Source organism: Leucobacter sp. USCH14, from assembly GCF_037619215.1.
Taxonomy (GTDB): Bacteria; Actinomycetota; Actinomycetes; order Actinomycetales; family Microbacteriaceae; genus Leucobacter.
The window spans coordinates 1-114,832 of the sequence record NZ_JAQPZP010000004.1; the positions used below are offsets into that span (position 1 = coordinate 1).

Here is a 114,832-nt window from a genome sequence, read left to right on the forward strand (position 1 = left end):
TCGCGAGGTCACTGGTGAAACGGAAAAGACCCGGCCGGGGCCGGGTCTCTCTGTGCGCGATACTGGGATCGAACCAGCGCGGGAATCTCGGGCGAACGCATCGCGTTCGCGATTCTCGCGAGGTCACTGGTGAAACGGAAAAGACCCGGCCGGGGCCGGGTCTCTCTGTGCGCGATACTGGGATCGAACCAGTGACCTCTTCCGTGTCAGGGAAGCGCGCTACCGCTGCGCCAATCGCGCCTGTTCAGGCTATTCAGTTGTGAGACGAGGTGGCGACGGGATTCGAACCCGTGTATACGGCTTTGCAGGCCGCTGCCTCGCCTCTCGGCCACGCCACCGTAGTTTTGTTACCATAAGCTACCGAGCAGGCCCGGTACCAGAGCGGATGACGAGACTCGAACTCGCGACCCTCACCTTGGCAAGGTGATGCGCTACCAACTGCGCTACATCCGCATTCCGCCGCGTTGCCGCGACCTGAATAACTATAGGGAAGCTGCGGCGGGGGTGCAAATCGGCGCGGCATTCCCGGGCGCGCCGCCGGTTCAAGCCCAGCAACGGTGCGGATCTCGTAACTTTTCTCCCCGCTGCGTTCACGCGCGGATACTGTTGTTGCATGGCTGATGGGGCGGCAGCGGTGGTGAAGCGGTGGATCGGCTTCACCGTGTTCCTCGCCCTGGTTGCTCTCGCCGTCGCGGCCATGATGTTCCGGCAGGAGATCAGCGACCACGTCGCCGGAATGAACTACGACATGACGCAACGGGTCAGCTCGCTGACGGCAGATCTCGAGCTCACCGACGCCGGACAGCGAGTCTTTCTCGCGACGCACCCGACGGTCGACGGGAGTCAGCACTTCAACGAGCAGTGCGCCGACGTCGATCATTCGGAGCAGGGGCACGTGCTCGGGTGCTACACCTCGGATCGCATCCACCTCTTCGACGTCACGGATGAACGTGTGAGCGGGGTCGTGGAGATCACCGCTGCGCATGAACTGCTCCATGCCGTGTTCCACCGTTTGGGGGAGGGGGATCGCTCGCTCCTCGCCGCGCGGCTGCGAGACGTCTACGAGGAGATTGCGCCGACGCATCCACAGCTTCACGAACGGATGAGCGTGTACGAGCACCTCCCGGATTCGGCTTTTGCGAATGAGCTGCACTCCGTACTGGGCACCGAGGTGCGGGACCTGCCGGAGTGGCTGGAGCAGCATTACGCGCAGTGGTTCTCGAATCGCGCTGCACTCGTCGACGATTTCGAGACGTACCTCACGGTCTTCAACGACCTGCAGAGTCAGGTCGATGCACTGCAGACCGAGATGGCGGCCCTGCGTGAGGACGTCGAGGAGCGGAAGTCGACCTACGTCGACGCGGTCGAGGCGTTCAATGCCGATGCCAGCGCCTACACCTCGCGAATCGAGCGGGATGACTATCGTGACGACCCGGAGCGCCTGCAGCGCGATGCAGATGCGCTGCAGCAACGGCGCGCGGCGATCGACGCCGAGCTCGCCGCCCTGCAGGCCGACATCGACACCTACAACGCGCTTCGCGACGAACTCGAAGCGCTCGGCGAATTGAGCGCCGAGCTGGACGAGCACCTCGACAGCGACCTCGCTCCCATCACGACACGCCCGAACGAGTGACCGCTGATCCGCAGAAACGTGCCGCAGGTCGCCGACGTGCGCGTTGGCCCTCGCGATCCGTGTATGATCTTTCAGGTTGGCACTGACCGGGATCTTCCGAGTTCGGGATGGTGCGGACGGGCGATTGGCGCAGTTGGTAGCGCGCTTCCTTCACACGGAAGAGGTCATCAGTTCGAGTCTGGTATCGCCCACCGAGTACCCCGCGCAACGTCGATGCGCGGGGTTTCGTCGTTTCGGCGGCCGTCGATGCGCTCAGGCCGAACGAGGGCGGGGTCACGAGCAGCACCGCATCGCATCTCGCCGCTGCGGTAGTGTGGCGCGCATGCACGATTCGGCCGTCACCGCGCTCGCCGTCCTGCCGGGGATCTTCGCCCTCGCTCACGCGGTGCTCGGGCTCTCGGCGATCCTCTCGCTCGCGAAGATCGGGCCGCAGCTCACCTGGCCGAAGATGATCGCCTGGATCTTCTTCATCGCGGTCGTTCCGCTAATCGGGGCGATCGTCTGGTTCACCGCCGGGCGTCGGCGGTTCGCCCGCACGAGCCGTCTTGAACGCGCCGAGGTCTCTGAAGTCTCCGCCGCGCGAACGCAGTAGGATCGTACGGTGGTCGGCACCCGCGCCGGCTGAGCGCGTGCGCACCCGCACCCGCCGTTTCCGACCTCCACAGTGAAGGAGTTCACCCGTGGCCGATGGCTTCTCCCGTTTCACCGATCGTTCGATAGTCGCGATGCGCGTCAATGGAGAGCTGCGTGATCTCGCGGCGGAGATCACGGACACGAACACGGTGGAGCCGGTCTCGATCGACTCGGAGGACGGTCTCAGCATTCTGCGGCACTCCGCTGCGCATGTGCTCGCCCAGGCGGTGCAGCGCATCAACCCCGAGGCCCGGCTCGGCATCGGCCCTCCCATCACCGACGGCTTCTACTACGACTTCGACCCGGCAGAGCCGTTCACCCCCGAGGATCTGAAGGCCATCTCGTCCGAGATGCAGAAGATCGTGAAGCAGGGGCAGCGCTTCGTGCGCCGCGTCGTGACCGAGGACGAGGCGCGAAACGAGCTCGCGCACGAACCGTACAAGCTCGAGCTCATCGGGTTGAAGGGCGGTGCGGCCGGAGACGAGAACGGCGAGAGCGTCGAGGTCGGCGGCGCCGAGCTCACCATCTACGACAACATCGACCCGAAGACCGGCGAGCTCTGCTGGAAGGATCTCTGCCGCGGCCCGCACGTGCCGAGCACTCGGATGCTGGGCAACGGTTGGGCGCTCATGCGTTCGGCGGGCGCGTACTGGCGCGGCAGCGAGAAGAACCCGATGCTGCAGCGCATCTACGGCACCGCCTGGCCGTCGAAGGACGAATTGCGGGCCTACCAGACCCGTCTCGAGGAGGCGGCGAAGCGCGATCACCGCAAACTCGGTGTCGAGCTCGACCTCTTCAGCTTTCCCGACGAGATCGGATCGGGGCTCGCGGTGTTCCACCCGAAGGGCGGCATCATCCGCCACGAGATCGAGAACTTCATGCGATCGGAGCTGCTCAAGAACGGCTACGAGGTCGTCAACAGCCCGCACATCACGAAGGGCACGCTGTTCGAGACCAGCCAGCATCTGAACTGGTACAAGGACGGCATGTTCCCCGCGATGCATCTCGACGAGCAGACGGACACCGAGGGGAACGTGGTCAAGCCGGGCCAGGATTACTACCTGAAGCCCATGAACTGCCCGTTCCACAACCTCATCTACCGCGCCCGCGCGCGCAGCTACCGCGAGCTGCCGCTGCGCCTCGCCGAGTTCGGCACGGTGTACCGCTACGAGAAGAGCGGCACCCTCTCCGGTCTGACCCGCGTGCGCGGCCTCACGCAGGACGACGCGCACATCTACGTCACCGACGAGCAGGTGAAGGACGAGATCAAGCGGCAGCTCGAGTTCGTCTTCGCGACGCTGCGCGCCTACGGGCTCGACGACTTCTACCTGGAGCTCTCGACGCGGGATCCCGAGAAGTCGGTCGGCTCCGACGAGCAATGGGAGATCGCCACCGATACGCTTCGCCAGGTCGGCGAGGAATCGGGCCTCGAGCTCGTGGCCGACCCCGGAGGCGCAGCGTTCTACGGCCCGAAGATCTCCGTGCAGGCGCGCGACGCGATCGGTCGCACCTGGCAGCTCTCGACGGTGCAGCTCGACTTCAACCAGCCCGAGCTCTTCGAGCTGGAGTACGCGGCCGCCGACGGCACGCGCAAGCAGCCGATCATGATTCACCGCGCGCTCCTCGGTTCGGTCGAGCGGTTCTTCGCGATCCTGCTCGAGCACTATGCCGGCGCGTTCCCGGTGTGGCTGTCGCCGACGCAGGTCGTGGGCATCCCGGTCGCCGACCAGTACGGCGAATATCTCGACACGGTCATCGCGAGACTTCGGGAGCACGGCGTGCGCGCCGAAGTCGATCACAGCGACGATCGCATGCCGAAGAAGATCCGCACTCACACCAAGGCGAAGGTGCCCTTCCAGCTCATCGCCGGCGAAGAGGATCGCGCGGCCGGGGCGGTCAGCTTCCGCTTCCGCGACGGAACGCAGCTCAACGGCGTCCCTGTCGATGAAGCGATCGAGCGGATCACCACCGCCGTTCGCACACACGAACAGGTCACCACCGCATGGTCGGAGTAGTCGGGGGCGACGCGTCTGAGCCGGGCGCCGCCGGGAAGAGTGCCTCGCACGCGGCAGCGCAGCGAACGGAGTCGATCGACGAGAGCGGGGCCGTCGGGATCGCGGACGACCTGCGTCGTCTGTGGGTGCCTCACCGCATGGTCTACGTCGCGGACCATCACCAGCCCACTCAGCACGATTGCCCGTTCTGCGCGGCTCCCGAACGCGACGATTCCGATGCCCTGATCGTGGCTCGCGGTGAGCACGCGTATGTGCTGCTCAACCTCTTCCCGTACAACAGCGGGCACCTGCTGGTGTGCCCGTATCGCCACATCTCGAGCTACGACGAGGCGGACGAGGCTGAAACCGCGGAGATCGCGTCCCTCACGCAGACGGCGATGCGCGTCGCGCGGGCGACCCTCACGTGCGACGGATTCAACATCGGCATGAACCAGGGCGAGATCGCGGGTGCGGGAATCGCCGCGCACCTGCACCAGCACGTGGTGCCGAGATGGGCCTCGGATGCGAACTTCTTCCCGATCATCGCGAAGACGAAGGCGATGCCTCAGCTGCTCGGCGAAGTGCGAGATCTGTTCGCGGAGGCGTGGCCCGCTCCTTCCGACGCGGGGCCGCTGCGATCCTAGACTGATTCACAGACCACCCTTTCCCGTAACGATCAAGAGGAGCTCCCGTGTCAGGACACTCCAAGTGGGCGACGACCAAGCACAAGAAGGCGATCATCGATTCGCGCCGTGCGAAGGCGTTCGCCAAGTACATCAAGAACATCGAGGTCGCAGCGCGTATCGGCGGTGCGGACCTCGCCGGCAACCCGACCCTCGTCGACGCCGTGCAGAAGGCGAAGAAGAACTCGGTTCCCGGCGACAACATCGATCGCGCCATCAAGCGAGGCGCGGGTCTCGACGGCGATGCGGTCGAGTACATGACGATCATGTACGAAGGCTACGGACCGAACGGCGTCGCACTCATGATCGAGTGCCTGACCGACAACAAGAACCGCGCCGCGGCCGAGGTGCGCACGGCGCTCAGCCGCAACGGCGGCACGCTCGCCGATCCGGGGAGCGTGGCGTACAACTTCGAGCGCAAGGGCGTCATCACCGTTCCTGCAGAGGGGACGACTGAGGACGACGTGCTCGCCGCCGTGCTCGAAGCGGGGGCGGAAGAGGTGACGCCGGCGCCGAACGGCGAGACCTTCGAGGTCATCACCGAGGCTTCGGAGCTGGTCGCAGCCCGCACCGCGCTCGTCGATGCCGGGATCGACTACGACTCGGCCGATGCCGAGTTCGTGCCGAACCTCAAGGTCGAGATCGATGCGGAGACGGCCCGGAAGGTGTTCCGCCTGATCGACGCGCTCGAGGACAGCGACGACGTGCAGAACGTGTTCACGAACTTCGACCTCACCGCCGAGGTGCAGGCCGAACTCGCCGACGACGAGTGAGCCGCCCTCCGCGGCTCGGTCTGCGCTCGCGACGATGACCCGCATCATCGGCATCGACCCCGGCCTCACCCGCTGCGGCATCGGCGTGGTGACGGCCGGGGCGGGTCGCCGGGTCACGTTCGAGCACGTCGAGGTGCTGGGGTCTCCTGCGTCAGCGGAGCTGCCAGCGCGTCTGCATCAGCTCGGATCGGCGATCGAGCGCCTGCTCGACGGCGAGAAGCCGGCGGCGATCGCTCTCGAACGCGTGTTCGCGCAACAGAATCTCCCGAGCGTCATGGGCGTCGCCCAGATCAGCGGCGTCGTGATGTTCCTCGCCGAGCGACGGGGGATACCGGTCGCGCTGTACACCCCCAATGAGGTCAAGGCCCAGGTCACCGGCTACGGCAGCGCCGACAAGACGCAGGTGACGACGATGGTCACGAGGCTTCTGCGGCTCGCCGCGCCCCCGAAGCCCGCTGACGCGGCGGACGCGCTCGCCCTGGCGATCACGCACGCGTGGCACCTGTCGCGCGGAGGATCAGCCGACCGTTCGTCGAGGGGGCCGGCACCGGCGAGCGAAACCCCTGCGCAGCGGGCCTGGCGGGAGGCCGAGGCGCGATCCGGTCGGCGCCGGAGCGGGCCGCGAGCCTGACGCAGGGCCCCCTGAACGGAGCGCGGCATTCGGCGGCGCTCAACGGCCGTCGAGCGGGGGCTCGGGATCTGAATCGCGATCCTTCGCATCGACCGGGCCTCCGGGCCCAGCACTCTCCTCGGCCCCCGGAATGGTGGTGGGCAGCGTGATCGCTCCAGTATGCAGCGCCTCTGCGATCGCCTGCTCCACCTGACGCTGTCGACGCAGGCGAATGCGGCTCAGCGCACGCTGCTCGGGGAGGCTCCATCCGAAACGCACGGCCAGGAGGCGCACCAGCGCGGTCACCACCACGCAGACGATGCTCGCGGGGATGACCGCGACACCGAGGGCGAGCAGACCGAGGAGCACCGTCACGCCGACGAGACTCGCGACCGCGTACAGCGACCCGACGTGCATGAGCGCGATGGGAATGTTGAGCATCAGGTCGCGGAGCACGCCGCCCCCCACGGCGGATACGGTGCCGATGAAGAGCGCGGGGACGACCGGCATGCCGAGCGCGAGCGCCTTCGTCGCGCCGATGGCGCCGAACATGCCGATGCTGATCGCATCGAGCACGGTGATGACGGGGTCGACCTTCTCGAGGAGCCGCTGCAGCAGCATGCCGATGAATGCGGCCGCGGTCGCGACGATCAGATACCAGTTGTCGGCGAACGCCGCGGGGGTCGTCCCCAGGAAGACGTCGCGGAGAAAGCCGCCGCCGACGCCGGAGAAGATGCCGATGATCGCGACGCCCAGCAGATCGAGACGCTTGAAGCCGGCGGCGAACAGGGCGCCCTGCAGGCTGCCCACGCCGACCGCTGCGAGATCGGCGTACAGCGGAATGCGGAAGGTCTCGTCGAGCACGGGTCCATTGTCGCGCACCCGCCCGCATCGACCCGAGCCCCGCCGGGGGCGTTGCGCCGCGGGCGGAATGCTGGCAGTGCACTGGCCCGCGTGGAGGATACTGGAACCGTGCCCCTGTACCGTGAACAAGGCGTCGTGCTCCGCACCCACAAGCTGGGCGAGGCCGATCGCATCGTGACGATGCTCTCGCGCGATCGCGGACTGCTGCGCGGGGTCGCGAAGGGCGTGCGTCGCACGTCGTCGAAGTTCGGAGCTCGGCTCGAGCCGTTCATGGTCGCAGACGTGCAGTGCTTCGAGGGGCGCTCGCTCGACACCATCACGCAGGCGGTGACGCTGGGCGGCTACGGCCCCGCGATCAGCGCCGACTACGACCGCTACCGGGCGGGCAGCGTGATCGTGGAGACAGCGGAGCGGCTCGCCGAGGGCGACCCGTCGCGGCAGTTGTACGAGTTGCTCGTCGGCGCCCTGCGCACGCTCGCGGCGTCTCGCATTCCGCCTGAGCTCGTGCGCGACGGCTATCTGCTGCGGGCGCTCTCGATCGCGGGTTGGACTCCCGGCTTCGTCGACTGCGTGCGATGCGGTGCACCCGGACCGCACACCGCAGTGGTGGTCCAGCTCGGGGGAGTCGTGTGCGAGGACTGCCGCACGCCCGGTTCGCCTCGCCTCGATCCGGGCAGCATCCAGCTGCTCGGCGCGCTGCTCTCGGGAGATTGGGACGCGGCGCTCGACGCATCCGAGCGCGAACGCGGTCAAGCCGCGGGGATCGCCGCCGCCTACACGCAGTGGCACCTCGAGCGCGGCTTGCGCTCGTTCAGTGCGCCGCGCCGCTGAAGCCCGCGCACCCCGGCCGCCTCTACACTGGCAGGCATGCATCGCGCCCCGTCCTCGCTCGTGCCGGTCGATTGGACCGGAGAGCAGCCCCCGAGCTTCCCGGGTCAGCCGCCCCGGCACGTCGCCATCGTGATGGACGGCAACGGCCGCTGGGCGAATCGCAGAGGTCTTCCGCGGGTGGAGGGCCACCGCATGGGGGAGCAGGCACTGCTCGACGTCGTCGCAGGGGCCATCCAGGCCGGAGTGTCGCATCTCAGCGTCTACGCCTTCTCGACCGAGAACTGGCGGCGTTCTCCCGACGAGGTGCGGTTCCTCATGGGCTTCAACCGCGATGTGCTGCGGCGACGCCGCGCGCAGCTCGACGCCTGGAATGTGCGCATGCGCTGGGCAGGGCGGCGCCCGAAGCTGTGGGGCTCCGTCATCAACGAGCTGCAGGCCTCCGAGCGGGCGACCGCCGCGAACACCGGGCTCACGCTGACGATGTGCGTGAATTACGGCGGACGCAACGAGGTCACTGACGCGGTGCGGGCGATCGCAGCCGAGGTGCGAGCGGGGCGCCTGTCGCCGAACGGCATCACCGAGCGGACGATCGAGCGCCACCTGTACGTCCCGGAACTGCCGAACGTCGACCTCTTCCTGCGCAGTTCCGGCGAGCAGCGCACGAGCAACTTCATGCTCTGGCAGTCGGCGTACGCCGAGATGGTGTTCCTCGATACACTCTGGCCCGACTTCGGCAGGCAGCAGCTGTGGGAGGCGATCGGCATCTACCACGACCGGGATCGACGCTTCGGCGGTGCGGTCGATCAGCCGACCGGATCCTGATCTGCGAGAATGGTCGCGATATGACTTCCCAGACTCTCGACGACACGCGCCTCCGCATCGGGCCGCTCGCACTCGATGTGCCCGTCGTGCTCGCTCCCATGGCCGGCATCACCAATACCGCGTTCCGGCGTCTCTGCCGCGAGTACGGTGCCGGGCTGTACGTGAGCGAGATGATCACCAGTCGGGCGCTCGTCGAGCGCACCCCGGCATCGCTGCGTCTCATCAAACACCACGAGAGCGAGACTCCCCGCTCCATCCAGCTCTACGGCGTCGATCCGAAGACCGTGTCCGAGGCCGTGCGGTTCCTGGTGGATCAGGATCTCGCCGATCACATCGACTTGAACTTCGGCTGCCCTGTGCCGAAGGTCACCCGCAAGGGCGGCGGCTCGGCGCTGCCGTGGAAGAGTGATCTCTTCCGCGCGATCGTCGAGGGCGCGGTGCGCGCGGCCGGCGATATTCCGCTGACCGTGAAGATGCGCAAGGGCATCGATGAGGATCACCTGACGTATCTCGACGCGGCGCGTGCCGCGGAGGCAGCCGGAGTGGCGGCGATCGCGCTGCACGGACGCACCGCGAACCAGTTCTACTCCGGCCAGGCCGACTGGAGTTCCATCGCGACGCTCAAGGAGACCATCACCAGCGTTCCGGTGCTCGGCAACGGGGACATCTGGGCGGCCGAGGACGCGCTTCGAATGGTGCGCGAGACGGGATGCGACGGGGTCGTCGTCGGGCGCGGATGCCTCGGGCGCCCGTGGCTCTTCGGCGATCTCGCGGCGGCCTTCCGAGCGGAGGCCGGGGAGATCAGCTCCGACGAGGCCGCAGCCGCTATCGCGAAGCCGTCGCTGGGCTTCGTGATGGAGGCGATGCGCCGCCACACGGAGCTGCTGGTCGAGTTCTACGACAAAGACGAGGCGCACGCCTGCCGCGACATCCGGAAGCACGTCGCCTGGTACTTCAAGGGCTACGGGGTCGGCGGCGACACGCGCCGCGCTCTGGCCGCCGTGGAGTCGCTCGAGCAGATGGACGAGATCTTCGCGACCATGGATGCATCGCTGCCGTATCCGGGCGAGGGCGCCGAGGGCCAGCGCGGACGCGCCGGAAGCCCGAAGCGCGTCGTACTCCCGGATCGCTGGCTCGAGAGCCGAACGAGCGACAGCATCGACTACGCCGACCTGGCGGAGGCCGAGCGAGACGATTCGGGTGGGTGAGTCCGGGCTCCCCGCGGGATACGGTGCCGACGACGCCGAGCGCTTCGTACCCGAATCGCATTCGGGGTCGCGCAGCGATTTCGCCCGCGACCGCGCACGGGTGCTGCACTCGAGCGGCTGGAGGCGCCTCGCGGCGAAGACCCAGGTGCTCAGTCCGACGGCTGGGATCGATTTCGCGCGGAACCGCCTGACGCACTCGCTCGAAGTAGCCCAGATCGGTCGCGAACTCGCGGTCTCGCTGCACCTCGCCCAGGACGTCGTGGATACGGCGTGCCTGGCCCACGATCTCGGACATCCGCCGTTCGGCCACAACGGCGAGAAGGCGCTCAATGAGTGGGCGGCGGACGCGGGCGGGTTCGAGGGGAACGCGCAGACGCTCCGGGTGCTCGCACGCCTCGAGCCCAAGCGCTTCACCGATGAGGGCGCGAGTGTCGGCTTGAACCTCACTCGTGCGACGCTCGACGCGAGCTGCAAGTATCCCTGGAACCGTTCCGAGGCCGAGCCCGGAAGCATGAAGTTCGGGTACTTCGCGGATGATGCCCCGGTGTTCGAGTGGTTGCGCGCAGGCGCTCCGGAGCGGCAGAAGTGCGCGGAGGCGCAGGTCATGGACCTCTCCGACGACATCGCGTACTCGGTGCACGACTTCGAGGACGCCGTGGTCAGCGGATTCATCGACCCTGAGATCCTGACGGCGCGTTCGGGCCACGACGCCCTGATTCGAGCGGTGTCGGAGTGGGCCGGTGGATCATTCTCGAGCGACGAGCTCGGAGCCGCTTACGACCGCATCGCCGAGTCGGACACGTGGATGACGCGCTGGGACGAGAGCCGCGCGCACCAGGCGCAGCTCAAGAATTTCACGAGCGAGATGATCGGTCGTTTCGCCCGTGCATCGATCGGCGCCACGCTCGAAGCCGCCGATGGTGCGCCGCTCGCGCGCTACGGCGCCTCGATCATCGTGCCGCGCGAGATCCGCGCGGAGATCGCGGTGCTGAAGGGGATCGTCGCGGCATTCGTCATGGCGAGCGGGCGACGGCAACCGACGTATCGTCGGCAGCGGGAGCTGCTCACTGAACTCCTCGAGGTGCTCTGGGAAGGCGGCGAGCGCGAACTCGAGCCCGCGTTCGCAGCCGACTTCCGCGACGCTGCGAACGACGCCGGTCGCCGACGCGCGGTCGTCGACCAGGTGGCCTCGCTGACCGACCAGTCGGCGATCTCCTGGCACAAGCGGCTGTGTGATGTGCCGCTGGTTTAGGTGAAACGCATCGCGTTTCGCACCAGCGGCAGCGGCGCTACCGCGTCGCCTGGTTGAGGTGAAACGCATCGCGTTTCGCACCAGCGGCAGCGGCGCTACCGCGTCGCCTGGTTGAGGCGAAACGCATCGCGTTTCGCACCAGCGGCAGCGGCGCTACCGCGTCGCCTGGTTGAGGCGGTTCGGCAGTAGACTGTGCAGCTATGGCAGGTCGGATTCGTGCGAGCGATATCGAGGAAGTGAAGCGTCGCACGAATCTCGCCGACCTCGTCGGCGATTACGTCACACTCAAGAACGCCGGAATCGATTCGATGAAGGGCCTGTGCCCGTTCCATGACGAGCGCAGCCCGAGTTTCCATGTCCGGCCGGCGCTCGGGTACTACCACTGCTTCGGGTGCGGGGAGTCGGGCGATGCCTTCACTTTTCTGCAGCGCATGGATCACCTCACCTTCGCCGAGTCGGTGGAGCGTCTCGCTGCACGCATCCACTACGGACTCACCTACGAGGAGGGGAGCTTCGCACGAGAGGACGGCCCCAATCGCGCGCGGCTGCTGGCGGCGAACACTGCGGCCGCCGAGTTCTTCATCGCGCAGCTCGCATCCGGCGAAGCTGAAGCGGCCCGCAAGTTCCTCACGCAGCGCGGCTTCGACGGGGCCGCGTGCGAGCGGTTCGGTGTGGGGTATGCGCCGCGCGGCTGGGACGGGATGACCGGTCACCTGCGCGGGCTCGGGTATACACCGCAGGAATTGGTGCAGTCGGGTCTTGCTTCCGAGGGACAGCGCGGAGCGTATGATCGCTTCCGGGGCCGCATCGTGTGGCCGATCCGCGACACGAGCGGCCAGACGCTCGGATTTGGCGCGCGAAAGCTCTATGACGACGACAACGGTCCGAAGTATTTGAATACGCCGGAATCGCCGGTGTATCACAAATCGCAGGTGCTGTACGGGCTGGATCTCGCGAAACGAGCGATCTCCCGGGGCAAGCGGGCGGTCGTCGTGGAGGGGTACACCGACGTGATGGCCTGTCACCTCGCCGGTGTCGAAGCAGCCGTCGCGACGTGCGGCACCGCCTTCGGCAAAGATCACATCGCCGTGCTGCGGCGCATCATGGGCGATGACGCGGCTGCGGAAGTCGTGTTCACGTTCGATCCGGACGAGGCGGGGCAGAAGGCGGCATTGCGCGCGTTCAGCGAGGAGAAGCGCTTCACGGCGCAGACGTACGTGGCGGTCGCCCCCGAGGGCCTCGATCCCTCGGACCTGCGGCAGCACCGCGGGGACGAGGCCGTTCGCGAACTCTTCACGCGCAAGGTGCCGCTCTTCGAGTTCGCACTCCGCCAGGCGATTGCACGATTCGACTTGAACAGCGTGGAAGGGCGTGTTGCGGCGTTGCGCGAAGCAGCGCCGATCATCGCCCAGATCAAGGACCCCTCACTCCGGCCCGGGTACACGAGGGAGCTCGCCCGCATGCTCGGATCCGAACTGGCGGAAGTCCAGCACGCCGTGCGAGGCGCCGAGCGGGCTCCCCGAGGCGATGATCGCGGAACCCGGTCACGCTCGCATCAGAGCGTTGATCCGAACGCGGCGGCCTCGGTTGAGGCGGGGCGCTACGTCCGGGAAGCGGGTCCGGCTTCTCCTCCGGCGCGCCGCATCGGCCTGTCCTCGCTTCGGAATACCCCGACGACCTGGCTCGAGAGGGACGCGCTCATGGCCATGCTGCAGCAGGGTGAATCCATCGGCCTCGAGCTGCTGCAGCAGGCGGTCACCGCGCAGGTGATGGACCGCGATCTGCGCGTCGTGCGCGATGCGATCGGGGGCGCGTTGCCCGCGCTCGGCACCCCAGAGTGGTGGGACACGGTCCTGGGCGGAGCGCCGGAGACGCACCACGGCCTCATCCGGGAGCTCGGCATGGCGCCGATGCCCCAGCGCAATGCCGGTCAGCTCGCCGCGTACTCGCGGGACGTCGTCGTATCGCTGCTCGATCGCGACCTCGTGGAGCTCAAGCGCGAGCTCCTCGCCAGGCATCAGCGCATCGGCGACTCCGGGGATCCGCGCGCGCGCCAGATCCAGCAGCAGCTCGTCGCTCTCGAATCGGCTCGTCGCAGTCTGCGCGCGGAATGAGCGCCGTGCGGTGCGTGCTGCCTGCGTGAGCACTCCGATGCCCTAGGCTGCTGGTCAGCCGGAGCGCACCACGAGCCACCGAGGAGTTTTCAGGATGCCCCACCCCGTCATCGACGCCGATCCCATGATCCGCGTCTCCGACCTCTCGCTCTCGTATCCGGCGCACGCGGGAGGCAGGGAGTTCGAGGCGGTGGAAGGGCTCTCCTTCGACGTCGCTCGCGGAGACGTCTTCGCGCTCCTCGGCGAGAGCGGTTCGGGCAAATCGACCCTTGCGAAGTTCCTCGCCGGGCGCGGCCCCGATGCGAACGAGAAGTCCAGCCGGATCCGGCTCACCGGAGGCGAAGCCACGGTGATGGAGGTGCCCATGAAGCGCCTGTGGCGTCGGAGCCGCGCCCGATTGACGGCATACGTCGGACACCTCGCGCAGGACGCGGGAGCCACCCTGACGCCGGAGCTCAACGTCGGCGACATCCTCTTCGAGCCGATCGTCGAACGGAGCAAGCACTTCGATCGCGATGAGCTCGGCGAACGCATCGCGGAGATGATGGACATCGTGGCGCTCCCGCTCGCGAAGCTGCAGGAGTACCCGTACGAGCTCTCGAAGGGGCAGCGTCAGCGGGTCGCCGTCATGCGTTCCTTGATGCTGGACCCTCGACTCCTGATCGCCGACGAGCCCACACTCGGCGTGGACGCGAACAATCGCCCCAAGATCGTGGAACTGCTGCGGTGGTACCGCGAACGCAGCGGAGCGACGATGCTGCTCATCAGCCATGACATCGGCATGCTCGAGGCACTCGTGCAGGAGGTGCTCGTCATGCAGCAGGGGCGTCTCGTCGGTCGCGGAGACATCAACGAGATCTTCCGCAATGCGGATCACGGATACGTGCAGCGGCTTGCGCAGGCACTGCGAGCGACGGCGTACGACGAAATCGCAGAGGAATAGCGGCCGTTCCGCGTGACGAATCGCCCGGACCGGGTCGATTTGCACACGCGCTCGCGTGCTTGCTAACCTAGTCTGGTTGCAGTCGCAATGATCCCCTGTAGCTCAGTTGGCAGAGCGCTTGACTGTTAATCAGGATGTCGCTGGTTCGAGCCCAGCCGGGGGAGCGATCACAGCCCTTACCCTTGCGGTAAGGGCTGTTTCGTTTTCACCCGCCGCGAGCAGGAGGCGTCATGACATCGAACGGATCACCGCACTTCGAAGGTGCGCGCGTCATCGGCGTGCCGCCGTACGGAACCCCGCACATCGATGAGCACGCGTGGATCGCTCCGGGCGCCGTCGTGGTCGGCGATGTGCGCATCGGCGCGCACTCGAGCGTCTGGTACAACGCGGTGCTGCGGGGCGATTCCGACGCGGTGCGCGTGGGGGAGCGCAGCAACATTCAGGACGGTGCGGTCGTGCATACGCAGCGGGGCGATGCCGCGGTGATCGGCGATGACGTATCGATCGGGCACCTCGCGATGATCCATGGCGCGACGATCGAGAACGGCTGCCTGATCGGCATGCACGCCACCGTGCTCACCGGGGCTGTCGTCGGCGCCGGGAGCCTCGTCGCCGGCGCGGTCGTGCCCCAGCGGATGGTGGTGCCCCCGCACTCTCTCGTCGTCGGCGTACCCGCTCGTGTGGTGCGAGAACTGAACGATGAGGATCGCGAAGCCGTGCGCCTGAACTCCGCTCGCTACCTCGAGACCACGAGCAATCACCGAGCCGCGACACGCGACGATTGACGCCGAGTTCGTATCGGTCACCGCCTTGCAGTATGATCGGTGAGGTGCTTCGGCACCACGCGCTGCATGCAGCACGGGGATGTAGCTCAATGGTAGAGCCTCAGTCTTCCAAACTGATTACGCGGGTTCGATTCCCGTCATCCCCTCCGGATACGGGCCCCGCTTCGGCGGGGCCTTCTGCATATGCGGCGTTCCCGTGCATGCGCGGCGCCGATTCCGGCACTTCTCCCGGCGGCTGCAACGCAGCGGCCCGCGCATCGGCTAGACTTGCTCGGGTTGTGCGCGTTCTCGCGCCATCACGACGGAACTCCCGGGTCTTCCGGGGCGTAGCTCAGCTTGGCTAGAGCGCCCGCTTTGGGAGCGGGAGGTCGCAGGTTCGAATCCTGTCGCCCCGACCAGGGTCCGCCGGCCCGAAACCGGCATCCGAACGACATTCTGATGATGAGAGGCCAAATTGCCGAAGACGACAGCTGAGAAGCTCACTCCGACCCGCGCCAAGCTGAGCGTGGAAGTTACGCTCGACGAGCTGGAGCCCTACCTCAAGCAGGCGTACAAGACCATCTCCGAGCAGGTGTCGGTGCCCGGCTTCCGCAAGGGCAAGGTCCCGGCGCCGATCATCGATCAGCGCGTCGGTCGCGAGGCCGTGATCCAGGAGGCCGTCAACAGCTCCCTGGACGACTTCTACCAGGCTGCTCTCGCCGAGGCGGATGAGCGCCCCATGGGTCGCCCCACCGCTGATGTCGAACAGTGGCCGGAGGCGAAGAACGCGGAGAGCACCCTGGTGCTCACGTTCGAGGTCGAGGTGCGCCCCGACTTCACGCTGCCGAAGTACGCGGGCCTCAAGCTGACCGTCGACAACGTCGACGTCGACGAGGACGCCGTCGAGGCGGAGCTCACCAAGCTCCGCGAGCGCTTCGGCACGCTCGTCACCGTGGATCGGCCCGCGAAGGCGGGAGACTTCGTCGAGCTCGACCTCACTGCGACGATCGACGGCAAGGAGGTCGATCAGGCGAGCGGCGTTTCCTACGAGGTCGGCGCGGGCAATCTGCTCGCCGGCACCGATGAGGCCGTCGAGACGCTCACCGCGGGTGAGACGACGAACTTCACCTCGCAGCTGCTGGGCGGCGAGTACGAGGGCCAGGACGCCGAGGTCGAGCTGACGCTGACCGCGGTGAAGGAGCGCGAGCTTCCCGAGGCGGACGATGAGTTCGCTCAGCTCGCGAGCGAATTCGACACGATCGCCGAGCTGCGCGAGAGCCTGAAGGATCAGGCCGCGAAGGCCTCCGTCTTCGCCCAGGGCCAGCAGGCTCGCGACCTGTTCACCGCCACGCTCATCGAGCAGGCCGGCATCCCCGTCTCCGAGGAGCTCGTCGAGGAAGAGGTGCACCGTCACCTCGAGAGCGAAGGCCGCCTCGAAGACGACGAGCACCGCGCCGAGGTGCGCAAGTCCTCGGAGGAGCAGATTCAGCTCCAGCTCCTGCTCGACGCGATCGTCGAGGCCGAGGGCGTGACTCCGACGCAGAACGAACTCTCGCAGTACATCTTCCAGTCGGCGCAGCAGTACGGCATGGAGCCGACCCAGTTTCTGCAGGCGATCAGTCAGGGCAACCAGATGGGCATCATCCTCGGCGAGGTCACCCGCAACAAGGCCCTCGCTGTCGCCCTCTCCCAGGCAGAAGTCGTCGACCAGAACGGCAACCCGGTCGACCTGAGCGAGTTCACCGCGGTGGATTCCGATGATGACGCCGATGCCGAGGGCGCCGACGAGGCCCCGGTCGCCGATGAAGCGCCTGAGGCCGAGACGCAGGCACCCGCGAAGAAGGCACCCGCGAAGAAGGCGACCGCCGCATCGAGCGAGGCCGGTGCCACCGAGGAGGAGGACGCGAAGAAGGCGGCGCGCTCCGCCGCTGCCAAGAAGGCAGCCGCGACCCGTGCTGCGAAGAAGGCCGCTGCTGAGGCCGAAGCCGCCGGCGAGTAAGCTCCGCGCTCTGCTCCACGATCCCCCGTCTCGGTCGCCGAGGCGGGGGATCGTCGCATGCGCGGGGCCATGCGCCCACGGCGAACACGGCTCCTGCAGCGGCAGCGACTCGGTACGCTCGAACCAAGCAACAACGAATGGAGCGCCGCATGGCTGAACAGACGCCACCGAACAGCGTGTTCGAACGACTGCTGAAGGACCGTATCATCTGGCTCGGTTCCGAGGTCCGTGACGACAACGCGAATGAGATCTGCGCCAAGATCCTGCTGCTCGCCGCAGAGGATCCGGAAGCGGACATCTATCTCTACATCAATTCGCCCGGTGGATCGATCACCGCGGGCATGGCGATCTACGACACGATGTCCTTCGTGCCGAATGACATCGTCACGGTCGGCATCGGCATGGCGGCTTCGATGGGCCAGTTCCTCCTGACCGCGGGCACCAAGGGCAAGCGGTACATCACGCCCAACGCCCGGGTGCTGCTGCACCAGCCTCATGGCGGCTTCGGCGGTACCGCCAGCGATATCCAGACTCAGGCGCAGCTGATCACGTCGATGAAGAACCGCCTCGCGGAGATCACCGCGGCGCAGACGGGCAAATCGGTGGAGCAGATCAACGAGGACGGTGACCGCGATCGCTGGTTCACCGCAGATGAGGCGCTCGAGTACGGCTTCATCGACTTCATCCGCGATTCGGCTGCCGATGTCGTCGGCGGCGGCGGCACCAGCAACTAACGCGACGGACAGGAAGCAACTGATTCGATGAATACTCCCTACATGCCACAGTCCGGCGGATCGAGCCTGCAGATGCCCGACTCCCGCTACGTGCTGCCCTCGTTCGAGGAGCGCACCGCCTACGGCTACAAGCGCCAGGATCCCTATGCGAAGCTCTTCGAGGATCGCATCATCTTCCTCGGCGTCCAGGTCGACGATGCATCCGCCGATGATGTCATGGCCCAGCTTCTCGTGCTCGAGAGCCAGGATCCCGAACGCGACATCACGATGTACATCAACTCGCCCGGCGGCTCGTTCACCGCGATGACGGCGATCTACGACACGATGCAGTACATCCGCCCGCACGTGCAGACGGTCTGCCTCGGCCAGGCGGCGTCCGCGGCCGCCGTTCTGCTCGCGGGAGGCACCCCCGGCAAGCGGCTCGCGCTCCCCAACGCCCGCGTGCTGATCCACCAGCCCTCGAGCGGTCAGGGCGGTCACGGCCAGGCATCCGACATCGAGATCCAGGCCCGCGAGATCCTTCGGATGCGCGAATGGCTCGAGGAGACCCTCTCGAAGCACTCCAAGCGGAGCATCGAAGAGGTGAATCGCGACATCGATCGCGATAAGATTCTCAGCGCGCAGGAGGCGTTCGAATACGGGCTCGTCGACCAGGTGCTGACGAGTCGCAAGAACCCTCAGCCGGTCATCGCGAAGTAGTCGATCCGGGGCCTCGGGGGCGACCTCGAGGCCCCGGCGCGCCGCCCGTCAATGTCTGAGGCTCCCGCTAGTCTCGAAGACACCGGATCAGACCGAGTTAGGTGAAGGAGCTCCGCATGGCGAAGATCGGCGAAAGCAGCGAGCTGCTCAAGTGCTCCTTCTGCGGGAAGTCGCAGAAGCAGGTGCAGCAGCTCATCGCCGGCCCGCAGATCTACATCTGCGACGAGTGCGTCGCGCTCTGCAACGAGATCATCGAAGAGCGTTTGGCGGAGCATCAGACGGGGGAGAGCTCGGACTTCACGCTGCACAAGCCCCGCGAGATCGCGGACTTCCTGAACCAGTACGTCATCGGGCAGGATCGGGCGAAGCAGTCGCTCGCGGTGGCCGTCTACAACCATTACAAGCGGGTACGTGCGCTCTCGTCGCTCGCGAGCGCCGACGTCGCGTCGGAGCAGGTGGAGATCGCGAAGTCGAACATCCTGCTCATCGGGCCGACCGGATGCGGTAAGACGTATCTCGCTCAGTCTCTCGCGCGTCAGCTCGGGGTGCCTTTCGCGGTGGCGGATGCGACGGCGCTCACCGAGGCGGGGTACGTCGGTGAAGATGTCGAGAACATTCTGCTGAAGCTGCTGCAGGCGGCAGACTTCGACGTCGCCCGCGCCGAGACCGGCATCATCTACATCGACGAGATCGATAAGATCTCCCGGAAGGCCGAGAATCCGTCGATCACTCGTGACGTATCCGGCGAAGGCGTGCAGCAGGCGCTCCTCAAGATTCTCGAGGGCACGGTCGCGTCGATTCCGCCTCAAGGAGGGCGAAAGCACCCGAACCAGGAATTCATCCAGCTCGACACCACGAACGTGCTCTTCATCGTCGCCGGGGCGTTCGCCGGGCTCGAGGAGATCGTCGGATCTCGGTTGGGGAAGGGCGGAATCGGATTCGGGGCGCCGGTCTCGAGCCAGCGGAACGACGACCAGCTCTTCGCCCAGGTGCAGCCCGAAGACCTGCACAAGTTCGGTTTGATCCCGGAGTTCATCGGGCGTCTGCCGATCGTCGCGACGGTGGATCCGCTCGACGTCGAGGCGCTGACCCGCATTCTGACCGAACCGAAGAACGCGCTGGTCAAGCAGTACCAGCGCATGTTCGAGCTCGACGGCGTGAGTCTCGAGTTCGAGGACGCCGCGCTCGAAGCCATCGCGGAACTCGCGGTCGAGCGCAAGACCGGCGCGCGCGGACTTCGCGCAATTCTCGAAGGGATCCTCGGTCCGGTCATGTTCGAGGTGCCGTCAGACGGGGACATCACGAAAGTGATCGTGACCCGCGAATCGGTGAACGGCGATGCAGCTCCTCGGGTGCTGCAGGCGCGCGGGCGCCGCGAGAGCGCCTAGCGATCAGTCGCCGTGCGCCCTCGTTGCGCCTATTCGGGAGCGGGCTCGCCGTCGGATGCGAACGCGCGCCCTGAGATCGATTCCACGCGCCAGCGGCCTGACTCGTCGCGTTCGATCTCGGAGATCGCGATGTTCTCCGCCCGAGGCATTTCATCCGACGGCAGCGCCGAGATGTCGGCCAGGACATGCCGGATGAAGGATCCGTGGGTGACCGCGATAACGCGCCCTCCGGGGAAGCGGTCGGCGATGCGATCCAGGGCGGTTACACCGCGCTCGGCGACTTCGACGTGACCCTCCATGCTCGGATAGATCCGCGATGGCCACTGCTCGAGGGCGTCGCTGTGCGACAATCCCTCGGCATCGCCGAATGAGCGTTCGACGAGATCATCGCAGACGATCGCCGCGAGCGAGAGCAGATCGGCGAGAATCTCGGCAGTCTCGAGCGCACGCTGCAGCGGACTGGTCACGACCGCGTCCCATCTGCCCTCGCGAGCGAGCTGCTCGGCGAGCCGACGCGCTTGCTCCCGTCCGGTCTCGTTCAGCGGAACATCGGTGCGGCCCTGCATGCGACCGGTGAGATTCCAATCGGTCTGCCCGTGCCGGATCAGCGCGATGCGCACGCTCAACCACCCGTGGCAGTGATGTCGAAGCTCACGAGTACCGAGCCGTCCTCCTGCGGAATCTGGAGGGCGAAGACGCTCACACCGGCATTCGTCAGCGTAGCCGAAACATCACCGTTCTCGGTCTCGGACCGGTCGGACTCAGTGAATCCGCTCGCGTCGACGATCGCCTGCCACGAGGCATCGGCATCCGCCTGATCCTTCGCGTTCAGCACGAGATACCATTCGCCGGCGGAGCGTTCGCCGGCGTCATCGATCACGGCGCCGTCGGGCACCGCGAAACTGTCGCTGGGAAATGACGCGGGGAGCGAGGTCGACTTCGAATTCTCCTGCGGATCGCCCTGCTGGGGCCAACCACCGTCGCTGTCACCCGATGCGTCGCCGCTGGCCTTCTTCTCACCGTCGGCCGTGCTCGAAGCTTCGCTCCCCGCGGCACCCGCGTCGGCATCGGCAGAGGCGGAGGACGCCGAATCGGAGTTCCCCCCGTCAGAGGGCTCGGGAGCGCACGCGCTGAGCCCGACGAGCAGCGCCGCAGCGGTGGTCACCCCCATAACGAGCTGCGCGGGGGTACGGGTGCTTCTGCGAACCATGGGATGCCTCAACTCAACCATTCGTCATCGTCATCGTCAGCTGCGGGTGCATCGCCGCCGACTGCGTCACGGCCCCTCGCCGCGTCCGCGACCTCCTCGTCATGGCGCACCGGGCCGGTGCGCACGCGACCGACGACGTCCAGCGCGACGAACGCGACGTCGTCGAGTACGCAGCGGGGCCTGCCCTCCAACCACGTGAGCGTCCACGACTGCGCAGCCGGGTGGAGCGCCTCCTGTTCGGCGATAGCGGCGTGCAGCTCCTCGGGCACGCTGCGATGCGGGGGAGCCCCCGTCTGCCATCGAGCCCCGAGACGCATGCTCACGCCTCCACGGGGGCGAGCTGGATGTCGATCACGGAAACGCCGGTCGCATCTTCCGCGCCGGCTTCGATGCGCAGCTCGGCGATCTTCCCGACCGCAGCGAGATCAGCGGAAGCCGATTCCAGCCGCGCGAGATCGGAGGGGCGCGACTGCACCACGGCGAGAGAGACCGGGGTCTTCTGCGACGCCTTCGCAGCGGTCTTCGCACCGCGAATCCCGACGAGCGCCTCACCCACGAGGCCCAGCAGAGCGGCATCCGCGTCCTCGCCCGCGAGGGAGGACGCCTCGGACGCGACGGGCCAGGCCGCCTGGTGGACCGATCCTTCTCCGAACCACGACCACACCTCCTCCGTCGCGTACGGCAGGAACGGAGCGAGGAGTCGCACGAACACCGACAGCGATGCGCGAAGCGCTGTCACGGCGGAGGCCTGCGCTTGACCGCTGCCGTTGTGCGCGCGCTCCTTCACCAGCTCGAGGTAGTCGTCGCAGAACGTCCAGAAATACGATTCGGTGAGCTCGAGCGCACGGGCATGATCGTAGTTCTCGAACGCGCGCGTTGCATTCTCGATCACCTCTGCCAGGCCGCCCAGCACGGCGCGGTCGAGCGCTTCCGTCACCGATCCCGCGCCGGAGTCGTCGAAGCCGAGCGTGAACTTCGCCGCATTGAGCAGCTTGATCGCCAGGCGTCGGCCGATCTTGATCTGCGTCGGGTTCTGCGGGTCGAAGGCGGCATCCGTGCCGAGCTTCGCGGAGGCCGCCCAGTAGCGAACCGCGTCTGAGCCGTGCTGTTCGAGCATGCCGGCGGGCGTCACGACGTTGCCCTTCGACTTCGACATCTTCTTCCGGTCGGGGTCCAGGATCCACCCTGAGATGCCCGCGTGCCGCCACGGCAGCTGCCCGCCCTCGAGCTCGGAGCGCAGCAGCGTCGAGAACAGCCACGTGCGAATGATGTCCTGCCCCTGCGGGCGCAGGCTGAACGGGTACACGAGGTCGAACAGCTCCGAGTCGCGCTCCCATCCACCCGCGAGCTGCGGGGTGAGAGACGACGTGGCCCAGGTGTCCATGACATCGACTTCGCCCTGGAATCCTCCGGCCACGCCTCGCTGCTCGGCGGTGTACCCGGCGGGCACGTCGCTCGAGGGGTCGACGGGCAGCTGATCCTCGTTGGGCAGGATCGGCTGGTCGTAGACCGGGTTGCCGTCGGCATCGAGGGGGTACCACACCGGAATCGGCACCCCGAAGAACCTCTGACGGGAGATGAGCCAATCGCCCGAGAGCCCCTCGACCCAGTTCTCGTAGCGAACGCGCATGAAGTCGGGATGCCACTGGAGCTCGCGCCCATGTGCGAGGAGGCGGTCGCGAAGTGCCTCGTCTCGGGCACCGTTCACCACGTACCACTGACGCGTCGAAACGATCTCGAGCGGCTTGTCGCCCTTCTCGAAGAACTTCACGGGGTGGGTGAGATTGCGCACGTCGCCGACGAGTTCGCCCGACGCTCGCAGCGCCTCGACGACGATCTGCTTCGCGCTGAACACGGTCTTGCCCGCGATCTCGGCGTACGCGGCGCGCCCGGTCTCGCTCGAGATCGCCTCGGGAGCCTCGGAGATCACGCGACCGTCGAACCCGAGGATCGCGCGGTTCGGAAGGTTCAGCTCGCGCCACCAGACGACGTCGGTGACATCGCCGAAGGTGCAGATCATGGCGATGCCCGTGCCCTTGTCCTTCTGCGCCAGGTGGTGGGCGAGGATCGGCACCTCGACGTCGAAGAGCGGCGTGCGCACCGTCGAGCCGAAGAGCGGCTGGAAGCGCTCGTCGTCCGGATGCGCGACCAGGGCGACGCATGCCGCGAGCAGCTCGGGGCGCGTGGTGTCGATGAGAATATCGCCGGACCCGTCCGACTTGTGGAACGCCAGCGTGTGGTAAGCGCTCGGCTGCTCACGATCTTCGAGCTCCGCCTGCGCGACTGCGGTGCGGAAGGTCACGTCCCACAGCGTGGGCGCCTGCGCCTGGTAGGCCTCACCGCGTTCCACGTTGCGGAGGAAGGCGAGCTGGGACGCGCGCAGCGAATCGGCGCCGATGGTGCGGTAGCTCTGCTTCCAATCGACCGAGAGGCCGAGGGTGCGCCAGAGCGCCTCGAACTGCTGCTCGTCCTCCTCGGTGAGGCGCTCGCAGAGCTCGATGAAGTTGCGGCGCGAGATCGGCTGCTGATCCGCCGCCTTGATGCTCTTGCCGTCTCCCCCCTCGTGCGGGGGCACGAAGCCCTCGACGTACGGCAGCGCGGGGTCGCAGCGCACTCCGTAGTAGTTCTGCACGCGGCGCTCGGTCGGGAGCCCGTTGTCGTCCCACCCCATCGGGTAGAACACGGCCTTGCCCTGCATGCGCTGGTAGCGGGCGATCGTATCCGTGTGGGTGTACGAGAAGACGTGCCCGACGTGGAGCGAACCCGACGCTGTGGGGGGAGGCGTATCGATGCTGTACACGTTCTCCCGCGTCGCGCGCTCCCGCGGGAAGGCGTACGTGCCCGCTTCCTCCCACACGGGCCCCCACTTCGCCTCGAGGCCTTCGAGTACGGGCTTGTCGGGAATCGCGCTCATGCGTGGGGCTCCGCTTCTCGACGCCGCGCGCAGCTGCGGCATCGGGGTTCGATGTGGGCGGCACCGCGTGATCGTGGGGGAGTGATGCACCCCACTGGTGCCTGATGGTGTCGCTCCAGCTTACCGGCGATCAACCGCCCGCGAGCTGCACCCCGATGAGTGTCTCGTTCGATGCCGGGTCCCCGCCGGGCTCCGGCTCGGTGAGGTACTGCTCCCAGGCGATGTCGGTCGGCTGCTCGCCCTGGTCGCTGATCCAGGCGTACAGCTTCTCGTAGGCCGCGGAGAGTCCGCTGAAGTCGCCCCGCAGCAGCAGTGTGGCCGTTCGAGCAGACGGCAGCGTCTCGATCGTCACCTCTCCATCGGACTCGGCGAGAGGGTGCAGGATCGGCACGGCCACCGACAGGTCGAGCCCATCGGCCGAGGGGGAGCCGTGCATCACACCCATGGCTGCGGCGGCCGGTGTCACGCCGGCGGCTTCGAGCGCCGCGAAGATCTTCGGGTAGGCGCGGTCGTAGAGCTCGGGGATGCGGTCGAACGGAACGGTCTCGCGCACGACCGCGAGATGCATCTCGGGTCGCTGTTCGATCTCGGGTACTGCGGCTGCGTCGCTCATGCTGTCTCCTCGATGAAGGCCGAGCCGGAGGCGCCCGACGTCGCCGATCCTACGCGGTGACGACGTCGAGCGCCTCTCCGACCTCTAATCGGTCAGCAACGCCGGGAACGCGTCCGGGCGCTTCTCGATCCACGCATCGACGGCCTCGTCCTCATCGCCCTCGCCGAACTCGTTGGTCATCGAGTTCTCGAGGGTGCTGAAGGCCTCATCGTCCAAGACGAATTCTGCCGCGTACTCCGCTGCATCGGGGAAGCGGTCGCTGAACCCCTGCGTCGCGAGCACGTGGATTCCCTCTGGCGTACCCATCACGCCCTCCGGGTCCTCCAGGTCCCTGAGCCCGAAGACCTCGTTCGCCCAGAAGGGCCGCCAGCTCGTGACGACGATGTCCTCCTCATCGGCGATGGCGTCCTCCAGGGAGCCGAGCATCGCGGCGGTCGACGAGGAGACGAGCTCGAATTCGCCGTCGAGCCCGTACGCGGGCATTCCGACCTCCTCCGTGTGCTGCATCTGTCCGGCGCTCGGCTCGATCCCGATGATCTTGCCGTCGAAGCGGCCAGCCTGCGACGCGAGGTCTCCGATCGACTCCACATCCACGTACTCGGGTACGGCGAGCGTGATCGTGCCGTTGTCGTACCACGTTCCGAGGTCTTCGAATTCGTCTTCCCGATCCTTCACGTAGTCGGCCTGCGTGCGCTCGGTCCACGCTCCGGTGAAGACGTCGATGTCGCCCTCGGCGAGGCTCGTGTAGAGCACCGCCGCTTCCGTGAGCTTCTCCATCTCGACGTCGTACCCGAGCTTCTCGAACTGATCCTTCAGCAGGAATCCCGAGGTCTTCCCATCGCTCCAGGACGGGATGTACCCGATCGTGATGGTGTCCTCAGAACTCCCGTCCGCTGCGGAGGAGGTGGAGCAGCCGGTGAGCGCCAGGCAGGCTGCCGCGCCGGTCGCGAGAAGGGTGGTCAGGGGTCGGAACTGCAAACGGTGTCCTTTCGTCGGTGGCGCCGTCCGCGGATGCGAGACGGCATGAAAAAGGAGCCCCTCCCGGGAGTGCGTCTCGGGAGGGGCTCCTCTCTCGTTTCGTGCGGCCCTCGTTCGAGGGCGTCAGGGGAAGTGCGGAGAACGGTCAGTTCGCCAGCAGACCGGGGTACGCGTCGCCGTACTCCTCGAGCCAGGCGTCGACGGCGCCCTCGGGGTCGTCCGCGTACTCGTCACCCGTGACCAGGCTCTCGAGGGCGCCGTACGCGACGTCGTCGAGCTTGATATCGGCGATGTAGTCCGCGACCTCGGGGAACTCCTCCGAGATGCCCTGCTTGCCGAGGAAGTGCAGCGTCTCGGGCTCGCCCATTGCGCCCTTCGGATCCTCGAGATCCTTGAGCGGGAAGGCGTCGTTCGCCCAGAACGGGCGCCAGAGGGTCACGACGACGTCTTCCTCGTTGTCGATCTTGTCCTGGAGCGTCGCGAGCATCGTGGCAGTGGATGAGGTGACGAGCTCATAATCGCCGTCGAGTCCGTACTCGGGCATGGCGACGTCCTGCGTCTGAGCGGTGAGGCCGGCGCCCGGCTCGATGCCGATGATCTCACCGCCGAACTGATCGGCGTTGCCGGCGAGGTCCTCGATGGAGTCGATGTCGACGTACTCGGGCACGGCGAGCGTCAGCACGGCGCCGTCGTAGTAGCCGCCGAGATCCTCGATCTGATCGCCGAACTCCTCCATGTAGGAGGCGTGGGTCACCTCCGGCCAGGCGGAGGGGTAGATGTCGAAGTCGCCGCCGGCGAGGCCCGCGTAGAGCACACCCGCGTCGGTCAGCTCCTCCATCTCGACGGTGTAACCCATCTTGCCCAGCTGATCCTCGAGGAGGTAGGCCGTGCTGAGACCGTCGGTCCAGCCCGGCAGGAAGCCGAGTGTGACGGTGCCGTTCTCTCCGCCCGAGGCGTCATCGGATCCGCCGTCGGTGCCGCTGCCCGAGCAGCCGGCGAGGGCGAGCGTTGCGGCGGCCCCGAGGGCCAGCATTCCCGTGAGCTTGCGCTTCTGCATACTTCGTCCTTTCGTTTCGTGCGCCAGGCGCACGGTGTGGGGGTACGTGTGTTGCGGGTGAAGGAGCTGCGACTCAGGCGGCCTTCGCGAGGGCGCCGGTGCGACGCGCGTCGCGGCGGCGGCGGAGACCGCCGAGCAGCGAGTGCTTGAAATCGCCCGGATTGCCGAGCGCTGCGGTCACTCGGTCCAGGAAGACGGCGAGGATCACCACGCTGAGTCCGGCCTCGACGCCCTGGGCGATGTTCAGCGTGGAGATCGCGGCGACGACCTCCTTGCCGAGACCGTTCGCCCCGGCCATGCCGGCCACGACCGCCATCGAGAGCGCGAGCATGATCACCTGGTTGATGCCCGCCATGATGGTCGGCATCGCGAGCGGCAGCTGAATGCCGCGCAGGATCTTGCCGGGTGCGGCACCGAACGCGTAGCCCGCCTCGACGGTCTCGGCGTCGACGCCGCGAATGCCGAGCTCGGTGAACCGGACGCCCGGGGCCACGGAGAAGAGCACGGTCGCGAAGACGCCCGGCACGAAGCCGATGCTGAAGAAGATCACCGCGGGGATCAGATACACGAATGCGGGCATCGTCTGCATGAAGTCGAGAACGGGCTTCAGGATCGCACTGAACGCGTCGCTTCTCGCAGCCGCGATGCCCAGCGGGATGGCGACGACGACGGCGATCAGCGCCGCGATCAGCACGAGGGCGAGCGTCAGCATCGCGTTCTCCCACTGGCCCATGCCGACGATGAGCAGCATCGTGATCACGGTGCCGACTGCGAGCTGCCAGGAGCGCAGCACCCAGCCGATGAGCGCGAAGACGACGATGAGTGCCGCGAACGGCACCGACGTGAGCCCGTCGGCGAGCCCCTCCACCAGGAACTTGATGATCGTGGTGACCGCCTCGAGGAAGCCGTCGAAGGTCGCCTTGAACCAGTTGAGTCCATCAGCGACCCAATCGCCGATCGGAATACGGAAGTCGTCCATCAGCGCACCTCCTCGTTCTCGGGCGCGAGCCCGTGTACCGTGCCGCCGTCGGGGGCGTCACCCAGCGTTTCTGAGATCGTCGCAGCCGATACGGTGGGCGTCGGCTCGATGATCGGGATCTCCGTCGTCATCGTGGGAAGGTCGGTCAGCGCGGCGAGCAGCGTGACGCGCGGCACCACGCCGATCAGCCGATCCTGATCATCGGTCACGGCGACGGGCAACGAGCTCTCGACCGCGAGCTCGAAGAGCTCGGAGATGTACTGATCGCGCTTCACAATCGACGGTGTCGGGCGCAGGCGCTCCGTGATGTCCGTGCCGCCTTCGCGCACCTGGCGCAGCACGTCCTTATCGCGCACGACGCCGAGCAGCTTCCGCGAGGGCGACGTGACGAAGCAGGCCGAGGTCTGCAGGTCGCGCATCGTGCGCAGCGCCGTCCGAGGGCCCGCGCTCGCGGGGACCACGGCGCGCGGCGGCTCCATGACGTCCCCCGCCGTGAGCACGCGCGCGCGGTCCACGTCCTGCACGAACTGAGCGACGTAGTCGTTGGCCGGATCCGTGAGGATGTCATTGGGCGTGCCGACCTGGACGATGCGTCCGTCGCGCATCACCGCGATGCGATCGCCGAGGAACATGGCCTCGTTGAGGTCGTGCGTGATGAAGACGATCGTCTTGTTCAGCTCCTGCTGGAGCTCGACCAGCTGCTCCTGCATCTCGCGACGGATCAGGGGGTCGAGCGCGGAGAAGGCTTCGTCCATGAGCAGGATGTCGGTGTCCGCAGCGAATGCGCGCGCGATGCCCACGCGCTGCTGCATCCCGCCCGACAACTCGCCGGGGAGGTGCTGCTCCCATCCCGACAGCCCGACGCGCTGCAGCCAGTGCTGCGCGCGTTCGCGCCGCTCCGCGGGCCCGACGCCCTGCAGCTCGAGGCCATAGGCGACGTTGTCGAGCACGCTGCGGTGGGGGAGAAGGGCGAAGTGCTGGAAGACCATCGACATGCGGTCTCGGCGAAGTGCGCGCAGTTCCTGCCCGCTCAAGCCGACGACCTCGGTGCCGAAGACCGAGATCGATCCGTCGGTCGTGTCGTTGAGTCCGTTCAGCATGCGGATCAGGGTCGATTTGCCCGATCCCGAAAGACCCATCACGACGAAGATCTCGCCCGGGTTCACGCTGAAGCTCGCGTCGATCACCGCGGCGGTGCCCTGACCGCGCACCTCGTCTCGGGTGGCGCCCTTGCGCAGGCGCTTCACGACCTCTCGGGGACGTCGTCCGAACACCTTGTAGGCGTGCGACACTGCGATCGCAGGGGCCGCACCCTCGGGCGACCCATCCGCGTGCGCGCGGCTCTCGACCGCGGCATGTTCCCTAGTACTGGTCACTGTAAAACTCCTCGTTCTTGGCACGACGAAATCGGAGGCACGCCGATGACCGTCGGGATCGATGGGATTGCAGCACCGACGCCGCCGGATTGCCTCACAATTGGCCAGCTCGTATTGCGGAGGATCTGACCGCACTCGACCTCCCGAGCTCCGGTGCGCCGAATCTCGGCGCTGACTGCCCGGAGCAGATCAGGAAGATCGGCACGCGGCCGCCCTCAACGCTGATTCGACGCTAACAATGTCCTGCACGAATGTGCAAGGCACGCCCGGCGCGCTCGGCCCGAATATCATGGCGCTTATCGACGCTGATCAGGGAAAAGAAGGCTCGGCTATCGTTACTCGTTCGTTACCGTCCGGTGCGGATCCCTGTCCGAAATGACGCTTCTGAGCACGAGGCGGCTGCCCGCGGACGCTGCGCTAGACTGGTGACAACGACTGCGATCCGACCATCATCGGGGAGTCTTCGGAAGAACAGCGGCACTGCGTCTCGATGTGCGGGATGCCGGGTCGCTCAGTAGAACCGAACGGGTCGGGCCCGTGATCGCCCGAATGAAGCGGTCGAACCGCTCCCTCATCGGGAGCGCGGGCGGCAAGCGGGGTGGTACCGCGGGAGACGGAGCGCGATCCGGATCTCGTCCCGGCACAGGCACATGTAGACACGCCGGAACCGAGAAGGAACCCATGCCGTACCCTCAGCAGTCCACGGGAATCCCGCCCGCCGCGGCCGACGCGCAGCACACCGGTGCCGCCTTCGGCGTCGCCCCCTCGCCGAAGCTTCCCGAGATCGAACGCGACGTGCTCGGTTTCTGGGCTGCGGACGACACGTTCCGCGAGTCCATCCGTCGACGAGAAGGCGCTCCGGAATGGGTGTTCAACGACGGCCCGCCGTTCGCGAACGGTCTCCCGCACTACGGGCACCTGCTGACCGGATACGCGAAGGACGTCTTCCCCCGTTTCCAGACGATGCGGGGCAAGAAGGTGGAGCGCCGGTTCGGATGGGACACGCACGGGCTTCCGGCCGAACTGGAGGCGATGAAGCAGCTCGGCATCACCGAGAAGTCCCAGATCGAGGACATGGGCGTCGCCGCCTTCAACGGCAAGGCCCGTGCCTCCGTGCTGCAGTACACCCGCGAATGGGAGGAGTACGTCACGCGCCAGGCTCGCTGGGTCGATTTCGAGAACGGCTACAAGACGCTCGACCTCGGATACATGGAGAGCGTGATCTGGGCCTTCAAGAAGCTCTACGACAACGGTCTCGCGTACGAGGGGTCGCGGATCCTCCCGTACTGCTGGCGCGATGAGACACCGCTCTCGAACCACGAACTGCGCATGGACGACGACGTCTACCAGATGCGTCAGGATCCGTCGGTCACGGTCTCGTTCCCGCTCTCGGGCGACCGCGCAGCGGAGCTCGACCTCGCCGAGGTGCGCGCCCTCGCCTGGACGACGACGCCGTGGACGCTTCCGACGAACGCGGCACTCGCGGTCGGGCCCGACATCGACTACGCGGTCGTACCGGCCGGACCCGAGGGCGCCGGCGACGGCGGGAAGGCGGGCGCTGCACGCTATCTGCTCGCGCGCGATCTCGTCGGGGCCCACGCGAAGGATCTCGGGTACGCCTCCACTGAGGATGCGGTTTCGGCGATCGCGCGCGACGTGCGCGGCTCCGAGCTCGTCGGCGTGCAGTACGCGCCGCTCTTCGACTACTTCGCCGATGCAGAGGTCTGGGGCACCGAGAACTGCTGGCAGATCCTCGTCGACGACTACGTCTCGACCACCGACGGAACGGGCATCGTGCACCAGTCGCCCGCGTACGGCGAGGACGACTACCGGATCACGACGGCCGCGGGCATGCCGACCATCGTGAGCGTCGACGAGGGCGGCCGATTCATCAGCGCCGTCACCGACGTGGCCGGCGAGCTGTGGATGGACGCGAACCGTCCGCTGATCCGCCTGGTGCGCGATCGCGGCCGTCTTCTGCGCGAGCAGAGCTACGAGCACTCGTACCCCCACTGCTGGCGCTGCCGGAACCCGCTCATCTACAAGGCCGTCTCGAGCTGGTTCGTGCGCGTCACCGACATCAAGGAGCGCATGCTCGAGACCAACGAGCAGATCACCTGGGTGCCCGAGAACGTGAAGCACGGCCAGTTCGGCAAGTGGCTCGAAGGCGCCCGCGACTGGTCCATCAGTCGCAACCGGTACTGGGGCAGCCCGATTCCCGTCTGGAAGAGCGACGACCCCGAGCACCCGAGAGTCGACGTATACGGCTCCGTCGCGGAACTCGAGGCGGATTTCGGCACGCTTCCGCGCAATGAGGCGGGCGAGGTCGATCTGCATCGCCCGTACATCGACGCCCTGACGCGGCCCAATCCCGATGACCCGACCGGGCGGTCGACGATGCGGCGCATCGAAGACGTGCTCGACGTCTGGTTCGACTCGGGATCGATGCCGTTCGCCCAGGCCCACTACCCGTTCGAGAACCAGGAGTGGTTCGAGACGCACCAGCCGGCCGACTTCATCGTCGAGTACATCGGGCAGACCCGCGGCTGGTTCTACGTGCAGCATGTGCTCGCAACCGCTCTCTTCGATCGCCCGGCCTTCACCAACGTGGTGAGCCATGGCATCGTGCTCGGTTCCGACGGCAACAAGATGTCGAAATCGCTGCGCAACTACCCGGACGTCAACGAGGTGTTCGACCGCGACGGGTCCGATGCGATGCGCTGGTTCCTCATGGCATCGCCCGTGGTGCGCGGCGGCAACCTCGTGGTCACCGAAGAGGGCATCCGAGAGGGCGTGCGGCAGTTCATCCTGCCACTCTGGAACACCTGGTATTTCTTCTCCCTGTACGCCAACGCCGACGGCATCATCGCGGAGCGCCGCACCGACTCGACCGACCCGCTCGATCGCTACATCCTCGCGAAGACGGGGCGACTGATCCGCGATGTCGAGACCCACCTGGAGGCGCTCGACACCACCTCCGCCGCCGAGGCGCTTCGCGCGTACGCCGAGGTGCTCACCAACTGGTACGTGCGCCGCTCCCGCGATCGATTCTGGGCGGGCGTCGGCGGCGATCACGGAGTTCCCGAGAACCGCCAGGCATTCGACACGCTCTGCACCGTGCTGGAGACTGTCTGCCGCGTCGCTGCGCCGCTCGCGCCGCTCGTGACCGAGGAGCTCTGGCGAGGCCTCACGGGCGGGCGGTCCGTGCACCTGACGGATTGGCCGGATGCGGCCGAGTTCCCCGACGACGCAGATCTCGTAGCCGCCATGGACGAGGTGCGCCAGATCACCTCTCAGACGCTCGCGCTGCGCAAGAGCCGCGGCCTGCGCGTACGCCTCCCTCTCGCCGGCCTCACGGTGGTCGCCGAGCACCCTGCGGCGCTCGAGCCGTTCGCCGACATCCTTCGCGAAGAACTGAACGTCAAATCCGTTGCACTCGTGCAGCAGACGGAGACGAGCGCTCAGGAGCACGGCATCGTGCAGACACTTGCGGTGAACGCACGCGCTGCGGGGCCCCGGCTCGGCAAGCAGGTGCAGCAGGCGATCAAGGCGGCGAAATCGGGGGACTGGAGCGAGGAGCAGGGCGTCGTCGTCGCCGGCGGCATCCCACTCGAGCCCCATGAGTACGAACTCACCCTCCGCACCGGCGACGACGCGGAGTCGGGCCCGGCGCTCACGCTGCTTCCCAGCGGCGGTTTCGCGATGCTCGACACGGCACTGACCCCTGAGCTCGAGGCGGAGGGAATCGCGCGAGACGCGATCCGGGCCGTGCAGGAGGCGCGCAAGAACGCCGGGCTCGAGGTGAGCGACCGAATCGTGCTCGCCCTGAATGCGGAACCGGCGCACGCCGCCGCCCTCGAGGCGCACGCGACCCTCATCGCCGCCGAGACGCTCGCCGAAGGTTTCGCGGTGCAGGAGGCCATCGGAATCGATGCGATCGTCGACGACATCTCCTCTCCCGGCAATGGCGTATTCATCTCCGCCGCACGTGGAATCGGATCCGAGAAGGCCGCGATCGTCATCACGATCGACGCGACCGACGCTGCGTCGTTGCGGGCGGGAGCCACGGCATGAGCGGCGCCGAGCGGGTGTACGCGGCCCTTCTCGAACGCGTCGGCGAGGCGAACCCGCGCCCGCGGATCGAACCGGTGCGCCGACTCGCCGAGCTCGCGGGGTCGCCGCAGCTGTCGTTCCCGGTCATCCAGGTCGCGGGCACGAACGGGAAGACCTCGACGAGCCGCGCCATCGCGTCGATCATGCGCGCGCACGGGCTCCGGACCGGGCTCTTCACCAGCCCCCACCTCGTCGATTTCACGGAGCGCTTCCAGCTGGATGGCGAGCCGATCGACGGCGATGTGCTCGCGGCCTCCTGGGACGAGCTCCAGCTGCCGCTCGAGGTCGTGGATGCGGAGCTCGTCGAAGCGGGCCACAGCCCGATCACGTTCTTCGAAGCGCTCGCGGTGCTCGCCTTCGCCGCTTTCGCCGACGCACCCGTCGACGTCGCCGTCATCGAGGTCGGAATGGGCGGGGAGTGGGACGCGACGAACATCGTCGATGCGCGCGTCGCGGTCTTCACCCCGATCGATCTGGACCACACCGCGGTGCTCGGCCCGGACATCGAGACGATCGCTCGCACGAAGGCGGGAATCATCACACCCGAATCGATCGTCGTCTCAGCGCGTCAGGATCCCGATGCCCTCGCGGAGATCGCGGATGCGGCAGCGGGGCACGGGGCGGCTCTGGCAGTGCTGGGGCGTGATTTCTCGCTCGTGGACGACCGCGTGGCCGTCGGGGGGCGTCAAATCGACGTCGTCGGGCTCAGCGGAAACGCCTACGATCCCATCTTCGTGCCACTGTTCGGGCGGCACCAGGCTGAAAACGCGACGCTGGCCATCGCTGCCGTCGAGGCGTTCTTCGGCGCGGATCGCCCCGTTCCCGAGGAGGTGCTCGACGACGGCTTCGGCGCTCTGACCTCGCCGGGGCGTCTGCAGCTCATCGGCACCGACCCCATCGTCTACGTGGATGCCGCGCACAACCCGCACGGCGCTGCGGCGCTCGTCGCGGCGGTGACGGAGTCGTTCGACTTCGCAGAGCTCGCACTCGTGATCGGGGTGCTCGAGGAGAAGGACGCCTCCGGGCTGCTGGCCGCGCTCGCGCCCATCGCCCATCGGGTCACCGTGACTCCCGTCGACTCACCGCGCAGCGCCTCGCCCGACGATCTGCGGCGCATCGCAGAGGATGAGATTCCCGGCACCCCGATCGAACTGGCTGATTCGCTTCCCGAGGCCCTCGAGGAGGCGCGCGGGTGGGCGATGCGCTCCGACGGACGCGCCGTACTCGTCGTGGGCTCGGTCGTGCTCGTCGGCGAAGCGATCGCGTTCGCGCGCTCCGAGGGCTGGAGCGCGGCGTGAACGGCGCGGCGGGCGCAGGTCGGGCCTCCGACGCAGAGGAACCCGAACTCGTGCTGTCGCCCTCGGAGACCGCAGCGCACAACTCGGCGATGCGCATCGCAGGAGCGCGACGCGGTCCGACGTCGACCCAGAAGGCGCTCGCCTCGATCGTGCTGGGGTTCGAGCTCTTCATCGTCGCGCTCTTCGGGCTCACGATATTCGGCATGGCGGTGCTCGAGCCGCGCGAGATGGGGCTCTTCGTCGGGGGCGGGCTCGCGCTGGTGATCCTCGTCGGCCTCGTGGGGATGCGGCGGGGCCGCTTCGGAATCCTGGTCGGGTGGATCGTGCATGTCCTCATGCTGCTCACCGCGATCCTCCTGCCGATGTCCCTGATCGTGAGCGTGCTGTTCACGGCGCTGTGGGTCTACTGCATGGTGCGAGGCGCGCGCATCGATCGCGACCGCGCCGCCTGGCTCGCGTCGCAGAGCGATGCAGGCTGATTCGATACACTCTCAGATCGGACCGCGCCTGCACGGCCGTTCCGAGTTGTCCCCGTCACGAGTTATGAGGAGTACGCATGTCGGCTGAAGAAACGTTGATCCTGGTGAAGCCCGACGGTGTCGCCCGGGGGCTCACGGGCGAGATCATCCGACGCATCGAGGCGAAGGGGTACCGCCTGTCCGATCTGCGGCTCGTCGCTCCCGATCGCGAGCTGCTCGCGGCGCACTACGCCGAGCACGAGGGCAAGCCCTTCTACGAGCCGCTGCTGGAGTTCATGTCCTCCGGCCCGTCCGTGGCGATCCGCGCTCGGGGCGAACGGGTCATCGAGGGCTTCCGCTCGCTCGCGGGCACGACCGATCCGACTACCGCCGCACCGGGCACCATTCGCGGAGACCTGGGACGCGACTGGGGGCTCAAGGTGCAGCAGAATCTCGTGCACGGCTCGGATTCGCCCGAGTCGGCGGCACGCGAGCTCTCCCTCTGGTTCGCCTGACCCGGCTGGGTCCGCCGGTTCGAACCGGGTCGCGGTAACGCACGCGAATGGTGCTCTCAGTCTCGGCCTCGGAAGCGCGCCGCATCGGGCTCGCCGCACAGGGCTTCGCGAACGCCGCGCGCAGCCGGAGGCGCCGCCCCTTCGATCCTGCGCTGTCGGCACTGCACGTGCTGCAGATCGACTCGGTGAACGTCTTCGCGCGCAGCCACTATCTCCCCGTGTTCTCGCGACACGGGGACTACGATACGACGGCGCTGGATCGACATCTGTGGCGCAGCGGCGAATTCACGGAGTACTGGGCGCACGAAGCGGCGTTCATCCCGGTTCAGGATCGCCCGTTGTTCGCATGGCGGATGGACGAACGCAGAGTCCGCGATGAGCTGAGCGGCCGCGCCGCTCAGCTCGCGCCGATCCTCGACCGCGTCCGCTCGCACCTCGCAAGCGAGGGTCCGTCGTTCGTGCGCGATCTCGAGCAGGAGCCGCGATCCAATCGCGGCCCCTGGTGGGACTGGAGCGAGACGAAGCGCGCCGTCGAAACGCTCTTCGCCTGGGGAGAAGTCGTTTCAGCGGGGCGGGAGGGATTTCAGCGCAGGTACGCGCTCGCGGAGCACGTGCTCCCGGAGCAGGGGCTCGGCGCCGTTCCGGCCGCCGACGCTCAGCGCGCGCTCGTCGAACGCGCCGCTCGATCCCTCGGCGTGGCGACGCTCGCCGACCTCGCGGACTACCACCGTCTGAAACCGGGGCCGGCGCGGACGGCCGTGGCCGCGCTCGAGGCGACCGGCGAGCTCATCCCGGTCGAGGTCGACGGCTGGCGAACCGCGACGGGTGCGGCGGAACGCGCGTGGATGCATCGCGACGCGAGAACGCCCGCACGACTCGCACCGGATGCCCTGTTGACGCCATTCGATCCGGTGGTCTGGTTTCGCCCACGAGCCGAGCGCATGTTCGACTTCCACTACCGCATCGAGATCTACACGCCGCGAGAGCAACGGCAGTTCGGGTACTACTGCCTGCCCCTCATGGTGAGCGGCAGGATGGCTGGGCGTCTCGATCTCAAGGCCGATCGCGCAGGACGCGCGCTGCTCGTGCAGGCCTCCTGGAGAGAACGGCGAGCTCCGGGTCGCACGGCGGAGGCTGCGCAGGCGCTCCTCGCCCGTGCCGCCGCGTGGCAGGGGCTCGACGAGGTGCGCTGGTCGGGGATCGGCGATCTGGAGCTGCCGGCTCGCTTCGCGCCGACGCCATGACGGGCGCAGGGTACGCCCGCCGCGGAACGCTCCCGTGAATGTCGGTGGTGCCGAGTACGCTCGAAGACATGGAACCCACCCGCAGCGTCCGCCCATTCGAAGTGGTGAGCGAATTCGAGCCGAGCGGAGATCAGCCCGCCGCGATCGAAGAACTCACTCGTCGCATCAACGCCGGTGAGACCGATGTGGTGCTGCTCGGTGCGACCGGCACCGGCAAGTCGGCGACCACCGCCTGGCTGATCGAGGCCGTGCAGCGACCGACGCTGGTTCTCGCCCACAACAAGACGCTCGCCGCGCAGCTCGCGAGCGAGCTGCGCGAGCTGTTCCCGAACAACGCGGTCGAGTACTTCGTGAGCTACTACGACTACTACCAGCCGGAGGCCTACGTACCGCAGACCGACACCTTCATCGAGAAGGACTCGTCGGTGAACGCCGAAGTCGAACGGCTCCGCCACTCGACGACCAACGCGCTGCTCAGTCGACGCGACACGATCGTGGTGTCGACCGTCTCCTGCATCTACGGCCTGGGCAAGCCCGAGGAGTACTACGAGGCGATGGTGCCACTCGCAGTCGGCGATCGGCTCGACCGCGATGTGCTGCTCCGGCGGTTCGTCGACATGCAGTACCAGCGCAACGACATCGAGTTCGTGCGCGGCAACTTCCGCGTACGCGGCGACACGGTGGAGATCATCCCGATGTACGAGGAGCTCGCCGTGCGGATCGAGTTCTTCGGCGACGAGATCGAAGCGCTGTACTATCTCCACCCGCTGACCGGCGAGGTCATCAAGCAGGTCGATACCGTCTCGGTGTTCCCGGGCTCGCACTACGTCGCAAGCCGTGACGTCATGCATCGCGCGATGGGGCAGATCACCAACGAACTCGAGAGTCGCACGCGCGAGCTGAAGCAGCAGAACAAGCTCGTCGAGGAGCAGCGTCTGCGCATGCGCACGACATTCGATCTCGAAATGATGGAGCAGATCGGGTTCTGCTCCGGAATCGAGAACTACTCCATGCATATGGATGGGCGACGACCGGGGGAGGCGCCGCACTGCCTGCTCGACTACTTCCCCGATGACTTCCTCGTCGTCATCGACGAGTCCCACGTCACCGTGCCGCAGATCGGCGCGATGTTCGAGGGCGATGCGTCGCGGAAGCGCACGCTGGTCGACCACGGCTTCCGTCTGCCGAGCGCACTCGACAACCGCCCGCTGAAGTTCAGCGAGTTCAGGGAGCGCGTCGGCCAGACCGTCTACCTCTCGGCGACACCGGGCAGATACGAACTCGAGCTCGCAGACGGCGTGGTGGAGCAGATCATCCGACCAACAGGTCTCATCGACCCCGAGATCGTGATCAAGCCGAGCGAGGGCCAGATCGACGACCTCCTCGAGGAAGTGCGCACGCGGGCCGAGCGCGATGAGCGAGTGCTCGTGACGACGCTGACGAAGAAGATGGCCGAGCAGCTGACCACCTTCATGGAGGAGGCGGGGGTACGCGTGCGATACCTCCACTCCGATGTCGATACGCTGCGTCGTGTCGAGCTGCTCACCGAGCTTCGCGCCGGGGTCTACGACGTGCTCATCGGCATCAACCTCCTCCGCGAGGGCCTCGATCTGCCCGAGGTGTCGCTCGTATCGATCCTCGACGCCGACAAGGAGGGCTTCCTGCGTTCGAGCACCTCGCTCATCCAGACCATCGGCCGCGCCGCGCGAAACGTTTCCGGTCAGGTGCACATGTACGCCGATACGGTCACCCGCTCGATGCGCGAGGCGATCGACGAGACGAATCGTCGACGTGAGATTCAGATCGCGTACAACACCGAACGCGGCATCGACCCGCAACCGCTCCGCAAGAAGATCGGTGACATCACCGAGATGCTGAACCGTGAAGCCGCCGACTCCGAAGACATTCTCTCGCGGTCCGGTGCGCACGCGCAGCGCAAGAGCCCGACCCCGCAGCGCGCGAAAGGCAAGGCGGCCGCGCGTGCGGGCGCCATTGCGGGCGAAGGGGCCGCGAAGCTCGAGGAGCTCATCAGCGACCTCACCGAGCAGATGCTCGCGGCGGCGGAAGAGCTGAAATTCGAGCTTGCGGCGCGACTCCGCGATGAGCTTTCGGAGATCAAACGCGAGTTGCGCAGCATGGACCAGGCCGGGCACCTGTAGGCGCCAAGGGCTCACCGTCGTCGCACGTCCGATTCAGGCGGACGCCAGCAACCAGTCGTACTGCGCGCGTGAATGCGCGCGTGTGAACGGCGCGACGCCGTTTGCCATCTCCCCGGTCGTCAGCTCGACTCGCTGCCGGTGGCGTCGTTGAGCGAGGCGTAGAGGTCGATCGTATTCCCGTCGGGGTCGAGCACCGTCGCGTACCTCTGACCCCAGGGCGCGTTCCACGGGGGAGTGCCGGCCGACGCGGGATACTGCTCGACGATCGCCGCGTACGCGTCGTCCACCTCCTCAGGCGTCGTCGCGCTGCATGCGAACCCGATGCGCCCCTCTCCGGACGGCAGCGTGAAACCGGGAGAGAAGCTCTCGACCGTCGAGACCGGATCCCACGCCAGCTTCATGCCGCCCGGCAGAATCACCTCCACGTGTGGCGCGTCGTCCAAACCCTCCGGGATGGGGATGCCGAGAGTGCGGTAGAACGCGAGGGAGCGGCCGAGATTCGCCGTGACGATGCCGATGAAGTCGAAAGTCAGGTTCATGGAATCAGGCTACGCCGGAGACCGCAGGGCGTCTTGCACGAATCGGACTCGCGATCCTCACGGGAGTACGACGTACCCGTATCGTGCAGCGATCCGATCGATCACGCCGGTGAGTTCACCGCGATCGAGGCGCAGCTGAGCGATCGGGTGCTGCGGGAGGGCGTCGACGGCCGGGGACCACAGCGCTGCGATGCGCGCCGAGGGGACCACCGAGGATGCGGAGATCACGCCGTCGATCCGCGGGTAGTGCGCGCGGATCGCCCTCGCCCACGCGCGGGATGCCGAGCGGTCGCCGGATGAGATCGCGGCGTTGCCGCCCGCGACGGCGACCCAATCGCTGTCGCTCAGGTCGAGCAGGCGCAACGGTCGCGTGCTCTCGAACATCGCGAGCGTCGGTGCTCCACTCGCACGGCGCACGATTCTCGTCGCCTGGAACACCTCGAGCAGGCAGGCTGCGAAGGCCGAAGTCGTGTCCTGTGCAGGGGCGGAGTGCTCGAGCGTCGCATACAGCACGCCCTCTCCCGGGGAGTCGGAAGGCGGGTCGGGATGAGGATCGAAACGCGCATCCAGCGGGCCGTAGGTGCGGAAGTCGTGCCACGCAGTCGGATGCGGACCCGCGGCCCTGAAGATGCGCGCCAGGGCCGACCCGACCGGCACCTCCCGAACCCAGCCGGCATCCTCCGCCAGATCGGGGAACGCGTCACGTTCGGGAGGGGGCAGGTACTCGCTCACGGCAGTCGGTGCAGCGCATCGTCCACTGCCCGTGCCGCCGAAGCGGGATCGCCGCCCTGGAGCAGCCATTCGAACGGCGCGAGTTCCTCGCCGTCGTTCATCAAAGCCGGGGCAGGCGAGGTGAGCACGCGTTCCGCGAACAGCAACGGCGTGCCTCGCGGAATCACCGCGGCGATAGTGGCCCACCCGGGCACCTCTCGATCTTCGGGGAACTGGAATCTGGGGAGATGCCATCCATCGCTCCGCCTCTGGGCGAGCAGCGTCCCGGCTGCGCAGCGCTGACGCACCCGAGCAGGCGTCACACCGAGCATCTCCGCCGCCTCCGTCACCGTCGCGCTGCGTTCGCCGAGAGACCGATCTGCGAGAACCCCCTGAGCACTCGCGCGGAGTTCATCGGGTCGCTGCAATGCGGCTTCAGACACACCGAAGCGCGCGAGCACAGAGACTTCCGCACCTGTCAAAGCGCGCGTATCGGCGTTCTGGTGCGCGAGGAGGTCGGAGAGCAGCGCCTCGGCGGAGTCCATCCGGTCGGCGTCGAGGTGGGAGACGAGTTCGAGGAGGCGAGCTCGAGCGGCGTCGCCGCTCCGATGGGTTCGCTCACTCCCGGAGGTGGTGAACTGCGCGATCGACATCGGCACTCCTTTCGTGAGCTTTCATCAATAGTAACCGAAAATACTGCAGCATGCGGTGCGCTGAGGGCGAAAGCATCGTAGGTATGTTCGAACTCTCCCGACGAAGCGCTTAGAATGAGGCAGTGACTTCGACGCACTCCACACCCATCCGGTCCTCCGCTGCGCATGCTCAGATCAGCGTTCAAGGGGCACGCGTCCATAATCTGCAGAACGTCGACCTCGCTATTCCGCGCGATTCTATGGTCGTCTTCACCGGGCTGTCCGGGAGCGGCAAATCGAGCCTCGCCTTCGACACGATCTTCGCGGAGGGCCAGCGGAGGTATGTCGAATCCCTCAGCGCGTACGCCCGTCAGTTCCTCGGCCAGGTCGACCGCCCCGACGTCGACTTCATCGAGGGGCTCAGCCCGGCGGTCTCCATCGACCAGAAGTCGACGAACCGGAATCCCCGCTCGACGGTCGGTACGATCACCGAGATCTACGACTACATGCGACTCCTCTGGGCGCGGGTCGGCGTGCCGCACTGCGCCGTGTGCGGTGAGCGGATCGAATCGCAGACCGTGCAGCAGATCGCGGATCGGCTCATGGAGCTCGAGGAGCGCACCCGCTACCAGGTACTCGCCCCGGTCGTCAGCAAGAAGAAGGGGGAGTTCGTCGACCTCTTCCAGGATCTCGCCGCGAGCGGTTACTCCCGCGCGATCGTCGACGGTGAGATGGTCCAGCTCTCCGATCCGCCGAAACTCAAGAAGCAGGTCAAGCACGACATCTCGGTGGTGATCGACCGACTCGTCGCCGGCCCGGAGATCCTCGGACGCCTCACCGACTCCCTCGAAACCGCGCTGCGACTCGCGGGCGGCATCGTCGCCGTCGACTTCGTCGACCGCGACGCGAAGGCGGAGGATCGCGTGCAGCAGTTCTCCGAGCAGCTCTCCTGCCCGAATCAGCATCCCGTGCAGCTCACCGAGATCGAACCGCGCACATTCTCGTTCAACGCTCCGTTCGGTGCGTGCCCGGTCTGCTCGGGACTGGGCACCAGCATGTCGGTGGACGAGGATCTCGTGCTGGGAGACCCGGAGCTCTCGATCGCCGAGGGCGTCATCGTTCCTTGGACGAGTCAGGGAAAGAGCCTGTACCAGTACTACGAGAAGCTGCTGGTCGGCCTCTCCGACGACCTCGGCTTCTCGCTGAAGACGGCCTGGTCGGATCTGCCGGAAGAAGTGCAGCAGGCCGTGCTGTACGGAAACGACTTCAAGGTCAACGTGCGCTGGCGCAATCGCTTCGGACGCGAAGTCAAGTACTCGTCCGGCTTCGAGGGCGTGATCCCGTTCATCGAGCGCCAGTACGCCGAGGCGGAATCGGATGCGAAGCGGGATCGCTGGTCCGAGTTCCTCCGCGAAGTGCCGTGCAGCGCCTGCAATGGGCAGCGGCTCAAGCCCGAGGTGCTCGCGGTGACCGTGAACGACCGATCGATCGCCGCGGTCGGCGAGTTCAGCCTGCTCGACGCGAAGGGGTTCTTCGACGATGTCGTGCTCACCGAGCGCGAGGCGAAGATCGCCGCGCAGGTGCTGCGCGAGATCCGTCTCCGCTTCGACTTCCTGATCGAGGTCGGCTTGGGCTACCTCACGCTGGCTCGCGCTGCCGGCACGCTGTCGGGCGGGGAAGCGCAGCGCATCCGTCTCGCGACTCAGATCGGCTCCGGGCTCACCGGGGTGCTCTACGTGCTCGACGAGCCGAGCATCGGGCTGCACCAGCGCGACAATCGCCGACTCATCGAGACGCTCATCAAGCTGCGCGACCTCGGCAACACGCTCATCGTCGTGGAGCACGACGAGGAGACGATCGAGGCCGCCGACTGGATCGTCGACATCGGCCCCGGCGCGGGCGTGCAGGGCGGCACCGTCGTGCACTCGGGCCACTACGACGACCTGCTGCGCAACCGCGAATCGCTGACCGGCGACTACCTCGCCGGTCGTCGCAGCATCGAGACTCCGAAGCGCCGGCGCAAGCGGGATCGCAAGCGGGAGCTGAAGGTCGTGGGTGCGCGCTCGAACAACCTGAAGAACGTCGATGCGACGTTCCCGCTCGGGGTCATGACCGCTGTGACGGGCGTCTCCGGATCGGGCAAGTCGACGCTCGTCAACGACATCCTGTACCGCGTGCTCGCCAATCAGCTCAACGGGGCGCGCCTCGTACCGGGCAAGCACACGCGCGTCACCGGGCTCGAGCACCTCGACAAGGTCGTGCACGTCGACCAGGCGCCGATCGGCCGCACGCCCCGCTCGAACCCCGCGACGTACACGGGCGTGTTCGACAAGATCCGCAACCTGTTCGCTGAAACGCAGGAGGCGAAGACCCGCGGCTATCTCCCGGGCCGCTTCAGCTTCAACGTGAAGGGCGGCCGCTGCGAGGCGTGCTCCGGCGACGGCACCCTGAAGATCGAGATGAACTTCCTCCCCGACGTGTACGTCGCCTGCGAGGTGTGCGGCGGTTCGCGGTACAACCGAGAGACGCTGCAGGTGCGATACAAGGGCAAGAACATCTCGGAGGTGCTGGAGATGCCGATCGCCGAGGCCGAGGAGTTCTTCGAACCGATCTCGTCGATCCACCGGTACATGAAGACGCTCGTGGATGTGGGCCTCGGGTACGTGCGGCTGGGGCAGAGCGCGACGACGCTCTCGGGCGGCGAGGCGCAGCGCGTGAAGCTCGCCACCGAGCTGCAGAAGCGCTCGAACGGGCGCAGCATCTACGTGCTCGATGAGCCGACCACCGGCCTCCACTTCGAGGACGTGCGGAAGCTGCTGCTCGTGCTCAACGGCCTCGTCGACAAGGGCAACACCGTCATCACCATCGAGCACAACCTCGACGTGATCCGCAATGCCGACTGGGTCATCGATCTCGGCCCCGAGGGCGGTTCCGGCGGCGGCATGATCATCGCCGAGGGCACCCCGGAGCAACTGGTCGACGCCGAGGGCAGTCACACCGGGCAGTTCCTGAACGAGGTGCTGAACGGCCGGGCGAAAGCCTCGGCTTGAACAGCACGGACCATCGCGCGTCGTTCCGGCCGGCGCAGGGCGAGATCCCCACCTCTCCGGGGGTGTATCGCTTCAGCGACCGGCACGGGCGGGTGCTGTACATCGGAAAGGCGAAGAACCTGCGGGCCCGCCTCGCCAACTACTTCCAGCCGTTGCACTCGCTCATGCCGCGCACGCGGACCATGCTCTCGATCGCCGCGAAGCTGGACTGGACCGTCGTTGCGACGGACACGGAATCGCTGATTCTCGAGCACACCTGGATCACCGAGTACAAGCCGCCGTTCAATGTGCAGTTCAAGGATGACAAGACGTACCCGTACCTCGCGGTGACGCTGCGCGAAGAGGCACCGCGCCTGGTGATCACGCGCAATGAACGCATACGTGGGGCCCGCTACTTCGGCCCGTATCCGAAGGTCTGGGCGCTGCGCGAGACCTCCGCGCTGCTGCAGCAGGCGTTCCCCATCCGCACCTGCAACGACGCCGATTACCAGCGCGCCATGAGTTCGGGCAAACCCTGCCTCGCCGGGCAGATCGGTCGCTGCAATGGGCCCTGCTCGCAGAAGCTCACCATCGAGGAGCATCGTGCTCGCGTGGGCGAACTGGTCTCGTTCCTCGGGGGAGGCGACACGAGCCACCTCAAGGCGCTCCAGGCATCCATGCGAGAAGCGGCTGCCGAGCAGCGCTACGAAGAGGCGGCGCGCCTGCGCGACCAGGCTCAGGCCGTCGAGCACGTCATGGAGAAGAACGCCGTCGTACTCGGACTCGATGTGAATCTCGACGTGTTCGGGCTGCGATCCGATGAACTCGCCGCCGCCGCGCACCAGTTCATCATCCGAGGCGGACGCATCCGCGGTGAACGCAGTTGGATCGTGGACGTCGAACTCGACGATTCGCCCGAGACGCTGCTCGAGCAAGTGCTGCAATCGGCATACGAGGGGGAGCGGGAACCGCCGCCCCAGATCCTCGTTCCGCAGCTGCCGGCGAATGCACCGGCGCTCGAAGAGGCGCTCAGCGCCCGACGCCCCCGACGCGGGCGAGTCCGCGTCCGCATTCCCGAGCGGGGCGACAAGGTCCAGTTGATGGATCGCGCGATGCGCAACGCGGGGGAGCACCTGATCCGGCACAAGCTCAAGCGCGCTGCCGATCTCACCGCACGCACCGATGCACTCGCGGAGTTGCAGCGCGCCCTCGGGATGGAGGAGGCGCCGCTGCGCATCGAGTGCATCGACGTGTCGCATCTGCAGGGCACCGGTGTGGTGGCCTCGCTGGTCGTGTTCGAGGACGGGCTCCCCGCGAAAGGGGCGTATCGCAAATACCGGATCGAGCAGACCACGGACGACACGGATTCCATACATCAGGTCGTCTCGCGTCGGGCAGCGCAGCTGAACGCATCTCGTGAGGCCGGTGAGCAGCCGACCGGGGTGTACCGGGATCGACCGCAACTGCTCATCGTCGACGGCGGGGAGCCGCAGGTCAAGGCGGCAGCTCGCGCGCTCGGCGAAGCAGGGATCACCGACGTGGCGCTCTGCGGCATCGCCAAGCGTCTCGAGGAGATCTGGCTGCCGGGAGATCCCTTCCCCGTGATCCTGCCGCGCACGAGCGAGGCGCTGTTCCTCGTGCAGCGCGTGCGCGACGAAGCGCATCGGTTCGCCATCACGTTCCAGCGCCAACGCCGAAGCACATCTATCTCCAGTCGGCTCTCCGAGATTCCCGGGCTCGGACCCAAGCGGGTTCAGGCCCTCCTCAAATACTTCGGGTCCGTCACGCGACTGCGCGCGGCATCGTTGGCGGAGCTGGCAGCGGCACCCGGCGTCGGGCCGAAACTGGGCGAGCAGATCCTCGCCCACCTGCAATCCGAGCCTGGGGCGGGCGCTAAGCTAGAAGCTCAGGTGGACGCCACGCAGGGAGAGGAACTCGGCGCATGAACGACGCGGTATCCCGGCAGGAGATCCTCATCGTCACGGGAATGTCCGGAGCCGGCCGCAGCACGGTCGCCAATACCCTCGAAGATCTGGGCTGGTACGTCGTCGACAACCTTCCGCTGCCGATGCTGAAGACGCTCGCGGATATGGCCGACCGGTCGGGTGGAGCGCTCCCGCGCATCGTCGCCGTCGTCGACGTTCGCGGCCGCGACCTGTTCGCCGACATTCAGGCCACGGTCGACGAGCTGCGCGACAACGCCACCGTGCGCGTGGTGTTCCTCGACGCGACGGACGAGATCCTCGTGCGTCGGTACGAGTCGGTGCGCCGCCCCCACCCGCTGCAGGGCGAAGAGCGCAGCCTGCTCGAGGGCATCCGCCTGGAACGGGAACGTCTGCAAGAGCTTCGGGCATCGTGCGACGTCGTCATCGATACCTCGCGCTACAACGTGCACGATCTGTCGACTGCGACACGGGAACTGTTCTCCGATGACAACACTCCCGGCCTGCAGCTCTCGGTCTCGAGCTTCGGCTTCAAGTACGGTGCGCCGACCGATGTCGACCTGATGGTGGACATGCGCTTCCTCCCGAATCCCTTCTGGGAACCGGAGCTCCGCGCGTTGACGGGCGTCGATCCCGAAGTCAAGGAGTACGTACTCGGCCGCGAAGGCGCGGCCGAGTTCCTGGAGAACTATGTCGCCGCACTCACCCCGGTGCTCGCCGGATTCCAGCGCGAGAACAAGCGGCACGCATCGCTCGCGGTAGGATGCACCGGCGGGAAGCACCGCTCGGTGGCTACCGCTCGAGAGCTCGCGGATCGACTCGCCGGTCTTCCGGGTGTCAGCGTGAGCCTGCGCCACCGCGACCTCGGTCGCGAGTAGTCGACGTTCCGCACGTCGACCGATTCATCGAAACACCCTCTCCGAAAGGACCCATTCGTGCTGTCTACCCCCGAGGTCAAGAGCGAACTCGTGCGATTCCCGGTGCAGAGCACCGGCGAACGCATCGCCGAGGTCGCCACGATCCTCCGTCTTGCAGGCGGACTGCACACCATCTCCGGCCGCATCGCGCTCGAGGCCGAACTTCACACCCCGCAGATCGTGCAGCGGGTGCGCAAGGACCTCGCCGAGCTGTACGGCATCCGGTCAGATGCAAAGCAGCTGCCGCCATCGAGCACGCGCCCTGGAGCCCCGCAGTTCCTGGTTCGCGTACTCGACGGCGAAACGCTCGCCCGCCAACTCGGACTCCTGGACCAGCGGCGGCGCCAGATCCGCGGCCTCCCGAACCGCTTGACCACGGGCGCTCAGCCCGAACTCGCGGCGATCTGGCGGGGCGCCTTCCTCGCGCGCGGCGGACTCACCGCTCCGGGGCGGTCTGCGAACCTGGAGATCGTGTGCCCGAGCAACGAGGTCGCCATGGCGCTCGTGGGCGCAGCGAGCCGCATCGGCGTCGACGCGAAGAGCCGTGAGATTCGCGGTCAGCACAAGGTGCTCATCCGCGATAGCGAAGCGATCAGCGAGATGCTCGGACTCATGGGAGCTCAGCAGGCGCGCACGAGCTGGGATGACCTGCGCCGCGCCCGCGAGACACGCGCGACTGCCAACCGCCTCGTCAATTTCGACGACGCGAATCTGCGACGATCAGCGCAGGCCTCCGTCGCAGCGTGCGCTCGCGTGGAGCGCGCCATGGAGCTGCTCGGCGACAGCATCCCGGACCACCTGCGCTATGCGGGCGAGCTCAGGCTGAAGCATCGCGAGGCGAGTCTCGACGACCTCGGTGCTCGCGCCGATCCTCCGCTCACGAAGGACGCCGTCGCCGGCCGGATCCGGCGACTGCTCGCGATGGCGGACAAGGAGGCCGAACTGCGCGGCGTCCCCGGTACGGAAGCGAATCTGCCCGAGGAGCTCGACCGGATTTAGCGAGCGGCGAACAGGGTGGTAGCGACGAGCGCCACCATTTCCCACCGTGGCGAGACCTTGCGCCATAGACTGAATCCGACAACTGTTCACCGAGAGATTGGATCGCCACATGGCCGCCTACTCACTTCCCGAGCTTCCTTATGATTACGCTGCTCTCGAGCCGCACATCAGCGGCAAGATCATGCAGTTGCACCACGACAAGCACCACCAGGCGTACGTGACCGGTGCCAACACGGCGCTCGAGCAGCTCGCGGAGGCTCGCGAGTCGGGCAACCTCGCGTCGGTCAACAAGCTGGAGAAGGACCTCGCGTTCAACCTCGGCGGTCACGTCAACCACACGATCTTCTGGAACAACCTCTCGCCGGAGGGAGGCGAGCGCCCCGAGGGCGAGCTCGCGGCCGCGATCGACGAGTTCTTCGGGAGCTTCGAGAAGTTCCAGGAGCACTTCACCGCTACGGCTCTCGGCGTGCAGGGCTCCGGCTGGGCCGTCCTCGCGTGGGACGTTCTCGGGCAGCGCCCGAACATCGTGCAGCTCTTCGATCAGCAGGGCAACCTCCCCGCGGGAACCATTCCGCTGCTCCAGCTCGATGTGTGGGAGCACGCGTACTACCTCGACTACCTCAACGTGCGCGCCGACTACGTCAAGGCGTTCTGGAACATCGCGAACTGGCAGGACGTCGCGCGCCGCTTCGAAGCGGCCCGCACGCAGACGCCCGGCCTGATCTGATTTCCGCACCTCGAGGAGCCCACCTGTTCATGCGCACCATAGAATCACTCGGTCCGCTGAAGTCGAAGACGGTCATCATCCGCTGCGACCTCAACGTGCCCCTGAGCGACGGCGTCATCTCAGACGACGGTCGCATTCGAGCATCGCTCTCCACGATCCGTGAGCTGCGGGAGGCGGGAGCACGGCTCGTGCTCATCAGCCACCTCGGTCGTCCGAAGGGCGTACCGGACGCGGAGTACTCGCTCCGCCCAGTAGCGGAGCGAATGAGCGAGCTCCTCGGGGCGCCGGTGCGATTCGTCGAGGAGACGATCGGAGACGCAGCTTCGGCGGCAGTTTCCGAGCTCTCCGACGGCGAGGTGGTGCTCCTCGAGAACCTGCGGTTCACCGCCGCCGAAACCAGTAAGGATGCGGGCGAACGTCGCGAGTTCGCAGAGCGGCTCGCCTCCCTCGGAGACGTCTTCATCTCTGACGGTTTCGGCGTGGTGCACCGGCAGCAGGCGAGCGTGTACGAACTCGCTCAGCTGCTGCCGAGCGCGGCCGGTCGCCTCGTCGCAGCCGAACTCGACGTGCTGCAGCGTTTGACGACCGACGCGAAGCGTCCGTACACGGTCGTGCTCGGCGGCTCGAAAGTCTCCGACAAGCTCGGCGTGATCGCGCACCTGCTCGAGCGGGTGGACACCCTGCTGATCGGCGGGGGAATGGTGTTCACCTTCCTGGCCGCTCAAGGACACTCGGTGGCGGCGAGCCTGCTCGAAACGGATCAGATCGAGACCGTGCGCGGCTATCTGGATGAGGCGGAGCGACGAGGCGTGCGCATCGTGCTCCCGGTCGATATCGTCGTCGCGGAGAAGTTCGCCGCCGACGCGGCGCACGAGATCGTGCCCGCGGACGCGATCGAGTCATCCCGATTCGGCGCTGAGGGCCTCGGGCTCGACATCGGTCCGTCGTCTGCGACTGCGTTCGCCGCGGCGATCTCCCAATCGGAGACCGTCTTCTGGAACGGACCGATGGGCGTGTTCGAAATCGACGCATTCGCTGCGGGAACCCGCACGGTCGCCCGCGCTCTTACCGAGACCGAAGGGTTCACGGTGGTCGGCGGCGGGGACTCCGCAGCGGCAGTTCGCGCGCTCGGGTTCTCGGACGACCAGTTCGGTCACATCTCCACCGGCGGCGGTGCGAGTCTCGAATATCTGGAGGGCAAGTCCCTTCCCGGCCTGGAGGTACTGGCATGACCGATCTCAGCGGAACGAGCGATCTCGACCAGTCGCCTGCAGCGGCGAGGGGTCCGCTCCCGCCGAGCAAGCGCACTCCGTTGATCGCGGGCAACTGGAAGATGAACCTGGATCACCTGCAGGCGATCGCCCTCGTGCAGAAGCTCGCCTGGGGGCTCTCCGATGTCCGCCACGATTTCTCGGCGGCCGAGGTCGCCGTGTTCCCGCCGTTCACCGACCTGCGCTCGGTGCAGACACTGCTGGCTGCCGACAAGCTCTCGCTCACGCTCGGAGCCCAGGACGTATCGCCGCACGAGTCGGGCGCCTTCACCGGTGACGTCTCCGCCGCGATGCTCGCGAAGCTGGACGTCTCGTACGCTCTGGTCGGTCATTCGGAGCGACGGAACGGCCACGGTGAGAGCGACGATACCGTCGGGCTCAAGGCGCGCGCGGCACACGCTGCCGGCATCGTGCCGATGATCTGCGTCGGCGAGTCCGCGGAAGACCTCGAGCAGCACGGCGCCGCTGCGATCCCGGTCGCGCAGTTGACCGCCGCACTCGCGCACCTTCCGCAGGACGCCGACTTCGTCGTCGCGTACGAACCGGTATGGGCGATCGGAAGCGGCCAGGCCGCGACGCCCGAGCAAGCCGAAGAGGTGGCGCGCGCGCTCCGCGAGCATCTCCGCGACCTGCGGGGAGACGAGTGCGCAGCGAAGACGCGCATCCTGTACGGCGGCTCCGTCGCGAGCCAGAACATCGCGGGCTTCATGCGCCAGCCCAACGTCGACGGCGCGCTCGTCGGTGGCGCGAGCCTGAAGGTCGACGAGTTCACTCGGATCATCCAGTTCCAGAAGCACGTGACGGCCGGCTGAATCGACTCCACGCTATACTGGTCGTTGGCCTCACGCGCCCCGCGACCTCGAAAGGTGCACTTCGTGCTCATTCTGAAGATCATCCTGCTCGTCATCCTCGTGATCACGAGCCTGCTGCTCACGCTGTTCATTCTGCTCCACAAGGGCCGCGGCGGAGGTCTCTCCGATATGTTCGGCGGAGGCGTCACGTCGAGCCTCGGTTCTTCCGGTGTCGCGGAGCGCAACCTCAACCGCATCACGGTCGTCGTGTCCCTCATCTGGGCCGCCTCGATCATCGCGCTCGGGCTCATCGCGCGTTTCTCCGTCGTCTAGACAGCGCGCACACCCGATCCAGCAGTAGAAAGGCAATTCGTGGCAGGCAGTAACGCCATCCGTGGCGCCCGCGTCGGTTCCGGCCCCATGGGGGAGAAGGATCACGGCTCGCGCGCCGAACGCACGCAGATCTCGTACTGGGATGCACTCGGCAACGAAACCGTGCGCTACTTCGCAGCGGACGTTCCCGAGGAGGAGATTCCCGAACAGATCGACTCACCCACGACGGGGCTTCCCGCGGGTCGCGATCGGGAGAACCCGCCGCTGCTCCCGAAGAACGAGCCCTTCAAAACGCATCTCGCGTACGTGAAGGAGCGCCGCACGCCCGAGGAGGCGGAGGAGCTCCTCGAAGCAGCACTGCAGAAGCTGCGCACCCGTCGCGGCACGGCGCGCAAGTCGGCATAGCGCGAGATTCAACGAGAAACGGCCCGGGCGAGATTCGCCCGGGCCGTTTCTCGGTCAACGACTCAGGAGTCGAGTGCGTCCAGTGCCTCGCTGAGCGCACGAACCGTCGCGGCAGGGTCCGGGCACGCGAGCGCGAAGACGGGGCGACCGCGCTCCGCGAGCACCGACCGATCGCCACGCGCCTGCGCCGTGATCAGCGCGTCGAACCCGCGATCCGAGCCCGGAATGGGGAGCGACTCCACGGCCTCGGCCGTGAGCTGCAGGAAGACCGCCGCCGCGGGCCCGCCCTTGTGCAGCTGTCCCGTCGAATGCAGGTAGCTCGGGCCCCAGCCGAGGGCGACGGGCAGGCCGAGCACCGCCGCGAGCCGATCGCGCAGGTGACTGAGCGGCTCCACCTCTTCACCGTGGGGATCGAGGTACGACTGCAGCGACAGATACCCGGCGTCAGCGGCCGCATCTCGGAGGCGAGTCACGAGCGCCGCGGTGTCCTCCACCTCGACCTCGGCGGGAACCGCGAGGAGACGAGCGCCGGCGGCGCCGCGCAGCTCGGCGGGACCGGCGTCATCCGACGAAGCGTCGCCGTCGAGCGCGGTGCGAGCCGCGACCTTCGCGGACTCCACGTCCGGCTGATTGAACGGGTCGATGCCCATGAGCCGGCCGAGCACCGCCGTCGCGACCTCCCACACGAGCAGCTGAGCGCCGAGCGTGCCCGCGACCTCGATCGAGGCGCCCTGACCGCCGGAGTGCTCGCCGGCGAGACCGACGGTGAGCACGCTTTCGGGAACGTGCGCGAACTCCGGTGCTCCCGCATCGAGCGAGATCGGCAGCACGCCCTGTCCGTCCTTGCCGGTGGACTCGGCCACCAGTTGCTCGATCCAGCGTCCGAGCCCCCAGGAAGCAGATGCGGCCTCGCCGACTGCGAGCACGAATCGACGAGGCAATCCCGCGTAGATCGCTGAGGCGAGACGCAACGCAGGATTCTCCGAGTCGTCTGCGGAGACGCTCGTGCGCACGTCGTCCGCATCCGAGACGAGCCGACGCAGGTCGACGCCGGCCAATCCCGAGGGGACCAGCCCGAAGGCGGTGAGCGCTGAGAACCGGCCGCCCACATTCGGGTCGGCGGTGAAGACCCGTCGGCCCGCGGCCCGCGACTCCTCGTCCAGCGGCGACCCCGGGTCCGTCACGATGATCACACGCTCCGCTGGTTCGATCCCGGCGACGCGGAACGCGTCCTCGAAGGCCGCGAGATGGCTGCGGGTCTCGATCGTTCCGCCCGACTTGGAACTCACGACGACTGCGGTGCGGGCGAGATCACCGGAGAGCGCACGTCGCACCACGTCCGGGTGCGTCGAGTCGATCATCGAGAGTTCGACGCCGGCCCAGCGCGCGATCACGGCGGGCGCCAGACTCGAACCGCCCATGCCGCACAGCACGAACCGGTCGACGCCGGCATCGCCCAGTGCAGCGCGGAGGCTCTCGATCTCGGGGATCAGGCGCTCCGCAGTCGCAGCGACGTCGGTCCACCCGAGCCGGATCGCAGCCTCTTCGGCAGCGGCCGTTCCCCAGAGCGACGCGTCGTGCGCGAAGATTCGGCTTGCGACGCGATCCTCGACGAGCGCCTCCAGCGATGCACTTGCGCCGCGCAGACCCGGATCGACCGCAACCTCGACGGCCATGATCAGCGCGCCTCTCGGAGCGCCTGCTCGACGGTGCCCAGCAGGTCCGACCACGACGCGTCGAACTTCTGCAGCCCTTCCTGCTCGAGCAGCTCCGTGACCTCGACGTAGTCGATGCCGAGCGCGTCGATCGCGTTGAGCACCTGGTTCGATTCGAGGTAGGCACCCGTGACCGTGTCGCCCGGCGCGTGGCCGTGATCGGCGAACGCCTGCAGCGTCGCCTCGGGCATCGTGTTCACCGTGTTCGGAGCGATCAGGCCCGTGACGTACGCGGTGTCGGCGAGTGCCGGATCCTTGACGCCCGTCGACGCCCACAACGGGCGCTGCGGATTCGCTCCGAGTCCGACGAGGAACCGAGCCCGCTCGGTGTCGAACGACTGCTCGAACACCTCGTAGGCGAGACGCGCGTTCGCGATGCCGGCCTGGCCGGTGAGGGCGAGCGCCTCGGGAGAGCCGATCTCGCGCAGTCGACGGTCGACCTCCGAATCGACCCGGGAGACGAAGAAGGAGGCGACGGAGTGGATCGTCGAGAGGTCGATGCCTGCCGCGCGCGCCCGCTCGAGACCCGCGAGGTAGGCATTGATCACCTGCCGGTATCGCTCGAGGCTGAAGATCAGCGTGACGTTGACGCTGATCCCAGCGGCGATGGTCTCGGTGATCGCGTCGAGCCCCTCAACGGTCGCCGGGATCTTGATCATCGCGTTCGGGCGATCGACCCGAGCCCAGAGATCGCGAGCCTGTGCCGCCGTGCCGGCCGTGTCGCGTGCCAATCCGGGTTCGACCTCGATCGACACGCGCCCGTCACGGCCGTCGGTCGACGCGTACACACCGGCGAGCAGGTCGCAGGCGTCCGCCACGTCGGCCGTCGTGAGCTCCACGATGGCGGCATCGGTGTCGAGTCCGCGGGCAGCGGCATCGGCCAGTCGGTCTCCGTAGCCATCGCCGCCTCCGATCGCGTTCGCGAAGATGGTCGGGTTGGTGGTCACTCCGACGACGTTCAACGTTTCGACGAGCGTCGCGAGCTCACCGCTCTCGAGTCGGCGACGGGACAGGTCGTCGAGCCAGATGCTGACGCCGGCCTCGCTCAGTGCGGAGGTGTGGGGATTTGTCATCGCGTGATGATCCTTTCGAAGAAGCGATTTCAGGCGGCGAGCGACGCGTGCGCCGCTGCGACGACCGCGTCGGTCGTGATGCCGAACTCGCGGAAGAGCGTCTGGTAATCGGCGGATGCGCCGAAGTGCTCGATGGAGACGGAACGGCCGCGATCGCCGACGATGCGGTCCCAGCCCAGCGAGAGACCGGCTTCCACGCTGACGCGAGCGGTGACCGACCGGGGGAGCACGCTCTCGCGGTACTCGTCGCTCTGCTCGGCGAACCACTCGAGGCTCGGAGCCGACACGACCCGAGCGCCCACGCCGTCACCGGCGAGCCGCTCGCGCGCTTCCACCGCGAGCTGCACCTCCGACCCCGTAGCGATGAGCAGCACGTCGATCGACGCGGTGGGGGAGTCCGCGAGCACGTAGGCGCCGCGGCGGACGCCCTCGGCGGCCTGCTCAGCGCTCGCGAACTCTCCACCGCGAGGCAGAACGGGCACGTTCTGGCGGGTGAGCGCGAGCCCAGAGGGGCCCGCAGTGCGGGTGAGGATCTCGTGCCACGCGATCGCAGTCTCGTTCGCGTCCGCGGGCCGCACGACCGCCAGGTTCGGAATCGCGCGCAGCGTGGCGAGCTGCTCGATCGGCTGATGCGTCGGTCCGTCCTCGCCGAGTGCGACGGAGTCGTGCGTCCAGACGAAGATGGATGGCACGTTCATGAGCGCGGCGAGACGCACGGCGGGGCGCATGTAATCGCTGAAGATCAAGAACGTACCGCCGTAGCTGCGCGTCTTTCCGTGCAGCTGGATGCCGTTGAGGATCGCACCCATCGCGTGCTCGCGAATGCCGAAGTGCAGCACGCGGCCGTACGGGTCGCCCTGCCAGGCGTTCGTGGAACGTCGTGCGGGCACGAAGGACGGCACATTCGGAATCGTCGTGTTGTTCGAGCCCGCGAGGTCGGCGGATCCGCCCCACAGTTCGGGCATGACCGGCCCGAGGGCGGCGAGCACCTTGCCGCTCGCAGATCGCGTCGCGATGCTCTCGCCGGGCTCGAACGTCGGCAGAACGTCGAGCGCCTCGGGCGGAAGCTGCCGGGCCTCCATGCGGTCGAACAGCGCCTTGCGATCCGGATTCGCCGCAGCCCAGGCGTCGAAGCCGACCTGCCACTCAGCGCGCTTGTCGGCACCGCGCTGCACGGCCGCGCGGGTGTGCTCGATGACCTCGGGAGCGACCGCGAAGTGCTGCTCCGGGTCGAACCCGAGCGCGGTCTTCAGACCGGCGAGCTCCTCCGAGCCGAGCTTCGCTCCGTGGATGCCGCCGGTGTTCTGCTTGCCGGGGGAGGGCCAGCCGATGATCGTCTTCACGATGATGAGCGACGGCTTCGACGTCTCCGCCTGCGCGGCCTCGATGGCGGCGTTCAGCTCCGCGATGTCTTCGACGTACTCGCCCGATTTCTTCCAGTCGACCTCGATGACCTGCCAGCCGTACGCCTCGTACCGCTTCGCGACATCCTCGGAGTACGAGATGTCCGTGTCATCCTCGATCGAGATCTGGTTCGAGTCGTAGATCGCGATCAGATTGCCGAGCTCCTGGTGGCCGGCGAGCGAAGAGGCCTCGCTCGTCACGCCCTCCTGCAGATCGCCGTCGCCCGCGACCACGTAGACGAAGTGGTCGAAGGGGCTCGTTCCCGGCGTCGCCTCGGGGTCGAACAGCCCGCGCTCGTAGCGCGCTGCGAACGCGAATCCGACCGCCGACGCGAGCCCCTGGCCGAGCGGCCCGGTGGTGATCTCGACGCCATCGGTGTGACCGTATTCGGGGTGGCCCGGAGTCTTCGAGCCCCACGTGCGGAGCGACTCCAGATCCTCGAGTTCGAGACCGTAGCCCCCGAGGTAGAGCTGCACGTACTGGGTCAGCGAGGAGTGGCCGACAGACAGGATGAAACGATCGCGCCCGACCCAGTGGGGATCCGCAGGATCATGGCGCATCACCTTCTGATGCAGCAGATACGAGACCGGCGCGAGGCTGATCGCCGTTCCCGGGTGCCCGTTGCCCACCTTCTCCACGGCATCGGCCGCCAGTACCCGCGCGGTATCGACCGCGCGATCGTCGAGTTCATCCCACTGCAGTTCGTTCGCCAAGACGTTCCTTTCCGGCTGAATCCGGGAGAACGCCGCCCTGGCGCACCCCCGCCCAATCTTATCGAACGGCGGGGTACCATAGAAGGTGATGTCCACGCAGATCCCAGTCCAGACTCAGGCCCGCGCCACCGCCGGGCGACCATCGTTCGGCCGCACGGTCAAGAACTACGTCGCTCTGACGAAACCCCGGGTCATGGAGCTGTTGCTCGTCGTGACGGTGCCCGCGATGATCCTCGCGCAGGGCGGGCTCCCGAGTCTGTGGCTCGTGCTCGCGACGCTGATCGGCGGAGCCATGAGCGCCGGGGCGGCCGGGGCGTTCAACTGCTACATCGACCGCGACATGGATCGCAAGATGAAGCGCACCGAGAACCGGCCGCTCGTCACCGGCGAGATCTCCGATCGCAACGCGCTGATCTTCTCCTGGGTGATGGCCGCGCTCTCCGTGGTGTGGCTCGCTGCGACGACGAACTGGCTCGCCGCCGCGCTCTCCGCCGGCGCGATCTTCTTCTACGTGGTGATCTACACGATCGTGCTCAAGCGGCACAGCGAGCAGAACATCGTCTGGGGCGGCATCGCCGGCTGCTTCCCGGTGCTCATCGGGTGGGCCGCGGTGGACGGCTCGCTGGACTGGCCCGCCTGGGTGCTCTTCCTCGTGATCTTCCTCTGGACGCCCGCGCACTACTGGCCGCTCTCGATGAAGTACCGCAACGACTACGCCGCCGCCGGTGTGCCGATGCTCGGGGTCGTTCGCGGGCGGGTCACCGTCGGGCTGCAGGTGATCCTGTACACGTGGGCCACGGTGGCCGCGAGCCTGCTGCTCATTCCCGTCGCCGAGATGGGCTGGACGTACACGGTCGCGTCGCTCGTGTTCGGCGGATACTTCATCGTGCAGGCGCACCGCCTGTACGCGCACGCGATCCGCGGCGAAGCCGGGAAGCCCATGCAGGTGTTCCACACCGCGAACATCTACCTCTCCGTGCTCTCGCTCGTCATCGCCGTCGACGCCCTGCTGCCCTTCTAGAGTCGCGACTCTTCGGGGCTCGGCTCCTCGGGGGCGTGCTGTGTTTCGGGTCCTCGAGCCGGGGTCCGGGCCACGTAGGCGCGCGTCCGTTTAGGCCCGCGTCCGGGTAGGTCCGCGTCCGCGCTGGTGAGCAGTTCGTGCGCTTACGACCTCGCGCGCGTGCAGCACATGCTCACCCACGGCCGGGAGCCCTCCCAGCGTGAGTAGTTAGTGCACTCGCCGGGCCAATTCCGCGCAAAATCTCCTCACCCACGGCCGTGCATCATGCCGGGGTGAGCAGTTCGAGTACGCCGCAGATGAGTCGCCTGCAGAATGTGCTCACCCTTACCGACTCTCGCCCGAGAAGTGCTCGGCCGTGAGACCGCACAAAGGCCCAGCCCACTCATCGGAGGGCGCACGCATCAAGACCCCGAGCGCCGCTCACACGGGCCGTAATGCATCGCTTTCGACGCGATCCCCAGCACGCTGTGTGGAAAGCGTGCAAGCACACGGGCGAGCCGCGCGATGCTATCGGCATGCAAAGTATCGATGCGGTTCTCGAAAAGTACGGCAGCGTGTCTTTCCTCACCACAGACGCGCTCTCCGCCGGCATCTCGCCGGGCGTTCTTCGGAACCCTCGGCTAGCACGACCATTCCGGGGCGTGCGAGTGGCAGCGACGCACGACGACTCCCTGTACGGACGAGCCGTAGCGTATGCTCCCCGTCTCCGGGCCGGTGAGGGCTTCAGTCACGCGACCGCGCTCGCCCTTTTCGGATGCCCGATCCACGTGCCCGAGTCGATGAACGTCGACGTCGAATCAAGGGTCGCCAACGGCCAGGTGCGGTGCGAGGGAGTCACCGGGCATCGCCGCAAACGCGCCGAGCGCCTCCAAAGGCTCTGGCTGCCCGAGTACCGATTGCGGATCCCCGTAGTCGAACCCCTGCAGGCTGCGCTCCAGGCGTGTCGCAATTTGCCGTTCAGAGAGCTCGTCGTGGCGCTCGATCATCTATTGATCGCACGTCGCGCAGGACCGGGTTCGCCACCGCTCGTCACTTCCGCGGCTTTGGAGCGCTTCTGCTCGAACGCCCGAGGCCCAGGATCGCGCCGGCTCCGCATTGGCGCACGGTACGCTCGCGCAGGAGCGGAGTCGCGAATGGAGACGCTCACTCGGCTCGCCGGCGAACGCGTGGGTGTGAGCGATCTCACCCTGCAGCACTCGATCTATGGCGAATCGGGTGCATTGATCGGGCGCTTCGATCTCGCTGACGTGCAGGGGAAGCGCCTCATCGAGTACGACGGGGACCATCACTGGCGCGAGCGCAGGCAATACCTGCGAGACCTCGAACGACTCGATGCGGCTCGAAATGCAGGCTGGGAGGTACTCGTGGTGCTGCGCGAACATCACTGGGGTCGCGAGCGTCAACTCTCTGAGCGCATCCTGACGTTCCTCGGGCGAGAACGCTGCGAGCTTCCGGCAGAGGACGCTCGTCTGCTCGACGAACGATATGCGAGCGGCCTCCGAATGCGGTCGGCACTCCCGCCCGAGAGCCACAAGGTGCGCCGAGAGCGCGCTTCAGGACGTTGAAGCGGTTGACGGCAACGAATGACCGAGAGCATTGCGGGTGAGCAGCTTCCGCGCGAATGCGGCGCGCATCCGTGCAGAGTTTACTCACCCGTGGGGGGGTGACGCTGCATCAAAAGGGCTTGTTTGGGCGCAGTGAGTAGTTCGCGTCAAGTGCCCGGGCGGGTTACGCCAGGAACTACTCACCCAGGGGAAGGAATCCACGGACAGCGCGCAAGGTGTGCGCCGGGCAGGGGGGGCAGAACGTCTGCCGTCGAGCACGAACTAGCAAGTGCTAGACCGCAGCATCGGCTGCCGGGCGCTTGAGCCGCAGCACCACCACCGTCATCGCGGCTGCGGTGAGCGCGGCCAGCACCATGTGCACACCGACCGCGAGCGGGGGGAGCCCGGTCCGCGCCTGGTAGATGCCGATCGCGATCTGCACGACGAGGGCGGCGAACAGCGCGACGATCCAGCGCAGCGGGCGCAGGCGTCGAGCCGCGGCCCAAACGAGCAGCGCCAGCGTCAGGGCGAAGGCGATGTACCCGGGCCACGCGTGGATGTGACTCATCAGTACGGCATCGATGCCGTCGCGCTGAATGGTGGCGTCGCCCGAGTGCGGGCCCGATCCGGTCGTCAGCACGCCGAAGATCACGGTGACGGCCATGGCGAGGGTGGTGACGTGGGCGAGGATCGCGAAGGCCTTGGGCACGGCGCGCTCTCGCAGCCCGCCCGCCTCGTACATCCGGGTCAGGTACGCGGCAGTGATGCACACCAGGGCGAGCGAGATGACGTAGTGAATCCCGACGAGGTTCGCGTTGAGGTGCAGCCACACGATGACGCCGCCGATGAGTGCCTGCAGCACGACCAGGCCGAGCACCACGGCCGAGATCGCGAAGAGGTCGCGACGGGCCGCGCGAATGCGCCAGGTCAGGAGGAGGACGAGGATCGCGCTGACGAGCAGCGGGCCGGAGATCGTGCGGTTTCCGAACTCGATCAGCGAGTGGTAGGTGAGCTCCTCGGTCGGCACGAGCGAGCCGGGCGCGCACAGCGGCCAGTTCGGGCACCCGAGCCCCGAGCCCGTGAGGCGCACGGCCCCGCCGGTGCCGATGATGAGCGTGTTCAGCACGAATGAGATCCACGCGACGATCCGGAGGAAACGCGAGGGGAAGCCGCCTCCCGGGATCTCGGGCCTCGCGGCGACTGAGCTGGCGGTGGGCGCGCTGGACAACGGGTCTCCTCTCGGCTGCTTCCCAGAGTGCTGTGACGCCCAGAGCGGACATCCCCCGAAACTATCGGAAACCTGTAGAATGGGAAGCTGTGGTTGCGAACGTCGAACCGCCCGTTCGATGCCTGCATCGGATCGTCCCGGTCGCGTTCGAAGCCCAGAATACTGCACCGCTGCAGGGAACCCGATGTGCGCGACGAACTCAGGTACTCGCGCCCGCCGCCGACCGGATCCCTCCGGCTCGGCCAGGGATTCCCGGGCGAGACGAAGAATGAGGGAGGGATCATGCCAGAGGTACTGATCGACCGACCCGAGCTCGAAGGCTTGGGCCAGTACGAATTCGGCTGGCACGACAGCGACGAAGCCGGCGCGATTGCCAAGCGCGGACTCAGCGAGCAGGTCGTGCGCGAGATTTCGGCGCTGAAGAACGAGCCCGAGTGGATGCTCAAGCGTCGCTTGAAGGCGTTGCAGATCTTCGATCGGAAGCCGATGCCCGCGTGGGGCGCCGACCTGTCGGACATCGATTTCGACAACATCAAGTACTTCGTCCGCTCCACGGAGCAGCAGGCGACGACGTGGGAGGACCTGCCCGAGGAGATCAAGGAGACGTACGAGCGTCTCGGCATCCCCGAGGCGGAGCGTCAGCGCCTCGTGGCCGGCGTCGCCGCGCAGTACGAATCCGAGGTCGTCTACCACCAGATCCGCGAGGATCTGGAGGAGCAGGGCGTGCTCTTCCTCGACACGGACACGGCGCTCAAGGAGCACCCCGAGATCTTCGAGGAGTACTTCGGCACCGTCATCCCGTCCGGCGACAACAAGTTCGCCGCGCTGAACACGGCCGTCTGGTCGGGCGGCTCGTTCGTGTACGTGCCGAAGGGCGTGCACGTCGAGATTCCGCTCCAGGCCTATTTCCGCATCAACACGGAGAACATGGGCCAGTTCGAGCGCACGCTCATCATCGCCGACGAGGGCAGCTACGTGCACTACATCGAGGGCTGCACGGCGCCGATCTACAAGTCGGACTCGCTGCACTCCGCGGTCGTCGAGATCATCGTGAAGAAGAATGCGCGCGTGCGTTACACGACCATTCAGAACTGGTCGACGAACGTGTACAACCTCGTCACGAAGCGCGCGATCGCCGAAGAGGGCGCGACCATGGAGTGGGTCGATGGCAACATCGGCTCCAAGGTCACCATGAAGTACCCGTCGATCTACCTGACGGGTGAGCACGCCAAGGGCGAGACTCTCTCGGTCGCGTTCGCGGGCCCCGGCCAGCACCAGGACACGGGCGCGAAGATGATCCATCTCGCTCCGAACACGAAGTCGTCGATCCTCGCGAAGTCGATCGCTCGAGGCGGCGGCCGCACCGGGTATCGGGGCGAGGTGCGCATCGAGGCCAATGCGCGGCACTCCGCGAACTCGGTGGTCTGCGACGCGCTGCTCGTGGACACGATCTCGCGCAGCGACACGTATCCCGCCATCGACATCCGTACGGATGACGCGGAGCTCGGCCACGAGGCGACGGTGTCCCGCGTGAGCGAGGAGCAGCTGTTCTACCTCATGAGCCGCGGGCTCGCCGAGGAGGAGGGCATGGCCATGATCGTGCGCGGCTTCATCGAGCCGATCGCCCGTGAGCTGCCCATGGAGTACGCGCTCGAACTGAACAAGCTCATCGAGATGGGCATGGAAGGATCCGTCGGATAATGACGCAAGCTGTTGCACCGCAGGAAACGGCTCAGCACGGACTGACCGCCCACTCCGACGGCGACTGGGCCAACCGCGTGCCCGTGCAGACCCGGTCGGAGCGCCCTGTCTCGACCGACGTCGCCGACTTCGCCGAGGTCACCGGTCGCGAGGCGGTGTGGAAGTACACGCCCGTCGCGAAGCTCGATGCGCTGCTCAACGGGCAGCTCGACGGCGCTCGCGTTCCCGTCGCCGTGTCCGAGGTCGCCGGTGTGTCCTCCGAGTGGGTCTCGCGCTCCGATGCGCGCATCGGCCGAGCGGGCGCTCCGGAGGAGCGCGGGGCCGCGGCCGCGTGGTCCGCGTTCGGAGAGGCGCACATCGTCACCGTCTCCTCCGAGGAACCGGTCACGGCCATCGTGAAGCGCGACGGGCTCGACTCGACACCGCGCGCCGCCCACACGGTGATCGAGGCGACGCCCCACTCGCAGGGTCTCGTGATTCTCGAGAACTCCGGCGCAGCGCACCTCTCCGAGAACGTCGAGATCGTGGTCGGCGATGGGGCGAAGCTGACCGTCGTCAGCGTGCAGCAGTGGAACGACGACGCGATCCACCTCTCGAGCCACTACGCGACCGTGGGTCGGGACGCGTCCGTGACGCACATCGTGGTCTCGCTCGGCGGCGGCATCGTTCGTCTCAATCCCTCGATCCACCTCGATCACGAGGGCGCGAACGGCGAGGCGCTCGGCGCATACTTCGCGGACGCCGGCCAGCACCTGGAGCACCAGGTGTACATGGATCACGACGCTCCGCACACCCGCAGCCGAGTGACGTACAAGGGCGCCTTGCAGGGCGAGGGCGCGCACACGGTGTGGATCGGCGACGTGCTGATCCGCAACAACGCCACCGGCACCGACAGCTACGAGCAGAACCGCAACCTCGTGCTCACCGAGGGCACGCGCGCCGATTCGATTCCGAACCTGGAGATCGAGACCGGCGACATTGAGGGAGCCGGCCACGCCAGTGCGACGGGTCGTTTCGACGACGAGCACATCTTCTACCTCCAGAGCCGTGGCATCTCGGCGGAGGAGGCGCGCAAGCTCGTGGTACGCGGCTTCCTGTTCGAGGTCATCGCGCAGATCGGCGACGCCGAGACGGAGGAGCGCCTCCACGCCGCGGTCGAGGCCGAACTCGCGGACTCCGTCCGCTGATGCCGCGGCAGAAGGTGCTCGCCGTCAGCGACCTCGTGCAGGACCAGGCCACTCGCGTGGTCGTCGATGACGTTCCCATCGCAATCGTGCTCGATGCATCCGGCGATGTGCATGCGATCGGCGACACGTGCAGCCACGGCCAGGTCAGCCTTGCAGAGGGATTCGTTGACGGCGACACCCTCGAGTGCTGGGCGCACGGTTCGGCCTTCTCGCTGATCACCGGCGTGCCCGAGAATTTCCCGGCCTACGAGCCGGTCCCCGTCTTCGTCGTCGAGATCGAAGACGGTGACGTGTACATCGACCCCAACGTTACGAAAGAGATTTAACACATGAGCTCCGTTCTTGAAATCAAGGACCTGCAGGTCAGCGTCGAGACCGAGCAGGGTGCAAAGCAGATCCTCAAGGGTGTCGACCTGACGATCAAGCAGGGCGAGACCCACGCCATCATGGGCCCGAACGGCTCGGGCAAGTCGACGCTCGCCTACGCGATCGCCGGCCACCCGCGCTACGAGGTCACCGGCGGGTCGATCCTGCTCGACGGTGAAGAGGTCCTCGAGATGGAGGTCGACGAGCGCGCGCAGGCCGGTCTCTTCCTCGCGATGCAGTACCCGGTGGAGATCCCCGGCGTGACGAACGCGAACTTCCTCCGCACCGCAAAGACGGCGATCGACGGCGAAGCGCCCGCGATCCGCACCTGGATGAAGGACGTCAAGGAGGCCATGGGCAACCTGCGCATGGACGATTCGTTCGCTGCGCGCAACGTCAACGAGGGCTTCTCGGGCGGCGAGAAGAAGCGCAACGAGATTCTGCAGCTCGAGCTGCTGAAGCCGAAGTTCGCGGTGCTCGACGAGACCGACTCCGGGCTCGACGTGGATGCGCTCAAGGTCGTCTCCGAGGGTGTGAACCGTGCGAAGGAGAACACCGGGCTCGGTGTGCTGCTGATCACCCACTACACGCGAATCCTCCGCTACATCCAGCCGGACTTCGTGCACGTCTTCGTGAACGGTCGTGTCGCCGAGCAGGGCGGGCCCGAATTGGCGAACCGCCTCGAGGAAGAGGGTTACGACCGCTTCCTCGCAAGCGCGTAAGGCGTAGGCTGGTCGCATGAGCGAGGAAACCACGACGGCGCCCCAGTCGATCGACCCGGAATTCCGCGAGCAGGCGACCGAGGCGTTGAAGAACGTCTCGGACCCCGAGCTCGGCGTGAACATCGTCGACCTCGGACTGATCTACGATCTGGCCTTCGACGAGGAGCACGACGCGCTGGTCATCAGCATGACGCTCACGAGTGCCGGCTGCCCGCTGACGGACGTGATCGAGAACGACATCGCCGAAGCGCTCGACGGGCTCGTTACCGCATTCCGCATCAACTGGGTGTGGATGCCGCCGTGGACGCCGGAGCGCATCACCGATGATGGGCGCGACATGATGCGCGCTCTAGGGTTTGCGATCTAGCTCACGGTGGGCACTGAAGACGTAGCCGCCGGGAGCGGCCGGGAAGCGATGACGGATCACTCCTCCTCCCGGCCGCAGAACCCCCTCCGCTCGGCCGACGATCCTCGACTGAGCCGCATCGCGGGCCCGAGTTCGCTGGTGATCTTCGGCGTCACCGGCGATCTCTCGCGGAAGAAGCTGATGCCCGCGGTGTACGATCTCGCGAACCGCGGCCTCCTGCCTCCGGGTTTCGCGCTCGTCGGGTTCGCACGCCGCGACTGGAAGGATCGCGACTTCGCGGAGATCGTGCACGACGCCGTCCGTAAGTACGCGCGAACCCCGTTCCGCGAGGAGACGTGGCAGCAGCTCGCGGAGGGGATCCGCTTCGTGCAGGGCCAGTTCGGCGATCCGGAGGCGTACGACCGGCTGCGCGATACGGTCGAGACGCTCGACCGCGAGCGCGGCACGATGGGCAACCATGCGTTCTACCTCTCGATTCCGCCGACAGCGTTCCCCGAGGTCGCGAAGCACCTGTCGAGCTCCGGGCTCGTCGATCGCACCGGCGACGACCAGCGGTGGCGGCGCGTCATCATCGAGAAGCCGTTCGGCCATGATCTGGCGTCGGCGCGCGAGTTGAACGACGTGCTCGAGTCGGCGTTCCCCGCCGATTCGATCTTCCGCATCGACCACTACCTCGGCAAGGAGACGGTGCAGAACATTCTCGCGCTCCGATTCGCGAACGCGATGTACGAGCCGATCTGGAACCGCAACTACGTCGATCATGTGCAGATCACGATGGCGGAGGACATCGGGGTCGGGGGTCGCGCAGGCTACTACGACGGCGTCGGCGCGGCACGGGACGTGATCCAGAACCATCTGCTCCAATTGCTCGCGCTCACCGCGATGGAGCAGCCCATCAGTCTCGGCGCGCAGCATCTGCGGGCCGAGAAGGAGAAGGTGCTCGAAGCAGTCTCGCTGCCCGACGATCTCGAGGCGTCGACGGCCCGCGGGCAGTACGCGTCGGGATGGCAGGGCGGGCAGCTCGTCAACGGCTTCCTCGATGAGGAGGGCATGGATCCGCAGTCGCGCACTGAGACGTTCGCGGCGATGAAGCTCCACGTCAACACGCGGCGCTGGACGGGGGTGCCCTTCTACCTGCGCACCGGAAAGCGACTCGGGCGCCGTGTGACCGAGATCGCGGTGGTCTTCCGCAAAGAGCCGGGAAACCTGTTCGCGCAGGCGCAGCGCTCCGAGCAGGGTTCGAACGCGCTCGTCATCCGCGTGCAGCCCGACGAGGGAATCACGATCCGCTTCGGAGCGAAGGTGCCCGGCAGCGGCACCCGCGTGCGCGATGTGACGATGGACTTCGGCTACGGCCACGCGTTCACCGAGGCGAGCCCGGAAGCGTACGAGCGACTCATCCTCGACGTCCTGCTCGGCGATGCTCCACTGTTTCCACGTCAGGCCGAGGTCGAGCTCTCGTGGCGCATCCTCGACCCGATCGAACAGCACTGGGCCGAGCAGGACGGGCCGGTCGAGCAGTACGTACCCGGTTCCTGGGGGCCCGCGTCGGCCGATGAGATGCTCGCCCGCGACGGACGCACCTGGAGGCGCCCATGATCGAGAGTCTGCCCGATACGACGGTGAGCGCGGTGGCGCGACGGCTCGTGTCGATGCGCCAGGAGAGCGGCGTCTCAGCGCTCGGTCACGTGCTCACGCTCGTGATCTCGGCGTCGGGCGAGCTCGACGAGACGACGATCGCAGCGGCCAATCACGCGTCCAGCGAGCACCCGATGCGGGTGATCGTGCTGCTGAGCCGACCCGATGCCGATGCGCGTCTCGACGCCGAGATCCGCGTCGGCGCCGATGCCGGCGCGAGTGACGTGATCGTACTCAGAGCATCGGGCGAGGTCGCGAGCGGTGTGGAGGCCCTCGTGACGGGTCTGCTGCTGCCCGACGCCCCGGTCGCCGTCTGGTGGCCCGAGGAGGCGCCGGATCGCCCGGGCGCCGACTCGCTCGGCCGCATCGGGCAGCGCAGGATCACCGATGCGGCAGCACCCGACGGCTCCGGGTGGGAGGTGCGCATCGCGGGGTATTCCGCCGGCGACACCGATCTCGCCTGGACCCGCTTGACGCGGTGGCGCGAGTACCTCGCCGCGGTGCTCGACCAGCCGCCGTTCGAGCCGGTCACCGCGGTCGAGGTCGTCGGCTCCGAGGCGTCGCCGTCGACGGAGCTGCTCGCCGCCTGGCTCGAACTCTCGCTGGGAGTGCCGACGACCTGCACGCTGCTCGAACGCGCGCTGCACGCGGAGGGGCTGCACTCGGTGACCCTGAAGCGGCGGAGCGGAGACGCCGTGCTGAAGCGCCTCTCGCCCGTGCACGCCGCATTGATCCAGCCCGGCCAGCCGACCCATCAGATCGTGCTCCCGCGCCGAACCCTCAGCGAGTGCCTGGCGGAGGAGCTGCGCGGCCTGGGGGAGGACGTGATGTACGGCCGTGTACTCGAACAGCTCGCGCGCAGTCGCGCGGAGCGCACCACCCACACTGACGCATGAATAGAGGAGCGAGCGTGACTGAAGCCGCAGCGAATATCGGGGTCGTCGGCCTCGCCGTGATGGGTGCGAACCTGTCTCGCAATCTGGCCAGCAGGGAGGGCAACACCGTCGCTGTGTTCAACCGCAGCCCGCAGCGCACCGAAGCGCTGGTCGCAGCGCATCCCGAGGCGGAATTCGTTCCCGCGTTCAGCTACCAGGAGTTCGCCGCGTCCCTGCAGAAGCCGCGCACCGCGATCATCATGGTGCAGGCGGGGGCCGCCACCGACGCCACGATCGACGCCCTCGTCGAGGTGTTCGAACCGGGTGACATCATCGTCGATGGCGGCAACGCGTACTTCCCCGACACCATTCGGCGCGAGCGCGCGGTCCGCGCCACCGGCATCAACTTCGTGGGCGCAGGCATCTCCGGCGGCGAGGAAGGCGCGTTGAACGGCCCGAGCATCATGCCCGGGGGCTCGGATGAGGCATGGCAGACGCTCGGCCCGATCCTGCGCTCCATCGCAGCGGTCGCAGAGGGCGAGCCCTGCGTGACGCACGTGGGCCACGACGGCGCCGGCCACTTCGTCAAGATGGTGCACAACGGCATCGAATACGCCGATATGCAGCTGATCGCCGAGGCCTACGACCTCATTCGTCGCGGCACGGGGAAGTCGCCGGCGGCGATCGCCGACATCTTCGCCGAATGGAATCGCGGAGAGCTCGAGTCGTACCTCATCGAGATCACCGCCGAGGTGCTCCGCCAGAACGATGCCGCCACCGGGAAGCCCCTCGTCGACGTCATTCTCGACCAGGCCGGTGCGAAGGGCACCGGTGCCTGGACGGTGCAGACCGCGCTCGCACTCGGCGTGCCCGTCTCCGGCATCGCAGAGGCTACGTTCGCACGCTCCCTGTCGTCTCGCCCCGAGCAACGTGCGGCGGCCGCTGCGCTTCCGGGTCCGGAAGAGCCCGTCGCAGTCGGCGATGAGGCGGCCTTCATCGAGGACGTTCGGCAAGCGCTCTACGCCTCGAAGATCGTCGCGTACTCGCAGGGCTTCGACGAGATTCGCGCCGGAGCCGCTGAGTACGATTGGACGATCGACCTCGGAGCGATCTCGAGGATCTGGCGGGCCGGATGCATCATCCGCGCTCAGTTCCTGAACCGCATCGCCGACGCATACGCCGCTGATGCCGATCTGCCTCTCCTGATGAGCGCCCCGTACTTCGCCGACGCGCTCGCGCGGGGGCAGGAGGCGTGGCGTCGCGTCGTGGTGCACGCCACGGCGGCCGGCATCCCCGCACCCGCGTTCTCGTCGTCGCTCGCGTACTACGACGGACTCCGCGCCGAGCGTCTGCCTGCGGCGCTCGTGCAGGGGCAGCGCGACTTCTTCGGGGCGCACACCTACCGCCGCGTCGATCGCGAGGGCGTGTTCCACACGCTCTGGTCGGGCGATCGCAGCGAGATCTCGGCGTAGGCAACGTGCATCGAATGCGGGTCGCGGAGTACCGCTCGCTCGACGATCTCGCACCGGCGGTCGCGAGCGAGTTCGTCTCGGTCTGCCGGGAGCGCCAGCGCGACGGGGGAGTGCCCTGTGCAGTGCTCACCGGCGGCAGCGGCGGGGAGCGGGTGCTCGAAGCGCTGGCCGCACATCCTGGTCGAGACACGGTCGATTGGGCTCGCGTGCGGTTCCTCTGGGGCGACGAGCGGTGGGCTCCAGCGGGCCATGCGGATCGCAATGATCTCTTGGCGGATCGCACCTTGTTTCGTGCCGTCACCGTTGACCCCGCACTCGTGCATCGCGTGGCGGCTTCCGACTCGGGCGTGACGCTCGACGCGGCGGCTGCGGAGTACGCCGACGTCGTCGAGAGCGTCGGTCGCATCGATCTCGCGCTCAACGGTGTGGGCCCCGACGGCCACATCGCGTCGCTCTTCCCGGGCAGGGAGGAGCTCGAGGCGGTCGGGTCGGAGGCCCCGATGGCCCTCGCGATCCGGCACTCGCCGAAGCCGCCGCCAGAGCGCGTCACGGTGACGCTCCCCGCGCTGAGTCGCGCCGAGCGCGTCTGGCTCATCGCGGCGGGGGAGGCCAAGGCTGCAGCGATCGGTCACGTACTCGCCGAACGCGAGCCGCTGCTCCCGGCAGCACGCGTCTCCGGAAGCGTCGAGACCGTACTCTGGGCCGACACCGCCGCGCTGGGAGCGTCCGCCGCTTCGAGCAGCTAGGATGGTGAGGTTGCCCATTCGCTCAGCCCCGGCGCGAGAACGCCTCCCGAAGACGCGCTGAGCCGGCACGACCTAGGAGCCTCACACCATGATTTCCGTCGAAGACCTCGCCATCGACGTGGGCGCCCGTCGCCTCATGTCGGGTGTCACGTTCCGCGTGAATCCCGGCGACAAGATCGGCCTCGTCGGCCGGAACGGCGCCGGGAAGACCACGCTCACTCGCACACTGTCGGGGGAGCTGCAGCCGGCGGAGGGTTCGATCAAGGTGACCGGAGAGCTCGGCTTCCTCCCGCAGGATCCGCGCACGGGCGACCCCGAGCAGATCGCCCGGCACCGCATCCTCGATGCGCGCGGACTCGGCACCCTGCAGCAGAACATCGCGAAGGCGACTGAGGAGATGGGCTCGAGCGACCCGGCCGTCGCCGAGAAGGCGATGAAGCGGTTCGGCAACCTCACGGACCGATTCCAAGCGCTCGGGGGCTACGCGGCCGAATCCGAGGCCGCGTCGATCTCGAACAATCTCGGCCTGCCCGATCGCATTCTCGACCAGCCCCTGAAGACGCTCTCCGGCGGCCAGCGTCGTCGCATCGAACTCGCGCGCATTCTCTTCTCCGACGCCGACACGATGATCCTCGACGAACCGACGAACCACCTCGACGCCGATTCGATCGTGTGGCTGCGCGAGTTCTTGAAGCACTCGAAGGCGGGCGTCATCGTCATCAGCCACGACATCGACCTCGTGGGCGAAACGGTGAACCGCGTCTTCTACCTCGACGCGAATCGTCAGGTCATCGACATCTACAACATGAACTGGAAGCTCTACCTGCGGCAGCGCGCCGCCGATGAGGAGCGCCGCCGCAAGGAGCGTTCGAACATCGAGAAGAAGGCCTCGGTGCTGAAGGATCAGGCGGCGCGCTTCGGCGCAAAGGCATCGAAAGCCGCCGCAGCGCACCAGATGGTGGCGCGAGCCGAGAAGATGCTCGCGGGGCTCGAGGACGAGCGCCAGGTCGAGCGCGTGGCGAAGCTGCGCTTTCCCGACCCGGCACCGTGCGGTAAGACGCCGCTCATGGCCGAGGGGCTGTCGAAGTCGTACGGCTCGCTCGAGATCTTCGCCGGTGTCGACCTCGCGATCGATCGCGGTTCGAAGGTCGTGGTGCTGGGGTTGAACGGCGCCGGCAAGACGACGCTGCTGCGCCTGCTCGCGGGCGTCGACGAGCCGGACACGGGTGAACTCATCGCCGGGCACGGTCTCAAAGTGGGCTATTACGCGCAGGAGCACGAGACCCTCGACGTGAAGGCGAGCGTGCTGCACAACATGGTCTCCGTGTCGCAGCATCTGACCGAGACCGAGGCCCGCCGCGTGCTGGGATCCTTCCTCTTCACCGGCGATGACGTGCACAAGCCGGCCGGCGTGCTCTCGGGTGGTGAGAAGACCCGCCTCGCTCTGGCGATGCTGGTCGTCTCCAGTGCGAACGTGCTGCTGCTCGACGAGCCGACGAACAACCTCGACCCGGCCAGCCGCGAGGAGGTGCTCGACGCTCTGGCGCACTTCACGGGAGCCGTCGTGCTCGTTTCGCACGACCCGGGCGCCGTCGAGGCGCTGAATCCCGAACGCGTGCTGATCATGCCCGACGCGACCGAGGATCACTGGTCGAAGGAATACCTCGAGCTGATCGAGCTCGCCTAGTCCCCAGTGCGGGAGGAGGGCGAGGGCGAGGGCCGCGGCTCCGGGTCGTCGTCGCGCTCAAGGCCGACGCCGTCGAGTCGGGTGATCGCGAAGGCGGCACCGTCGCCCTGCATTCCGTTCGAGTAGTACTCGACGTGCGGCTCCTCGTCGAAGTCGAGACTGCTCTGACAGATGAAATCGCCGGCGACGCAGTAGTCGCGCAACCGGTCGCCGAACGCATCGAGCGCGTCATCCGGGCGGGGGAGCAGCCCGTCGGTCGCCGGGTCGAAGCTGCCGACGTTGTACTCCTCATCGCCGACGAACCGCGGATCGCCGTAGAGCACGATCGCGAGGACGCGGTCCAGCGCGTCCTCGCCGACCGTGCCGACCGTGGGTCCCACCATGCGATCGTCCGGAGCCGCGAGCGCGTCACCGACGACCAGCGCGCCCTGCGAGTAGCCGAGCAGCACGAACCTCTGGTCGGGGCACGCCTCGGCCTGCACGTTGAGCACATCGACGAGGGTGCGCACCCCGATCGTGCCGCCCTCCTTCACGTCGGTGTCGGCGGGGTAATCGAGATCGAGCGTCTCCACATCGCCCGGGCGGGCCTGCGAGATCGTCCGCGCCACGGGTGAGAGCAGCTGGCCCTGGCTGGGCTCTCCAGTACCGCGAGCGGTGACGACGAGGTAGGGGTCGCAGTCGACGGGGTCGACGACCGGCTCCGGGTGCAACTCCGCGTCGTAGAGCTCGTCGGCCTCGGGCGGTGCGGGATCCTCCGTGACCTCGGAGAGCGACTCCCGCGTCTCCGAGGGGTCGACCGGAGCCGCGCAGCCGCTCAGAGCGAGGGCCGCCCCGAGCACGAGGAGCGCACTCGGCAGGGTCAGGCGTCGCGCGATTGCGCGCACGTTCTGCTCACCCATCGAGCAACGCATCCTCGATGTCGGCGTCGCTGGGGCCGCGACGCCGCTTCCGCTCGGCCGTCTTGCGCTCGTGCTCGCGCACTTCCTCGCTGCCGACGTTGAGCGTGCGGTACTCGCGCCTCGCGGCGTACACCACGCCGATCGCGGCGATCGCGATGAAGATGTACCACTGCACGGCGTACGAGAGGTGCGGGCCCTCGTCGCGCTCCGGTTTGGCGGGAAGCACGCCGTGCTCCGATGCGGGCGACTCGGTGACGAGCATGCCGTACGCGCCGGTGTACGCGGAATCAGAGACGCCTGCCAATGCCGCCAGTTCGGGCAGTTCGATGCTCGCCACCGTGCGTCCCGCCGTCGTTCGCCCCGGGATCTCGGGCTCCGAGGCTCGCAGTCGCGCCTCGACCACCGTCGTTCCCTCCGGAGGGCGCGGCAGATCGCTCGCATCGACGTCGTCGGCCGACGCTCCATCGACCGGCACCCAGCCCCGATCGACGAAGAACGTGGATCCCTCCGGCGTCTGCAGCGCCTGAATCAGGTCGGATCCCACTCCTCCCGGACCCGGTCTGTTGCGCGCGAGGAAGGGGTCGCCGACGTACTCGCCCTCGACGCGGACGGTGCGCCACTTCTGGCGATCCTCATCGAATCGCGAGAGCTCGGGCAGCTCTTCCGCGAGCGCGCTCGGCTCCGCATCGTAATTGTTGTCGATTCGATCGATCTCGGCGCGCGCCTCGGCACGGCGCTCGAACTGCCAGTTGCCGAGCAGCACGCACGCGATCGAGAAGATCAGGAGCATCGCCGCGTACCCGGCCCACCTGCCGGACCGGAGAAAGCTCCACCCCACACGCGGGCTTCCGCCGGAATCGTCGGAAGAAGGCGGAGCCGGCGGAGTCGCATCGGGGGCGATCGTTCCGTGTTCAGTCATCGAGCTCTCCCACCGCGCGCACCTCAAGCGGAAAGCTCCGGGCTTCGAGAAAACCGTACAGCATCTCACGATGCTCGTCGCAGGCGAGCCAGGTCTTGCGCCGATCAGGCCCGTGAATCTTCGGGTTGCGCCAGAGGATCGCCCACGTCGCCTCTTCTCGGCAGCCCGCTCGCGAGCATTCGAAGCGCCGCTCCGGTTCGCCCCCGAGCGTCAGCGCGGGCGACACGATCCCGGTCACGAGTCGTTCCCAGGACGCGGAGAACGGGCTCCGCCGCTACGGCGCTCGGGATCGACGTCGATCACGATCACCTCGTGAGCGGCGTCGCTCGAATCCACGGCTTCGGGTTCGACCGCTTCGAGCTGCAACGGTTCCGGAGCGTCGGGCGCCTGCTCGCCTCCGTGCGCGACGGCGTTGCCGACGAGCACCGCGAACCAGGGGAGGATCACGGCACCGGCAGCGGCCAGCAGCACCCACCAATCCCGCACCCAGAACAGGGACACGACGCACGCGACGCGCAGCGTCATCGCGATGAAGTACATGCGCATGCGGTGCGCGCGATCCTCGACCGGGTTCACCCCCGCCGACGTCACGTCGTAACTCTTCGCCATTCGCCCCTTCTTCGTACTCGCCAAGGATACGCGCTCCACCTGTACCCGCGCCCTGCTCCCGCCGCGCGCCACCCGTCGGCCGATACCGCCGCATGGGTAGGCTTGACGCCAGTTGTTCAGACGGAAGGAACCCCATGCCCACCTCGCGCACCGTACTCGTCACCGGCGGCAATCGCGGTATCGGCTACGCCATCGCCGAACGCATGATCGCCGACGGCCACCGTGTCGCCGTCACCTCCCGTTCGGGGGAGGGCCCGGAGGGGTCGCTGACCGTGCGCGCGGAGATGACCGATGCCGCCACCATCGATGCCGCATTCTCCGAGGTCGAAGCGCAGTTGGGGCCGGTGGAGGTCGTCGTCGCGAACGCTGGCATCACGAAGGACACGCTGCTGCTGCGGATGACGGAAGAGGAGTTCACCAGCGTCATCGACACCAACCTCACCGGCACGTTCCGCGTCGTGAAGCGCGCTGCGAAGGGCCTGCTCAAGGGTCGGTTCGGTCGTGTCATCCTGATCTCGAGCGTCGTCGGGCTGTACGGAGGGCCGGGTCAGATCAACTACTCGTCGTCGAAGGCGGCTCTGGTCGGTTTCGCGCGCTCGCTCACCCGCGAACTCGGCTCGCGCGGCATCACGGCCAACGTCATCGCGCCCGGCTTCATCGAGACCGACATGACCGCCGCACTTCCCGAGGCGCAGCAGCAGCAGTACCTCGGCTCGATCCCATCAGGCCGGTTCGGGAAGGTCTCCGAGATCGCGGGAGCGGCGTCCTTCCTCGCGGGAGACGACGCCGCCTACATCTCCGGCGCCGTCATCCCCGTCGACGGCGGCCTCGGCATGGGGCACTGACGCCGGGCAGGGTGAACGCGCACTCTTCCGCGCGCTCGCCCTCGCCCAGTAGCCTGGGCGCATGAGCACAGCAGAGCAGCCCCGTTCCCGCACCCGCGTCGCCGTCGATGCCCAGACCCTCGCTGACCTGTACGCGGCGCCGGCCGCGCTCCGTGTGGTCAACGTGTGGGACGCGGTCAGCGCTCGCGTCGTCTCTCAGCTGCCGGGAACACGCGCCATCGCCACGGCGGGGCACGGCATCGCTGCGAGCCACGGTTACGCGGACGGCGAGCAGATTCCCCTCGACACGATGATCGCGGCCATCGCGCGCATCGCATCGGCGACCGATCTCCCGGTGACCGCCGACCTCGACGGCGGGTTCGGCGATCCCGGCGAGACGGTGCGGCGAGCGATCGGCGCGGGTGCTTCCGGCGCGAACATCGAGGATCGCATGCGCCCGTTCGACGAATCGGTGTCCGTCATGCGTGCAGCCGTCGAAGCGGGGGAGCGGGAGGGCGTCTCCTTCGTGCTCAATGCGCGCACCGATGCGCTGATCAAGGGAGGGGAACGGCCCCGCCACGTCGCGATCGCCGACGCCGTCGAGCGCGGACGCGCCTACCTGGATGCCGGTGCGACGTGCGTGTTCGTGCCCGGCGTGCTCGACGCCGAAGACACGCGCGCGCTCGTGGAGGGCATCGGCGAGCGCAAGATCAGCGTGATCGGGCTCCCGGGGGCGCTCACTGCAGCTGAGTACGAGGCGCTGGGCGTCGCGCGCGTCTCGTACGGACCGATGCCGCAGAACGTCGCGCTAACCTCGCTCAAGCGGCTCGGCGAGTCGCTGTTGGCGGACGGCGTGATCCCCGCGGACACCGAGGCGCTCAACAACTTCTGAGCCTCCCGCCGTGCGGTCAGGCGAGCCGATCGAGCAGCGGGATCACCAGCGCGAGATCGTCCTCGATGGAGACATCGGCGCGCTCGCGCACGATCGGCTTGCCGTTGAACGCCACTCCGATCGCTGCGATCGCCATCATCTCGAGATCGTTCGCTCCGTCGCCGACGGCGATCGTGGCGGAGAGCGGGATGCCCGCCTCCGCCGACCACTCCCGGAGTGCGTCCGCTTTCGACGAGGCGTCCACGATCGGCCCGACGGTACGCCCGGAGAGCGCTCCGTTCACCACTTCCAACCGGTTCGCCCGCCAGAGATCGATGCCGAGATCGCCGGCCAGCGGATCCAGCACCTCGTGGAAGCCTCCCGAGACGACGCCCACCTTGCCGCCCCGATCGTGCACCGCGGCGATGAGCTCGTGAATTCCACGCGTGGGCCGCACGCGCTCGTACGCCTCCGCGAAGACCGACTCCGGTGTCCCTGCAAGCGTCGCGACCCGCTCCCGCAGGCTCGCAGCGAAATCGAGCTCGCCGCGCATGGCTCGCTCGGTGACGGCGGCCACCTCCTCACGGCTCCCGGCGGCGTCCGCGAGCAACTCGATCACCTCGTCCTGAATCGTGGTGGAGTCGCAGTCGAGCACGACGAGGGGGCGTGTGGTGCCGGAGGAAGTCATGATTCCCAGGATAGGCTGAGCCCCATGGTCAATGTGCTCCGCCTCACCGATGTCTCCTACGTGCGCGACGACCGGCCGATCCTCGACGGGATCGACTGGTCGGTGGACGATTCGGAGCGGTGGGTGATCCTCGGACCGAACGGGGCCGGCAAGACGACCCTCATGAAGCTCGCGACGGCCGGCGAATACCCCACGCGCGGCGCTGTCGATGTGCTGGACGAGCGCCTGGGCCGCGTAGACATCTTCGAGCTGCGCAACCGCATCGGGTTCGTCTCCTCGGCCTCCGCACGTCGCATCCCCGCGGGCGAACTCGTGCGCGACGTGGTGCTCACCGCCGCCTACTCGGTCGAGGGCCGCTGGAACGAGCAGTACGACAGCATCGACGTGCGCCAGGCCGAGCGCATCCTCGCCGAGTGGGATCTCGGCGCGTTCGCGGATCGAGCGTTCGGCACCCTGAGCGACGGGGAGCGAAAACGCGCGTTGATCGCACGCGCCGTGATGACCGACCCCGAGCTGCTCCTGCTCGACGAACCGAGCGCGAACCTCGATCTCGGCGCTCGCGAACGACTGCTGCAGATGCTCTCGGGCTTCGCAGCCTCCCCGTCGTCGCCGGCGATGATCATGGTGACGCACCACGTCGAGGAGATCCCGCCGGGCTTCACGCACGTGCTGCTGCTGCGCGAGGGGAGGATCGAGGCCGCAGGCCCGATCGGGGAGACGCTGACCGCGGCGTCTCTCGAGGCCACGTTCGGCATGCCCTTCGAACTGTCGTCGACGGATGGGCGCTTCGCAGCGGTGGCGCGCCCGACCGCCTGAACCGGCTCGTTCGCGCCGGGGTCTGGTAGAGTAGCACTTTGGTGCGATGACAATCGCCGAATCCCAAGTCCTCCGAACGTGCTGTTACACGTTCACTCCCAGGCGAAACACGAAGGAACTCTCATGAAGACCGATATCCACCCCGAGTACAACGCAATCGTTTTCCGCGACCTCGCGTCGGGGGAGACGTTCCTCACCCGGTCGACGCTCACCAGCGACAAGACGATCGAGCTCGACGGCGAGACCTACCCGGTGATCGATGTCGAGATCTCGAGCGCCTCGCACCCGTTCTACACGGGCAAGCAGCGCATCATGGACTCGGCGGGTCGCGTCGAGAAGTTCAACAAGCGTTTCAAGGGCTTCGGCGCCTGAGCTTCCGCTGCAGCGCCGAAGAGGGCCGGGCGATCCGCTGAGGATCGCCCGGCCCTTTCGCGTCGGCGCCGCCGGTCAGCGGATCGGCCACCGCCCATCCGCGACGAACGAGGGATTGCGGGCTCGTCGCATGTAGTCCTGGAAGCTCGCCGCCTGAGCCGACGCCCACTCCACCTGCAAGCGGTGGATCTCGTCGAGCTCCTGGGGCACGACATCCGCATACTTCGCGGCGAGGCGCTGCAGCACACGACCGGCGGCGATCGCATCATCGCCCGCGTCGTGCGCGTTGCCGATCTCGACTCCGTGGTGCGCGGCGACCGCCTCGAGGGTGCGCTTCCCCTTGCGGTATCGATCGAGCTGCTTGTCGAGGATCAGAGGATCGAGCACCGGAGAGATGGTCGCGGGCCAGGGCACCCCGTGCCGGGCCGCCTCGGCCGCCAGCAGTGTCAGGTCGAAGGGCGCGTTATAAGCGACGATCGGAAACCCGCGTTCGATCATCTCCAGCAGTTGATCGACGATCTGGCGAACTCCCACCGACGCCTCGATCCCGCTCGAGCGCACGACTTCGTTGCTGATGCCGTGCACCTGCACCGCTGCAGCGGGAATCTCGACGCCCGGGTCGAGCAGCCAGTCGTAGCGCTCCGAGACTTCCCCTCCCGAACCGAGGAGAGCGATCGACGCGCTCACGATGCGGGCGTGCGCCGTGTCGACGCCTGTCGTCTCCGTGTCGAATACGGCGAGGTCTGCAGCCCAGAGCGGGAGCGGTTCGGTCACGTGGATCCTTTCGTCTCAGACGATCGTATCGAGTGGCGCACGCTGCCGTATCGAGTGGCGCGCTCTGCGGGCGCACCGGCCCGGGCTCTCCCGCCGGAGGCGGCCCGCAAGGGGTTTGTCAGGGGGTCTCAGTAGAATTCACTCCGTGACCCACGCCCCCCGCGCCCTCCGCATATCCGCTCTCGGAGTCGACACCCATGCATGGAGCTTCGGCGCGGAATCGGGGGAGACCCTGATCCTCGTGCACGGGTTCAGAGGGGATCACCACGGCCTCCAGGGCATCGCCGCGCGCATCGCGGAGCTCAGGCCCGAGCTGCGGGTCATCGTGCCCGATCTTCCGGGCTTCGGGGAGAGCGCGGCGATCCCTGCGCGTACGCACGATCTCACGCTCTACGGCGACTGGTTGCGCGCATTCGCCGCCGCGGTCGCGCCGGACGGCTTCGATGTGCTCGGGCATTCCTTCGGTTCGCTCGTGGTCGCTTCCGCGATCGCAGGGGGGATGGAACCGGCTCGGCTGATCCTCATCAACCCCATCTCCTCGCCGGCGCTCGCCGGCCCGCAGGCTGCGCTCACGCAGCTCGCCGTCGGCTACTACCGCGCCGCCGACCTCCTGCCCGAACGCGCTGCGCGGAGGCTGCTCGGCAACCCCGTCATCGTGCGGGTGATGAGCGAGGTGATGGCGAAGACGCAGGATCCCGAACTGCGCGCGTGGATTCACGATCAGCATTCGCGCTACTTCAGCAGGTTCGCCGACCCGTCGACGCTGCTCGAGGCGTTTCGCGCTTCGGTGTCCCACACCGTCGGCGAGTTCGCCGATGCGTTCACGATGCCGACCCTGATGATCGCGGGGGAGCGGGACGACATCACGCCGCTCGTGAAGCAGCTCGAGCTGCAGCACCGGGTGCCCGGGTCGCGGCTTCGCATCGTGCCGGGGAGCGGGCACCTCGTGCACTACGAAGCGGTCGACGACGCGGCCGCATTCGTGTCCGACTTCATCGCACCGCTGACGATCGCGTCGCCGAATACCCGTACGCTCGCCGCCGATGCCGGAGCCGAGGCTCGCGCGTGAGGGTCACGCGCATCGACGACCTCTCCATTCCCGAGCTCGCCGACTACACGCAACTCACCGACGTCGCACTGCGCCGCGTCAGGGAGCCGGAGGAGGGCCTGTACCTCGCCGAGTCGCCGAAGGTGATCGAGCGCGCCCTGCGCGCCGGGCACCGTCCGCGCTCGGTCCTGCTGCTCGAGGAATGGCTGCCTCGTGTGGAACCCCTGCTCGAACCGTACCCCGAAGTCGAGGTGTTCGTGGGGGAGTCGGATCAGCTCGCCGCACTCACCGGGTTCCACCTGCACCGCGGCGCACTCGCCTCCATGCATCGGCCCGAGCCCACGGACCCGGCAGTGCTGCTGCGCGATTCCCGCCGCATCGTCGTGCTCGAGGACCTCGCCGACCACACGAACGTCGGCGCGATCTTCCGCTCCGTCGCCGCGCTCGGCGCGGACGCGGTGCTGCTGACCCCGGCGTGCGCCGATCCGCTGTACCGGCGCGCCGTTCGCGTGAGCATGGGGGCTGTACTGCAGGTGCCGTGGGCTCGACTGCCGGATTGGCGGGTGGCCGGGCCGATGATTCGCGATGCGGGGTACGAGCTCACCGCCTTCGCCCTGCGCGACGATGCGGAAGATCTCGCCGAGTACGTCGAAGCACTGCCCGATCGCCTCGCGCTCATGTTCGGTACGGAGGGCGCCGGCCTCACTCATCGCGCGCTTGCCGCCTCGACTCGCGCGGTCGTGATCCCCATGGAGCACGGCGTGGATTCGTTGAACGTCTCCACGGCGGCGGCGCTCGCTCTCTGGGCAGTGCGCACGGCAGACGCTCGGTCGCGCGCCGAGAGCGGCGCCCATCGCGGAGTGCGCCCGTGAGCCGGGGGAGCACCGGGCGAGGCCGGGCTCTCTGGTTCCTGCTCTTCTGGGCAATCGTCGGCGTCGCCTCGTACGTGCTCGGAGTGCGGAACGTCGTGGGGCAACGCGCCGAGGAGAGCGTGCTCGACGCCGCCGAGTTCACGTTCACGCCGCCTCCGCCGCTGAATCTCGTGTCCATCCCGACGGTGGCGATCGCACTCGTGGTCGTCGGCGTGATCGCCTGGGTGTCGCACGGCTTCCGTCGAGCGCTCGTCGTGACGGCGATACCGGCGCTGGCGATTCTCGCAGCCCAGTTGCTGAAACTGCGGCTCCTGACACGCCCTGAGCTCTTCGAACTCGACGCGGCGAATACGTTTCCCAGCGGTCACATGACCGTGTTCGCCGCCATCACCGCAGCACTTATCTGGGCGGTGCCGAGCCGGGTGCGCGCATTCGTCGCGCTCGGCGGCGCGGCCCTCATCGCAGCGGTCGGTTGGCAGCTGCTCGCATACGGATGGCATCGTCCCAGCGATGTCTACGGCGGGATCGCACTGGCTGTCGCGGGATTCGCCTTCGCAGCGCTGATTCGTCCGCCTACGTCACGAGGCGGCACATCGCTCGGTCGGAGTATCGCGGTCGGGCTCGCGATCGTCGGATGGGTCTGCGTCGGCGGGGCGGGCGTGCTCGTCGGTATCGCCGTCGGAAGCGACAACTCGGCGCTCATGCTCACCGCCGGCGAGTTCGGCGGCGTCGGCGCTGGCGCACTGGCGGCTCGAACCATGCTGCTGCTCGGATCCCGCCGCTCTGCGTAACGGAGGGACACGTGCGCGCTGATCCGCGCATCCGTTGCATGATAATCTATATTATGTCAGCTGGAGTGTTCTGGAGCCGTTCGCAAGCGCGGCGCCCTACTCCGCTGGCGCCAGCTCCCCCTGCAGTGCACGCATGACCGGCGCGAGCTCCGGCCGCTCCTCGGCTTGCGAGAGAATGCGTTCGAGCGCCGCATCGTGCAGTGGCCGAGCCTGTTGGTACAGCTCCCGACCGGCGGCAGTGAGTTCCGTATAGATTCCGCGGCGATCATCCGCGCAGAGCACCCGGGTCAGCAGACCGCGATCCTCGAGACGGTTCACGAGGCGGGTCGTCGCGCTCGGACTGAGTGCCGCAACTCCCGCGAGCTGCTGCATGCGCATATGCCACCCATCCTGCCTGCTCAACGCATCGAGCACCGTGTACTCGATGACCGACAACCGGACCGACTCCCCCAGCGCACGCTCGAGTTCGGCCTCGATCAGCGAGTGCACTGCGACGAGCGTACGCCAGCCACGAGCTCGCACCTCGACGGCGTCGTCTGCTATGCCCATCGCCACTCCCTTACTCGTTCCTGATTCTCCGCAACCTGAAGGCAGCTCTCGAAATAGTTGCTTGCGCGTGCTACTTGCATGTGCAACAATTGCTCCCGCTCGGCAATAGGCCGCGCTTGCAACTATCTTATCGGAAAGTTCAGGATCTCTCCATGCCTCTAGGACTCATCGCGCTCGCTCTCGGCGCATTCGGAATCGGCCTCACCGAGTTCGTCATCATGGGACTTCTGCCCGAAGTCGCGGTCGACCTCGGGGTGACGGAAGCCGCAGCCGGGTGGTTGATATCCGGGTATGCCCTGGCGGTGGTCGTCGGCGCGCTCGGACTCACCGCCGCGACCGCTCGCCTGCCTCGACGAGCGGTGCTCCTGGGCCTCGTCGTCCTGTTCATCGTCGGCAATGCGATCACCGCATCGGCAGCAGGGTACGAGCTGGCCATGGTGGGCCGCGTCATCGCTGCACTGAGCCATGGCGCATTCTTCGGCATCGGCTCCGTGGTGGCCGCAAGTCTGGTGCCGGCGGATCGGCAGGGTCGGGCGATCGCCATCATGTTCACCGGCCTCACCGCGGCGAACGTGTTCGGCGTTCCATTCGGTACGTTCCTGGGTCAGCAGCTCGGCTGGCGGTCGACGTTCTGGGTGATTGCAGCCATCGGCGTCATCGCTTTCGTCGGCATCGCGACGCTCGTCAGGGTGCCGCAACCCAGCAGCACCGCCCCCAGACTGCGAGGCGAACTCGCCGCCTTCCGATCGGGCCAGATCTGGCTGTCGCTGAGCGTGACGATTCTGGGCTACGGAGGAATGTTCGGAGCGTTCACCTACATCGCCTACACGCTCACCGAGGTCGGCGGGTTCGCGAGCACGACGGTTCCGTGGCTGCTCGTACTCTTCGGAGTCGGGCTCGTCATCGGAAACTGGGCCGGCGGGCGGCTCGCGGACCGCTCCATCGACGGCACGCTGATCGTCTTCACTGCCGCCCTCACCGTCGTGCTGGTGATCTTCGGCGCGCTCGCCGCGAGTCAGGTCGCGACCGTCGTCGTACTCGTGCTGATGGGCGCCTTCGGGTTCGGCACGGTACCGGCACTGCAGAGCCGCATCATGCGCTACGCGGGAGGAGCTCCGACGCTCGCCTCCGGAGCGAACATCGGGGCCTTCAATGTCGGCAACGCACTCGGCGCCTGGGCGGGCGGAGTCGGCATCACCCTCGGCTACGGGTACACCTCTCCGATCTGGATCGGAGCCGCACTGACCATCGTCGCGCTGGTCATCCTGGTGGCCGCAGCCGGGGCCGCACGTACGGCTCAGCGCCCCCTCTCCCCCTCCAGCCGAACGGAGAACGCTGCCGCACGCGAGTTCGCCTCGGTCGGTTAACCCGTCGATCCGCTACACCAGGGAGCCCACGCCTCCGCACACGGCACCGGCGACGACGACGAGCCAGGGCGGCACGCGAAGCAGCAGCGCGGCGAGCGAGACGAGCGCGAGCACGAGTGTCGCCGGGCCAGTCACTCCGTGCAGCAGCACGGGATTCACGAAGGCGGCCGCGAGGACGCCGACGACGGCCGCGTTGATCCCCCGGACCGCCGCGGCGACGCTCGGTCGTCGCTGCAGTCTCGCCCAGAACGGGAGCACCCCGAGGAGGAGCAGGAAGCCCGGAGCGAAGATCGCCGTCAGGGCGATCATCGCAAGCGCCAGGCGCTCCCCCGTGCCGCCCGACGCATCCGCGAGTGCCCCGACGTAGGCGGCGAAGCTGAACAGAGGCCCCGGCATCGCCTGCGCGGCGCCGTACCCGAACAGCAGCTGCTCCTGGTCGATCGCACGGGAGATCGCGGGCTCCGCCTCCAGGGTCGCGAGCACGACGTGGCCTCCCCCGAAGACGGTCGCTCCCGCACGATACGCGGCGTCGGTGATCGCGAGCACGACGTTCTGCAGTGCTGCGGCGAGAACGGGGAGCGCAGCGAGGAGAGCGCCCCACACGCCCAGTGCGATGAGGGCGACTCGCCGCGATCCGCCCGTCCCTTCGGGCCCCTGATGAGCAGCGAGCGAATCGCGTGTCGCGCGCCGACGGAAGAGCACGAGTCCGGCCACTGCCCCACCGCACAGCACCGCGAGCTGCCCCCACACGCCGCCGACGAGGAGTGCACCGATCCCCGCGAGCACGGCGATGCTCCCCCGCGGCACATTGGGCGCGAGCGCGCGAGCCATGCCGTGAACCGCCTGCGCGACGACCGCCACGGCGACGGCGAGCACCCCCTGCAGCACTCCGTCGGCGACCGGCCCGGATACTGCGCTCGCGCCGAACGCGAGCGCGAGCATGATGAGCGCGGAGGGAAGGGTGAAGGCGATCCAGGCAGTGATCGCTCCCACGGCTCCCGCCCGGCGCAGTCCGAGCGCGAAGCCGACCTGGCTCGATGCAGGGCCGGGCAGGAACTGGCAGAGCGCGACGAGCTGCGCATACTCCTCGTCGCTGAGCCACCGACGTCGCACCACGAACTCCTCGCGGAAGTACCCGAGGTGCGCGACGGGTCCGCCGAACGACGTGCACCCGAGACGGAGGAAAACCCCGAGCACCTCGAACACCCGAGACCAGGCGGGAGCAACCGTCGACACCTCTCGATCGTAGCGAAGACGTCGGCCGCCGCACGTGCCGCGACGTGGTGTTCACTCCACGGACACCCGAGGCTGACCTGCGCCGCGATTCACTTTGCTCGGCGCGTTCGGTACCCTGGAGCGTCGCCGAAACGAGGGGTGTGTATGTACGTGAAGATCTGCGGGTTGCGGGAACCCGCACATGCCGCCCTCGCGGCTGAGCTCGGTGCTGACGCCGTGGGGGTCGTGATGAGCCCTCGAAGCTCTCGGCACGCGTCAGCGGATGAGGCGCGAGCGGTGGTCGCGGCCGCGCGCTCCACACGTGCCGACATCGACACCGTGCTCGTCGTCAATACGCTCCCGGCCGAGGAAGCGGCGCGACTCGCCCGCGACCTCGGGTTCACCGTCCTCCAATTGCACGGCGGCTATCTCGCCGAGGATGTCGCAGCAGCGGGGGCGCTGCTCCCCCGCGTCTGGCGCGCCACCTCACTCGCGCAGTTCCCCGGCCTCAGCGCCGGCGAGTTGCGCGAGGAACGGCTGCTCCTGGATGGCGCCACCCCCGGTTCCGGGACGACGTGGGACCTCTCGCCGCTCGGTGCGGATCCGGAGCTCAGGCGACGCATCGGAAGCGACTGGCTTCTTGCCGGAGGACTCACCCCCGACAATGTCGCAGACGCGATCTCGATCGCCCGCCCGGGTGGTGTCGACGTCTCCAGCGGCGTCGAGCACGCTCCTGGCCAGAAGCACCCCGACTCGATCCGCCGCTTCATGGAGGCCGCGCGATCGGCAACGAGCATCGAAGGCGAATCACGACATGAATGAACGGCACGAACCAGGGAAGCGAACGCGCAAGATCACCGTTCCCACACCGGCGCCGCTCCCCCATCCGGGGCTGATACCCGGCATCGGAGTCGAACAGACCGGCGTCCGGTTCGCGACGAACTGGGTCGTCCTCGGAGTCGCCGTCGCCTGCACGCTCGCGGTCATCATCTGGGCGTTCATCGCCCCCGACTCGATCGCGGTCGTCGGCGGCGCCTCGCTCACGTGGGTGACCGAGAACTTCAGCTGGCTGTTCGGCTCGCTCGCCATCGCCGTCGTGTGCTTCATGCTCGTGGTCGGCTTCGGCCGCACGGGCGGAATCCGCCTCGGATCCGACGACGAGGAGCCCGAGTTCTCGACGCTGTCATGGATCTCGATGCTCTTCGCCGCAGGGCTCGGGATCGGTCTGCTCTTCTACGGTCCGCTCGAGCCGCTCACCTACTTCCTGAGCCCGGCTCCGGGACTCGAGGTGGAGCCCGCGAGCACCGAGGCGGCGCTTCCCGCGCTCGCCCAGACCATTCTGCACTGGGGCCCGATCGCCTGGTCCTTCTACGCGCTCGTCGGCGGCGCGATCGCCTACAGCGCCTACCGCCGCGGTCGCGCGCCCCTGATCTCGGCGCTCTTCGAGCCGATCTTCCCGGGGAGCAGCAACCGGATCCTCGGTCGCGTCATCGACATCTTCGCGATCATCGTGACGCTGTTCGGAACCGCGGTGTCCCTCGGCATCGGTGCGCTGCAGATCGAGAGCGGGTTCCGCATCGTCACGGGCGTGGGTCCGATGGGCAACGCGTTTATCATCGGAGCCATCGCGATCCTCACCGCCTGCTTCATCGCCTCGGCGGTGGCAGGGGTGAAGAAGGGCATCCGTCGACTGTCGAACCTCAACATGTTCCTCACCGGCGCGCTCGCCCTGTTCGTATTCATCGTGGGCCCGACGGTCTTCGTGCTCAACTTCCTGCCCGCGTCCATCATCGAGTTCTTCCAGCAGGCGATGATCATGCTCGCCCGCAACCCGAACCAGGGCGAGGAGGCGACCCAGTTCCTCTCGCAGTGGACGACGTACTACTGGGCGTGGTGGGTCTCGTGGACGCCGTTCGTGGGCATGTTCATCGCGAAGATCTCCCGCGGCCGGACGATTCGCGAGTTCGTGACGACCGTGGTGCTCGTGCCCTCGGCGATCGTGATCACCTGGTTCGTCATCTACGGCGGTACGGCGATCTTCCAGACCCTCGAAGGGGCGAGCCTCGATGCGGGCGGATCCGGAGAGTCGGTGCTCTTCGACATGCTGGGGGCGCTCCCCTTCGGCACGGTGACCTCGGTCATCGCGATGCTCGCCGTGCTCGTGTTCTTCGTCACGGCAGCCGACTCCGCATCCATCGTGATGGCGTCGATGTCGCAGGCCGGGCGGCCCGAGCCTTCGAAGTGGGTGACGATCGTCTGGGGGCTGCTGCTGAGCCTCATCGCCGTCGCACTGCTGCTGGCGGGTGGGCGCGACACGCTCTCCGGCCTGCAATCGTTGATGGTCGTCTCGGCGCTGCCGTTCGCGTTCGTCGTGATCGGGATCATGATCGCCTGGACCAGAGACCTGCGCACCGATCCGTACATCATTCGTCGCGCCTATGCGAGGGCCGCGATCGCCCAGGGCGTCAGGCGCGGCATCGACGAGCACGGGGACGACTTCGTCTTCGGCACGAGCAGCGTGCCCGCCGATGAGGGCGCGGGAGCCGGGTTCGACAGCGAGGATCCCGCCCTCACCGAGTGGTACGTCGACGCGACGACCGGCCCGATCGAGCAGATCACCGGCCCGGATGTGGAGCGCACGCTCGAACCCGGCCGCACGACGCCCACGGGGCCGGAGCGCGACGATCTCACGGCTTCGGGCGACGAGTCGCTGTCGGGCGGCAGCGATCGTCGCACGAACGACGACTGAGCCCCGTGCCCTGCCGTCGGCCGCGGCGAATTCGGGGATGCGCTCCCATGATCGACCGGAACTCGAGCGGCCCTGTGCCGGGTGCGAATCGGGCCCCGATACGCATTGTGTAACGCGCTGGCAACGTTGACTTTACGATTCCACTCTCAGTAGGCTGTTTCTGCACAATTTTGAAACGATTCAACTCAACGGCGAGTGCGCGAGAGCTACGGCGCCGTTGTCGCAAGGGAGCGCAATCGCATGCCACAAGACGTCGACCGCCAGACATCCGGTCTGACCCGCCGACAACTCATCCGCTACTCCGCCGTGACCGCGGCCGGCGTCGCCGCTCTCTCGGCCTCGCACCCGGCTTCGGCACTCGCCGTCGCGCGGACGGAGGCCGCCGCAGGCGCTGCCTCGCTCGAGGGCTTCACCTCGCCGACGACGGCCACAGCGCCGCGGTTCCGCTGGTGGTGGCCGAATGGTCAGGTCGATCTCGAGCAGATCGCAACGGAAGTGCGCACCGCAGCGCGCGCCGGTTTCGGCGGCCTGGAGATCTCCGATGTGCACCACAGCGTGAAGGGCGGGCTCGACATCGACGAGTTCGGCTGGGGCGGCGAGCACTGGGTCGCGGCGGTCGAAACCGCTCTAACCACCGCAGAAGAAGTGGGCATCGAGATCGACATCACGCTCGGCCCCTCCTGGCCTGCGGCGACGCCGAACATCACGCCCCAGTCCGAGGCGGCGATCAAGGAGATCGCGCACGGATCCGTCACCCTGGCCCCCGGCGCCGCCTTCTCCGGAGCGCTTCCCGAGCCGATCACTCCCCCGGAGCCCGGCGTCACGGAGCGCACGCTGATCGGCGTGCACGCACTCGAGATCGTGAGTGTAGGGAAGACGACGGTGCTCAAGCGCAGCAGCCTCGTCGACCTCACCGACGACGTCGCGAACGAGCGTCTGGAGTGGTCTGCACCGGCAACCGGCGGCTCCTGGGTACTGCTCGCGTACTGGGAGCGGGGCAGCGGCCAGCGCCCGGAGGGAGGCGAACACACGAATCCGACGTCGTACGTCGTAGATCACTTCAGCGCCGCCGGCGCGCAGACCCTCATCGACTACTGGGAGGCGAACCTCCTGACCGCTCGCATCAAGGGCCTGCTCGGATCCGTCGGCGGCAGCTTCTTCGAGGATTCGCTGGAGATCGAAACCCATGCGACGATCTGGACGCCGAAGGCGCGCGAGGAGTTCCAGAGCCGCATGAACTACGACGTCTTCCCGTTTCTCCCCGTGATCGTCGAAACCAAGGAGAAGTACCTCTACGACTTCGACGACATCGTCACGACACGGGTGCGCGACGACTTCAACCAGGTGATGAGCGAGCTCTACTCCGAGCATCACCTCATCCCGCTGCGCGATTGGGCGCATTCGTACGGGCTCGAGTACCGAGTCCAGGCGTACGGTTTGGAACAGGATTCCATCGAGCAGGCGGGTATCGTCGACATCCCCGAAACCGAGTCGCTCGGCGCGAAGAACGTCGATGACTACCGCGTGCTCGCGAGCGGGCGCGACATCGGCGGGCGCACACTGCTCAGTTGCGAGTCCTCCGCTTATCTCAACAAGGCGTATCTCACGACATGGCGGAACGAGGTGCTCTACACCCTCGCGGAGACATTCTGCGGCGGCGTGAACCAGACGGTGCTGCACGGCTACGCATACGCTGCCGCGCCGGGCGCGCGCTGGCCGGGATTCGCCGCGTTCTCCCCGTACAACGGCGGGGTCGGGTACTCCGAAGCGTGGGGGCCGCGCATGCCCGTATGGGGTCACCTCGATCGCGTCGCCGCCTCTCTCGCGCGCACCCAGTGGGTGCTCCAGCAGGGGCGCCCGCACTACGACATCGCATTCTTCCGCCAGAAGGGATGGGCGCAGACCGGTATCGGCGCGCCGTGGGCGACCGCGGCCGGCATTCCGATCGGGTGGACGCACGGGTTCTTGAACGAGTCCAGCCTCTTCCAGGAGCTGTCGGTGCTCGAGGGCGGGCGATTCGCGCCTCAAGGGGGCAACTACCGGGCGTTCATCCTCGACATCGATCGGTTCCGAGGCAATGAGGCGACCATGTCCGTGAGAGCGGGCGAAGCGCTGCTCTCACTCGCCCAGGCGGGATTGCCCATCGTCTTCTTCGGGAATTGGAGCGCGCCCGCCTCGACCGGCTTCCGCGACGCCGCCACCAATCAGAGGGTCGTCGACATCGTCGCTCAGATGCGTGCCCTTCCGAACGTCGCCGATGCTGCGGGCAACGATGACATTCCGCTCGCGCTCGAAGCGCTGGGCGTCAGACGGACGGTCCGTCACGAGAACTCGAGCATGAAGCACATTCATCGAGTCGCGGACGGCAATGACTACTTCTATTTCGTCAACTCCAAGCACAATCCGGGCAAGGACAAGCTCTCGCTCGTCGAGCAGGAGGTGACCGTACTCGCCACCTCCGACGCGCACGTGCCGTACGAGCTCGACGCATGGACCGGAACGATTCGACCTCTCGCCGCTTACCAGCGAGATGGAGCGGAATTCACCGTGCGCCTGCGTCTGCAGCCGGCGCAGTCGACGGTACTCGTGTTCGCTCCTCCGGGGTGGGCCGGGACCACGATGCCGCGGGCCGTGGTCGTCGATTCGAGTGGCGACGACGTCTCGGTGACTCCCGAAGGCGCGGTGTACATCCACGCGTCTCAGGCGGGCCCGCACACCGTGCGCTTCGCGAACGGGCGTGAGAAGCGCACGCTCGTGCCCTCGCTTCCCGACCCCATCGAGCTCACCGACTGGTCGCTCGCTCTCGACGACTGGCAGCCCGCGGCCGACGGTGTGGCGACGAACCACGTCACGCATCGTGTGGAGAACAATGCCCTGGGAGCGTGGACGGAGCTCGGGTTCACCGAGGTCGCCGGCATCGGCGACTACCGGACGACGTTCACCCTCGATGCGGCGTGGCGCCCTGGGAGCGGCGGCGTGCGGCTGTCGCTCGGAAAGGTGCTCGACACCTTCCGCGTATGGGTCAACAGCGTAGCCGTCGACCGCATCGATCTGAGCGATACCGATCTCGACATCTCCGAGTACGTGCGCACGGGCCGCAACACGCTGCGCGTCGAGGTCGCCTCTCCCCTGATCAACAGGCTTCGCATCGTCGACCCTGCCGTGTACGGCGTCGTCGCGCCGCAGGCTTACGGTCTCATCGGGCCGGTATCGATCGCTCCGATCGGGAAGGCACGGGTGGCTTGACCATGAGCATCACGACGTCCACAACCAGAAAGAGCACCATGATCTCTCGACCCGCCCTCCGTCGCGGTCTGCCGGCAGCGCTCCTTGCAGCACTCCTGGGAGCAGTCCCGCTCAGTGCGACGAGCGCGGCCGCCGCTCCCGCAGACGCGAGCATCGCCGGGAGCGTCACCGAGGCCGATGCACCGGTCGGCCGTGTAGAAGTATCCGCGTACCGGTGGGATGACGAGGAGAGCGCGTACGTCTTCGAACAGGAGACGGAGACAGCATCGGACGGCACATGGTCGCTCGATTTCCTCCCCGACGGCGAGTACACCCTGCAATACGACACGTCGGTCTCGAATGCCCGGTTCGCCCTCGGGGAGTCCCTCGGGGGAAACCCCTCGTACACCGATGACTCCCCGATCTTCGAGATCGCGGACGGCGCGAGCAGTGCCGCCCCGTTCGCCGAGCATGAACTCGAACGATGGGGAGGGGAGGTGACCCTGTCGGTGACGGAGGACGAGACCACCCTCATCGATCTCGATGACGCGGTGGCTCGACTGCAGGGCATCGACCTGAGCGGGGCGCCTGTCGAGTCGCAGCGGGAGTACGCGAACGAGTCGGGAGCGATCACGATCTCCCGTGTGCCCGCAGGCGGATATGTGCCATGGGTCGCCGCGCGAGGCGAGGCGGCCTCGCCCGCGTCGACGGACACCCTCGTCTTCCCCGGCAGCTCGACCGATCTCGGCGCGCTCCCCCTCGGCACCGCACCGGAGGATGCATTCACGGCCGGCGCTCCGACGCTGACGGGCGAGGCGCGCGCGGGCGAAACCCTGACGGTGGTCGATCCCGACATCGCTCCGGATCCGGAGAGCATCTCCCACCGATGGAGCAGCGGCGACGTTCCGCTCGAGGAGACGAGCGCGACGCTCGAGCTCACCGATGCGCTCGTCGGTGAGCCCGCGACGGCCTGGGTCTTCGCGCACCGGGCCGGAACTGCGCCGTTCATCGCCATGGCGGTCTCCGACCCCGTCGCAGCCGCGATCGACGACGCCGACCCGAACAGCGATGCCGACGCGGAGGCCGGTGCCGGAGCGGACGCTTCGGGTTCGAGTACCGCAGGTGGTGCGGGGGCCGACGCAACGGACTCGAGCTCGGCGGATGCATCGGGAACGGCGGGTGCTGAGAGCGACGCCTCGTCGAACGCGGGTTCCTCGGCCGGAGCGGACGGCGGCGATGGAAGCGGCGCCGGCGACGGCTCGCTGCCGATCACCGGAGCCGGAATCGCAGGAATCGTCGCGCTCGGCGCGGCACTGCTCGCGGCTGGCGCGATCCTCGTCCTCCGACGGCGAGCACGGCTCGGCAGCAACTGACGCAGACGGGGCGCGACGTCGACGACGGCGCGCCCCGCTTCGCGCATCTCGCTGGCGCGCGCCGGTGACAGCGAGTACTCTGGCCCCTATGCCCGAGCGGGGAGACTCGCCCCAGCTCCCCCGGCCCAGCTCCCCCTTCCCGACGAAAGACCGTATGACCACTTCCGTACGCGCGCCCGCCGACGCGATCGACGCCCCCGCCGCCGATCGACTCGACGGCGAGGAGTACGTCATCGGGCCTCGCGTGGTGCACGTGCCCGATGCTGAGCGCCTGCACCGAGCTGCGCCTCGCGCGACGCGTCCGTGGTTCGCTCGGGGCGCCGCAGCCGCGAGCGTGTGCGCGCTCGTCGCAACGCTCGCCCTCCCGCTGGTGCAGCAGCCGGGCTCGACGGACGTCGCCGCGGCGGAGCAGCGGCTCTTCTCAGAGGTGTCGGTCGACGACCTCCCGTCATCGCTCGCCGAGATCGACGTCGTCGACACCGATGCCCCCTCCGCGGTCGGATACACGTATCGCGCACGTTCCGTCGTCAACTATCCGTTCGCGGCTCCGGTGGCACTCACTGATCCGTTCGGGTATCGCACCGCTCCGGTCGAGCAGTTCCACGACGCCCAGGATTTCGCTGCGGCGGCGGGAACCGAGATCCTCGCGATTGCCGACGGGATCGTCTCCGAAGCCGGCGAGGCCACAGACGGCTGCGGTTTCGCCCTCACGATCGATCACGAGATCGATGACTCCGAGGTCACGAGCAGGTACTGCCATATGCAAACCGATTCTCACGCCTGGGAGGTCGGGGATCGCATCGCGATGGGCGACCTGGTCGGCCGCGTCGGATCGACGGGGATCTCGTTCGGCGCGCATCTCCACCTCGCCATCCGGGTGGATGACACTCCAGTGGATCCGATGCCGTTCCTCGCGAAGTACTACCGCACGGATCGCACCGAGCCGATTTCCGACGGGAACGCCGATCCAGCGGAGGAGAACGCGGCGGACTAAGCGCCGGCGCCGGTGGCAGAGGTGTTACCGGCAGCTGCGGAGGACGTCGCTCGAGCCCAGGCGCCGAGCTTCGCAGCCGCACGCCCCGAATCGATCGCCTCCGCGGCGACGTCGAGCTTCTCGGCGAGGCGTTCGAGCAGTGCGCGCTCAGCGGACTCCGGCCGCTGCGCGAGATCGAACGCGACGAGACCGGCAGCCGCGTTGAGCAGCACGATGTCGCGGATCGGCCCGGTCTCTCCCGACAGCACCCGGTGCACGACCTCGGCGTTCTCGTCGGGAGTGCCACCGACCAGGTCGCTGATCTGCGCCCGCGGCAGACCGAGGTCGCGGGGATCGATGTCGTGCTCCGTCAGACCACCGCGACTCACCTCCCAGAGTCGCGAGTGCCCCGTGGTGGTCAACTCGTCGAGACCGTCGTCCCCGCGGAACACGAGCGCCGAAGCGCCGCGCAACCGGAACACTCCGACGAAGATCGGAACCCGATCGATATCGGCGACACCGACGGCCGACGCCTCGGGTCGCACCGGGTTGCAGAGCGGACCCAGAAAGTTGAAGACCGTCGGGATCCCGAGATCCTTCCGCGCATCGGCGACATGGCGGAAGCCCGGCAGGAAACGAGCGGCGTGCACGAACGCGATGCCCGATTCGTCGAACGCGCGCGTGAGCTGCGGCCCGTCGAGAGCCAGGTCGATTCCGAGCGCCGTGAGCACATCGGACGAGCCCGACAGACTGCTCGCGGCCTTGTTCCCGTGCTTCACGACCGGGGCGCCCGCCGCAGCAGCGGTGATGGACGCCATGGTGGAGATGTTGACCGTGCCGAAACGATCGCCTCCGGTGCCGACGATGTCGAGCGACATCGCGGGCAGCTCCAATGGGAGGGCTTCCGCGAGTATGGCGTCTCGAAAGCCGATGACCTCGTCCACCGTGACGCCCTTGGATCGCAGCGCCACGAGGAACGCCCCGATCTGAGCCCCACTCGCCTCACCCGTCATGAAACGCGACATCGCCCACTCGGCTTGCGAGACGCTCAGGTCCTCGCCTTCCAGCAGCGCGGTGAGTACGGTCGGCCAGGTCCGTTCGTCGATCATGGATCGATTCTATCGAGCCGCGAAAACGGCATGATCACGCCACTTCATCGGATGAACCTCGCCGCGAGCGTGCGCTCCTCAGGAGCGCGAAGACGGTAGGCTACGGGGGAAGGATGCAGAAAGTTCGGCTCGCCGTGTCCGGGTGAAAATGCACACCTGACTTTCAGCCATAATGGAAGGGTGACAACGACCACTATGAATACCAAGTCAGCCGTGCCCGCGGTGAAGCGACCGAATCTCGTCGCCGTGGGTACGATCGTGTGGCTCGGCAGCGAGGTCATGTTCTTCGCGGGCCTGTTCGCGATCTACTTCACGCTGCGCGCCATGAACCCCGAACTGTGGGCTGAGCAGACCGAGAAGCACAACTTCACGTTCGCGCTGATCAACACGCTCATTCTGGTCGCGTCGTCCTTCACCGCTCAGGCAGGCGTCTTCGCCGCCGAACGCATGCAGCCGCGCGCCACCGGCCCGAGCCCGAAGAACTGGGGAACCGTCGAGTGGTTCTACCTCACCTTCTTCATGGGTGCGATCTTCGTCGCGGGCCAGGCGTACGAGTACGCGACGTTCGTCTCCGAGGGCATCACGCTGGCCTCCGACCCGTACGGGTCGGCGTTCTACATGACCACCGGCTTCCACGGCATCCACGTCTCCCTGGGTCTCGTCGCCTTCCTGCTGGTCATCGGCCGCATCTACGCCGTCAAGAACTTCACGCACAAGGAAGAGACGACCGCAGTCGTCGTGTCGTACTACTGGCACTTCGTCGACGTCGTGTGGATCATCCTCTTCATCGTCATCTACGTCCTCAAGTAGGGTCAGGAGCAATCGACATCATGGCTCGCGCCAAGAAGAATCTTCGCAAGTCCGGCCGCAGGCATCCGCTCGCGACGGCCGCACTCGTCGCCGTGGGACTGCTCGTGACCGGTGCAGCGTACGCCGGCTTCAGCCAGACATCGGCGACCGCAGAGGTCGACCTCACCTCCCCCGCCACGATCGAGGCGGGCGAGAAGCTGTTCGGTGCCAACTGCGCAACCTGCCACGGAGCGGCAGCCGAGGGCACGCCCGACGGCCCCACGCTCATCGGTGTCGGCGCTGCGTCGGTCAACTTCCAGGTGGGCACGGGCCGCATGCCCCTCGCCTTCCAGGGACCGCAGGGCATGGTGAAGCCCCAGCAGTTCACCGAAGAGCAGACGCTGCAGATGGCGGCGTACGTCGCCTCGCTGGCCCCGGGGCCCGCGCTCCCCGAGACGCAGTACCTGCAGGCAGACAGCGATGACGAGGGTGTGGCGAACGGCGCCGAGCTCTTCCGCATCAACTGCGCCATGTGCCACAACGTCGCAGCCGCAGGTGGTGCGCTCACCGAGGGCAAGTTCGCTCCGAAGTTGACCGGAGTCGCGCCGACGCACATCTACGAAGCGATGATCACGGGGCCGCAGAACATGCCGGTGTTCAACGATGCGAACATCTCGCCGCAGGACAAGGCCGACATCATCTCGTACCTCAAGTACATCGAGAACCAGCCCGCCGTCGGCGGCATCACCCTCGGGTCCATCGGCCCGGTGGCGGAAGGTCTGTTCATCTGGGTGATCGGCCTGGGAGCCGTCATCGGCCTCACCGTGTGGGTCACCGCGAAGTCGAACTAGTCGACGACGCGTCACAGTTTTCATGAGTCAGGAGTCAAGGAGCAACATGGCAGAGGAAGCGAAGAACAACGGCGGCGATCACGCCGCCGTCGTTGCCGCCGGCCACGGCTCGGTCGAGGCAGCCGCGGGCACTGCGGTCATTCCGTCCGATGCCGTGCAGAATCCGGGCCTTCCCCCGCACCGCAAGCGCGTGACGGATCTCGATCCGAAGAAGGACAAGAGCGCCGAACGCACGGTGTACAGCCTCTTCTACCTCTCGATCGCGGGCAGCCTCGGCGCCGTGCTCGCCTACATGTTCTTCCCGATCGAAACGGGAGAACTGCTGGCGATCCGACTGCACACGATGTTCGTCGGTCTCGGCATGGCACTCGCCCTGCTGGCCGTGGGCATCGGTGCCGTCCACTGGGGCAAGGCCATCATGGCGGATCACGAGTCCATCGATTACCGCCACCCCGTCGCGAGCGACGTGCCGACCCGCGAGGCGTCGGCCGAGGTCTTCAAGCTCGCCGACGAAGAGTCGGGCTTCTCCCGTCGTTCGCTCGTGCGCAACAGCCTCATCGGCGCGTTGATCGCCTTCCCCCTCCCCGGGATCACGCTGCTGCGCGGTCTCGGGCCGCAGGACCGCGACCCGGTCGAGCTTGCGCACCACACGATGTGGGCGGAAGGCGTTCGCCTCGCTCGCGATCCCTCCGGTGTTCCGATCAAGGCGAGCGAAGTCACCATCGGCTCGGCGTTCCACGTGATCCCCGAGACGCTGAATCACGAGGACTTCGAGAAGATGACGCTCGATGAGCGCGGCGGCAGCGTCCACCTCCTCGACGCGAAAGCGAAGGCGATCGTGCTCCTCATGCGTCTCAATCAGGAGGATCTCCGCGAGCTTCCCGAGCGCAAGGACTGGTCGTACGACGGCATTGTCGCGTACTCGAAGGTCTGCACCCACGTCGGCTGCCCCGTCGCCCTGTACGAGCAGCACACGCACCATCTCCTCTGCCCCTGCCACCAGTCGCAGTTCGACGTCTCCGAGCACGCGAAGGTGATCTTCGGCCCGGCGAAGCGGCCGCTCCCCCAGCTGCCCATCACCGTCGACGACGAGGGCTACCTCATCGCCCAGAGCGATTTCCATGAACCCGTCGGCCCGAGCTTTTGGGAGCGCCTCAAGTGAGCAGCACTGTCACCGAAACCCCCGCGTCGAGCCAGCAGGCTCAGAGCGGCTCGAGCCGCTTCACGGCTGCAGCCGCGAACTACCTCGACGAGCGCACCAAGATCGGTGTCGCGGTCAAGGAATTCGGCCGCAAGGTCTTCCCCGACCACTGGTCGTTCCTCCTCGGCGAGGTCGCACTCTACAGCTTCGTGGTCATCCTCCTGTCGGGTACCTTCCTGACGCTCTTCTTCCAGGCGTCGATGGTGGAAACCCATTACACGGGTCCCTACGTTCCCATGAAGGGCGTCGAGATGTCCGTGGCCATGGCCTCGACTCTCGACATCTCGTTCTCAGTGCGCGGTGGCCTGCTCATGCGGCACGTGCATCACTGGGCTGCGCTGCTCTTCGTCGCCTCCATCGGCTTGCACATGCTGCGCATCTTCTTCACCGGCGCGTTCCGCAAGCCGCGTGAGCTGAACTGGGTGATCGGGTTCGTACTCTTCATCCTGGCCATGGCAGAGGGTTTCACCGGCTACTCGCTCCCCGACGACGTGCTCTCGGGCAACGGTCTGCGCATCATCGATGGCATCATCAAGGCCATTCCGGTCATCGGCACGTACCTGTCGTTCTTCTTCTTCGGCGGGGAGTTCCCGGGCACCGCGATCGTCGGGCGCCTGTACATGCTCCACATCATGGTGCTGCCGGCACTGGTGATCCTGTTCATCGCACTGCACCTCGCCTTCGTGGTGATCCACAAGCACACGCAGTACCCCGGGCCGGGCAAGACGCAGCAGAACGTGGTCGGCTTCCCCGTGCTGCCGGTATACGCTGCGAAGGCCGGTGGCTTCTTCTTCATCGTGTTCGGCGTGATCGTACTGATCGCCTCGCTCGTCGGCATCAACCCGATCTGGAACTACGGCCCGTACGACCCGTCGCCTGTCTCCGCCGGTACTCAGCCGGACTGGTACATCGGCTTCGCCGACGGCATGCTTCGTCTGATTCCGCCGGGGCTCGAAACGGAATGGTTCGGATACACCTGGTCGTGGAACATGCTTCTGCCGCTCGGGATCATCGGGATCTTCATCGTGCTCGTGATGGTCTACCCCTTCATCGAAGCCTGGGTGACCGGCGACAAGCGCGAGCACCACATTCTCGATCGCCCGCGCAATGCCCCCACCCGTACCGCGATCGGTGCGGCCGGTGTGACGTTCTACGCAGTGATGTGGGCGGGCGCGAGCTCCGACCTCATGGCGACGCACTTCCAGCTCTCCATGGAAGGTGTGATCCACGGACTCCAAGCCCTCCTGATCCTCGGCCCGATCTTCGCCTACCAGGTGACGAAGCGCATCTGCATCGCACTGCAGAAGAAGGATCGTTCCATCGCACTGCACGGGTACGAGTCCGGTCGCATCGTGCGCATGCCCGGCGGCGAATTCATCGAGGTGCACAAGCCGCTCGACGAGTACGAGTCGTGGCAGCTCGTCAGCTACCACGACTACGCACCGCTGATGCTCCGCCCGAATGACGACGGTCGCATCCCCTTCTCGAAGCGACTGCGTGCGGGCTTCAGCCGCTGGTTCTTCGAAGACCGCATCGTTCCGCCGACTCAGGGCGAGATCGAGAAGGGGCACCACGAGGGTCACTGACCTTCGTAGGACTCAGCAGAGGACGAGCCTCTGAGCGCACCCCGGGTGTTGCACTGGACATCAGTGCAACACCCGGGGTTTCTCGTTGTCGGCGCAGTCGCATGCGCCGTGATCGCACGTCTGCGCACGCGCGGTTCTCGCGCGCATAGTGCACGCGTGCGCAAGATCGCACCTGCGTGACACTGCACCTGTGCCAATGCGCCTGTGTAGAGGAGCGCTGGCGTATGCCGTGTGTGCCTAGCGCCGGCCGAATCTGTCTGCGCCGCCCGACCGCAAGCCCCAGCACAGCTCGACACCGACTGACCCGCCGTAGCGCGCCGGCCTGATTCCGACGGACGTGGGCTCGACAATCCGTCTCGCTTCGCCGACAATCCTCTCCCCTACGAATGGTCAGCGATGCACGGTATGCGCGGCTCGACGTCTGGGACGAGCAATTTCCAGCGGTCGCGTCTCTTCGCACAAACCCCTCACCTGCACTGTCAGGCGAGCGTGCGCGAGCACGCTCACGTCGAGGTGAGCAGGTCGCGTCGTGGTGAGCGATTCGAGTCGTGGAACGTAACTCGCCCCTAGACGAACTACTCACCCCCGCATCGTGAAGGCTGCGGCGATCCAGGCGCGGCATCGCGGCCGCGCTCTCGCTCGGCGTGCTGCCAACCAGCGCGGAAGCGAAGATCGGTCGCTGGCCCGGGGCGGCGCGGGCGCTATCGCGCCAAGCCGGCATCGCGGCTGCAGCAGAACGCACGAGACCGCCCTATGCCGATGGGACGCGAACCTTGAATGTGAAACACCTAATTACGCGCGATCGCGTGCTCGAGCATGGCAACGCCGGAGGCGCCGTATGTCGCCGCGAAGTCAGAATCTCCGTAAGCGTCCCGAAAACCGGCGAGAAGTGGGAGTAGGTCCGCGGCGAGCTGCGGCGAGCAGACTGCGGCCAGAGCTTGCAGCAGCGTGCGCTGCGCATCGGCCGCCAGGCCCTCGAGCGCCCCACTGCGCACGCGGGAAAGTTCGACAGGTCCCGCGGCGAGCCGGGCTGACAGAACGATCTGCACAGCAGCGGCGCAGACCTCGAGAAAGAGCTCCTGCTTGTTGGAGAAGTTGGCATACACGTGCGGTTGCGGCACGCCCGCGCGAGCTGCAATGGCCGCGGTGGACGCTCCATGAAAGCCGAAGAGGCCGAACTCACAGAGTCCGGCCTCAAGCAGGCGTTCACGATTCTCGCCGGGCCTTCTCCGAGCACGACGTCCGGTCATGATTACCCGAGTGCGAGAATCTTGCGGTAGTGCTCTCCGACGGCCTCGAAACCACGATGGTTGTAGAACGAGCCGAACCGAGCGGTCGAGGCGGAGAGCTGACGCACGCCGCGACCCATGCAGTAGTGCTCATTCGCCTGCATCAGTCGATCTCCGACACCGTGACCGCGAGCGGCCTCATCGACGACGATCTCCTGCAGGTGAGCGGTCAGGCCCGGTGCATGCAGCAGACGAGAGACGGTCATCAGCGAGTAGCCCACGACCGCGTCGTCGAGCTCCGCGATGAAGAGGACGTTCGTCTCTTGATCGCGGTGCCGCAACACGTTGTCGTACGCCACGGAGAACTCATCGCGACCGATGGGCTCTCTCCCCGTAGTGAACTGGCGTGCCAGCCCGAAGACTGCCGCGTCGTCGTCGCTGCGACCGCGTCGAATGATGATGCCCACTCCGCGCCTTCCCCTACCGCGCGAAGTTTCCGCGGTAGTACTCGTACACCCAGCCGACCACCGCGACGATCACGACCGGAAGCGACAGGAACGACAGCCAGAAGTTGAAGCCGACGCACAGGCCCAGAACGACCAGTGACGCGCCGAACGCCAGCACGATCGGCCACCAGCTCCACGGGCTGAACTCGCCGAGCTCCGGATCGCCGTCGTCGATGTCGGAATCGTCGCGATCCTCGACGAGTACACCGCCCTGCTTGCGCTGCACGAGCATCAAGTAGGAGGCGATGAAGCCGGTCAGCCCGCCCGACAGCAGAATAGCGGTCGACCCGGCCCACTCAGGGTACCCGTGGGCGAGCATGTTCCAGACCGTGTACACCGTGGCCAGCACCACGAGGTAGACCGTGAGGATCCAGAAGATGACGATATTGGATTTCATAACTCGTTACTCCTCAGCTCACTGCTTCTCAGCGAGCTCGCGCTCGGTTTGACGCAACGGTTGCTCGACGCCGCTGATCTCCGGATGGTTGAGATCGAAGGCCGGCGACTCCGAGCGGATCCGAGGGATCGAGGTGAAGTTATGACGCGGCGGCGGGCAGGAGGTCGCCCACTCGAGCGAACGGCCGTAACCCCACGGATCGTCGACGGTGACCTTCGGGGCGCGCCGAGCGGTGATGTACACGTTCAGCAGGAACGGGATCATCGATGCACCGAGGATCATCGCGCCGACCGTGGAGAGCTGATTGCCCCACGTCACGCCATCGGACGGCAGATAGGTGTAGTAGCGACGCGGCATCGCCATGACGCCGAGCCAGTGCTGCACGAGGAAGGTGGTGTGGAAGCCGATGAAGAGCACCCAGAAGTGGATCTTGCCGAGACGCTCGTCGAGCAGCTTTCCGGTCCACTTCGGCCACCAGAAGTAGAAGCCCGCGAACATCGCGAACACGACCGTTCCGAACACCACGTAGTGGAAGTGCGCGACGACGAAGTACGTATCGGAGAGATGGAAGTCGAGCGCCGGCGACGCGAGAATCACACCGGTCAGGCCGCCGAAGACGAACGTCACGAGGAAGCCGATCGACCACAGCATCGGAGTCTCGAACGTGATCGACCCGCGCCACATCGTTCCGAGCCAGTTGAAGATCTTCACGCCGGTCGGAACCGCGATGAGCATCGTCATCAGGGCGAAGAACGGGAGCAGCACCGATCCGGTGACGTACATGTGGTGCGCCCACACCGTCATCGACAGAGCCGCGATCGCGATCGTCGCGTAGATCAGTGTCTTGTACCCGAAGATGGGCTTGCGGCTGAAGACCGGGAAGATCTCCGACACGATTCCGAAGAACGGCAGCGCGATGATGTAGACCTCGGGATGGCCGAAGAACCAGAAGAGATGCTGCCACAGGATGGCGCCGCCCTCTCCGTTGTAGATCTGCCCTCCGAAGATGCGATCCGCGGCGAGGCCGAACATCGCTGCTGCGAGCACGGGGAACACGAGGAGCACCAGGATCGACGTGATCAGGGTGTTCCAGGTGAAGACCGACATGCGCCACATCGTCATGCCCGGCGCGCGCATCGTGATGATCGTCGTGATGAAGTTCACGCCGCCCATGATTGTGCCGAATCCGGAGACGCCGAGACCGAGCACCCAGAGGTTGCCGCCCACGCCCGGCGAATACGTCATGTCGGAGAGCGGAGCGTACGCGAACCAGCCGAAGGACGCGGCGCCCTGCGGCGTGAGGAATCCGCCGACGGCGATGAGCGACCCGAAGGTGTACAGCCAGAATGCGAAAGCGTTGAGCCGCGGGAACGCGACGTCGGGAGCACCGATCTGGAGCGGCATGATGACATTGGCGAACCCCGCGAACAGCGGGGTGGCGAACATCAGCAGCATGATCGTGCCGTGCATGGTGAACAGCTGGTTGTACTGCTCCTTGGTGGCTACGACCTCGAGACCGGGAGCGAACAGCTGCGCACGGATTACGAGGGCCATAAGACCGCCGACCAGGAACCACACGAAGGAGCTGATCAGATACATGTATCCGATCACCTTGTGGTCCGTGGACGTCAGCCACGAGACAATGACATTGCCCTTCTTCATCTTCTTGCTATCCCTCGTTACTCGTTCTGAGCCTTCGCCTGGTCACCCTCGAAGTGATCCTGGTTCGGGTTGTACTCCTCGGGCACCTGGCCGGTGTTGCCGGCCTCGCGGAGCGATTCGATGTATGCGTCGTACTCGTCCTGCTCGACGACCTTGACCTCGAACAGCATCATGGAGTGGTACTCGCCGCAGAGCTCGGCGCACTTGCCCATGAAGGTTCCGGTCTTGGTCGGGGTGAAGCTCATGTAGTTCGTCTGACCCGGGATCATGTCCTTCTTGTAGAGGAACTCCACGACCCAGAAGGAGTGGATGACGTCGCGGGTCTCGAGTCGGATCTCGGTCGTCTTGTCGACGGGCAGGTACAGCACCGGCATGGTCTCGGCCTGCGGGTCGCCCGCGTCGTCGGTCTGCACCTGAACGCCCTGGAAGTACACGTCCTCATCGACGTAGTTGAAGTCCCAGGACCAGCGCTTGCCGACGACCTCGACGACGTTCTCGGGATTGTCGTAGCGCGCCTCGATCTTGCTCTGCTCCTGCGCGGTGAAGGCGAAGAAGCCGATCACGAGGATCACGGGGACGACGGTGAAGAACGTCTCGATCGGCATGTTGTACCGCAGCTGAACCGGGAGCCCGGTCTGGCCCTTGCGGCGACGGTAGGCGATGGTCGCCCAGATGATGAGGCCCCACGTGATCACGCCGACCGCGAGCAGTACGATCCAGGAGGTCACCCACAGGCCGGTGATCCCGTCCGTGTGGTTCGTAGCACCTTCCGAGCCGGCGGGAAGGAATCCCCGCTGCTGCTCGGGGGTGCAGCCCGCCAGGATCAGCGCTGCGGAGAGCGCCACCGGGGCCGCGACCCATTTCATTCGACGATTGGAACGCACCGCATACCTTTCGAAAACGTTGTTTCGCCGCACGCATGCGAACGAAGCTGATGACTCCCTGACAGCTTAGCGCGAACGGGACCGTTCCCCGAACCACCGGCGGGTGTCGCGCAGATCGTTCGGGGAGGGCGCTGCGCGGCTGGACTCAGCTGAAGCTGTCGCCGCAGGCGCAGCTCCCCTGAGCGTTGGGATTGTCGATGGTGAACCCCTGCTTCTGAATCGTGTCCTCGAAGTCGATGGTCGCCCCGTTCAGGTACGGAATGCTCATCATGTCGACGACGACGCCGACGCCGTCGAAGTCGACGACCGCATCGTTCTCGAGTTCGCGCTCGTCGAAGAAGAGCTGGTAGATCAGTCCGGAGCAGCCTCCGGGCTGCACCGCGATGCGCAGACGGAGATCGTCTCGCCCCTCCTGCGCCAGCAGACTGCGCACCTTCTCGCGCGCCGCCTCGCTCAGCCGGACGCCGTGGGCCGGCTCCGCTGCGACCGAAGTGCCCTCGGGTGCGATCGTGTCGGTGCTCATACGTAACTCCTCGCTCACGTCGTGATCGTTCCGGGCCAGTCTACCGCCCGGGCGCGACGGGAACTCGACGGAAGTCGCGGTACGCTAGAGGTCTTCGGCGAACGCCGGGCAAGGTGGCGCGGTACGCGCTCGGAACGGGAGGATCTGCGTGGCTCAGAAGGGCGCTGCGAACGGGCAGGGTGCAACGGACGGCAGCGACGCCGTCGTCGGAAAGGGGCGCCCGACGCCGTCGCGCAGACAGGCTGAGGCAGCCAACGCTCGTCCGATCGTCGGGTCGCGCGACAAGGCCGCGATCAAAGAGCAGCGCCGCCAGCAGGCCGAGATGCGCGAGCGTGCGCGCGTCGGCATGATGCAGGGCGATGAGCGCTTCCTCGGACCTCGTGACCGCGGCCCGCAGCGCCGGTTCGTGCGCGATTACGTCGATGCCCGCTGGAACGTCGGCGAGATGCTCATCCCGATGATGCTCGTCGTGCTCGTGATGACCTTCATCCCCGGCACTGTGCAGGTCATCAGCCTGTTCGTGATCTGGGCCTTCGTCGGCCTCGCCGTGCTCGACGCGGTGTTCCTGGGCATGCGGCTGAAGCGGAAGCTCGCGGAGAAGTTCGGCGAGGATCGCGTGCAGCCCGGGTACCGCTGGTACGCGGCGATGCGCGCTTTCCAGTTCCGGCCGCTTCGCGCGCCCAAGGCCGTGGTGAAGCGCGGGGCATTCCCCGGCTAGCGACGCGCGCTCGGTGCGCCGCTCCCCCGATATCCGGCTCGCTTCAAGCCGCGGTTGATGCCGCGCGCCCACAGCGGGCCGGTGTAGATGAAGGCCGTGTACCCCTGGACGAGTGTGGCGCCGGCGCGCAGTCGCTCGAGCACATCGAACGCACTCTCCACTCCGCCGACCGAGATCACGCAGAAGTCGGGATCCGGCTCGGCTGCCCGAATGCGGCGCAGTACTTCGAGCGACCGGTCTCGAAGCGGTTCGCCCGAGAGGCCCCCGGCTCCGATCCTCGCGATCTCCTCGTCGGGAGCGTTCAGCCCGTCTCGGGAGACCGTCGTGTTCGTGGCGATGATCCCGTCGAGTCCGAGCTTCTTCGCGAGCGCGACGATTCCGTCGATCTGCTCGTCCCCCATGTCCGGAGCGATCTTCACGAGCAGCGGCGTGGCACCGGCGGCTTCGTGCACCGCGGCGAGCAGCGGCTCGAGCATGTCGAGCTCCTGCAAGCCCCGCAGCCCGGGCGTGTTCGGCGAACTGACGTTCACCGCCAGGTAGTCGGCGAGCGGGGCGAGACGCTCTGTGCTCCACACGTAGTCGGCGACGGCGTCCTCGACCTCGGTGACGCGGCTCTTACCGATGTTGACGCCGATGATCGGACGGTGACGGCGCAGGCGCGCTCGCTCGATGCGCGGGACCGCAGCTGCGGATCCACCGTTGTTGAACCCCATCCGGTTCACGAGACCGCGGTCGTCCACGAGCCGGAACATCCGGGGCTTGGGATTGCCCTCCTGCGCGTGGCGGGTCAGCGTGCCGACTTCGACGTGGCCGAAACCGATGGCTCCCAGGCCCGCGATGGCGGTGGCGTTCTTGTCGAAGCCGGCGGCGAGCCCGAAGGGGCTCGGGAAGGTCGTTCCGAGGGCTCGCACGCGGAGCGCGGGGTCGGCTCCGCAGAACCGACGCACGAGGCCGCCCGCGAGCGGCGTCGCCTGGATGACGCGGAACGCCCAGTGGTGCGCGGTTTCGGGGTCCATGCGTCGCAGCACGGTTCTGAAGAGAATCGGGTACCAGCGCATCGCGGTCACTCCCCCTGGTCGGCGTCGCGGCGGGCACCGTCTGCTGCGGGCTCGCTCGGATGTGTGCGGAGCTCTTCGATCGCAGCGTCGAAATCGGCGAGCGATTCGAAGGCCTGGTAGACGCTCGCGAATCGCAGATAGGCCACCTCGTCGAGCTTGCGGAGGTGCGGCAGGATCGCCAAGCCGATCTCATTGGCATCGAACTGGGCGATACCACTGGATCGCACCGATTCCTCGACCTGCTGCGCGAGCACGGCGAGATCGGCTTCGGTGACGGGGCGTCCCTGGCACGCCTTGCGCACTCCGCTCATGACTTTCTCACGGCTGAACGGCTCGACCACGCCCGATCGCTTGATCACCGTGAGGCTGGCGGTCTCCGTAGTCGTGAACCGCCGGCCGCACTCGGGGCACTGGCGTCGGCGGCGGATCGAGAGCCCATCGTCGGCGGTGCGCGAGTCGATGACGCGGGAGTCGGGGTGTCGGCAGAATGGGCAGTGCATCAGCCGCGATCCTCTCCGCTCGCGAACCGTGCGCTGACGGCATCGGCGTGCGCGGGCAGACCCTCGGCCTCCGCGAGCGCGCGGAGCGGGGCGGCGAGACCCTGGAGCGCGTCGCGGTCGTACGTGATGACCTGCTGCGGCCGCAGGAACGTGTGGGCGCCGAGCCCCGACGCGAAGCGTGCGGTGCCGCCCGTGGGAAGCACGTGGTTCGAACCTGCGAGATAGTCGCCCAGGCTCACCGGCGTGTACCCGCCGAGGAAGATGGCGCCGGCATCGGTGATGTCGGCGAGCACCGTCTCGTCCTCGCGCGTCTGGATCTCGAGATGCTCGGGCCCGTACGCGTTGCTCACGAGGGCGGCGGCACGCAGGTCGTCGACGAGCACGATCGCCGACTGCGGCCCGGAGAGGGCCTGGGCCACGCGCTCGTCATGGCGCGTCTCGGCGGAGCGCGATGCGAGCTCCTGCTGCACGAGCTGCGCGAACTCCTCGGAGTCTGTGACGAGAATCGACGCCGCCGCCTCGTCGTGCTCGGCCTGGCTGATCAGATCGGCGGCGACGAACCCCGGGTGCGCGGATGCATCCGCGATGATGAGGATCTCCGTCGTGCCGGCTTCGGCGTCGATGCCGACGACACCGGTGACGACGCGCTTCGCCGCAGCGACGTAGACGTTTCCCGGACCCGTGACGACGTCGACCGGATCGAGGCCGATCTCAGGAACACCGTGGGCGAACGCGGCGACGGCCCCGGCGCCCCCGATGGCGTACACCTCGGTGATTCCGCAGAGCGCCGCGGCCCAGAGCACCGCGGGATGCGGCAGGCCGGAATTGTCGGGCTGCGCGGGAGAGGCGAGCGCAAGACCCGGGACACCCGCGGTCTGGGCGGCGACCGCGTTCATCACGACAGAAGAGGGATACGCGGCCTTCCCGCCGGGCGCGTACAGGCCGACCCGGCTCACCGGTTGCCAGCGCTGACGAATGATCGCTCCGTCGCCGAATCGCGTGACCCGGCTCTCCGGAACCTGCGCCGCGGAGCCTCGCCGCAACCGCTCGATGAGCTCGCGGAGCGCTGCTTCGACCTGCGGCGGGCAGCTCTGCAGCGCACCAGAGACGCTTTCACTCGGAACGCGCAGCAGATGGCCCTCGACTCCATCGAACTCACGGGCCTGATCGCGCAGCGCCGCTTCGCCGCGCTCGGCCACATCGGCGATGAGCGGTCGCACCCGCTCGACCGCGATCTCTGCGCTCACGGCAGCGCGCGGCACCAGCTGGAGCAGTTCGTTTCGGGAGAGCGCTCGGCCCCGGAGATCGATCGTTCGCATCACCCGACCAGTCTACTGAGACGGCGCGGGGCCGATGACCGGCTGGCACCGTCAGGATGCGGGCTCGAGCATGCCGAACCACACCAGTTCGCGCACGCCCGCGACGAGCGCTTCGCGTGACGCCGCAGCGTCGACCTCCAGCAGCGAGGCGAGGGCGTCGGCGATCTGCGCGAGGGAGAGCTCGCCGTCGCACGCTCCCAACGCGGCCGCGAGCAGCGTATCGGCCGCGATGCGTCTCGCGATCGGGCCCGCCGTCTCCAGCGCGATGCGCCGCGGCGCCTCCTGGCCCGGCCGGTGCTCGCGCGTCTCGGTGACGGAATCGTCGAGCACCCAGCGGGCGGCGAGCACCTCGGCCTCCGACAGCTGCGCCGTCGCGGCACCGATCTCGAACGCGCGCTGCAGCGCGTCCCCGAGCCCCTCGGCATCCGAGTACGCACCCGCCGCGACATCCAAATGCACGATGTGCCCGGCGCTCGCCGGCGCGCGCTGCACGCGGACCGATCCGAGGCCCACCGCGGTGATCCTGCGCTGCGAGAAGTCGTCGATCCACTCCGCGAGCAGACGCTCGAACTCGGCGTCTCCAGGTCTGGCTCCGCCGTCGCGCACCCAGGTCTCCGCGTAACTCGCGGGTTCGACGCGATCTCGCTCGATCACCCAGGCCTGCAGCGGGCCCGCGGTTTTCTCGGCGGCGCCGATCCAGTCGGCGACGCGAGTGAGCCCGTTCGCGCCCCAGGGCGATTCCCAGTTCGCGAGGCACAGCAGCGTCCCGCCGTGCCGAAGCAGCGCCGGCCCGGTCTCGATCACCGATTGCGCGAGTGCGTCGCCGGTGCGACCGCCATCGCGATACTCGTACACGGGAGCCTCGGCGGAACGGGGTGTGATGACGAACGGCGGGTTCGACAGGATGAGGTCGAAACGCTCCGAGCGCACCGGCTCGAAGAGGTCGCCGGCTCTGAACTCGATGCGGTCGTCCACACCGTTGAGCCGTGCGTTCGCACGCGCGATCTCGAGCGCGCGCTCCGAGATGTCCGTGGCGATCACCCGGCTCGCGAAACGTGTGAGGTGCATGGCGACGATTCCGCACCCGGTGCCGAGATCGAGTGCCGCACCGACGGAAGCTCCCGGCGCCTGCGCGAGGAGGGATCGCGTCGCGCCGCCGACCCCCATGACGTGGTTCGCTCGCGCGGGCCCCCGACGCAGTTGATCGTCGAGGTCGGAGACCACCCACCAGTGCTCGTCAGCGGATATCCTCACGGGATTCACCGACACTGCGGCGACGAAGAACCCCGTCTCGGCACCCGATCCGTCGTGCGCCGCGGGCTGCAGGATCCCGAGTTCCCGGGCCCCCTCGAGCGTCAGCGCGGGCAACGCCGCGTGGATCTCCCCCGCTGCAAGGCGCTCGCCGAGCAGAAAGCATCGGACGAGCGTCGCGAGGGGCCCGGGCTCGCCGTTGGCGAGGGCACGACGCGCTGGAGCGAAGACGCCCCGCTGACGCGCGCTGTCGGCGGTGGGGCCGAGCAGGGCCGTGACGGAGTCGACCGAGTAGTCGGATGAGCGGAGGTCGGCGCGGAGGCGATCCACGAGTTCTGCATGCACCCGCCCAGCGTAGCCCGGGCTCGAGCGCGACGGCGCGAGCCCGGGCTTCGACTATGCGAACGCGCGGTCGTGCGCCGTAACCGGGCTGGGCAGCACGGTGCCTCCGGTGAGGTAGCGGTCGACCGACGCTGCGACCGCGCGACCCTCGGCGATGGCCCAGACGATCAGCGACTGGCCGCGCCCGGCGTCGCCCGCGACGAACACACCGGGCAGACCGGTCGCGTATTCGCGGTCGCGTTCGAAGGACCCGCGGGACGACCGTTCGAGTCGGTGCGCGGGGTCCTCGATCTCCTCCGGGCCCGTGAAGCCCATCGCGATCAGCACGAGATCGGCCTCGAGCAACTGCTCCGTACCGGCCTTGGGCATCCTCCCCGCGTCCGTGTACTCGGTCTCGGCGACACGCAGACCGGTCACCTCGCCCCGAGCATTCCCGACGAACTCCACGGTCGATGCCAGGAAGCGGCGTTCTCCGCCCTCCTCGTGCGAGCTCGACACCTCGAACAGCGTCGGATGCACGGGCCATGGCTGACCCGCCGTCCGGAACTCGGACGGCTTCTTCCCGATCGCGAGATTGGTCACCGATGCCGCCCCCTGACGGTGCGCCGTGCCGATGCAGTCGGCACCCGTATCGCCCCCGCCGATCACGATGACGTGCTTGCCCGCAGCGTCGAACGGCGTCGCGTCGAGCGAACCCGACTGCACCCGGTTCGATGCGGCGAGGTACTCCATGGCCGGCAGAATGCCGTCGTACTCGCGCCCGGGCAGCGGTAGGTCTCGAGCGACCGTGGCGCCCGTCGCGACGACGACGGCGTCATAGCGTCGCCGCAGTTCGCTCCACGACATGTCGCGCCCGATCTCGACCCCGCAGCGGAATCGCGTTCCCTCGGCCTTGAGCTGTTCGATGCGGCGCGCGACGAGCTGCTTCTCGAGCTTGAAATCCGGGATCCCGAACCGCAGCAGGCCCCCGGGCTCCTCGTCTCGCTCGTAGACGGCGACCGTGTGACCGGCGCGCGTCAGTTGCTGCGCCGCGGCCAGGCCCGCCGGGCCCGATCCGACCACGGCGACGGTCTTGCCCGTGAGTCGGGACGGCGGCTGCGGCACGACCCAGCCGTTCAGGAACGCCTGATCGATGATGCTGTTCTCGATCTGCTTGATGGTGACCGCGGGCTGATTGATGCCGAGCACGCACGCCGATTCGCACGGCGCCGGGCACGCTCGCCCCGTGAACTCCGGAAAGTTGTTCGTGGCGTGCAACCGCTCGATCGCCTCGCGTTCGCGCCCTCGGAACATCAGGTCGTTCCATTCGGGAATGAGGTTGCCGAGCGGGCAGCCCTGGTGGCAGAACGCGACACCGCAGTCCATGCAGCGCGATGCCTGCTTGGCGACGAGCTTCGGGTCGGCCGGGTCGACGACCTCGCGCCAGTCCTTCAGGCGCAGCGCGACCGGGCGTTTCGGAGCGAGCTCGCGCTCGCGAACCTTCAGGAATCCGCGGGGATCAGCCATGAGTCGCCTCCAGGATCTCGGACCACACGTGGTCGCCATCGGGATCGATTCCCTGTTCGCCCGCGCGCACTCGAATCTCGAGCACCCGCGAGTAGCCGCGCGGGATCAGTCGCGTGAATCGAGCGAACGTGCGCTCGGGATCGTGCTCCAGGTCGTGCAGCAGCTCGGCGGCCACACTCGAACCGGTCTGCTCCGCGTGCCGTTTCACCAGGTCGAAGACCTTCTCCCGGAGGGCGCCGTCCTCGGCGTCCGGCACCCGTGGCCCGGTATCGCCGTCGCCGCCGAGCCGCTGCAGCATCAGGGAGCCCGATGCGAGCTCCGCGGAGTTGACGTGCGCGTGGTCGAGGTCGAGCACGACCGCCTCGCCGCCGGACATGCCGGCGCCGATGTTGCGCCCCGTCGGCCCCAGGATGAGCGCGAAGCCGCCGGTGAAGTATTCGAGCGCGTGATCGCCCGTTCCCTCGACGACCGCCGTCGCACCCGATCCCCGCACGAGGAACCGTTCGCCGACGACGCCCGCGATCCAGAGCGACCCGCTGGTCGCGCCGTAACCGATGACGTTGCCCGCGATGACGTTGCCCGAGGCCGGGTGCCCCGCCTGCGGATGGGGCTTGATCACGATCTCTCCGCCTGAGAGCCCCTTGCCGACGTAGTCGTTGGCATCGCCGACGAGGCGCAGTGCGATGCCCGCGGGGAGGAACGCGCCGAGCGATTGCCCTGCGGACCCGGTGAGGGTGACGTCGATGGTCTCCGGAGCGAGCCCCTCGGCTCCGAAGCGCTCGGTGACGGCGTGCCCGAGCATGGTGCCGACCGCGCGATCGATGTTGCGGATCGGCAGATCCACGACCACCGGCTCGCGTCGCTCGAGCGCGTCGTTCGCCATGCGGATCAACTCGCCGTCGAAGTGCGACTCGAGCTCATGATCCTGCTCGCGGCCGTGTCGGCGCGGCTCGCCCTCTGCGAACACCGGGCCCCGAAGGATCGGCGTGAGATCCAGCCCCGACGCCTTCCAGTGGTCGATCGCGTCGTCGACGTCGAGCGCGGAGGTGTCGCCGACCGCTTCGTCAATCGAGCGGAACCCGAGCGAGGCGAGGATCTCGCGCACCTCCTCGGCGATGAAGCGGAAGAAGTTGACGACATGCTCGGCCTGTCCGGTGTACCGCGCGCGCAGATCCGGGTTCTGGGTGGCGACGCCGACCGGGCAGGTGTCGAGGTGACAGACGCGCATCATGATGCACCCCGAGACGACGAGCGGCGCGGTGGCGAACCCGTATTCCTCAGCCCCGAGCAGTGCGGCGATCACCACGTCCCGTCCGGTCTTCAGCTGGCCGTCCGCCTGCAGCACCACCCGTTCGCGCAGCCCGTTGAGCATGAGCGTCTGCTGCGCCTCGGCCAACCCGAGCTCCCACGGCGAGCCCGCGTGCTTCAGCGAGTTCATCGGGCTCGCGCCCGTGCCGCCGTCGTGCCCGGAGACGAGGATCACATCCGAGAGCGCCTTCGCGACGCCGGCGGCCACGGGGCCGATGCCGCTCTGCGCGACGAGCTTCGTGCTGATCCGGGCCGAAGGATTCGCGCGCTTCAGGTCGAAGATCAGCTGCTTCAGATCCTCGATCGAGTAGATGTCGTGGTGCGGCGGCGGCGAGATCAGGCCCACTCCGGGTGTCGCGTGCCGCGTTCGCGCGATCCACGGGTACATCTTCGTGGGAGGCAGCTGCCCGCCCTCGCCCGGCTTCGCGCCCTGAGCGAGCTTGATCTGAATCTCGTCGGCGTGCGTGAGATACATCGACGTCACCCCGAATCGCCCCGAGGCGACCTGCTTGATCGCACTGCGCCGTTCGGGGTCGAGCAGGCGGTCCTCGGACTCGCCGCCCTCTCCCGTGTTCGACCTGGCGCCGAGGCGGTTCATCGCAATGGCCAGTGTCTGGTGCGCCTCCGGCGAGATCGAGCCGTAGCTCATCGCGCCCGTCGAGAAGCGCTTCACGATCTCGCTGATCGGTTCGACTTCCTCGAGCGGCACCGGCGGGCGCTGAGGCGCGAAGCGGAACAGTCCGCGCAGGGTCATCAGACGCTCCTGCTGCGCGTTCACCCGCTCCGTATAGGCCGAGAAGATATCGCGGCGCCCGGTGCGGGTCGCGTGCTGCAGGCGGTAGATGGTCTCGGGATCGAACAGGTGCGGCTCCTCGCCCCGCCGCCACCGGTACTCGCCGCCCGTGTCGAGCTTGCGGTGCGCGACCGCTGCGGGATCATCGGGATACGCGGCGCGGTGACGGGCGGCGACCTCGGCTGCCACGACGTCCAGACCGACGCCGCCGAGGCGAGAGGTCGTGCCGGTGAAGTACCGATCGACGAGCTGCTGCGCGAGCCCGATCGCTTCGAAGGTCTGCGCGCCGCAGTACGATGCGACGGTCGAGATCCCCATCTTGCTCATCACCTTGAGCATGCCCTTGCCCAGTGCTTTGATGAGGCCCGCGATCGCGTCGTCCTCCGAGACGCCGGGAATGGAACCGTCGCGGACGAGCAGACCGACGGTCTCCATCGCGAGGTACGGGTTGACCGCGGCTGCCCCGTACCCGATCAGCGCGGCGACGTGGTGCACCTCGCGCACGTCGCCGGCCTCGGCCACCAGCGCGACGTGCATCCGCTGGCCTTCGCGGATCAGGTGATGGTGCACCGCGGAGACGGCGAGGAGCGACGGCACGGGGGCGAGATCCTTGTTCGAATCGCGGTCCGAGAGGATCAGGAACTCCGCACCCGCCTCGATCGCCGCGCTCGCCTCCATGCACAGCGCCTCCAGGCGCTCGGCGAGCCCGCGAGCCCCCGAGTCGACCGGGTACAGCCCCCGCAGAGTGACCGCGCGCTCCCGCAGGGGGTCGTCGCCGAAGTGCTGGATTCGTGCGAGCGCGTCGTTGTCGATCACCGGGAAGTCGAGGATCACCTGGCGCGCGTGCTCGGCTGACTGGGTCAGGAGGTTCTCCTGGGGGCCCATCCCGGCGCGAAGGCTCGTGACGAGCTCCTCGCGCAGCGCGTCGAGCGGCGGATTCGTCACCTGCGCGAACTGCTGCACGAAGTAGTCGAAGACGAGACGAGGCCGGTCGGAGAGCGCCGCGATCGGGGTGTCCGTTCCCATGGCCGCGAGCGGTTCGATCCCGTCGCGCGCCATGGGGAGCAGCAGCACCCGCAGCTCCTCCTCCGTGTAGCCGAAGGTGCGCTGCCGTCGCTCGATCGACGCGGGCGGATGCACGAGGTGCTCCCGCTCCGGCTGCTCGGAGAGCCGGATGCGCCCCTCCGCGAGCCACTCGCCCCATGGCGCGGCGGAGGCGAGCTCGGACTTCACGGCCTCGTCATCGCGGATCGATCCGGTCTCGAGGTCGACCGCGAGCATACGACCGGGCTGGAGCCGGCCCCGTTGCACGACGCGCTCGGGGGCGATGTCGAGCACCCCGGTCTCGCTCGCGATCACGAGCATGCCGTCGGAGGTGACGAGGTATCGGCCCGGACGCAGCCCGTTGCGGTCGAGCAGCGCCACGAGCTCCCGGCCATCGGTCGCGATCATGGCGGCGGGGCCGTCCCACGGCTCCATGATGAGCGAGTGGTACTCGAGGAAGTCGACGAGCGCCGGCGACATTCCCGGCTCCGACTCCCAGGCCTCGGGCACCATCATCGCGAGCGCGTGCGGCAACGTGCGGCCCGCCATGACGAGCAGTTCCAGCACCTCGTCGAAGCTGGCGGAATCGCTGCCGCCCGGCGAGCAGATCGGGAGGAGCGGTTCGACGTCGCCGAGCAGGTCGGAGGCGAGCTGGGCCTCGCGCGCCCGCATCCAGTTGCGGTTGCCGCGAACGGTGTTGATCTCGCCGTTGTGCGCGACGAGGCGCAACGGCTGAGCGAGATGCCAGGACGGGAACGTGTTCGTGGAGTAGCGCGAGTGCACGATGGCGAACCGGCTCATGAAGCGCGGATCGGTCAGCTCGGTGTAGAAGCCGGGCAGTTGCAGCGTGGTGACCATGCCCTTGTACACGATGGTCCTCGAGCTCAACGACGGGAGATAACTGCCCGTCTCGTGCTGCACGCGCTTGCGCACGCGGAATGCGCGGCGCTCGAGCTGGTCCGATGAGCATGAGATCCCGGCCGCAGGGACGAGCACCACCTGCTCGATGACGGGACTGGCCGCACGAGCGCTCTCTCCGAGCACCTCGGGCCGCACGGCCACGGGCCGCCACGCGAGCACCGAGAGGCCCTCCTCGGCCGCGATGGCGGCGATGCGGTACCGCGTCGCGCGTCGCTCGGTCGATGCCTGCGGCAGGAAGACGAGGCCGGCAGCGTAGGCACCGGGCTCGGGAAGGCGGAGGCCCGGCTCGAGGCGCGCGAGTTCTTCGCGAATCAGCGCATCCGGGATGTCGCTGAGGATTCCCGCACCGTCGCCGGTGCCCGCATCCGAGCCCACGGCGCCGCGGTGCTCGAGATGCTCGAGCGCTTCGAGCGCCATCTCGATGATGCTGTGACTCGACTCGCCTGTGAGCGCGACGACCGACGCGAGCCCGCACGCATCGCGCTCGTCGGAAGGATCGTATAGCCCGACGGGGCCGGGAAGATGCGAACCCGGCACCGACGAGTGCGTCGGGCGGGCATTCGGCGAGCGCTGCGGCATCGACGTCCTCTCGATCGTCGGGACGGCGTCGGTCCCGGTGCGTATCCGCGCCGCTCGATCCGGAACCGGAGATGATCGAAGCGGCGTGCGGTGACTGAGCTCCGAATGTAGCACTTCGTTTCTTCGGCGAAACACGGAACACATCGCACTTTGTACCCGAGCCTTCGGGGGCACGCCGTTGAAAGCCGAATTTATGACGGAACTTCTTGACTTGTGCCGCACACGTCTCCGCCCCGAAACACTCCCGAAACATTTCGGAGCCCGGCCCTCTCCGGGAGACGACGAACGCGGTGTTCGATAATCAGAATTGGTGCCCTGCACCGCTCACATATCGAACACCGCGTTCGCGGTCGGAAGCTCAGCTCTCCGGCGTGAAGCTCCGAGTGTCGCCGACCAGTCGCGTGTGATCCGACGGCACCGGGTCCACCGCGGCGCGGGCCACCTCGGCGGCGAACTCCGCGACGTTGTACAGCTTGCCCGCCTCCTCGCGTCGTGCCTCGATCGCACCGGGGTTCAACCGGTTGAGCAGGGTCGCCGTGACGGTGCCCTCGATCATGTCGCCGGAGACGACGGTGAAGCCGATCCCCCGGGCCTCGAGATCGGGGACGAGCTCACGCAGCGCGTCCTCGCCGGCTCGCTTGGACTCCGCCACGGGAACGTACTCCGGCATGGTGGGGGTCGTGCGGATGAAATGAGCCTGATGACTGGTGACGAACACCACGCGCGAGCCTTCTCCCATGAGGGGCAGAGCGGCATTCAGCACCGAGAGCTGCGCATCGCGGTTGAGCCGCAGCGCGTAATCCTCACCCATGTCGCTCTCCATTCCGCCGGAGGCGTTGAGCACGAGGATGTCGAGTCCGCCGAACTCCTCGCAAACCGCGGTCATCATGCGATCCACGGAGTCGCGATCGGTGAGATCGGCCCCCTGCACGAGCGCACGCACCCCGAGCTCGCGGAACTCGGCCGCGAGCTTCTCTGCACGGGGGGCCTTGTTCCGGAAGTTGACGACCACGTCCGCACCCGCCTGCGCGAAATAGCGCACGGTGTCAGCGCCGACGCCGCGGGATGATCCCGTGACGAGCGCGCGGCGACCGGCGAGGCTGCCGGGTTCGAGAATCTGGGTCACTTGTACTCCTCAATCGTGGTGATAACCGTCGTTCCAGGGTACTGGACGACCAGCGGATGCCCAGGTCGGGGCTATCGCGCGG

Annotated in this window: 102 protein-coding genes and 7 tRNA genes; 66 read left to right on the plus strand and 43 right to left on the minus strand. The window is 67.4% G+C overall.

What is annotated here, in order from left to right:
• Positions 1-168 precede the first annotated feature (168 nt).
• The 3 genes from PQI23_RS05470 to PQI23_RS05480 form a co-directional block, all read right to left on the minus strand.
• Positions 169-240: transfer RNA gene (locus PQI23_RS05470), tRNA-Val, on the minus strand.
• Between the two features lie 27 nt (positions 241-267).
• Positions 268-338, minus strand: a tRNA-Cys gene (locus tag PQI23_RS05475).
• A 42-nt stretch (positions 339-380) separates the two neighbouring features.
• Positions 381-453, minus strand: a tRNA-Gly gene (locus PQI23_RS05480).
• Between the two features lie 160 nt (positions 454-613).
• Between PQI23_RS05480 and PQI23_RS05485 the strand changes: the two genes are divergently transcribed.
• The 7 genes from PQI23_RS05485 to ruvC all read left to right on the plus strand — a co-directional run bounded on the left by PQI23_RS05485 (position 614) and on the right by ruvC (position 6,347).
• Complete coding sequence (locus PQI23_RS05485) at positions 614-1,633, plus strand: hypothetical protein (protein ID WP_339972343.1); 1,020 nt, start codon at positions 614-616, stop codon at positions 1,631-1,633.
• 118 nt (positions 1,634-1,751) lie between these two features.
• A tRNA-Val gene (locus PQI23_RS05490) sits at positions 1,752-1,824 on the plus strand.
• Positions 1,825-1,955: 131 nt separating this feature from the next.
• Positions 1,956-2,225, plus strand: a complete 270-nt coding sequence (locus PQI23_RS05495; RefSeq protein WP_339972345.1) for a PLDc N-terminal domain-containing protein — start codon at positions 1,956-1,958, stop codon at positions 2,223-2,225.
• 88 nt (positions 2,226-2,313) lie between these two features.
• Complete coding sequence (gene thrS / locus PQI23_RS05500) at positions 2,314-4,281, plus strand: threonine--tRNA ligase (protein ID WP_339972347.1); 1,968 nt, start codon at positions 2,314-2,316, stop codon at positions 4,279-4,281.
• Positions 4,269-4,904, plus strand: coding sequence for an HIT family protein (locus PQI23_RS05505; RefSeq protein ID WP_339972348.1), 636 nt, complete (start codon positions 4,269-4,271; stop codon positions 4,902-4,904). The genes thrS and PQI23_RS05505 overlap by 13 nt, the downstream gene beginning before the upstream one ends.
• A 47-nt stretch (positions 4,905-4,951) precedes the next feature.
• On the plus strand, positions 4,952-5,716 hold the full coding sequence (locus tag PQI23_RS05510; protein ID WP_339972350.1) for a YebC/PmpR family DNA-binding transcriptional regulator: 765 nt from the start codon (positions 4,952-4,954) through the stop codon (positions 5,714-5,716).
• 34 nt (positions 5,717-5,750) lie between these two features.
• Positions 5,751-6,347, plus strand: coding sequence for a crossover junction endodeoxyribonuclease RuvC (gene ruvC / locus PQI23_RS05515; protein WP_339972352.1), 597 nt, complete (start codon positions 5,751-5,753; stop codon positions 6,345-6,347).
• A gap of 39 nt (positions 6,348-6,386) precedes the next feature.
• On the opposite strand, the gene PQI23_RS05520 is transcribed toward ruvC, so the two are convergent.
• Positions 6,387-7,190: a trimeric intracellular cation channel family protein gene (locus tag PQI23_RS05520; protein WP_339972354.1), complete on the minus strand. Its 804-nt coding sequence runs from the start codon at positions 7,188-7,190 to the stop codon at positions 6,387-6,389.
• A 108-nt stretch (positions 7,191-7,298) separates the two neighbouring features.
• On the opposite strand from PQI23_RS05520, the gene recO reads away from it, so the two are divergent.
• The 14 genes from recO (at position 7,299) to clpX (ending at position 19,944) form a co-directional block, all read left to right on the plus strand.
• Positions 7,299-8,021, plus strand: a complete 723-nt coding sequence (recO, locus tag PQI23_RS05525) for a DNA repair protein RecO (protein WP_339972356.1) — start codon at positions 7,299-7,301, stop codon at positions 8,019-8,021.
• A 36-nt stretch (positions 8,022-8,057) separates the two neighbouring features.
• Positions 8,058-8,843: an isoprenyl transferase gene (locus PQI23_RS05530; protein WP_339972358.1), complete on the plus strand. Its 786-nt coding sequence runs from the start codon at positions 8,058-8,060 to the stop codon at positions 8,841-8,843.
• A 20-nt stretch (positions 8,844-8,863) separates the two neighbouring features.
• Entirely contained in the window at positions 8,864-10,051 is a 1,188-nt protein-coding gene (gene dusB, locus PQI23_RS05535) for a tRNA dihydrouridine synthase DusB (RefSeq protein WP_339972360.1), read from the plus strand.
• Positions 10,044-11,303, plus strand: coding sequence for a deoxyguanosinetriphosphate triphosphohydrolase (locus PQI23_RS05540; protein WP_339972362.1), 1,260 nt, complete (start codon positions 10,044-10,046; stop codon positions 11,301-11,303). The genes dusB and PQI23_RS05540 overlap by 8 nt, the downstream gene beginning before the upstream one ends.
• A gap of 200 nt (positions 11,304-11,503) precedes the next feature.
• Complete coding sequence (gene dnaG, locus PQI23_RS05545) at positions 11,504-13,417, plus strand: DNA primase (protein ID WP_339972363.1); 1,914 nt, start codon at positions 11,504-11,506, stop codon at positions 13,415-13,417.
• A gap of 94 nt (positions 13,418-13,511) precedes the next feature.
• Entirely contained in the window at positions 13,512-14,360 is an 849-nt protein-coding gene (locus tag PQI23_RS05550; protein WP_339972365.1) for an ABC transporter ATP-binding protein, read from the plus strand.
• Between the two features lie 91 nt (positions 14,361-14,451).
• A tRNA-Asn gene (locus PQI23_RS05555) sits at positions 14,452-14,524 on the plus strand.
• Between the two features lie 66 nt (positions 14,525-14,590).
• Entirely contained in the window at positions 14,591-15,145 is a 555-nt protein-coding gene (locus PQI23_RS05560) for a gamma carbonic anhydrase family protein (protein ID WP_339972367.1), read from the plus strand.
• 75 nt (positions 15,146-15,220) lie between these two features.
• A tRNA-Gly gene (locus tag PQI23_RS05565) sits at positions 15,221-15,291 on the plus strand.
• A 174-nt stretch (positions 15,292-15,465) separates the two neighbouring features.
• Positions 15,466-15,543 (plus strand) — tRNA-Pro (locus PQI23_RS05570).
• A gap of 56 nt (positions 15,544-15,599) precedes the next feature.
• The gene (tig, locus tag PQI23_RS05575) at positions 15,600-17,123 is read left to right on the plus strand and encodes a trigger factor (protein ID WP_339972369.1); all 1,524 of its coding nucleotides are present in this window, start codon (positions 15,600-15,602) and stop codon (positions 17,121-17,123) included.
• 20 nt (positions 17,124-17,143) lie between these two features.
• Positions 17,144-17,857, plus strand: coding sequence for an ATP-dependent Clp protease proteolytic subunit (locus PQI23_RS05580; RefSeq protein ID WP_339972743.1), 714 nt, complete (start codon positions 17,144-17,146; stop codon positions 17,855-17,857).
• 27 nt (positions 17,858-17,884) lie between these two features.
• Positions 17,885-18,556, plus strand: coding sequence for an ATP-dependent Clp protease proteolytic subunit (locus tag PQI23_RS05585; protein ID WP_339972371.1), 672 nt, complete (start codon positions 17,885-17,887; stop codon positions 18,554-18,556).
• A 116-nt stretch (positions 18,557-18,672) separates the two neighbouring features.
• Complete coding sequence (clpX, locus tag PQI23_RS05590) at positions 18,673-19,944, plus strand: ATP-dependent Clp protease ATP-binding subunit ClpX (RefSeq protein WP_339972373.1); 1,272 nt, start codon at positions 18,673-18,675, stop codon at positions 19,942-19,944.
• 29 nt (positions 19,945-19,973) lie between these two features.
• Here clpX and PQI23_RS05595 read toward each other — a convergent pair whose 3' ends face one another.
• From PQI23_RS05595 to PQI23_RS05635, 9 genes are all read right to left on the minus strand, one after another.
• A complete protein-coding gene (locus tag PQI23_RS05595) occupies positions 19,974-20,564 on the minus strand; it encodes a histidine phosphatase family protein (protein ID WP_339972375.1) in 591 nt (196 codons plus the stop codon).
• A gap of 2 nt (positions 20,565-20,566) precedes the next feature.
• A complete protein-coding gene (locus PQI23_RS05600) occupies positions 20,567-21,154 on the minus strand; it encodes a hypothetical protein (RefSeq protein ID WP_339972377.1) in 588 nt (195 codons plus the stop codon).
• A gap of 8 nt (positions 21,155-21,162) precedes the next feature.
• The gene (locus PQI23_RS05605; RefSeq protein ID WP_339972379.1) at positions 21,163-21,471 is read right to left on the minus strand and encodes a Fe-S oxidoreductase; all 309 of its coding nucleotides are present in this window, start codon (positions 21,469-21,471) and stop codon (positions 21,163-21,165) included.
• Positions 21,472-21,473: 2 nt separating this feature from the next.
• Positions 21,474-24,068: a valine--tRNA ligase gene (gene valS, locus PQI23_RS05610; RefSeq protein ID WP_339972381.1), complete on the minus strand. Its 2,595-nt coding sequence runs from the start codon at positions 24,066-24,068 to the stop codon at positions 21,474-21,476.
• Positions 24,069-24,198: 130 nt separating this feature from the next.
• Positions 24,199-24,681, minus strand: coding sequence for a GyrI-like domain-containing protein (locus tag PQI23_RS05615; RefSeq protein WP_339972383.1), 483 nt, complete (start codon positions 24,679-24,681; stop codon positions 24,199-24,201).
• A gap of 84 nt (positions 24,682-24,765) precedes the next feature.
• Positions 24,766-25,659 (minus strand): glycine betaine ABC transporter substrate-binding protein, encoded by an 894-nt coding sequence (locus PQI23_RS05620; protein ID WP_339972385.1) that lies wholly within the window; start codon positions 25,657-25,659, stop codon positions 24,766-24,768.
• A 145-nt stretch (positions 25,660-25,804) separates the two neighbouring features.
• On the minus strand, positions 25,805-26,716 hold the full coding sequence (locus tag PQI23_RS05625; protein WP_339972387.1) for a glycine betaine ABC transporter substrate-binding protein: 912 nt from the start codon (positions 26,714-26,716) through the stop codon (positions 25,805-25,807).
• A 73-nt stretch (positions 26,717-26,789) separates the two neighbouring features.
• Entirely contained in the window at positions 26,790-27,695 is a 906-nt protein-coding gene (locus tag PQI23_RS05630; RefSeq protein WP_339972389.1) for an ABC transporter permease, read from the minus strand.
• Entirely contained in the window at positions 27,695-29,071 is a 1,377-nt protein-coding gene (locus tag PQI23_RS05635; protein WP_445238407.1) for a quaternary amine ABC transporter ATP-binding protein, read from the minus strand. The genes PQI23_RS05630 and PQI23_RS05635 overlap by 1 nt, the downstream gene beginning before the upstream one ends.
• Before the next feature lie 681 nt (positions 29,072-29,752).
• Between PQI23_RS05635 and ileS the strand changes: the two genes are divergently transcribed.
• The 6 genes from ileS (at position 29,753) to uvrB (ending at position 38,858) form a co-directional block, all read left to right on the plus strand.
• Positions 29,753-33,145, plus strand: coding sequence for an isoleucine--tRNA ligase (gene ileS, locus PQI23_RS05640; RefSeq protein ID WP_339972391.1), 3,393 nt, complete (start codon positions 29,753-29,755; stop codon positions 33,143-33,145).
• Positions 33,142-34,482 (plus strand): bifunctional folylpolyglutamate synthase/dihydrofolate synthase, encoded by a 1,341-nt coding sequence (locus PQI23_RS05645; RefSeq protein WP_339972393.1) that lies wholly within the window; start codon positions 33,142-33,144, stop codon positions 34,480-34,482. Before ileS ends, PQI23_RS05645 begins: the two co-directional genes overlap by 4 nt.
• The gene (locus PQI23_RS05650; protein WP_339972395.1) at positions 34,479-34,961 is read left to right on the plus strand and encodes a DUF4233 domain-containing protein; all 483 of its coding nucleotides are present in this window, start codon (positions 34,479-34,481) and stop codon (positions 34,959-34,961) included. Before PQI23_RS05645 ends, PQI23_RS05650 begins: the two co-directional genes overlap by 4 nt.
• Before the next feature lie 77 nt (positions 34,962-35,038).
• Positions 35,039-35,455 carry a nucleoside-diphosphate kinase gene (gene ndk, locus PQI23_RS05655; RefSeq protein WP_339972397.1) on the plus strand — a complete coding sequence of 139 codons (417 nt, stop codon included), beginning with the start codon at positions 35,039-35,041 and terminating at the stop codon, positions 35,453-35,455.
• 47 nt (positions 35,456-35,502) lie between these two features.
• Positions 35,503-36,699, plus strand: a complete 1,197-nt coding sequence (locus PQI23_RS05660) for a winged helix-turn-helix domain-containing protein (RefSeq protein ID WP_339972399.1) — start codon at positions 35,503-35,505, stop codon at positions 36,697-36,699.
• Between the two features lie 68 nt (positions 36,700-36,767).
• Positions 36,768-38,858: an excinuclease ABC subunit UvrB gene (uvrB, locus tag PQI23_RS05665; protein ID WP_339972400.1), complete on the plus strand. Its 2,091-nt coding sequence runs from the start codon at positions 36,768-36,770 to the stop codon at positions 38,856-38,858.
• A gap of 119 nt (positions 38,859-38,977) precedes the next feature.
• Here the strand turns inward: uvrB and PQI23_RS05670 are convergent, their stop codons facing one another.
• The 3 genes from PQI23_RS05670 to PQI23_RS05680 are packed head-to-tail and all read right to left on the minus strand — an operon-like array spanning position 38,978 to position 40,761.
• Positions 38,978-39,397: a VOC family protein gene (locus PQI23_RS05670; RefSeq protein ID WP_339972402.1), complete on the minus strand. Its 420-nt coding sequence runs from the start codon at positions 39,395-39,397 to the stop codon at positions 38,978-38,980.
• 57 nt (positions 39,398-39,454) lie between these two features.
• Positions 39,455-40,129, minus strand: coding sequence for a hypothetical protein (locus PQI23_RS05675; RefSeq protein WP_339972404.1), 675 nt, complete (start codon positions 40,127-40,129; stop codon positions 39,455-39,457).
• Positions 40,126-40,761 carry a hypothetical protein gene (locus tag PQI23_RS05680; RefSeq protein WP_339972406.1) on the minus strand — a complete coding sequence of 212 codons (636 nt, stop codon included), beginning with the start codon at positions 40,759-40,761 and terminating at the stop codon, positions 40,126-40,128. Before PQI23_RS05680 ends, PQI23_RS05675 begins: the two co-directional genes overlap by 4 nt.
• Before the next feature lie 122 nt (positions 40,762-40,883).
• Here PQI23_RS05680 and uvrA point away from each other — a divergent pair, with 122 nt between their 5' ends.
• The 9 genes from uvrA to PQI23_RS05725 all read left to right on the plus strand — a co-directional run bounded on the left by uvrA (position 40,884) and on the right by PQI23_RS05725 (position 51,155).
• Positions 40,884-43,790, plus strand: coding sequence for an excinuclease ABC subunit UvrA (uvrA, locus tag PQI23_RS05685; RefSeq protein ID WP_339972408.1), 2,907 nt, complete (start codon positions 40,884-40,886; stop codon positions 43,788-43,790).
• Positions 43,787-45,715, plus strand: a complete 1,929-nt coding sequence (gene uvrC / locus PQI23_RS05690) for an excinuclease ABC subunit UvrC (protein ID WP_339972410.1) — start codon at positions 43,787-43,789, stop codon at positions 45,713-45,715. The genes uvrA and uvrC overlap by 4 nt, the downstream gene beginning before the upstream one ends.
• Positions 45,712-46,590 (plus strand): RNase adapter RapZ, encoded by an 879-nt coding sequence (gene rapZ / locus PQI23_RS05695; RefSeq protein WP_339972412.1) that lies wholly within the window; start codon positions 45,712-45,714, stop codon positions 46,588-46,590. The genes uvrC and rapZ overlap by 4 nt, the downstream gene beginning before the upstream one ends.
• A 57-nt stretch (positions 46,591-46,647) precedes the next feature.
• Complete coding sequence (whiA, locus tag PQI23_RS05700) at positions 46,648-47,628, plus strand: DNA-binding protein WhiA (RefSeq protein WP_339972414.1); 981 nt, start codon at positions 46,648-46,650, stop codon at positions 47,626-47,628.
• Positions 47,629-47,737: 109 nt separating this feature from the next.
• The gene (locus tag PQI23_RS05705) at positions 47,738-48,355 is read left to right on the plus strand and encodes a superoxide dismutase (RefSeq protein WP_339972416.1); all 618 of its coding nucleotides are present in this window, start codon (positions 47,738-47,740) and stop codon (positions 48,353-48,355) included.
• A 23-nt stretch (positions 48,356-48,378) separates the two neighbouring features.
• Complete coding sequence (locus PQI23_RS05710) at positions 48,379-49,587, plus strand: phosphoglycerate kinase (protein WP_339972747.1); 1,209 nt, start codon at positions 48,379-48,381, stop codon at positions 49,585-49,587.
• Positions 49,584-50,438 carry a triose-phosphate isomerase gene (gene tpiA, locus PQI23_RS05715; protein ID WP_339972418.1) on the plus strand — a complete coding sequence of 285 codons (855 nt, stop codon included), beginning with the start codon at positions 49,584-49,586 and terminating at the stop codon, positions 50,436-50,438. Before PQI23_RS05710 ends, tpiA begins: the two co-directional genes overlap by 4 nt.
• A gap of 63 nt (positions 50,439-50,501) precedes the next feature.
• Entirely contained in the window at positions 50,502-50,750 is a 249-nt protein-coding gene (gene secG / locus PQI23_RS05720; RefSeq protein WP_010157209.1) for a preprotein translocase subunit SecG, read from the plus strand.
• A 39-nt stretch (positions 50,751-50,789) separates the two neighbouring features.
• Positions 50,790-51,155, plus strand: coding sequence for an RNA polymerase-binding protein RbpA (locus tag PQI23_RS05725; RefSeq protein ID WP_339972423.1), 366 nt, complete (start codon positions 50,790-50,792; stop codon positions 51,153-51,155).
• Between the two features lie 62 nt (positions 51,156-51,217).
• Here the strand turns inward: PQI23_RS05725 and PQI23_RS05730 are convergent, their stop codons facing one another.
• The 3 genes from PQI23_RS05730 to tkt are packed head-to-tail and all read right to left on the minus strand — an operon-like array spanning position 51,218 to position 56,060.
• Complete coding sequence (locus PQI23_RS05730; protein WP_339972425.1) at positions 51,218-52,831, minus strand: glucose-6-phosphate isomerase; 1,614 nt, start codon at positions 52,829-52,831, stop codon at positions 51,218-51,220.
• Positions 52,832-52,833: 2 nt separating this feature from the next.
• Positions 52,834-53,943, minus strand: coding sequence for a transaldolase (tal, locus tag PQI23_RS05735; RefSeq protein ID WP_339972427.1), 1,110 nt, complete (start codon positions 53,941-53,943; stop codon positions 52,834-52,836).
• A gap of 29 nt (positions 53,944-53,972) precedes the next feature.
• A complete protein-coding gene (gene tkt, locus PQI23_RS05740; RefSeq protein WP_339972429.1) occupies positions 53,973-56,060 on the minus strand; it encodes a transketolase in 2,088 nt (695 codons plus the stop codon).
• A gap of 88 nt (positions 56,061-56,148) precedes the next feature.
• Between tkt and PQI23_RS05745 the strand changes: the two genes are divergently transcribed.
• Positions 56,149-57,081, plus strand: coding sequence for a heme o synthase (locus tag PQI23_RS05745; RefSeq protein ID WP_339972431.1), 933 nt, complete (start codon positions 56,149-56,151; stop codon positions 57,079-57,081).
• A 797-nt stretch (positions 57,082-57,878) separates the two neighbouring features.
• Here PQI23_RS05745 and PQI23_RS05750 read toward each other — a convergent pair.
• Positions 57,879-58,067, minus strand: coding sequence for a hypothetical protein (locus PQI23_RS05750; RefSeq protein WP_339972433.1), 189 nt, complete (start codon positions 58,065-58,067; stop codon positions 57,879-57,881).
• A 147-nt stretch (positions 58,068-58,214) separates the two neighbouring features.
• Between PQI23_RS05750 and PQI23_RS05755 the strand changes: the two genes are divergently transcribed.
• Positions 58,215-58,646 (plus strand): hypothetical protein, encoded by a 432-nt coding sequence (locus PQI23_RS05755; protein WP_339972435.1) that lies wholly within the window; start codon positions 58,215-58,217, stop codon positions 58,644-58,646.
• 271 nt (positions 58,647-58,917) lie between these two features.
• Here the strand turns inward: PQI23_RS05755 and PQI23_RS05760 are convergent, their stop codons facing one another.
• On the minus strand, positions 58,918-59,853 hold the full coding sequence (locus PQI23_RS05760) for a COX15/CtaA family protein (protein ID WP_339972437.1): 936 nt from the start codon (positions 59,851-59,853) through the stop codon (positions 58,918-58,920).
• 282 nt (positions 59,854-60,135) lie between these two features.
• On the opposite strand from PQI23_RS05760, the gene sufB reads away from it, so the two are divergent.
• From sufB to PQI23_RS05810, 10 genes are all read left to right on the plus strand, one after another.
• On the plus strand, positions 60,136-61,554 hold the full coding sequence (gene sufB / locus PQI23_RS05765) for a Fe-S cluster assembly protein SufB (RefSeq protein ID WP_058593384.1): 1,419 nt from the start codon (positions 60,136-60,138) through the stop codon (positions 61,552-61,554).
• Positions 61,554-62,741, plus strand: coding sequence for a Fe-S cluster assembly protein SufD (gene sufD, locus PQI23_RS05770; protein WP_339972441.1), 1,188 nt, complete (start codon positions 61,554-61,556; stop codon positions 62,739-62,741). The genes sufB and sufD overlap by 1 nt, the downstream gene beginning before the upstream one ends.
• Complete coding sequence (locus tag PQI23_RS05775; protein ID WP_010157220.1) at positions 62,741-63,067, plus strand: non-heme iron oxygenase ferredoxin subunit; 327 nt, start codon at positions 62,741-62,743, stop codon at positions 63,065-63,067. The genes sufD and PQI23_RS05775 overlap by 1 nt, the downstream gene beginning before the upstream one ends.
• A gap of 3 nt (positions 63,068-63,070) precedes the next feature.
• A complete protein-coding gene (gene sufC / locus PQI23_RS05780) occupies positions 63,071-63,829 on the plus strand; it encodes a Fe-S cluster assembly ATPase SufC (protein WP_339972444.1) in 759 nt (252 codons plus the stop codon).
• A gap of 16 nt (positions 63,830-63,845) precedes the next feature.
• Entirely contained in the window at positions 63,846-64,196 is a 351-nt protein-coding gene (locus PQI23_RS05785; protein ID WP_339972446.1) for a metal-sulfur cluster assembly factor, read from the plus strand.
• A gap of 48 nt (positions 64,197-64,244) precedes the next feature.
• On the plus strand, positions 64,245-65,795 hold the full coding sequence (gene zwf, locus PQI23_RS05790; protein WP_339972448.1) for a glucose-6-phosphate dehydrogenase: 1,551 nt from the start codon (positions 64,245-64,247) through the stop codon (positions 65,793-65,795).
• Entirely contained in the window at positions 65,792-66,730 is a 939-nt protein-coding gene (locus PQI23_RS05795) for a glucose-6-phosphate dehydrogenase assembly protein OpcA (RefSeq protein WP_339972450.1), read from the plus strand. Before zwf ends, PQI23_RS05795 begins: the two co-directional genes overlap by 4 nt.
• On the plus strand, positions 66,727-68,181 hold the full coding sequence (gndA, locus tag PQI23_RS05800; protein WP_339972452.1) for an NADP-dependent phosphogluconate dehydrogenase: 1,455 nt from the start codon (positions 66,727-66,729) through the stop codon (positions 68,179-68,181). The genes PQI23_RS05795 and gndA overlap by 4 nt, the downstream gene beginning before the upstream one ends.
• 14 nt (positions 68,182-68,195) lie before the next feature.
• Positions 68,196-68,927, plus strand: a complete 732-nt coding sequence (gene pgl / locus PQI23_RS05805) for a 6-phosphogluconolactonase (RefSeq protein WP_339972749.1) — start codon at positions 68,196-68,198, stop codon at positions 68,925-68,927.
• An 88-nt stretch (positions 68,928-69,015) separates the two neighbouring features.
• Positions 69,016-70,614 carry an ABC-F family ATP-binding cassette domain-containing protein gene (locus PQI23_RS05810; protein WP_339972454.1) on the plus strand — a complete coding sequence of 533 codons (1,599 nt, stop codon included), beginning with the start codon at positions 69,016-69,018 and terminating at the stop codon, positions 70,612-70,614.
• On the opposite strand, the gene PQI23_RS05815 is transcribed toward PQI23_RS05810, so the two are convergent.
• From PQI23_RS05815 to PQI23_RS05830, 4 genes are read right to left on the minus strand one after another with little or no spacing between them, the layout of a single operon-like run.
• Positions 70,611-71,513 carry a cutinase family protein gene (locus PQI23_RS05815; RefSeq protein ID WP_339972456.1) on the minus strand — a complete coding sequence of 301 codons (903 nt, stop codon included), beginning with the start codon at positions 71,511-71,513 and terminating at the stop codon, positions 70,611-70,613. The two genes, PQI23_RS05810 and PQI23_RS05815, sit on opposite strands and share 4 nt — an antisense overlap.
• Positions 71,506-72,432 (minus strand): SURF1 family cytochrome oxidase biogenesis protein, encoded by a 927-nt coding sequence (locus tag PQI23_RS05820; RefSeq protein ID WP_339972458.1) that lies wholly within the window; start codon positions 72,430-72,432, stop codon positions 71,506-71,508. Before PQI23_RS05820 ends, PQI23_RS05815 begins: the two co-directional genes overlap by 8 nt.
• Positions 72,425-72,670 carry a hypothetical protein gene (locus PQI23_RS05825; protein ID WP_339972460.1) on the minus strand — a complete coding sequence of 82 codons (246 nt, stop codon included), beginning with the start codon at positions 72,668-72,670 and terminating at the stop codon, positions 72,425-72,427. Before PQI23_RS05825 ends, PQI23_RS05820 begins: the two co-directional genes overlap by 8 nt.
• Positions 72,667-73,041 carry a DUF3099 domain-containing protein gene (locus tag PQI23_RS05830; RefSeq protein WP_339972462.1) on the minus strand — a complete coding sequence of 125 codons (375 nt, stop codon included), beginning with the start codon at positions 73,039-73,041 and terminating at the stop codon, positions 72,667-72,669. Before PQI23_RS05830 ends, PQI23_RS05825 begins: the two co-directional genes overlap by 4 nt.
• Before the next feature lie 134 nt (positions 73,042-73,175).
• Here PQI23_RS05830 and fabG point away from each other — a divergent pair, with 134 nt between their 5' ends.
• Positions 73,176-73,886, plus strand: a complete 711-nt coding sequence (gene fabG / locus PQI23_RS05835; protein WP_339972464.1) for a 3-oxoacyl-ACP reductase FabG — start codon at positions 73,176-73,178, stop codon at positions 73,884-73,886.
• Between the two features lie 61 nt (positions 73,887-73,947).
• On the plus strand, positions 73,948-74,757 hold the full coding sequence (locus PQI23_RS05840; protein ID WP_339972466.1) for an isocitrate lyase/PEP mutase family protein: 810 nt from the start codon (positions 73,948-73,950) through the stop codon (positions 74,755-74,757).
• A gap of 16 nt (positions 74,758-74,773) precedes the next feature.
• Here PQI23_RS05840 and serB read toward each other — a convergent pair whose 3' ends face one another.
• The gene (serB, locus tag PQI23_RS05845) at positions 74,774-75,424 is read right to left on the minus strand and encodes a phosphoserine phosphatase SerB (protein ID WP_339972468.1); all 651 of its coding nucleotides are present in this window, start codon (positions 75,422-75,424) and stop codon (positions 74,774-74,776) included.
• A gap of 24 nt (positions 75,425-75,448) precedes the next feature.
• Between serB and PQI23_RS05850 the strand changes: the two genes are divergently transcribed.
• Together PQI23_RS05850 and PQI23_RS05855 are read left to right on the plus strand one after the other, a co-directional pair.
• Entirely contained in the window at positions 75,449-76,240 is a 792-nt protein-coding gene (locus PQI23_RS05850; RefSeq protein WP_339972470.1) for an ABC transporter ATP-binding protein, read from the plus strand.
• A 123-nt stretch (positions 76,241-76,363) separates the two neighbouring features.
• The gene (locus tag PQI23_RS05855) at positions 76,364-76,612 is read left to right on the plus strand and encodes a type B 50S ribosomal protein L31 (protein ID WP_339972472.1); all 249 of its coding nucleotides are present in this window, start codon (positions 76,364-76,366) and stop codon (positions 76,610-76,612) included.
• A gap of 75 nt (positions 76,613-76,687) precedes the next feature.
• Here the strand turns inward: PQI23_RS05855 and PQI23_RS05860 are convergent, their stop codons facing one another.
• Positions 76,688-77,386, minus strand: coding sequence for an exonuclease domain-containing protein (locus PQI23_RS05860; RefSeq protein WP_339972473.1), 699 nt, complete (start codon positions 77,384-77,386; stop codon positions 76,688-76,690).
• A gap of 145 nt (positions 77,387-77,531) precedes the next feature.
• Between PQI23_RS05860 and PQI23_RS05865 the strand changes: the two genes are divergently transcribed.
• The 3 genes from PQI23_RS05865 to PQI23_RS05875 are packed head-to-tail and all read left to right on the plus strand — an operon-like array spanning position 77,532 to position 80,097.
• On the plus strand, positions 77,532-78,455 hold the full coding sequence (locus PQI23_RS05865) for an alpha/beta fold hydrolase (RefSeq protein ID WP_339972475.1): 924 nt from the start codon (positions 77,532-77,534) through the stop codon (positions 78,453-78,455).
• Positions 78,452-79,306 (plus strand): TrmH family RNA methyltransferase, encoded by an 855-nt coding sequence (locus PQI23_RS05870; RefSeq protein WP_339972477.1) that lies wholly within the window; start codon positions 78,452-78,454, stop codon positions 79,304-79,306. The genes PQI23_RS05865 and PQI23_RS05870 overlap by 4 nt, the downstream gene beginning before the upstream one ends.
• Entirely contained in the window at positions 79,303-80,097 is a 795-nt protein-coding gene (locus tag PQI23_RS05875; RefSeq protein WP_339972479.1) for a phosphatase PAP2 family protein, read from the plus strand. The genes PQI23_RS05870 and PQI23_RS05875 overlap by 4 nt, the downstream gene beginning before the upstream one ends.
• 96 nt (positions 80,098-80,193) lie before the next feature.
• Here PQI23_RS05875 and PQI23_RS05880 read toward each other — a convergent pair whose 3' ends face one another.
• Positions 80,194-80,646: a MarR family winged helix-turn-helix transcriptional regulator gene (locus tag PQI23_RS05880; RefSeq protein ID WP_339972481.1), complete on the minus strand. Its 453-nt coding sequence runs from the start codon at positions 80,644-80,646 to the stop codon at positions 80,194-80,196.
• 152 nt (positions 80,647-80,798) lie between these two features.
• On the opposite strand from PQI23_RS05880, the gene PQI23_RS05885 reads away from it, so the two are divergent.
• Positions 80,799-82,013 (plus strand): MFS transporter, encoded by a 1,215-nt coding sequence (locus PQI23_RS05885; protein WP_339972483.1) that lies wholly within the window; start codon positions 80,799-80,801, stop codon positions 82,011-82,013.
• Between the two features lie 12 nt (positions 82,014-82,025).
• On the opposite strand, the gene chrA is transcribed toward PQI23_RS05885, so the two are convergent.
• The gene (gene chrA, locus PQI23_RS05890) at positions 82,026-83,249 is read right to left on the minus strand and encodes a chromate efflux transporter (RefSeq protein WP_339972485.1); all 1,224 of its coding nucleotides are present in this window, start codon (positions 83,247-83,249) and stop codon (positions 82,026-82,028) included.
• Positions 83,250-83,393: 144 nt separating this feature from the next.
• Between chrA and PQI23_RS05895 the strand changes: the two genes are divergently transcribed.
• The 5 genes from PQI23_RS05895 (at position 83,394) to PQI23_RS05915 (ending at position 91,569) form a co-directional block, all read left to right on the plus strand.
• Positions 83,394-84,050 carry a phosphoribosylanthranilate isomerase gene (locus PQI23_RS05895; protein ID WP_339972487.1) on the plus strand — a complete coding sequence of 219 codons (657 nt, stop codon included), beginning with the start codon at positions 83,394-83,396 and terminating at the stop codon, positions 84,048-84,050.
• Positions 84,043-85,977: a BCCT family transporter gene (locus tag PQI23_RS05900; protein ID WP_339972489.1), complete on the plus strand. Its 1,935-nt coding sequence runs from the start codon at positions 84,043-84,045 to the stop codon at positions 85,975-85,977. The genes PQI23_RS05895 and PQI23_RS05900 overlap by 8 nt, the downstream gene beginning before the upstream one ends.
• Before the next feature lie 240 nt (positions 85,978-86,217).
• A complete protein-coding gene (locus PQI23_RS05905) occupies positions 86,218-89,223 on the plus strand; it encodes a glycosyl hydrolase (protein WP_339972491.1) in 3,006 nt (1,001 codons plus the stop codon).
• A gap of 38 nt (positions 89,224-89,261) precedes the next feature.
• Positions 89,262-90,575, plus strand: coding sequence for an LPXTG cell wall anchor domain-containing protein (locus PQI23_RS05910; protein WP_339972493.1), 1,314 nt, complete (start codon positions 89,262-89,264; stop codon positions 90,573-90,575).
• A 154-nt stretch (positions 90,576-90,729) separates the two neighbouring features.
• Complete coding sequence (locus PQI23_RS05915) at positions 90,730-91,569, plus strand: M23 family metallopeptidase (protein WP_339972495.1); 840 nt, start codon at positions 90,730-90,732, stop codon at positions 91,567-91,569.
• Here the strand turns inward: PQI23_RS05915 and trpD are convergent.
• Positions 91,566-92,657 carry an anthranilate phosphoribosyltransferase gene (trpD, locus tag PQI23_RS05920; RefSeq protein WP_339972497.1) on the minus strand — a complete coding sequence of 364 codons (1,092 nt, stop codon included), beginning with the start codon at positions 92,655-92,657 and terminating at the stop codon, positions 91,566-91,568. The genes PQI23_RS05915 and trpD overlap by 4 nt on opposite strands.
• A 195-nt stretch (positions 92,658-92,852) precedes the next feature.
• Between trpD and ctaE the strand changes: the two genes are divergently transcribed.
• Genes ctaE through qcrB form a run of 4 tightly spaced genes read left to right on the plus strand, consistent with a single transcriptional unit; the run spans position 92,853 to position 97,084 of the window.
• The gene (gene ctaE / locus PQI23_RS05925) at positions 92,853-93,467 is read left to right on the plus strand and encodes an aa3-type cytochrome oxidase subunit III (RefSeq protein WP_339972500.1); all 615 of its coding nucleotides are present in this window, start codon (positions 92,853-92,855) and stop codon (positions 93,465-93,467) included.
• 20 nt (positions 93,468-93,487) lie between these two features.
• Positions 93,488-94,297 carry a cytochrome bc1 complex diheme cytochrome c subunit gene (qcrC, locus tag PQI23_RS05930; RefSeq protein ID WP_339972502.1) on the plus strand — a complete coding sequence of 270 codons (810 nt, stop codon included), beginning with the start codon at positions 93,488-93,490 and terminating at the stop codon, positions 94,295-94,297.
• A 46-nt stretch (positions 94,298-94,343) separates the two neighbouring features.
• Complete coding sequence (gene qcrA / locus PQI23_RS05935; RefSeq protein WP_339972504.1) at positions 94,344-95,459, plus strand: cytochrome bc1 complex Rieske iron-sulfur subunit; 1,116 nt, start codon at positions 94,344-94,346, stop codon at positions 95,457-95,459.
• The gene (gene qcrB, locus PQI23_RS05940) at positions 95,456-97,084 is read left to right on the plus strand and encodes a cytochrome bc1 complex cytochrome b subunit (protein ID WP_339972506.1); all 1,629 of its coding nucleotides are present in this window, start codon (positions 95,456-95,458) and stop codon (positions 97,082-97,084) included. Before qcrA ends, qcrB begins: the two co-directional genes overlap by 4 nt.
• Positions 97,085-97,872: 788 nt before the next feature.
• On the opposite strand, the gene PQI23_RS05945 is transcribed toward qcrB, so the two are convergent.
• From PQI23_RS05945 to PQI23_RS05970, 6 genes are all read right to left on the minus strand, one after another.
• Positions 97,873-98,334 carry a TetR/AcrR family transcriptional regulator gene (locus PQI23_RS05945; protein WP_339972508.1) on the minus strand — a complete coding sequence of 154 codons (462 nt, stop codon included), beginning with the start codon at positions 98,332-98,334 and terminating at the stop codon, positions 97,873-97,875.
• 2 nt (positions 98,335-98,336) lie between these two features.
• A complete protein-coding gene (locus PQI23_RS05950; RefSeq protein WP_339972510.1) occupies positions 98,337-98,780 on the minus strand; it encodes a GNAT family N-acetyltransferase in 444 nt (147 codons plus the stop codon).
• Between the two features lie 13 nt (positions 98,781-98,793).
• Positions 98,794-99,216: an aa3-type cytochrome oxidase subunit IV gene (gene ctaF, locus PQI23_RS05955; RefSeq protein ID WP_339972512.1), complete on the minus strand. Its 423-nt coding sequence runs from the start codon at positions 99,214-99,216 to the stop codon at positions 98,794-98,796.
• 18 nt (positions 99,217-99,234) lie between these two features.
• A complete protein-coding gene (gene ctaD, locus PQI23_RS05960; RefSeq protein ID WP_339972513.1) occupies positions 99,235-100,878 on the minus strand; it encodes an aa3-type cytochrome oxidase subunit I in 1,644 nt (547 codons plus the stop codon).
• A 17-nt stretch (positions 100,879-100,895) separates the two neighbouring features.
• Entirely contained in the window at positions 100,896-101,744 is an 849-nt protein-coding gene (gene ctaC / locus PQI23_RS05965) for an aa3-type cytochrome oxidase subunit II (protein WP_339972515.1), read from the minus strand.
• Between the two features lie 163 nt (positions 101,745-101,907).
• The gene (locus PQI23_RS05970; RefSeq protein WP_339972517.1) at positions 101,908-102,285 is read right to left on the minus strand and encodes a HesB/IscA family protein; all 378 of its coding nucleotides are present in this window, start codon (positions 102,283-102,285) and stop codon (positions 101,908-101,910) included.
• Positions 102,286-102,433: 148 nt separating this feature from the next.
• Here PQI23_RS05970 and PQI23_RS05975 point away from each other — a divergent pair, with 148 nt between their 5' ends.
• Positions 102,434-103,003: a DUF3043 domain-containing protein gene (locus PQI23_RS05975; RefSeq protein WP_339972519.1), complete on the plus strand. Its 570-nt coding sequence runs from the start codon at positions 102,434-102,436 to the stop codon at positions 103,001-103,003.
• On the opposite strand, the gene PQI23_RS05980 is transcribed toward PQI23_RS05975, so the two are convergent.
• The 7 genes from PQI23_RS05980 to PQI23_RS06010 all read right to left on the minus strand — a co-directional run bounded on the left by PQI23_RS05980 (position 103,000) and on the right by PQI23_RS06010 (position 114,750).
• Entirely contained in the window at positions 103,000-104,061 is a 1,062-nt protein-coding gene (locus PQI23_RS05980) for a quinone-dependent dihydroorotate dehydrogenase (RefSeq protein WP_339972521.1), read from the minus strand. The genes PQI23_RS05975 and PQI23_RS05980 overlap by 4 nt on opposite strands.
• Positions 104,062-104,066: 5 nt before the next feature.
• Entirely contained in the window at positions 104,067-104,561 is a 495-nt protein-coding gene (gene nrdR / locus PQI23_RS05985) for a transcriptional regulator NrdR (protein WP_339972523.1), read from the minus strand.
• Positions 104,561-105,880: a histidinol dehydrogenase gene (hisD, locus tag PQI23_RS05990; RefSeq protein WP_339972751.1), complete on the minus strand. Its 1,320-nt coding sequence runs from the start codon at positions 105,878-105,880 to the stop codon at positions 104,561-104,563. Before hisD ends, nrdR begins: the two co-directional genes overlap by 1 nt.
• A gap of 51 nt (positions 105,881-105,931) precedes the next feature.
• A complete protein-coding gene (locus PQI23_RS05995) occupies positions 105,932-107,476 on the minus strand; it encodes a class I SAM-dependent methyltransferase (protein ID WP_339972525.1) in 1,545 nt (514 codons plus the stop codon).
• 51 nt (positions 107,477-107,527) lie between these two features.
• A complete protein-coding gene (locus tag PQI23_RS06000) occupies positions 107,528-108,979 on the minus strand; it encodes a glutamate synthase subunit beta (RefSeq protein WP_339972527.1) in 1,452 nt (483 codons plus the stop codon).
• Complete coding sequence (gltB, locus tag PQI23_RS06005) at positions 108,972-113,624, minus strand: glutamate synthase large subunit (protein WP_339972529.1); 4,653 nt, start codon at positions 113,622-113,624, stop codon at positions 108,972-108,974. The genes PQI23_RS06000 and gltB overlap by 8 nt, the downstream gene beginning before the upstream one ends.
• A 358-nt stretch (positions 113,625-113,982) precedes the next feature.
• Positions 113,983-114,750 carry an SDR family oxidoreductase gene (locus tag PQI23_RS06010; RefSeq protein WP_339972531.1) on the minus strand — a complete coding sequence of 256 codons (768 nt, stop codon included), beginning with the start codon at positions 114,748-114,750 and terminating at the stop codon, positions 113,983-113,985.
• Positions 114,751-114,832 lie beyond the last annotated feature (82 nt).

What these genes read in the sequence shown, in the direction of transcription:
- qcrA (WP_339972504.1), top strand. Translation starts at nt 94,344, where the DNA reads ATGGCAGAGGAAGCGAAGAACAACGGCGGCGATCACGCCGCCGTCGTT.
- ndk (WP_339972397.1), top strand. Translation starts at nt 35,039, where the DNA reads ATGTCGGCTGAAGAAACGTTGATCCTGGTGAAGCCCGACGGTGTCGCC.
- PQI23_RS06000 (WP_339972527.1), bottom strand. Translation starts at nt 108,979, where the DNA reads ATGGCTGATCCCCGCGGATTCCTGAAGGTTCGCGAGCGCGAGCTCGCT.
- PQI23_RS05660 (WP_339972399.1), top strand. Translation starts at nt 35,503, where the DNA reads ATGGTGCTCTCAGTCTCGGCCTCGGAAGCGCGCCGCATCGGGCTCGCC.
- PQI23_RS05750 (WP_339972433.1), bottom strand. Translation starts at nt 58,067, where the DNA reads ATGATCGAGCGCCACGACGAGCTCTCTGAACGGCAAATTGCGACACGC.
- PQI23_RS05705 (WP_339972416.1), top strand. Translation starts at nt 47,738, where the DNA reads ATGGCCGCCTACTCACTTCCCGAGCTTCCTTATGATTACGCTGCTCTC.
- PQI23_RS05730 (WP_339972425.1), bottom strand. Translation starts at nt 52,831, where the DNA reads ATGGCCGTCGAGGTTGCGGTCGATCCGGGTCTGCGCGGCGCAAGTGCA.
- PQI23_RS05550 (WP_339972365.1), top strand. Translation starts at nt 13,512, where the DNA reads ATGCCCCACCCCGTCATCGACGCCGATCCCATGATCCGCGTCTCCGAC.
- PQI23_RS05775 (WP_010157220.1), top strand. Translation starts at nt 62,741, where the DNA reads ATGCCGCGGCAGAAGGTGCTCGCCGTCAGCGACCTCGTGCAGGACCAG.
- PQI23_RS05755 (WP_339972435.1), top strand. Translation starts at nt 58,215, where the DNA reads ATGGAGACGCTCACTCGGCTCGCCGGCGAACGCGTGGGTGTGAGCGAT.
- tal (WP_339972427.1), bottom strand. Translation starts at nt 53,943, where the DNA reads ATGACAAATCCCCACACCTCCGCACTGAGCGAGGCCGGCGTCAGCATC.
- PQI23_RS05795 (WP_339972450.1), top strand. Translation starts at nt 65,792, where the DNA reads ATGATCGAGAGTCTGCCCGATACGACGGTGAGCGCGGTGGCGCGACGG.
- PQI23_RS05485 (WP_339972343.1), top strand. Translation starts at nt 614, where the DNA reads ATGGCTGATGGGGCGGCAGCGGTGGTGAAGCGGTGGATCGGCTTCACC.
- PQI23_RS05585 (WP_339972371.1), top strand. Translation starts at nt 17,885, where the DNA reads ATGAATACTCCCTACATGCCACAGTCCGGCGGATCGAGCCTGCAGATG.
- ruvC (WP_339972352.1), top strand. Translation starts at nt 5,751, where the DNA reads ATGACCCGCATCATCGGCATCGACCCCGGCCTCACCCGCTGCGGCATC.
- PQI23_RS05885 (WP_339972483.1), top strand. Translation starts at nt 80,799, where the DNA reads ATGCCTCTAGGACTCATCGCGCTCGCTCTCGGCGCATTCGGAATCGGC.
- rapZ (WP_339972412.1), top strand. Translation starts at nt 45,712, where the DNA reads ATGAACGACGCGGTATCCCGGCAGGAGATCCTCATCGTCACGGGAATG.
- PQI23_RS05495 (WP_339972345.1), top strand. Translation starts at nt 1,956, where the DNA reads ATGCACGATTCGGCCGTCACCGCGCTCGCCGTCCTGCCGGGGATCTTC.
- ctaE (WP_339972500.1), top strand. Translation starts at nt 92,853, where the DNA reads ATGAATACCAAGTCAGCCGTGCCCGCGGTGAAGCGACCGAATCTCGTC.
- valS (WP_339972381.1), bottom strand. Translation starts at nt 24,068, where the DNA reads ATGAGCGCGATTCCCGACAAGCCCGTACTCGAAGGCCTCGAGGCGAAG.
- PQI23_RS05815 (WP_339972456.1), bottom strand. Translation starts at nt 71,513, where the DNA reads ATGGGTGAGCAGAACGTGCGCGCAATCGCGCGACGCCTGACCCTGCCG.
- PQI23_RS05630 (WP_339972389.1), bottom strand. Translation starts at nt 27,695, where the DNA reads ATGGACGACTTCCGTATTCCGATCGGCGATTGGGTCGCTGATGGACTC.
- PQI23_RS05680 (WP_339972406.1), bottom strand. Translation starts at nt 40,761, where the DNA reads ATGTCGATCGCGCAGTTCACCACCTCCGGGAGTGAGCGAACCCATCGG.
- PQI23_RS05850 (WP_339972470.1), top strand. Translation starts at nt 75,449, where the DNA reads ATGGTCAATGTGCTCCGCCTCACCGATGTCTCCTACGTGCGCGACGAC.
- PQI23_RS05910 (WP_339972493.1), top strand. Translation starts at nt 89,262, where the DNA reads ATGATCTCTCGACCCGCCCTCCGTCGCGGTCTGCCGGCAGCGCTCCTT.
- ctaC (WP_339972515.1), bottom strand. Translation starts at nt 101,744, where the DNA reads ATGAAATGGGTCGCGGCCCCGGTGGCGCTCTCCGCAGCGCTGATCCTG.
- PQI23_RS05810 (WP_339972454.1), top strand. Translation starts at nt 69,016, where the DNA reads ATGATTTCCGTCGAAGACCTCGCCATCGACGTGGGCGCCCGTCGCCTC.
- ileS (WP_339972391.1), top strand. Translation starts at nt 29,753, where the DNA reads ATGCCGTACCCTCAGCAGTCCACGGGAATCCCGCCCGCCGCGGCCGAC.
- PQI23_RS05745 (WP_339972431.1), top strand. Translation starts at nt 56,149, where the DNA reads ATGTCCACGCAGATCCCAGTCCAGACTCAGGCCCGCGCCACCGCCGGG.
- tpiA (WP_339972418.1), top strand. Translation starts at nt 49,584, where the DNA reads ATGACCGATCTCAGCGGAACGAGCGATCTCGACCAGTCGCCTGCAGCG.
- trpD (WP_339972497.1), bottom strand. Translation starts at nt 92,657, where the DNA reads ATGATCGACGAACGGACCTGGCCGACCGTACTCACCGCGCTGCTGGAA.
- PQI23_RS05820 (WP_339972458.1), bottom strand. Translation starts at nt 72,432, where the DNA reads ATGACTGAACACGGAACGATCGCCCCCGATGCGACTCCGCCGGCTCCG.
- sufD (WP_339972441.1), top strand. Translation starts at nt 61,554, where the DNA reads ATGACGCAAGCTGTTGCACCGCAGGAAACGGCTCAGCACGGACTGACC.
- qcrC (WP_339972502.1), top strand. Translation starts at nt 93,488, where the DNA reads ATGGCTCGCGCCAAGAAGAATCTTCGCAAGTCCGGCCGCAGGCATCCG.
- nrdR (WP_339972523.1), bottom strand. Translation starts at nt 104,561, where the DNA reads ATGCACTGCCCATTCTGCCGACACCCCGACTCCCGCGTCATCGACTCG.
- ctaD (WP_339972513.1), bottom strand. Translation starts at nt 100,878, where the DNA reads ATGAAGAAGGGCAATGTCATTGTCTCGTGGCTGACGTCCACGGACCAC.
- pgl (WP_339972749.1), top strand. Translation starts at nt 68,196, where the DNA reads ATGCGGGTCGCGGAGTACCGCTCGCTCGACGATCTCGCACCGGCGGTC.
- PQI23_RS05880 (WP_339972481.1), bottom strand. Translation starts at nt 80,646, where the DNA reads ATGGGCATAGCAGACGACGCCGTCGAGGTGCGAGCTCGTGGCTGGCGT.
- PQI23_RS05600 (WP_339972377.1), bottom strand. Translation starts at nt 21,154, where the DNA reads ATGGTTCGCAGAAGCACCCGTACCCCCGCGCAGCTCGTTATGGGGGTG.
- PQI23_RS05855 (WP_339972472.1), top strand. Translation starts at nt 76,364, where the DNA reads ATGAAGACCGATATCCACCCCGAGTACAACGCAATCGTTTTCCGCGAC.
- fabG (WP_339972464.1), top strand. Translation starts at nt 73,176, where the DNA reads ATGCCCACCTCGCGCACCGTACTCGTCACCGGCGGCAATCGCGGTATC.
- PQI23_RS05840 (WP_339972466.1), top strand. Translation starts at nt 73,948, where the DNA reads ATGAGCACAGCAGAGCAGCCCCGTTCCCGCACCCGCGTCGCCGTCGAT.
- serB (WP_339972468.1), bottom strand. Translation starts at nt 75,424, where the DNA reads ATGACTTCCTCCGGCACCACACGCCCCCTCGTCGTGCTCGACTGCGAC.
- clpX (WP_339972373.1), top strand. Translation starts at nt 18,673, where the DNA reads ATGGCGAAGATCGGCGAAAGCAGCGAGCTGCTCAAGTGCTCCTTCTGC.
- PQI23_RS05615 (WP_339972383.1), bottom strand. Translation starts at nt 24,681, where the DNA reads ATGAGCGACGCAGCCGCAGTACCCGAGATCGAACAGCGACCCGAGATG.
- dusB (WP_339972360.1), top strand. Translation starts at nt 8,864, where the DNA reads ATGACTTCCCAGACTCTCGACGACACGCGCCTCCGCATCGGGCCGCTC.
- gndA (WP_339972452.1), top strand. Translation starts at nt 66,727, where the DNA reads ATGAATAGAGGAGCGAGCGTGACTGAAGCCGCAGCGAATATCGGGGTC.
- PQI23_RS05900 (WP_339972489.1), top strand. Translation starts at nt 84,043, where the DNA reads ATGAATGAACGGCACGAACCAGGGAAGCGAACGCGCAAGATCACCGTT.
- sufB (WP_058593384.1), top strand. Translation starts at nt 60,136, where the DNA reads ATGCCAGAGGTACTGATCGACCGACCCGAGCTCGAAGGCTTGGGCCAG.
- hisD (WP_339972751.1), bottom strand. Translation starts at nt 105,880, where the DNA reads ATGCGAACGATCGATCTCCGGGGCCGAGCGCTCTCCCGAAACGAACTG.
- PQI23_RS05945 (WP_339972508.1), bottom strand. Translation starts at nt 98,334, where the DNA reads ATGACCGGACGTCGTGCTCGGAGAAGGCCCGGCGAGAATCGTGAACGC.
- PQI23_RS05895 (WP_339972487.1), top strand. Translation starts at nt 83,394, where the DNA reads ATGTACGTGAAGATCTGCGGGTTGCGGGAACCCGCACATGCCGCCCTC.
- zwf (WP_339972448.1), top strand. Translation starts at nt 64,245, where the DNA reads ATGACGGATCACTCCTCCTCCCGGCCGCAGAACCCCCTCCGCTCGGCC.
- PQI23_RS05505 (WP_339972348.1), top strand. Translation starts at nt 4,269, where the DNA reads ATGGTCGGAGTAGTCGGGGGCGACGCGTCTGAGCCGGGCGCCGCCGGG.
- PQI23_RS05625 (WP_339972387.1), bottom strand. Translation starts at nt 26,716, where the DNA reads ATGCAGAAGCGCAAGCTCACGGGAATGCTGGCCCTCGGGGCCGCCGCA.
- PQI23_RS05980 (WP_339972521.1), bottom strand. Translation starts at nt 104,061, where the DNA reads ATGCGCTGGTACCCGATTCTCTTCAGAACCGTGCTGCGACGCATGGAC.
- PQI23_RS05530 (WP_339972358.1), top strand. Translation starts at nt 8,058, where the DNA reads ATGCATCGCGCCCCGTCCTCGCTCGTGCCGGTCGATTGGACCGGAGAG.
- uvrB (WP_339972400.1), top strand. Translation starts at nt 36,768, where the DNA reads ATGGAACCCACCCGCAGCGTCCGCCCATTCGAAGTGGTGAGCGAATTC.
- PQI23_RS05785 (WP_339972446.1), top strand. Translation starts at nt 63,846, where the DNA reads ATGAGCGAGGAAACCACGACGGCGCCCCAGTCGATCGACCCGGAATTC.
- PQI23_RS05905 (WP_339972491.1), top strand. Translation starts at nt 86,218, where the DNA reads ATGCCACAAGACGTCGACCGCCAGACATCCGGTCTGACCCGCCGACAA.
- dnaG (WP_339972363.1), top strand. Translation starts at nt 11,504, where the DNA reads ATGGCAGGTCGGATTCGTGCGAGCGATATCGAGGAAGTGAAGCGTCGC.
- PQI23_RS05605 (WP_339972379.1), bottom strand. Translation starts at nt 21,471, where the DNA reads ATGCGTCTCGGGGCTCGATGGCAGACGGGGGCTCCCCCGCATCGCAGC.
- PQI23_RS05670 (WP_339972402.1), bottom strand. Translation starts at nt 39,397, where the DNA reads ATGAACCTGACTTTCGACTTCATCGGCATCGTCACGGCGAATCTCGGC.
- PQI23_RS05560 (WP_339972367.1), top strand. Translation starts at nt 14,591, where the DNA reads ATGACATCGAACGGATCACCGCACTTCGAAGGTGCGCGCGTCATCGGC.
- PQI23_RS05830 (WP_339972462.1), bottom strand. Translation starts at nt 73,041, where the DNA reads ATGGCGAAGAGTTACGACGTGACGTCGGCGGGGGTGAACCCGGTCGAG.
- gltB (WP_339972529.1), bottom strand. Translation starts at nt 113,624, where the DNA reads ATGCCGCAGCGCTCGCCGAATGCCCGCCCGACGCACTCGTCGGTGCCG.
- PQI23_RS05645 (WP_339972393.1), top strand. Translation starts at nt 33,142, where the DNA reads ATGAGCGGCGCCGAGCGGGTGTACGCGGCCCTTCTCGAACGCGTCGGC.
- PQI23_RS05915 (WP_339972495.1), top strand. Translation starts at nt 90,730, where the DNA reads ATGACCACTTCCGTACGCGCGCCCGCCGACGCGATCGACGCCCCCGCC.
- ctaF (WP_339972512.1), bottom strand. Translation starts at nt 99,216, where the DNA reads ATGAAATCCAATATCGTCATCTTCTGGATCCTCACGGTCTACCTCGTG.
- sufC (WP_339972444.1), top strand. Translation starts at nt 63,071, where the DNA reads ATGAGCTCCGTTCTTGAAATCAAGGACCTGCAGGTCAGCGTCGAGACC.
- PQI23_RS05970 (WP_339972517.1), bottom strand. Translation starts at nt 102,285, where the DNA reads ATGAGCACCGACACGATCGCACCCGAGGGCACTTCGGTCGCAGCGGAG.